We start from the raw sequence: 115343 nt of genomic DNA on the forward strand, positions 1-115343 counted from the left end.
AGCTTCGGTAAGACAAGGAGTTAAAGTAATTCCTCGGCATCCTTGCCAGGGACAGGGACGACGGGATCGGGCATTTTAGAGAAAGCGGAGCCCTGATGCAATGATTTTAAGGGGTTTTGCCTTTATTTTGCTGCAAGTTCGACTCAGGAAGCGTGCTTCGCTGTTCGCTGCCTGACCGCTTCATATAGACAGACTCCCGTGGCGACTGACACATTCAGGCTACTGACAGAACCGTGCATGGGAATCGACAGCAAAAAGTCGCAGTGCTCCCGGGTCAGGCGTCGCATTCCTGCGCCTTCGGATCCCATTACCAGCGCCAGTGGCCCGGTCAGATCCGCTTCATACAGTGTCTGCTCTGCTTCTCCAGCAGCGCCACTTATCCAGATACCGCGTTCCTGTAATTGCTTCAATGTGCGACTCAGGTTGGTCACTGCAATCAAAGGCACCCGTTCGGCAGCACCCACGGCCACTTTGCGGACCGTCATATTCAATGGTGCTGAATTATCCTTGGGTACCACGACCGCATGAACACCGGCCGCATCGGCAGAACGCAAACAGGCTCCCAGGTTGTGAGGGTCGGTAATTTCATCCAGGATCAACAGAAACGGCGCCTCATCCAGGCCATCCAACAGCTTTTCCAGATCCTTCTCGCTGCCGCGACGGTCGGGTAACTCGCATAATGCAGCCACGCCTTGATGCGCCAGCTTCGCCGGTCTTTTCCCGGATTTACCCGGCGTACGGCTTTCGCTATGCAGCCTCTTCTCCAGCGCAGCACCCGGTAATACCGTCATGCGAACACCCACGCTATCCGCCAGTGCCTTCACTTCGTCAATACGACGGTCTTCACGTTCTTTCTGCACCAGCAATTCACTGATGTCCTGAGCATGCTGTTTCAGTAACTCGCTAACCGCGTGTATACCAACAACCCATTCTTTTGCTGCCATCTATCCTGTTTCTACCTGTTCTTGATGTGAATGCTGCCGAGCGCGATCAATCGAGCACCTGACGCTTGGCATTTGATTTGCGACGCGCACTTTTCTTCGCGGCTTTCGGCTTCGCTTTGCCAGCGCCCGCTTTTTTGGCGCCGGCGGCCGCCGCCTTTGCCTTGCTGCCGCCCGCCTTTTTACGGACATTCTTCTTTTTTGCTGTTTTCCTGGCAGCGGGGTTTGCTGTCTGTTTGCCGCCAGCTTTCACTGCAGCAGAGCCTCCCGACACCGATTTCTTCTTGCCTGCCGGCTTTCGCTTTGCGTTCGATGACTTGGCATTGCGCTTGGCGGCACCACCTTTATTGTCTGTATCGCCACGACCAGAAACCCACTGCAAATCAATCTTGCGCTCATCCAGATCAACGCGAGCCACTCGCACACGCACCGGGTCACCCAGGCGGAACGTGACGCCGTTACGCTCGCCACGCAACCATTGTTTGACCGGGTCAAACTGATAGTAATCGTTATCCAGCGCGGTGATATGGACCAGCCCTTCGACGTAGATATCGTTAAGCTGCACAAACAGCCCGAAGCCGGTCACCGAGCTGATCGTGCCGTCAAATTCCTCGCCCACTCTATCCATGACATATTCGCATTTGAGCCAGTCCAGCACATCATAACTGGCGGCATCAGCGCGACGTTCGGAAACAGAGCAATCTTCACCGAACTGCTGCATTTCTTTTTCCTGGTACGGATAAATATCCCGCTTGGCCAGCTTGCCAGCGCCAGCCACCTTGATTGCCTTGCCTGGCATCTTGCCGTTACGAATCAGATAGCGAATGGCTCGATGAACCAGCAAATCAGGGTAGCGACGAATTGGCGATGTAAAATGTGTGTAGGCATCAAAGTTGAGTCCGAAGTGGCCGTTGTTCTCCACCTGATAGACTGCCTGCAACATCGAGCGCACCATCATGGTCTGGATCAGATGACCATCCGGGCGCTCCGCGGTCATCTCCAGCACACGCTGATAATCCTTGGGAGTCGGCTTGGCCGAGCGTGACAGTAAAATACCCCGCTCTTTAAGGAAGGCTTTCAGGTTATCCATCTTGTCCATGTTAGGACCATCATGAACCCGGTACAGTGCTGGCAGCTCTGATTCGCTCAAACACTGCGCCGCGCAGATGTTAGCCATCAGCATGCACTCTTCAATAAGCCGGTGCGCATCGTTACGGATGACCGGCACAATTTCCCGGATTTTACGCGTCTCGCCAAAGACAATGCGTGTTTCATTGCCGGAGAAATCCATGGCACCGGATTTACGCCGTGCCGCTGACAGCTTTTGGTAAACTTCGTACAACGCCTCAAGGTGCGGCAACACCTCTGCATATCGCGCCTGCAAACGAACCTTGCTGCGCGCTCTGGCCTCACCTTCCGGTTCAGCTTCCAGCATTTCCGCCACTTCTGTGTAGGTCAGCCGGGCATGCGACCAGATCACGCCTTCATAAAAGCGATAGCTTTTGAGCATGCCGGTGCGGCCCAACTCCATTTCACAAACCATCACCAGACGGTCGCAATGTGGATTCAGGGAGCACAGGCCATTCGATAAGACTTCCGGCAGCATGGGAATCACATGACCCGGGAAATAAACCGAGTTACCGCGATTCTGTGCTTCGATATCCAGTGACTCACCCGGTTTTACGTAGTGAGACACATCGGCGATGGCAACAAACAGCTTCGCCGTCCCATGAGGACCGGGCTCACAGTACACGGCATCATCAAAGTCTTTGGCGTCTTCGCCATCGATCGTGACAAAGGGCAGCTTGCGCAAATCCTGCCGGCCTTTCAGTTCATCTTTGGAAACTGTGGTTGGCAAACTCCCCAACGCAGACTCAACTGCTTGCGGCCATTCATGAGGAATGCCATGGCTGCGCACAGCAACATCAATTTCCATACCCGGCGCCATGTGGTCGCCCAGGATTTCTACCACCTCGCCGGTGGCCTTGCGGCGACGGTCCGGATAATTGGTCAGGCGCGCAACTACAAACTGGCCGTCCTCGGCCTTGCCCTGGGCGTTCTCAGGTATCAACACTTCCTGGCTGATGCGGCGATTGTCCGGCACGACCAGGCCAAAGCCACTGTCTTTATAAAAGCGGCCCACCACCTGATTCGTCCGGCGCTCCAGGATCTCGACGATCATGCCTTCTTTTCGGCCACGCCGGTCGACTCCGGCAACGCGCGCCAGCACCATATCGCCATCAAACACACGCAGCATTTCATTAGGGGGCAGGAACAGATCACCCGATCCGTCCTGTGGCACAAAGAAGCCACTGCCTTCTTTATTACCCTGAACGCGCCCTTTGATCAGCTCCATTTTATCCGCCAGACCAAACACGCCCCGCCGATTGCTGATCAACTGCCCATCACGTGACATGGCAATCAACCGACGGCGCAGCGCCTCGCTTTGCTGCGGGTCATCTGCCAGGTTCAGGGCCTCGCACAACGACTCATAACTGACAGGCTCGGCGATCTCTTCCATCATTGACAGAATAAATTCACGGCTTGGAATGGGGTTTTCGTATTTTTCCGCTTCCCGGGAAGCGTGGGGATCTTTATTTTTTCTGGCCATATCTAGTCGGCACACTCTCTTTTTTCATCGTTATATTGAATGGCAGTATACACCCAGACCTGCGCAAATACTGGTAAATTCTCACAATATTGCAATTGAGGTGGGATTTTTCTGGTCTTGCCGCTAGAATTGGGTCACCCCAATTTTCACGTCATAGATTTATGCAGGCAGTATATGACTTCCCCACAATCCAACACCCGTCAATCAAATCATCCCTCGAACTGGGCTGACACCAATCTACGCTACGGTTATGTCAGCCGTGTGTTGCACTGGCTGATGGCTGCGATGATTTTCTGGCAATTTCTGGGGATGACATTACGGGCAATATTAGGTCGAACGCCGTTGGTCGCATTTTTCGTAAAGTGGCACCCTATTGTGGGCTCAACGCTACTGGTATTAATCCTGCTCCGCCTTGCCTGGTTCTGGCTGAACCGTCACCACCGCCCCGGGGTTATCCCGCCAGTTTCAGCACCTCGCTATGGCAGCGGCATCAACTGGGCAAAAGCAGGACATGTGGCCCTCTACGGGCTTATGCTATGCATACCGCTACTGGGGTTCATTCGACTGTACGGCTCAGGGCGAGGGTTCGCACCTTTCGGCATTGAGATTTTTGCCGAGACGGGACAGGAAATTGCGTGGACGATTGCTCTGGCAGATGCACTGCACGGTGAACTGGCGTGGTTTTTCCTGGTGCTGATTGTCGGCCATATTGCCATGGTCTACATTCATGAGAAATACCAGAATGACGGCACGCTGAAACGCATGGCAGGTCGCTTAAAAAAGACCAGGAAATAATCCTTAAACCACGTCATCCACCATGACCGTGAACGAGCCTTGCGAGCAGGATTCAACGCGGGCTTTGACCTGGTAAACGTCTGACAATACCTCAGGTGTAATGGCTTGCTGCGGCGTGCCTTCAGCCACCACTGCACCATTGGCCAGAACCACAATGCGGTCTGACCAGCGCGCAGCAATGCTCAGGTCATGCAACACCACCAGCACAATCATGCGCTTTTCGGCGGCTATCTCACGCACCTCTTTCATAACGCGTAACTGATAGTGCAAATCCAGCGCACTGATCGGCTCATCCAGTAACAGCACCTTGGGCTCACGCACCAGGGTCTGGGCCAGCGAGGTCAATTGACGCTGCCCGCCAGACAAGCGATCCAGCTGCTCCATTGCCAGATGACTGATACCGAGGCGTTCCAGCACATCGATGGCTTTCTGCATGGCCGCATCCACATCCTGGCGATTCTCACGCGACACCTGCAAGGCGCCCATGACCGTTTCCAGTACCGTCAAAGCAATCTGTTGCGGTAATTCCTGCGGGGTATAGGTGATGTGCCGGGCCTGATCGACCAGCGGCAGTCCCAGAATTTCCACGTCACCCAAACGAACTGACCCGGTCGCCGGCAAGAGACCCGCGATGGCTCGCAACAAAGTACTTTTACCCGCAGCATTGGGTCCGATCAGGGAAACAACCTGCCCTTCCTGCATAGGCATCAGGCTGAGGTTTTTGATAATCGGACGGTTGCGATACCCGGCCGACAAATGCTCGATAGTCAATGCCGGAGCGCTTGCCATCGAATTTTCCGGTGTTGAACTGGCGATATCAGTCATTGGTAACCCTCCCGCTTAAATCGCACTTTGTCTGCGAAAAATCAGCAGCACAAAGATCGGCACACCCACAATGGAGGTCACAATGCCAACCGGTAACAGTACGCCCGGCACCAGTGTTTTACTCAGCACCGATGCCAGCGACATCACCAGGCCACCGGCCAGCGCACTGGCGGGCAGCAGGAACTTATGATCTTCACCCAGCATCAGTCGCGCAATATGCGGCGCCACCAGGCCGACAAAGCCGATGGTCCCCACAAACGCCACGGCGGTGCCTGACAGCAGGCTGATACGCATCAACGCCATGAAGCGCAGCCGAGCGACATTAATACCAAAACTGTGCGCCCGGTCCTCACCCATGCGCAGTACGGTCATCTGATTGGCAGAACGCAGCGAGAACGGCAAGGTCACCAGCATGACGCCCACCAGGGCATATACGCTGGTCCAGGTGGAACGCCCCAGCGACCCCATGCTCCAGAACACCAGTTGCTGCAGTGCCTCCTGTGAAGAGACAAACTGCATGAATGCCACCAGTGCATTGAAAGTAAACACCAACGCAATACCAAACAATACGACGGTGTTGGCACCTGCCGCTTTGCGCCGGGAAATCATCTCCAGCAACAAGACCGAACCGAATGCACAGACAAAAGCATTCAGCGGTACCATCCAGTCACCCGAAACAAAGGGCAGGCTGATCCCCATGATGATGGCCAGCGCGGCACCAAATGAGGCGGCGGAAGACACGCCTAAGGTAAAAGGACTGGCCAGGGGATTATTCAGAATCGTCTGCATTTCAGCGCCAGCAAGCGACAGGCTGGCACCCACCAGAAACGCCATGGCGGCTTGTGGAAGACGCAACTCCCAAACGATGGTGGATTGGGGCACGGACAAAGTCCCGCGACTGAACAGCTCCTGTATCACCTGAATCGCGCTGAGCGAAGAGGGGCCTGTGACCAGGTCAGTAAGGAATGTCAGCACACAGGCAATGGCCAGTCCACTGACCACCAGCGTCTTGCGCAGCATCTGCCGACGATACTGTTCGCGTATCGTCTGGTGTTGAAGCGCTTGTGATGATGATATATTGCTCAAAATTTACTTCCGGATTAACTGCTTTATGAAACTTGTTGATGACTTGCTACAAATGGCGCCGCAAATGACCGCATGGCGTCAGACGCTGCACCGCACTCCCGAACTCGCTTTTGAAGAACACGAGACCGCTCGCTTTGTTACAGAGCAACTGCGCGACGCCGGTCTGGATCCCATCGAAGGCATTGGCGGTACCGGCGTGGTCGCCACCATCGATAGCGGCAAACCCGGACCGACCATTGCGTTGCGAGCCGACATGGACGCATTGCCCATGACAGACGCCAGCAACACGCCTTATGCCTCTACCAGGCCGGGCTGCTCTCATAGCTGCGGACATGACGGTCATACGGCTGCCCTGCTCGGCACTGCTCGTTACCTGGCCTCCAACCCACCCGCCAAAGGCAAGGTCGTGGCCATCTTTCAGCCAGCAGAAGAGAACGGCAAAGGCGCCAGCGCCATGATCAACGATGGCTTACTGAAAAACCACCCTTTCGATGAAGTTTATGCCTTCCACAATATGCCCATGCTCGAACCCGGTGAAGCCGGTGTCCGCATTGGTCCCACGCTGAATGGCTTCATCATCTGGGAGATTGAGGTCAAAGGCGTTGGCGGCCATGGCGCGGCCTTCTTCCAGGCCACTGACCCCGTTCAGGCTGCCGCACGTCTGGCCACCGAAATATCTTCACTGGTAGGACGCTATATCGCCCCTGTCGACACTGCACTTATCACCGTTTGCAAACTGCAAGCCGGCAGCAATCATAACATCATTCCAGACCAGGCCGTACTTGGCGGCACCCTGCGCGCGCTGGACAAAGACGTGCAACAGCGACTGTTCGACAAACTGCAGCAAACCTGTGACGGTATAGCCGCCATGACAGGCTGCGACATCACACTGAACAAGCTGGCCGAGGTACCACCGTGCTTTAACTCGCCCGAGGCCGCACTGGTGGCGCGCCAGGCTTGCGCCGAGGTACTGGGCGGGGAAGATAAAGTTTTCCCGGATGCCGGCCCCTTCCCCTTCACTGATGACTTCGCCTTTATGCTCGAGGCAGCTCCTGGCGCTTATATGTTCCTGGGTCAAAACAGCGCCATGTGCCATAACCCTGAATATGATTTTGACGACAACCTGCTACCGGTCGCGGGCAGCATTTTCGTCAATATCATCGAGCAAAAATTGGGACTGTCAGGTCGATAAGGTCGCTCCGCCATCCACAGTGAGGTTGGCCATGGTGATATGGCCAGCCTCATCGGAAAGCAAAAACACCACGGCATTGGCAATATCTTCGGGTGTTGCCAGTTTACCCAGTGGAATACCATTCTTGTAAGTGTCCAGCGAGCCGCGAATGACATTCGCCGCACCTGTCTCGGCATCTGCCCACATCCCGGTTTGCATGGCTGTCATGGTGGATCCGGGTGCCACAGTATTACAACGCACACCAAACGGTGCCAACTCGAGACCCAGACAGCGCATCAACATATGCGTCGCTGACTTGGAGGCAGCATAAGCCGCCATTGACTGCCGGGGCACCAATGAAGCATTGGAGCCTACGGTGACCAGAGCACCACGTCCGCGAGCCTTCATGCGCTCGCCTAAGGCACGGCTCACATAGAAGACACCATTGGTATTGACATCAAAGACATTGCGCCAGGTCTCATCACTGGTTTCGAGCACCGAATCCGTGCTGAGTATGCCCGCCACATTGGCTCCCAGGTCGATATTGCCCCACTGCGCCTCAACATCATCGATCAACTGATTCACGGCAGCGCTGTCGCGCACATCCAGCACCAGCGTTCGCACCTGGTCTCCGAGCTCCGCCTGCAGCGATGCCAGGCCTACTTCATTAATATCGGTAGCAACCACCCGCACGCCCTCTGCATGCAGGCGTCGAACAACAGCTTCACCGATGCCTGCCGCCGCACCGGTGACCAGTGCAACTTTGCCTGCCAGTCCTCTGTCATGCTCTTGCATCATGCCTCTCCTGTTAATCGGTGGTTTGTTCGACCGCTTTCATTCGTGTCAGTAAAATGTCAGCCACTTGTGCGGATGCTTCCGGGCCCGTCAGTTGACCGTGCAGAAAAGGCACGTTCACGACATCCAGCTGCCTGGCATAATCTTTCCACAAATCAGGATGCAGTTCACTGTCCTGATGATCCAGTGCGGCACAGACATGCAGCAGGTCGGCATCCAGAAACTGGTGGTAATGCCCTCGCACCAGTCGGTTCACATCCAGCACGACCCGGATAACACCGTCCAGTACAACAGGCGGTAATGCGCCCAGCGGACTGCCGCTCTGTCGCAAAAACTCAACAATATGCTCACGTGTTTTCAGCTCTGGGTAATCCTCCGGAATAAAGCCGGCAATGGCCAGCAAGGCGCCCAGCGCCTCTTCGGCTGTCGGTTCTGCTTCTGCCCGCCAGCACTCACTGGGATAAGAGTCGAGCATGGCAATCACGCCAGTAGGCTTGCCCAGCTGTTTTAACCTGACCGCCATCGCCTGGGCAATGATGCCACCCACTGACCAGCCCATGATGTGATAAGGCCCATCCGGGCAGATCGCCAGCATGTGATCAACATAAGTCATGGCCAGGGCATCAATACTTTCTGGCAATGGTTGCCCCTGATCGAGGGATGGCGCCTGCAAACCATAGACAGATCGCTCGTCACTCATCAGCGCTGCCAGTTGGCGATAACACCAGGCAATACCACCGGCAGGGTGCACCACAAAAAGGGGCACATGGTTATCATTGCCCTGAGCAAGACGGATGACAGGCTGCAGACCGTTATCCGTTTCCCGGTGGCCGGCATCTATCAAAGACGCCAGCTCAGCCAGTACCGGATTTTCAAACAAAGCACCCAGCCCCGGGTCCATGCCGAACTGCACCTGAATACGTTGCATCAACTGTACTGCCAGCAAAGAATCACCGCCCAGCGCAAAAAAATCACTCTCGGCACTGATCTCGTCTTCCAGTTTCAACAGCGCTGAAAACAATGCCGCCAGTTTAATCTCAGTCTCACCGATGGGCGCTCTGCCCTGCGGTGAGATCATCTCTGGCTGAGGTAAGGCGCGCCGGTCCAGTTTACCGTTACTGGTCACCGGCAAAGATGGCAGCGTGACCAGCGCCACTGGCACCATATAATCGGGCAGACGGCTTCTGGCAAAGGCCAGTAATTTCGTCTCATCATAACTTTCTGCTGGAACGGGATATGCAACAATCAGTTTCTGACCGGCACTGCCTTCTTGAACCAGGACACCGACCTGCTCGACCAAGCCCGACGCCATCAGCACGGTTTCGATTTCGCCAAGCTCAATCCGCAAGCCACGAATTTTTACCTGATGATCCGAACGGCCCAGGTACTCAACCACACCATCCTCAGCCACACCACCCTCAACCCACCGGGCCAGATCTCCGGTTTTATACATACGCTCACCGCTCACAAAGGGATCCGGTATAAAGCGCTCTTCGGTCAGGTCATCACGTCCCAGGTAGCCTCTGGCCAACTGACGGCCTGCCAGATAGAGTTCACCTGTTACCCCAGCAGGCAGGGCGCGCAACTGTTCATCCAACACATAAAGGCGGGTATTCCAGACCGGCGCACCGATTGGCACCGGCTGACGGCGATCACCGGGCTTTGCCTGCCAGTAACTGACATCAACAGCCGCTTCCGTCGGGCCGTAGAGGTTATGAAGCTCAGCGCTAACCGTCTGATGAAAACGCTCACATAGCCCTTGCGTCAGCTCTTCCCCGCTGCAAAATACACGTTGCACCGCCAGTCCGTGCGCTGAGGGTTCAGCAACAAATACGTTAAGCATGGATGGCACAAAGTGCAGCGTGGAAATATTGAAGCGACGAATCAGTGCGGCAATGTCAGCCGGGTTCTTGTGCGCCTCCGGTGGCGCAACGACAAGTTCAGCCCCGCTGATAAATGGCAGGAAAAACTCCCAAACGGAGACATCAAATGTGGCCGGGGTTTTCTGTAAAACCCGGTCTCTTTCATTGAAAGCGTACTGTGTTCGCATCCACTCCAGTCGATTGACAATAGCGCGGTGCTCAATCATGACACCCTTGGGCTCACCGGTAGAGCCAGAGGTATAAATCACATAGGCCAGGTTCGCCGGATCAACCTCAGGCAAAGAGCCTTGCGATTCATCGGGAGAATGCTGCCACTGCCTAGGTGCCAGTGCTTCCGGCATGCCAGATACGGCTGTCAGACGCGCTCGCTGATCTTCTGCGATTAGTGCCAGGCAGGGTTTTGCTGAACCCACTATCCTGGCAATGCGCTCGTCGGGATGAGCCGGATCAATTGGCAAGTAGGCAGCACCGGCGCGCACAACAGCCAGCAAGGCGATGACCAGTTCGAGAGAGCGAGGCAGGGATACCAGCACCAGTTGATCTTTGCCGGCACCATCTGTTTGCAACTGCTGTTGCAACTGCTGCGCCAGAGCGCGGGTACGCTGCTCCAGTTCGGCATAGCTCAATGTTTGTACTGTGCCACCCACCTCTGCTGCAAACGTCAACGCCGGACGATCAGCGTAACGCGCAAAACAGTTCGCCATCAGCGCTGGCAAACTGACATCAGGAACAGCCTGTTCAGTCTGGTTGACTGACCTGATCCATTTTTGTTGTTCTTCCTGCGTCGCCAGTGGTAATGACGACAGCGGTGCATCGCCAGCCTGCAAGCAGGCTTCAATAAAACTTAACAGACGCCGCTGATGAGCCTGCAAGTCAGCTTCTGAGTACAAATTAGGGTTGGCATCAATCTCGAGCAGCAAGCGGCTCTCACCGTCTCCCCGGAAGGTGAAGGTCATGTCATCCACCGGGCCTGTGCTGAGAATTTCCAACTCAGTTTCCACACCAGACAGCCTGACCGGTTTTTCAAACGGCATGACATTGATCAGCGGGCCATGCAGTCGGCGATGCCCGCCCAGCAGTCCCAGATCACGACGCAATTGCTCACTGCGATAGCGACCGTGACGGCGCGCCCGAAACATATCCCGGGCAACCGTTTTGAAGAATGCATCCGCCCCCTGCTCAGGTAGTGGCTCATGAATGCGCAAAGGCAGGACGTTCATGATCATCGCTGGAACGCGCGCGCTATCGTTACCCATGCGGCCCATGTAAGGCACGCCGACCACAATTTCTTCTTCACCAATAAAACGCTGGCAATATGCCGCCGTTAAAGCAGTCACCAGGTCTGGCCAGGGCAGCCCGGCTGAGTCCGCTCGCTGCCGCAGACTGTTCAGCAAAACTGCTGGCAACAGCTGACTTTGACGATGAAAACGACTGACACTGACGGCTCTGCCATTTGCCAGGCTGACCACTTCCGGCACACCGGCCATGTACTGCTGCCAAAATTCAGCTGCCTTTCCCCGCTGTGAGGACTGACGGTAATTCGCATCATCCGCCACCACACTGGCATAGCTACCCAGCGGGCTGCCTGCCGGTTTCTCTTCAACAAGTTCCCGGTATAACTCACTGACCCGGTTGTTCAGCAAGGTCATGCCATAACCGTCAATCAACAAATGGTGCACACGCCGGTACCAGATATAACGGTCACCACCCAGCACAAACAGTTGTTCAACAGCCAGCGTATCTGCGGTCGGGTCATCAGGGGAATAAGTATAATGGTCAATGGCATTGCGGGCGGCCTGGTCCGGGTCAGAAACCTGGCTCAGGTCGATCAGTTCCAGTTTCACCGGATCAGAGCGGGTGGCCAGTTGTTCGACTTCACCGTTATCCTTTTCCCGAAACTGTAAATGCAGAGCCTCAGCTTCAAGCAGTGTCTGATTGACCGCCTGCTCGAACAGCGCCATATTCAGTGCCCCTTGAATATGCACCAGTTGCCCGGTATTAAACAGCGGGTTCATGGCATCCAGGCGCTGGGCAAACCAGAGCCCTTCCTGCGTTTCAAGTAAGGGGTAAACTTCACTCATAATGAGAACGACCTTATTGGCTCAGGCCCTGGGCATCTTGTGCCAGTTCCCACCAGCCACGCAGCGTCAATCGCTCAGCAATACGGGTAAAGTCCAGCTCCACTCCTTTTTTATCCCAGCGTTCCACCAGTGTCATCACGCGCATCGAATCCAGCCCCAGGTCCATCAGGTTGTCATCCAGTTCGATATTTTCCGGCTCGTCATACACCATTTCGGCAATATCGGCTCGCATGTCTTCCAGTGTCAGCTTGGCTGTCATCTTGATTCTTCCTGTCTAAAGTTTTTACACATCACGTTATGCAAACGCATGATGCGTCAAATAAGTGTTCAATGGCTGTCCAGTGCATTTACGACATCATTGGTCATCAAACTCACCCCACAGCAGCCAGCGACATAGTTCACCGCCTGTTCATGATGTGCCTGGGAATAGGCTGCCACGGCGTCCGCCACTAAAAACGGTTCAATATCATGCTGAAACGCTTCAGCCGCGCTGATCTGACAACCGATCTGAGCATAGACACCAGTGACAATCAGTTGATCCCGTTGTCGGGCCTGCAGCAATGTCAGCAGGTTGCTGCGCTGGAAGGCACTGTAACGGTGTTTGACCAGCACAAAATCATCTTCGCCCGGAGTTAACGCCGGCACAATCGTTTCATGTGCAGCGTCGGCCTTCATGCCTGGCCCCCAGAAATCTGCCTGCAAACCACGATCGCAACGCTGCTGATTGCCACGCTGCGCGGTATAAAAAACCGGTACACCCTTTTTATGGCAGATATCCAACAGCGCCTTGATATTGGCGATCACCGGATTAATGGGAGACTCACCCTGGTTAAATGCGGCCAGAAAATACTGCTGCATATCGTGAATCAACAGGGCAGCACGAGAGCTGTCTGGCTGCCAGTCAACCTTGGCCGCTGGTAGCTGTGACTTCTCCGGCAACGGGTAGTTAGCAATACGAGGCACGCCCATGATAAATCCTTAACTGTTGCTGTTGCTGTTGCTGTTGCGATAAATATTTCAGTACCAACAAGGTGCCACTGTTCAATGCTTTGGCGGCACCTTAATCTTAGCCTGACAACGATTGCAGATGCTTGTCCCGCAACTGTGCACGAAGCTGCTTGCGGCTGATTTTGCCGACCGCCGTGGTTTGCAGAGAGTCTACAAAAACAATCTGATCGGGAATCTTGAAATCAGCAACATGGCGCTCTCGCATCCATTTTTTTAATGCCACCGGGCGCGGTTTCTCACCTTCAGGTACAACAAAGGCACAGCTGCGTTCACCCAGGTATTGATCCGGTATCGACACGACCGCAACATCAAAAACCTGCGGATGCGCAATCAGGTGGTCTTCGATCTCTTCAGCAGAGACTTTTTCACCGGCCCGATTGATATGATCCGTCGCTCGGCCCTGAACGACCAGGTACCCCTCAGGCGTCATCTTCACCAGGTCACCTGTGCGATAAAAACCCTCATCCGTAAAACTGCGCTGATTGGCTTCCTCGGCATTATGGTAACCACGAATTGTATAAGGGCCACGTGTCAGTAATTGACCGACTTCCCCTTCAGAAACCGGCTGATCCTGTTCATCGACAATGCGTATTTCATCCGCATCACTGATGGGCCGCCCCTGTGTACCGATCACCAAATGCTCAGGATCACCGGGCCGGGTGTAGTTCACCAGCCCTTCCGCCATGCCGAAGACTTGCTGCAATTCGCAACCCAGCTCCGACTTTACTCGCGCGGCTGATTCCGGCATGAACTTGGCACCACCGACCTGAACCATTTGCAGGCTCGACAGCGTCGCCTTGCTCCAGCGACCCGACTCTCCGGCTCCAGACCCAGTTTCAGCCCCATTGCCAGTCAGGCCGACAGCTTTCATCCACAACAGCACCAGCGGTGGCACCAGTGCGGTAATGGTGACCTGCTCTTTTTCAATTAACGGGAATGCCACATCCGGGGACGGTGCTGACGCCATGACTACCGTGCCACCGGCATACAGAACACCCAGAAAACCGGGTGAACTCATGGGAAAGTTATGGGCAATGGGTAAGGCGGCCAGGAAAACCGTTTTTTCATTGAGCTGGCAAATCTCGGCACTGGCACGAACGCTATACAGATAGTCATCGTGGGTTCGGGGGATCAGTTTGGACAACCCCGTACTGCCGCCGGATATTTGCATAAAGGCCACATCGGAAGCACTGACTTTGGCTGGCGGCTGCGCTTTGCGCAACACCAGATCCTCACTTGCCGATGGGCCGCCCTGTTTCGCCCAGTCAGCAATGTCGACCGTCACCTGCAAACCAGAGGTCTTATCAGCCAGCAATGCTGCCGCCAGGTCGGCATACTGAAAATTGTCGTGCTTGCCAACGAAAACATAACCCCTTGCTTCCGCCTTGCTGACAAAATGCGCTATCTCAGTCATCCGGTGTGCCGGTAAGGCATATACAGGAACCATGCCGGCTCGAAACAGACCAAAGACCACGCTGATAAACTCGGGCACATTGGGGAGCTGGACGACAACACGATCACCGGGATTCAGGCCGGCTGCCAGAAAAGCGGCTGAGGCCTGTTCAGCGTGTTGCAGCAATTGCTGATAACTCCAGCGACGCTGGCCATCTGTCACGGCTGTGTGTTCAGGCCATGTCTCAGCACTGCGCTGCAGGAACTCCCAAAAGGTTTCCCCTGTCCAGTAACCGGCTTCACGGTAACGCCTTGCCAATGATTCTGGCCACTCTTGTCTCAATGGAATCAACGTCTTGACCTTTCTTTAAGCTAAGGCCTGATAACAGGCCCTGCACAAATTCTAAGCTGGATAATTCGCCAGGCATTATACAGCAAGCTGGCCTTTGCGGCTTTACAGGGAGGGCGCCAGCCCTTGTCAGGATTCATTTAGACAAGGGGTTACCCTGCTCATCGATACCCAGCGCACTGAGCAGGGCGACAAACTTGGCTGAGGTCTCTGCCGCTTCTGCCACCGGGTCTGAATCGGCAACAATACCAGCACCAGCAAACAGACGAATCTGATTGGCACAAACTTCACCACAGCGCAGCGAGAGATACCATTCGCCATCGCCCTGACGGTCTGTCCAACCGACTGCGCCCGCGTAAAAACCACGGTCTACCGGTTCCAGTTTGCGAATCAGCTGCAAAGCTTCATCGGCAGGCGTGCCACCGACAGCGGGCGTGGGGTGCAATGCCACGGCAAGTTCCGGCGAAGAGGTGTCATCATTCTTCAACACACCTTCAATTTCTGTTCCCAGGTGCCACATGGACGCAGTGGACTGGAGCTGCATCATGGCCGGTGCTTTTAACTGACGACAAAAAGGCGCCAGATTATCCAGGATTGATTCAACCACCACCTGGTGTTCACGGCGGTCCTTTTCAGACTTTAATAACGCTTCAGCTGCTGCCTTATCCACAGCAGGGTCAGCGTGACGTTTTGCCGAACCGGCCAAAGGATTTGAACTGACAATGTGCCCATGACGCGACACCAGTAATTCAGGCGTTCCGCCGACCAGCTGCCGTGCCAGCCCGTTGAGGGGCGGCAGACTCGCAATAAATGCGGTCACCGCTTCGTCTTTGGCCAATTGCGAGAGCACCGCATAACTATCCAGCGGTTCAGAGGCTGTTGCCAGCAAGCTGCGAGCCAATACCACTTTACTCAAGGCTTGTTTCGCGCTGCTGGTTGGTAATTGTTGCAGGCTCGCTGCCATTTGCGCCAACGCAGCAGACACCATCGACTGGTATTCCGTTACGCCTGGAGCCCGCTCAACACGCCACTGCCCTGCAACCGGTGGCTGCGGGGTAACGTTAACACGCGCATAAGTCAGCTCTTCAGGCTGAACCAGATAATCCTCAGCCTGGGGATCAAAGGGCAATACGCCCACCAACAGCTCCGGGCCATGATGGTTCGTGGCAAAAAATTGCTGCACACGCTGCACCAGCGTTGCCGATGAACCTGATGGCAACTGGGATCGACAGCCATTGGCCTGAATGGAGCGCCCTGGTGAGCGCAGCAGGAATGCGTGCTGCCCAGACGAAAAAATATTGGCACGGGCGCGCTCTGATTGCACACCCTGGTTACCTGCAGGATTAGTTGTTGAGCCGGCCACCTCGTGGCCGGTCTCTCTCTGCTCTGCTACATCGGAATAACTCATCGACAACGTCTATCCGTCCGGTTAGCTGGTAGGACTATTAATGGTTGGGAATGATGCGATTAACCGTATCGCCATTTTCGTCAACCACTGGCTCGGCATCGGCTGGAGCATTACGGCCCAGACCACGCGCCTTGTTGCTGACATATACGACTTCGGTTTCCCAGTCGATCGCCAGGGATTGTGGCAGCGTACCGGTGGCCAGGTTTGAGACAATCTCATAGCTTTCCGCATCCACTACACTGGTAGTACCCGCACGACGGTTGGTCACATAGATGTGATTCGCATCCGGGTTATACGCTACGGACAGTGCGCCTTCACCCGTTGCAATGGTTTCAATGACGTCACCGTTGCCGGCATTCATGATGGTCAGCGTGCCGCTGCCCTGGTTGGTGACAAACAGACGCTGCCCTTCTGGGTCAACAGCGACATTGATTGTGCTTTCACCACCGGTTGGCCACTGGTTTAATACGTCGCCAGAATCGATATCAACCTGCACCACGTGATTGGCATTCATATCCGTCATGTAAGCCAGGCCCGCGTCGATATCCACATCCAGACCCGTCAACGTGCCAGGAATATCAATCTTCTTGGTGATTTCATGCGCATCACCATCAATCACCCACAAACTGCTGGGGATCGGGTTATCCGTCTCGCGGCGTGATCCGACCACAGAGGCATAAATGGTGTTAGTGTCTTCATCAACAACCAGCTGTCGCACGTGAGCACGATCACCACCGATCATACCTTTCACTTCACCGTTTTCCAGGTCCAGAGCAACGATGTGACCGGTACGAGTCGCCGTTCCATACAGTGTCTGGGTACGGTTATTCACGGCCAGACCATACAATGCAGTTTCACCCACGTCGTACTCGCTTTGCACGGCCAGAGACTCAGGATCAAGCACCAGAATGCGCGCCGCGTTTTCTTCACCGCGACTGCCAGTGGCAGCCACATAGAGCACATCCGCCGCCTGGTTGAACTTGATCTCATACAGGCCAGCGACTGGCATTTTTTCGGTTGCGGTGATTTCCGGGTGTGCCTGGGCAATGGCAGCAGTCAGCAGCATGCTGGCTGCCAGCGTGGTTTGCGCGGCAATCTTGCCGAATTGACGTACAGCTTTCATATCAAACTCCTTGGTTAATAATGAGACTTACTTAATGTAATACCGCATTTCCAACATCTGGTTCGGCGAGACATTTACCTCGGAGGAGTCAAACAAACACCCTCTGGCAACATCTCTTTATCTGGCTGGTTTTGTTAATTCGGCTTGATATCAACCCAGTAAGTGCCGCGGTACGGGACTTGCAAATAACGTGTATTGATCGCTTCGAGTGTTGCCGCCACATCAATATCGGCGAACAGCTCCGGATGAATCCAGGTGGCAAATGCTTCAATGGCAACGACATCCAGGGGCGAGTTGATCAGCTGGTGCGAAAAGCCATGCACCCGACCCTTGCTGACTGATGTCAGAAAAGAAATACCGGTGCGCTCGGACACGCCAACCAGTGACTGACGCGCCTCTGATTCCGAGTAACGCGACCCCAGCACCAGGCCACCGGCACGCTCCAGGTGAGGACCACCCGTGGCGATATAAACATCCGGGTCGCTGGCAATGACATATTCCAGGTTCAACTGACCAAATGCCTGCGAAATCACATCGGCGCCAATATTGTGGCCACCGACAAATTCAATAAAATCGCCCATGTTGCCCCGCCCCGGCGAGTTGCAGCAGTCGCTGCTCATGCCGGCGTGCGGCTCCAGAAACACGGTAGGACGATCCTCTTCACTCAAGCTGGCAACCCTGGTCTGTATCTCATCCAGTCGCGCCCGGCGAAAGGCCAGGAAGGACTCAGCTTCGTCTTCACGATTGGTCATAGTGGCCAGCAACATCAAACTGGTTTCCAGGTTCTCAAAGGGGGCTGTGAAGAAATCAATATAAACAACCGGCACACCACCCATTTCCAGTTGCTGCACTTGCGCCTCACTCGGACCGGCGCCGGAAGAGACCACCATGACATCAGGGGCGGCAGCCAGAATGGATTCCACATTGAAGGCGCCAGCTGAACTGGCGATACGAGGCAGATCATCCAAAGCCGGGTATTTTTCCTGCCAATCGGCATAGACATCTGCCCCGAGACGGTTGGCATCATGCGCCCAGGCAGCCAGGATGCTGACCGGATCTTCATGGATCAGGGATAGCGCAATCAGGAAGCGCCCATCATCAATCGCTATGCGACTGGCTGCGTCCGGCACTTCTACCGTTCGGCCACGCACATCCGTGACAGTCTGAGACGCCAGCGCAACTGATGTGGTCGCCATTAGCGCCGTAGCAACTAACGCCGTAGCCACCACTAAAGGTAAAGCAGAAAGCGCTGAAACTATGAACTGCTGAATAAACCGACCGTAGTGTTTAAAGACAGCAAACCTTTCGTACTGCATAGGTTACAATTCCCAAAAGCACGTATCGTGCAAAACAGGGTGAAAATGATAACGATTCTCCTTTATATTGGCAACTGACTTTTTGTTACAGAGAGTGCGCAATGGTGCAGAAAACCGACAACCTTTCTTCACAATTCCCCGATATCGAAGGAACCGTTGCACAATGCAGCCTGCCTAACGCCATCAGTTTCACGCTCAACCTGGCTTCAACAGCGCTGCGAATCCGTGTCGCACTCCCCCTAAACGAACAGATAGAGACCACGTCAAACAATCCGGCGGCCAACATTCATCGTTACCCGGTGCTCTATTTACTGGACGCCAATGCCAGTTTCGCCAGCGTGGTGGAGACCAACCGCCGCCTGAGCCGCCGCCCCGACGCCACCCGCGTCACCCCTGCGATTATCGTGGGTATCGACGGAGATTCAGGGACGTTATATGACACTGAGTTGCGCAAACAGCTTTATTCACATGTCACCGATCCCGCCACATCATCAGAATCACAGCCCGCACCGTTAGCGGAAATCAATGCTGAGAAGTTTCTGGGGTTTATTAAAACGGAGTTATTCCCGCTGATTCAGCGCCTCTTCCCAGCCGATCCACAGCAGCAATACCTGCTGGGACACTCACTGGCTGGCTATTTCACCACCTGGGTGCTGGCCAATCATCCGGCCACCTTTCAGGGCTACGCCGCGATCAGCCCATCGCTGTGGCAAAACCCGGACACCCTGAACGCCCTGAGCAGCGGGGTATGGCAGCAACAAGTCACAAATGAAGAAAATGCAGAGCCTGCATCTAAAAAGGAAGTCTCGGGGAAATCGCCACGGTTATTCCTTGCCGTGGGTGAATGGGAAGAGTCCCTGGCACCCTGGCAGCATGGCCACCCCAAGGCAGATGAGATTGCCCAACGACGCCAGGCGCGCGGCATGGTCTCTAACGTACTGGCCCTGGGTGAGGCATTAAGCACCCAACTGGGTGAAGAGCAGGTACAGTATGCGGTGTACCCGGGAGAGGACCATGCTTCTGTGTTCGGCACAACCCTGGGCCGGGCCATGCGTCACTTGCTGATCCCGGACATAACACCCGTAAAAACACCTAAAAAGTGAAAAATTACGCCCGAATCCGTTGACAAGCGCCCCTCATATGGGCAAAATGCGCGCTCTGTTTTGCTCCATCCCTAAATGCCCAGGTGGTGGAATTGGTAGACACGCTAGCTTCAGGTGCTAGTGCTCGCAAGGGCGTGGAGGTTCAAGTCCTCTCCTGGGCACCATTTAGTCATCCCGCATCGTCCGACAAAGTCTTTTTTACCCTATAAATTCAGCACTTTACGCCACATTTGCGTCCAGCAGCATCCTATACTGTTTGGTAACAACCACGTAATTTAGTAACATCCATAGTAACAACGGCGAACCTGGGCACGACCTGTTGTTGCTTTTTTATGGGATGTGGCAATTATGGCGAGAGGATACGAACGTCTTTCGGATGTCGAAGTCCGTCAGGCGAAAGCAAAAGACAAAGAATACAATCTGGCCGATGGCAGAAACCTGTATTTACGGGTGAGAACCACTGGCAGCAAGGTCTGGATTCTTAACTACTACCGACCTGGCACCAAGAAACGCGCAAATGTTGGCTTGGGTGCATACCCTGATGTTTCCCTCAAAGATGCGCGCAAACGCGCCAAAGAGCTTCGTACAGCCCTTGCTGACGGTATTGACCCCAAAGAGCACCGTGAAGATAAGCAGCGGGCCATTGCCGAGAAAAATACCAACACCTTTGAGCACATCGCCCGAAAATGGCTGGCACTGAAAGAAGGCAAGGTATCTCCTGCCTACTACGGCAAAATCAGTAGTCGCCTCGAGCTGTACATCTTCCCCAAAATGGGCGCTACGCCAATCCATAAGGTTAACGCGGTCACTACCATTGAGATCATTCAGCCCCTGGCTGACGATGAAAAGCTGGAGACCGTCAAAAAGGTTTGCCGCTGGATCAATGAAATCATGGTATATGCCGTAAACACCGGCGTCATACATGCCAACCCGCTAGCTGGTATCGGCAAAGCATTCAATGCTCCCAAAGTCACCAACCTGCCAACACTGAGACCCGAAGAGCTGCCGTCGCTCATGCATGCCATACAGCACTCTACTACCAAACTGGTGACTCGCTGCCTGATTGAATGGCAACTTCACACCATGGTCCGCCCTGGTGAAGCTGCTGCCGCTAAATGGAGTGAAATCGACTTCGAAAAAGCGGAATGGACCATACCGGCAGCGCGCATGAAAAAGAACCGGGACCATATCGTTCCGTTAAGTGTCCAGGCAATTCAGTTGCTAGAGGTATTGCGACCGGTGTCAGGCCATAGAGAGTTTATATTCCCCTCTGACCACAATCCCAGGAAACCAGCTAACTCACAGTCAGCAAACCGTGCCTTGGGCCGCATGGGATTCCATGGACGATTGGTGTCTCATGGTCTGCGGGCATTGGCCAGCACGACACTCAACGAACAGGGTTTTGATCCGGATGTGATTGAGGCTGCTCTGGCTCACGTGGATAAAAACTCCATTCGTGCGGCTTATAACCGGGCTCAGTACTTGGAAAGGCGGCGGAAGATGATGGATTGGTGGTCGAACCATATTGCGCTTTGCGCGTCTGGACAGATGCCGAAATATGAAGGTAACACCCACCTAAAGGTAGTCAATTAAGGTTGCCCGTACGCAAGGAATTTAGTCGATGACAGTGAACAATATCCTTGCAGTACGCAGCATATCTAGCCCCGTTTTCTATACTAAATTCGAGGTTATATTCTTACGATATTTCCATGCCGTACAGACCGCCATAAAATCTGGCTCAGCACTCACAAATACCCTTCCCTCAACCTTATCTAAACCTTATCTAAACCTTATCTAAACCTTATCTAAAACTTATCTTTTACCCTTTGCTGAACCTTTACTAATTTCACAGTTTACTCTTGACTAAAACCCAGCACACAGAAGGCCTATGTTACTGAATTTGCTATTATTTTATAAATACCATTCAGACCTTCCCAGATTTCAGCCTCTTTTAGCTTTTAAACGACTGAATGAGTAATCATTTGTAGAAGGAGAACGTCCTGTTTTCGACCTGATTTTGGCCATGTAGCTCAAATGATAAAATGCCTCACTCATGCCCTTACGCTCATCACGACGAACCATGTGAGATTTCATGAAACTTGGCCATGGATACCCCCGCGCTTTCATGATTTCAACAACCAGACTTTGTACCCCACGAAACCAACGAACTTTATTCCCATCCAAAAAAATCACAACGTGATAATGCTGAACACCTGATTGTCCTGTCTCACGAACCCAGCCCCCCGAAACTCTTGATAACCCATAGCGTCGAGAGAGTCGTTTTTTAAAAACCCTCATCAAGTCTGATATCCCAGAGTTTTTCTGCTCATACACATGGCAATGAACAACAAATTGGACGACATACACTTTGCAATGAAAGCTAAGCATAGATGCCAAATTAGACTGAATCGCACGCAATATTTCGACAAAGCATCCCTGCCCTTTCGATTTATTCGTATTGATCCTGTAGTTTTCACCATTGAGCTCGATTTCGCTATCCATGATGACGCGCTTCATGCTCAGGGTACTGACCAGGTACTTCCATGTATCTAATCAAGTAAACTTTCTTAAAGATAATATTAAAAACCGAGTTGAAATGCGCTAAGCCTCTGGACTGCTCGCCGCGCCTTGCTTGACTATGCACCGTCCCAATGGAACAAAAACAGGGGTAGAATTTCGTTGTGGTCCGAATCAGAGCTTGGAAGTCAGGTAAAGCTAAAATATTTGAACTATCCATCTCCTTGCCCTCTTGAACGCTCAGCATCTGTTAAAAAAACATCAGATCGCTCAGTTTTTTCGGATTGACGGGACGTGAGATTAGTACTCCGAGCTTTGGTAGCACCTGGCCTCACATTGAACAAGGGGCATGAAAAAGAACGGCAATTTGACACTTGTTTACGCCAAGAGCCATAACCTGCGCTTTTGTCGTAGATACAAGCTTTACAGAAGGCATTGACTGCTGGTCGTAACCGAAGGGCTGGGGGCGATAAACGATTCATAGCTCACCTCCAGTTTGGTTTTTCGCACGACTGCACTCAATTCGTTCTTTAATCCAATCTTGAACCTCACCCTCAATCCATCCTACTGCCCGACCTCCCAAACTTATCGGTTTCGGGAATTCTCCTTCAGCAACTCGAAGGTAGATCGTGCTTCGAGATAAACCAGTCAAAGCTTTAACACTTGGAAGTCTAAGTATTGATTTAGCCATGTTAGCGCCTCCTTTGGCGTTATTGAACATGGCCGGATAATGCCGAAATAATCATAACTATTGACCGAAATCGGATTTCGACTTTCCGATTTCGGTTTATCTGCTTCTACTTTCAAGCGCTGAATCTATTTGTTTGAGAACACGATTAATCGTGTCGTCAGATACAGGAGAGCCAAGTTCTTCAGTCATTTTTTGAATAGCGGATGAAATACCTCGCTGTTTATAGTTAATCTTTGCCTCACTGCAAAGTGCGGCTATTAAAATCAGCAATGTATTTCGCTCTTTGCTACCAAGGCTTGTTTTTCTATCAGTTTTCAATCTGTTTTTTTGGATGTTTTCTTTTGCCTGACTTTCAGATTGAATAAGCGAATCCAAATGAGCACGTTTAAAAAGCAGTAGATTAGGGAACTCCTTCATCAACTTCCCCCATTTCAGCAGTTCGAAATCGAGTCTATACTCAGGGCTCCAATTTCCATCCCAACGTATATAAACAGGTACATTCTGACTACTTTCGAAACTCTCGTCATTCATCCAAGAAAAGATCCAAACGGGCTCATCTTCACCATACCCCCTTTGCATTACACTTCTGGAAATCGGCTCAGCAAAAAGCTGTCTCAAAAGCTTGCCGTTAACATGATGAGATGAATTCTCGTCAATAGATTCTACGTTGAAAAGCTTATGCGGGTAAGAAGTCGCCTCTTCCAATCTCAACACATAGACTGCTGGGTCTTTAAAATCCAAATTCATCTCAAACTGTAATGCCGTATACGCTTTGATCAAGGCAGGCAAAGAGACTTCGATATCGGATAACTTCAAATAAGAAATTGCTTCCTTGGCGTTCAGCCAATCATGTAAATGCAGGAAATGCGACATAATGATATATATCTACAAATTGTAATGAATATTTTCACGTTCAATGATTGTTTGCCGTATAACTTTGTAAGCAGGCCATGAGCACTGCCTATTGTCATCAAAGACGACAAATCAACTTCTTTAATTAAATCACTGTATTTTATAGCGGGTCATTTTGAATAGATTTGTCGTTGATAAGTTCAGTCACAGCCTTAACTTTTAAATATATCGATTTTGGTTTCTAAACACTTTCTCAAAGCCAGATCGTTAACGCCAATAGCAAACCAATTATCAGGTTTTTGATAATAGTCGAGTCCCCGTCCAATCTTGATAACCCAACCGTTATCAACGCGAATTTCTCGATCATGCATGTGATCGTTCACTTTTACTTCTAGCTCAACATCAATCTCTATCAGGCTTTGCTTCAGCTCGCTCAGTCGCTCAGAAAGCTGCTTCACATCGGTCTCTTCATCATAGCTGGTGGTGAGCACAATTTTTCTGACGGAGGGTGCTTTTAAAACAGCCTCACAGAAGCGAACAAAATTCTGAACCTGATGAGTCGCGCGAATATAGGGGTCCTCGACTTCAACCTTTTTGGCCCCCAATAGATACGGCCCTATCAGGCTTTCATAGCTGTACCCTGTATCACCGTAGTGAATTGTGAAATGTTGCTCCTGCGGCTCCTTAGGCTCGACCACAGCGTCGGCATGAACTACAGGCACCTCTGCCTCCGATTTGTCAAGGGCAGGCTTAGTTGGTTCCGATGCCTTTGCTTGCCGAGCGTTTTTTTCTGACTTAAACTCTTCAAACTCACCAGCATGGATATTTTTCCTAGAAGGTTCCTGTGTTGCAGAGGCAGTCTGCGACTCCGGGCAGTAAACTACCTTCTCTTGGCCGTCGGAGGAAATATATGACAGATTGATCAATGCAAATTCATCGTCTGTCTTGCGCTTATTCATTTGCTCCTTCACACGACGCCGACATTCGACTGCGTAAGATACGTATTCTTCAAACTCATCGTCAGAGGGCGAAGATGATGGATGCAAAATTTTCAGTAGCCCAGAAACCGTCTTTTTGATCCCCTTCTCATCGCGCCCCTCGACTTCCTTGCCCAACCGGATGCGCTTACTCACCTCTTCATAGCGGTTCGTATGCTTGAGTTGATAGTGGAAGGCTTCCGCTAGGTAGTCTGTGATAAACCCGTAGTTATTGGTTAGGAAGTCACTGCTGTTCTTTGGCATTTCCCAGCCAGGCAAGTAACAGGCAAAGCGGTCCATTACCGCCAAATCGAATTCCTTGGGCAGGGGCTGGAATAGGTCGTAGACCTCCGAGTTCACCACCTGCTGAACCGAAAGGTCCAAGTTGCCTACAAACGCCATTGAGGCATCTGCAATCACTTCCACACCACGGGAGAATCGACCATTCGCCATGAAATCCTTCATGATCTGAATGGTGTCTGGGTCTTTGACTTTAATACCACCCACTTCATCGAACGCAACGGTATCCCAGAAACCAACAAGGCCTATCTTCTTGCGCTGGTTGTTATAGAACAACGTGGCTTTAGTTGCCTGACCACCACTGATTAACGTGGAATACGGGGAGAATTCACTAAAGAAATATGACTTACCGGTGCCCCGCGGCCCCAGCTCGATAAAATTGAAGTTAGGCTCCACCAATGGCAACAAACGAGCCATAAAGTGCATCTTCAACCGCTGAGACAACCTGGTCGGCTCAAGACCGACGGACCGGAGAATCACATCCATCCAGTCATTACGGCTGAACTCTTCCCTGCCCTCGCAGTACTGCTCAAAGCTGAAGCGGCTCAGCTGGATGGGGCGAAGGTCTTCGATATAAAAGGCGTAGTCATCTTCCTCGATTTCGTTATAGGCGATGGTCACTTCGCACCAAAGCCCACCCTGCAGCAATCGATCATTGTCCCGGTAAAACTTTTCAGCAATCGCCACCCGCCGAGAGTCAAAGTTCTCCAGCGCAGCCCAGTGCCTGCGGTCCTTCTCAACGTAATTGACGTGCACCTTGTCGATAAACCGGTGTTTGCCCTTGGTTGCAACCACTGATTGGGCCCGGTTAGCCTCATTGGGCCGCACATAGTTGTCGTTAAGAGTATCCAGAACCGCCTCAAGCCCAGCCTGGATCTCGGCTTCCTCATCACTGGCGCAATAGCGGGCAAGCAGAAACTCCAGAACAAACGTAGGCACGTTAGTGCCCTTCTTGATCCGGTGCAGCAGATCCTTCCGAACTACTTTGCCATCAAAGATTGGCGTTACTTTCTGATCAAGTTCATCCATACATTACACCGTGTAGTCTGTTTCAAGTTCCAGCTGGCAGTATACTGCCATGGTCGTTGGGTTGAGGGCTTTCACCTTGAACTTGCCCTCAAACTCCATCTGCATTCGAAGTGTCACTTGCGCTTTCTCACCGGGGTGCAAAGTTATGGTTCCGGTGGCAGGGTTAACGACTCCGCCAGCCTTAGCCTCGCCCACGACATCGCCTTTCTTAGTCTGAGCTTCGAGCAAAATCTCAAACTCATCCTCGACAGAGAACATATCCTCGGTCTCAATGCTCAAATCAATGACCGGCATGCGGGTTGTGATGCGTTTTGCGCCATTTTTATAGCTCAACACCACATTGGCCTTCTGCACTTTCGGTTGGTCCGCACCACTCAGTTGAAGCGAAATCACGGGCACAACGCATTCCTGCAACGAGACTCCACCGTGGTAATACAGCAAACCGGACTTATATGACGCCATAGTTCTGGGGCCGGCTAGCTGAGGGAAATCACCACGAATGCCCGCTTTCTCCGCCGTAATTTGATAGTGCCCAGGGTCAGACGCCCCCTCGCCCATCAAACAACGCTCATGCACATTGATCCAGTTACCAGGTAACTTCTGGGTGGTGTCACCCGGGCCAGCATGGGTGTTCATGAAGAAGCCGTGGTCGGTGGCAATAACAACCTCATTAAACCCCTGGTCTTTCAGCTTATGGACCGCCACCCGGATGCGCTTCAGAGCGTTGGAGATTTCAGTAGGTGCCGTATCAGGGTGATTCTCGAAGTGGCTATCGATCTCGACGGAACGGAGCACCAACAGCTCAATGTCTGGCCCAACCTCGAAACGACTACGAACAAACTCCTCCAGGCGTCCTTCCTGGAAACGCTGACCGTAACATTTGCGAATCCAGTCCATACGCTGTGAGACGCTCGTAATCACCTGGTCCCCCATCATTGGGATGAGGCTGTTTTCCTTCCGGGTCAGCTTAAGGCTGGAACTCGCTTCCGGCAGCAAGCTTGTCATTCCCACCAGGGTAATGCTGGGTAGTTGTACCATTGCCGGTTGAAGATCAATCTTGCCGTCATCCGCCAGCTGGTGCTCTAAAGCAACCCCCAGCTCATAACGCAGAGCATCAACCATTAAGTAGGCAATCCGATAACCGCTCTGTTTAAGCTTTGGTGCTACCAACCGGTCAAAGACATCGCTATTGGAGAGGTATCCATGCAGGGGCCAACCGGTGTTCTCAAAATGCTTGGTGAACGGTCCCTGAACCTTCTCAATCAAGCGACCATACTGCTCCCTAACCCGCTTTTTGACTGGCTCCATCGTGCCCTGGGCATCCTGCCAATCAAAATCGCTTACCGCTTGCTCAAACTCACGGTGCAGCCTGTCAGCCTCCCGAAGGTGAGACACATAGAACTCAACCAAAGAACCGATACTCTTGGTATGGTCTGCCAAAACACGGTCGAGATCTTCGCACTTATCAATTAAACCTGAAGCCGCCTTTAGCAGATCCCACTGCGCCTGACTCTCACCCTTACCGGTCCACACAGATCCACGATGTCGAGATAAAATCTTGCGCACCTGATCCGTGTCGTCGTTGAGCAGAGCCTCAATCGCCTGGTGCATGAAGGTGCGCTCTTCGAACGGGAAGGTATCGAGCACACCCAGGTCAACCATGTCGCCGCAATGAGTCCGCAGTTCCAGCTCAGCTTCAATCGCTTCAGCTCGGTCTATGTAAGTGGACTGCGTTCGACGGTCACTCCTGAGACGCTCACATAAATCCTCTACGAGCTGCCTGGCCTCACCCGGAGCGCGCGGCATGTCTCCCAGAGCTTGCGGAAGCTCCTCTGGTAGATCGAATGCAAATTCACTGAAAAGCAGATAGGTCCAAAGTTCATCAGCAACCGAACTCCAGGACTTCCCTCTGGTACGCAACTTAAGGCCAATGCTTGCCTGGAACAAAGCCTTCGCTTCAGAGACCCAGGCATCACTGCCTTTCAATGCCTCTTGCTGCTGTTCACTTGGAACGAGCAGAGCAAACAAAATATCTCGGGAAGACTCGACACCGAGCAGAGCGCGCAAATTCGGCCAATCCAATCCGCCACCAATCGCATTAATAACGGCGAAACTGGGGTTGTCATCTTTTTCGAAGGCGCTGCGGATTTGCGTGGCGTGATCAGGCTTAGCTCGCAAGCACAAACTCAGGTAACTATCGCCGTCCCCCTCCGGAAAAACACCACCGCATGCCATATAAACGGAGAACGGATCGCCTTGGCAATGTTCATCCTCTAAGGGCTTTGCGGCGGGAACATACACAAGCATCTGGCTTATATCCGCTCTGCCGAGCTCTTGGAGACCCGCTAATGCTTCAGCGCGACTGTCCAGACTGGATTCGGTCGCATCGACGACTTTGCACCGCTCACTTGCCATTCCCACACATAGCTCGCGATATCGTTGGGCTGGGTCATAAACCACAACCACCTCATTTTTGCTCAGGCGCGGTTGCAATACTTCATCCTGAATAAACTGCTCAATCGTCACTCTGTGGCTCCTGCTGACTCCAGATCTGGTCCAACGTCGGCTGTTTACCTCGGGTCAATTCCAAAACGGCAGCTTCAACTAACACGGCTCGATCTTTCAGGAACTGATCAAAGTCCGCCCTCAGTCGACTCGCCAAAGGCTCTCCTTCGAGATCAGCGTAATGGGCTTTGCTGAGGCACTCGTAGGGAATAAGGTGTGATTTCAAACGGGTACGCACCGCATCTTCATTCGACAGGTCGACCCGCTCCTTGATGTATTCCAGAGGGTCTTTTCGACCAATAATTCGGTTGGTTTTCCATGTAATCAATGCACAGTTCAAAGCGAGATAGCTGGGAATCTCAGCCTCGGCAAGCAGCGCATCGGGGAAAATATGGTGATACTCACGCTTACGAACATTTCCGTAACTGATCCGCTTATCGTCGGCGAAATCATTTGCACCGAAGTAACTGGAAACCGCCAAAATGCCCCGGCGTTCAATGCCGACGTTCTTTGGCCACCCAGCACTGATAAGCGAGTCTTGATCTGCCAGCGGGTGCTCCTCTCGGTTAAAGATGGGAACCTGCTTCCAGTCAGCCTCTGTGAAGTCTCGGCGAATCAGCAATTCTTTCAGCGCCCTGAAGTCCGCGTAAGCCCGCGATGCAGCCGAGTTCTCGTACCGATCGGTGAAGAAAGCAGACCACAGATACGCCCTCAACAGCTCTTCTGCTTTGGCAACAAAATCCCCATCTTCAGGCACATGCTCGTAAGCTGCCGCCAACACCGCCAGCACAGCATTGGTGGGCAGCCTTGCCTCATCTACTACACCCTGGCTTTCTAGCAGATTGGCCATTCGCTCCAAACCAACTTCAAGCGTGCCCCAGTTATCCAGCAGGACCTGCTTGTTCATTTCGATCATTCCGCGATTATTCGGCAGCTTTTCCTGAAGCAGAGCGGATGTGGCCAGAATCAGGTTGCGGACATCCCCATAGCGCATCGCTTTGGGACAGGATTCCACCAACTCTTGTTCTAAATCGTGGAGTGAGCGTTGGGCGATGCTCTCTACTTCTGCAACGATGATGTCGTACAGGGACAGCGGTTTACTGTTGGTATTCATGTTGATGAATACCTGCAAAGCGACATCTTTACTGGTCTGTGCTGGCAGGGATAGATACGGCAAGTTGAAGTGCTTTACACGTTCCCGCAGCTCAGAAATCTGAGCCTTGAGCCTGTCTTTAACCGCGGTATACGCCTTGTACTTCTTCAGAGCCTCTGGCTCGTCATCAGCCGGTTCAAGAGACGCTGTGGCTTCGGTTATCCACTGATCCACTTCGCTGGATAGATCTTCAGGACGGAGAAGGTCAATTGGGATCAACCCCCTGTCCAAGCACTTAGCAGGCTCATCAGACCAAATGGGTCGACGGGTGCCGTTGTTCGCGGTCCAGCGATTCTGTGAGCGAATGGAAATGTCGCGCTCTTCATTCCCTTCCAGTGATTTATCAAACTCCGGAAGGTGCACGAAAAAAGTCACCCACTCATAGTTGTTGTGCATGCTCCGCCAAAAAGCAGTCAGTCGCTGCTGTCCATCAAGCAGGTGCTGGTTGACGGTACCTGGCGAGGCGGGATCAGCCGTAGAGATATAGCGAGAAAGAAACTTCTCCTCACCGGCCACTTCCAGCGCCAAGGTAACCCCAACGGGTAAGTTGTGGATGATCGTATCCAGAAAACTCGCAACTCGATGACGATCCCAGGCCTCGTATCTCTGGAACCTAGGGAGCTTTACGTAACCATGCTGGATGTTTTGAAACCACACCCCCAAGGGACGATCTTGCGCTTTGCTGGATTGCTGCATTGCAGTATTACCGTGACTCACTGCGCAGCCCCCTATCGTCAATCACCTCCTGGATGAGTTTTGAGATCTCAGTTTCAGATAGATCCCGAGCCTCCCAATCTAATCTGGTTTTGCCGGTATCGTTCCCCCTACGGATGACCGGAACTTCAACCTCTTCCCAGAACAATTCCTCAACATCGTGGGCGATAGCAATGCTTCGATCTTCGGTGCATTTACGCAAAACCCGCTCGGGCCAGTAGTTCAGCGCCAGACGCGCCCAGTCGTATTCACCCTTCTCCAACCTGTCCCAGGTTTCCTGCAAAGCTTTTTGCCATTGCTTATGGTGGAACAGAGACCAAAGAGGTGCAGCATTTATCTGAACACCATCGTTCATGCTGGGGCGGAATGTAGGTGCAACTTCCAGTAGAGTGTCACGCAGATCAGCCAGATCGTGCTCCAGGTCTTCCAGCTTTTCGAGCTCTTTCTCCTCTTGCTTGCTTCGACTACCACCTTTGATGCGCAGGCTGCCAAGATCGTCACGAACAGAATTGAGTTTGGGCTCGACAAAATCATTCACGGCCGAAAACAAAGTCTGACTAGTAAGCTCGGGATAGTAGAGCCATAGCGTGTAACTGCCGGTAGCCGTCGACAAAGGCCAGTAGATCGGAGCTTTACGGCGACTTTTGGAGTAGCGCCTCAGGTGAAAAGAGAAAAAATCCTTACGCAACCAGCGGCGAATATCCTGACTAACCGATGTACCAACAGTATCCAAAACCTGCTCGATCAGTCTGGGCAAATCATGCTGATGCCCCTCGCCATCCACTAAGATACCCGCATGAACATGAAATGGTTCTTCACCACTGGGAAGCATACCCGGGCTTTTATCTGGGAGAGAATCAAAGGGATTTGGTTCTGGTGGGATTTGTCGTTGGCCCGTAGCTAGGCGCCAATCGAAACGGCCAAATGCAACCCCGACCGCCCAACTCAATAGACTTGTCGTCTGATCAATGGGTTTAGCACCTTCATCTCCGTCAGCTCCATCGACTATGCTACCGCCTGCGTCATTCTCGCTTATTGGGGCGTAGCTGTCCTGCAAAGCAGCTTTGTCTACATCGCTAAACCCATAGAGTTCATACGCAAGAGAATCGATATCCGTCTGAACAGATGCGAGCTCTGATTCTATGGTCGACGGGTCATACTCACTCAGTTGGATTCGCAGGGCGAACGGAAGAATAAATGCGTGTGAATTTTCTTCAATGGTGTCTAATGATCGCTTCAGGGACCATGCACGATGGGCCATTCTCGCCAGCCTATCTTGATTCGCCACACTGAGTTCGGGTAACGGCGTTTTCTGGATCACGCCTACCTCATAAGACCTCGCTGCAGCATCCGCAGCAGCCAATTGCAGCGATACGAGCAAGCCAAAGGCCCTACTATTGGTGACAGCGCACAATGCCATAAGGTCGTCCGTAGAATTACCAGCCACGAATGCGGCAGGCCCTTTGTCAGCGAATATACAGCCTTGGGGCATGGCACGCATGCTAAGGCCGCTAGTGGTGCGCCGTGGCCAAGTGATCCCAGGGCGCAGATAAAACTGCGGATTTTTAGCCACGAACTCCGCATTGCCGTACAGATAGGGATAACGCCTGCAAATACCAGCTTTTATTTCAGAACCATCCGTATTCCAGTAAGCCATGAGATAAACGTCTGCGTAAAACGGCGAAAACGATCCGCCTTTCGCAAAGCCATGCCACCCGTCTCCAGGCTCCTCCCACCAAGTTCGAACAAAACGAAAGTCCTCTGCTGTGGCTAAACCTTGGCGTGCAGTACGGCCCTCAGATTCAAACGCGGGCATACGTTCAAAGGTCTGCCGGACTTCTTCACTCACCCAATAAGCAAATGGCTTCCCTGGCACTGCATCAAAAGCTTCCGGCTCCACTTCAAAAATCCGTGCATCATCTTCACCTTTTCGCAGCTGCTGGCTTACCTCCCTCAGGGCACTAGTTTTATCGCTTTCATCAAGGAAACGTAGGAACTGGCTCATGATTGTTTCTCCAAAACGTAGGCAGCTGCCTCCACCATCGCATCATCCATCACCCCGTATCCCAAGTCCGCCAAAACTTCTGGCTTCGCATTTAACAGCACAACGTGCTCACGCCATTTCTGGAAACTAGATAGAAAAAAGCATGTGCGTGAGGTAATAGCCCCCAAGCGGCCGGATTTTCGAAGTAGCTCCACGCCTCGTTCAACAAATACGGCCAGAAGATCGTTTTTGCTATTTGGGTATATCTTTCCAATCTTTGTTTTGGTGTTGCTCGATAACGCTCCAAATGGCGGATTCATCACCACCACATCAAAAACTTCACGAGTTAAGTCAATCAGTCTCAGTCCCTGCAGTGCATCCAACGCAAACAGCTGACTTTGATAGTTGCTACTTACCTGTTCAGTGAAGTTGATCAACGCATTGCGTAAACGGTACTCAGCTTGATTCCAAACCTCCTGTTCTTGTTCCGCAAAAAGATCATTTCCACTCCCTCCATAAACTTGCTTTATCAACTTGGGCAGCTCCCGCTCCACCTGCAGCAACACTCCCAATTCAGGCAGGTTATGCAGCAGTTGCAGACTTTTCTCGAATAGCTGTCCATCCTTGGTATCCAGCTGTTCAGAAAACTGCTGGCGCAGTTCTTTTTCGGCAGGTGGCGCAATGGCCGCCACTACATGGCCTTGGCCAATGATGGGGCGTTGCTGCGCTTTTACATCGGCATCGTGCCAAGCACGCTGGGCTCGAAGCCACAGCGCCAGGGTGGCTATCTGGGCAGCACGGGGGTCAATATCCACTCCGTAGATGTTATGTTCGATTATCAGACGCGGAACATCCCTCAGGTAGGCAATTTCATCTTCGTAAGTCTGACTTAAGGGCTTTAACCCCATATCCGGCTGAGTGGAGACATCTAGACTGCCGGGGCCTTGCTGGTGTTCCCAAGCCCATGCTTCACGGTAGATCTCCAAGAAAAGGTCAAAGGCATAGAGACCAAAATGCATGGAGCCACAGGCGGGGTCTAGCAGTTTGAGCGTACGCGGGTCACGCAGGGTGCACGGTGCCGGTTCGCCTCGTTTGGCTTCCAATTCTTCCGGCTTCACTAGCAGGTATTGGCAACGGTCATATAAGCTGGTGTTGCCGTTGGTGGCATCAAACCAAATCCGTCCAAGGGTGTTATCCACCAGAAACTCCACCACGTAGCGCGGGGTGAAGAACTGATTGCGCACCGCCAGTTCACGACTGTTACGTGGAGCCTGCGACTCCTTGCGCATTTTTTTGCGCTCTTCCTGGGAGTTGAAGTACTGGTAGATCCAGCCGATGGTTTCGTCTTCCGCCCAGAGGTGTTCTATATCTGGATGGTTGATCTGTTCAAGAACTTCCAACAACGTGCCTTCACGAGGGAAAAGTCGCCCTTGTGGGCTATGCCTATCGAATAACACAGCCATGTCTAGGGCAAACTCGTCAAACAGGCTGAACAGATAGCTAATATAGGCATCCCCCGTTTCACCGTGGGCTGTGCTCGCCAGGGAGCGATAGAGCTGAAATCCCTTTGAATTCTGCCCTTGGGCTATCGATTCAATCAGAAATCCACGTGCTTCCGCCATTCGGAGGGCTGCAAGTCGGTTCAGGACTGTGAACGCCTGCTCTCTCACGATACGCTCCAGGGCTTGTTTTTTTCGCCCCGCCTCGTCCTTACCTGGAGTCGCTGCAACGTAGTGTGCCAACATCTCCCTTAATAATTGGGCAGTCTGACGCTGTCGGTTATCCAGATGCGTAAGCTCATCCAGCTCCGCAACGTGCCCCGTGCTTGGGTCTAAGCCATAGAGAGATTGAAACTGTCGGGTCAGTTCTTCGCTTAAAGATACTCGGCAGTTGGTGACAAACTTCTGGAGCCGGCCCCGGGTGCTTTGATCAAACGCCATCCGTTATCCCTCGTCCTTCAAATTCAGCACCAGCTCGAACTCGTGAGCGTAATAAAGTTCAGCTCGAAGCTTGTTCAATTCACCGATCAAGACATCGAGGTCATCCATAGTTGTGATTTTGGCTTTGGAGGCGAACTGACGCTTCATTGGTTGGGGCTTTCCTTCGGCAGCAGCCTTGTCTTGCTCTGCTTTTACCTTTTCTCGAACTCGCTCACTACCGATCTTCTGAATACGGCGTTTCACATCCTGCACTTGGCTGTTGATCATGTACTCTTGGTTCACTAGCGCCTGCAGGCCTGCCAGGTCTTGTGCTGCTTCAAGCTGCAGAGCCTCTAGGTCGCCAAGCAACGAGTTCTGCTCTTGCTGGGTGAGTTCTACCCACTCAGGCAAACGATCAAGGTCCTCCTGGGCGGATTTGATCCTTTGGGCCTGCTCGTTTTGCAAAGCAATCGCAGAATCGCGAACTCTTGTTTTCAGCGTTGTTACGCCACCGGAGAACTCTGTCGCATATCTGAAGAATTCCTGATGATTGAGCCGGTCCTGAATTTGGATTAATTCATCCGAGAGTTCATTTTTTAGTTTTCCTGGCACACCGCTGTCAGGCAGCGTTTGGACCGTGGACACGTACTTTTGCAGTTCCCGCAACGTATTCTCTAGTCCATTCTCAAGTGCACGATGAAGCTCAGCAGCCCATTTCAGGCTTTCGTACAATTCTGAGTTTTCATTGCCCAGGCGCTTTGGTGCATCCGATGCGTCGTTCGAGAGGATATCTCTCATGTCGCTTGAGAGGTTTTCCAGTCGATCACTGCCCGGCAATCCCAGAGCTTTCAACTTTTCTGACAGCGGGCCATAACGGTGCTGAAGCTGCGGCAACATTTTCACCGTTGCTTTGCTGATGTCGTCTTCCAAAGGAACCACAACATCGCCTGTCAGCTCGGTGAGTCGTTCAGCTGCACGCGCTTGCACTTCCATGCTGGGACGGTCTTCCCCACGCAAAGAAACGCCAACGGACTTGAAGCTGTTATTGGTTTTTAATGCATCAATTGCCTGCTGCCCGTTAACGGTTACTTCTCGGCCACCCACCTTCAGCTTGATCTCGCCGGCAATCAGCATGGCGGCAACCAGGTAGCGCAGAGTATCTTGAGACCAGCCAAAAGGCGGTGCCGTGAAGATATCGGCAAGGCGCTTGCCTTCGATGGAGCCCTGTCGCTCGATCATGTCGGTAATGCTTGTTATGGCTTTGTGAGAGGTATCGATAGAAGGCCCTTTGACCGTTTTCTGAACCAATCCCAATGGGTCTACTGCAGCCGTCACGCCGGTAAGGTTACCCAGGCGCAGAAACTTCTCTGCCAGGTCTGTCCCCGCACGGGTAGGTGCCTCGGAATGTCGGTCGAACACTTGTTCTGCAACATCACCGATGTGTTTTCTGGCGGCGTTGAGAAGCTCTTGATCCAGCGAGTTCACCGCTGTTGGAGTACCACGGAAAATGAAAGATCCTTGAAGCAAGCTGCGTCGAATTTGCCGTTCCAGGTCGCTCATCAAACGAGCTGCGCGATCTGATTGGCCGGCACAATAGTCTTTTACTTCCTGGTCGGGCTCATTACGGTACCGGGTAACCACTTCTTTGCAGCGGTATATTTCCGTGGTCAGTTCATCCATTACTGGCGTTGTGCGCCCCAGAAGGAAGATGGAGTGCTGCTCGGCCTTCTGCCGACTGTCGTTTACCAGGCGAGCCTTGGCTGCATCGTAATCAGTGGGGTTGACCAACTCGACGATGGTTTGGATTGGGTTTCTTTCCCCTGCCAACGATGATGGGACGGACCCGGAGGTTGCCTGAACTTTAAGACCGGTCGCGACACCCAGGGACCCGTTGAGCTGGGTTTGGGGCAATGGCGAATACACTTCTTTCAGCGCATCGCTGACGATTCTGCGCAGCTCCACCGCTCGGGTGGCTATATTGGCTCGCTCTTGCTCAATCTCGTTCAGTTTTTCGCTGAAGAAACAAAGGTTTCCGTCCTGTTCCCCGAACGGCACTCTGGAATCAGAAATAAGTTCTTCAACCGCCTTTGTCACTTGCTCTGTAGCCGCAGTTTGGGTGACACCTGAATGCATCAGACTGGTGACGTTTTGGCGAGTTACAGGCAGGTTGTTCAGGATTTGAAGAACACATACAGTTTTTGCGATCTGCTGATGAATCTCCGAATCATGAAAATGAATATTTGTCACCTGCTCCACGGAATTATGAAGAGCTTGGAAAGCACGACGAATATCTTTTTCCAGCGCATCATAGAGGGTTACTGTGTTGGCCAGCCAACCCACAGGCTGACCTGCCACTGGTGTTCGTCCATCTGGCCCTTCCACGAGAATGTCCTGAACCACCTTAATGGCGGAGCGCAGGCCAATACCTCCTGTAGATTTCGCCAAGGCGCCCAGCAGGTGCAGGAGAATGTCGAAGTGCGCGGGGAGGAACGGGTATAAGTCGATGAAAGTCTGGCGATCGAAATCAGCACCGTATACTCTTGCGTCTACAAGCTTGGTGTTGTGACGCAATGCCTGACCATGCTGATCAAACAGGCCACCCAATTCTTCTTCGCCAGAGGGAGACTTACCAAGCAGCCGCCGGTAACAAATCTCTTTGATATCGCTTGCTTCCAGATCAATTTGAATTGGGAAGCGGTCGTTGAGTTTAAACAGCTCGGCGGAGTTCAGTGCGGCCTTGGTGTCGTCTTCTGTCAGTGTTTGCTGCGCGGTGCCGATGATCCAGACCTTACCGTCGCCAATGTGTTTCAGGTTCTTGGCCAGTCCATCTAGGTTAAGGATCAGGTTTTGGCGAGAGGCGACGTACTGCCCTACCTCATCGATGATGAAGATGATGTAGTCTTTGCCCGTTGCTTCGCGGGCGATATCGAGCATTTCTTTGACCCGATCATCCTCGAAGCGAATCACTTCGCTGGTCTCTGTTGAGAACGAAGTAGGGGTGGTGAACAGTGCCGGATACATTTTGTGGGCAAGTTCAGGAATGATGCTGTCTACAACAAGCTCGTCGTTTCGGTAATCAGCCCATTCCTCGCCATCCGTATGCTCTCGGAATAACTGCAAGAACTCCTCGTGGCGACCTTCTTTTTTGAGTCGGCGCTCAAATGCTGCCACCTTCAAGTTTCGAGAATACCCAGCCCACTGCAGCACTTTGTAGTACAGCACCGTGGACACCTCTTCCATAGTGGCGCCGGCGACCTGCTCACTGGCTAAGTCCAGCATGAGCACTGCAGCGGGAAAGCGTTTGGCAACTGAGCTTAACAGAGCTTTCGTGGTGCTTTTGTGCAGGCGATCTTGCAGGTGCTGAATGAAAGGCACTCCGTCGATCTTAATATTGTCATCAAAAGCCAAGCCCAGGTACTTGGTGAAGGAACTTTTACCGGAGCCATAGAAACCGGACACCCAAACCCCGACTTCGTTTTCTCCGCCAGCATCCATGGCGTGCTGCATTTTGCCCAGCAGCTTTTCGAATTGGTCTTCGATGCTTTCAGTAACAACGTACTCAGAAATCTCCGCCTTCAGCCGAGCCTCTTGGGACGCACCGTAGGTGATGACCTTCTCAATGGAGCGGTAGATGTCTTTGTTACTATCGAAAAGCGATTTGATTTCCATTGTCTTATCCTTTGACTACGTTTTTACCCACCAACGTGTTCGGAGCGGTAGTTGCCATCTTCTGGGTAAAAACCAAGAAACTTCAGTCGGGTTTTACCAGTGCGTACACCGGGATAGAAAAATACTGTGGGGACGGAGAACTTGCCTTGGAGCTGCCCTTCAATGGAGCCAATCCTCATATAGGGATGCAGCGCCTCTAGGTCGGTCACTAGCAGGATGGCGTTGGGTTCTTGTTCCAGCTCGGTTAAGAGGTCTTCCAACTTGGACTGCAGAGTTCCCTTTTCTAGCCTGTTCGCCAAGGCAGCGTTGGTTTTTTGCCATTGCTGAGGAGCCTCGGCATCTTTCTTATGCCAAGCATTCTTAATAATGCTTGGGGTCGACTCGAAAATTTCCTGGATGGCATCAGCGATAGAGAATTTGTGGACGATCCAACCATCATTGGTCAGGCGAGCTTCCCAGGCTTTCATCTGGCGTTTGACGGCCAAAATATCGCTGGGTGAAAAAACCAGATAATAAATCGGCTCAAAGCTGGCTTGGCCAAATTCCCTGCCTCGCTTAATTCGCTCAATGACTTCGTTAAAATCAGCGTTCAGCGATGATGACATCGACCACCTCTTCCATTGATTTGTACTGCCAACTGATTCGCACCACATCCGCTGCGGATTGAACGATCAGCCAATTGTTCTTCGCTAGCCGTTTCAGCTCGTCTTTCACATCCATAGGCTCAAGACCAAACAGCTCCCACGACGGATGATTGATAACCGCGTTATCCCCTAGCCCGTTTAAATGATGCATGTATGCCAGGTAGAGAACCGTCGACTGCTCGATTCGAATGGGCTGGATGTCTCTGGTTGCGGATCGCCTGGACGATAAGAGACCGTAGTCAGCACAACATCCTATCAGGTAGGAGGACATCCTTTTGATTGTAGACTCAGCCCAATGCTTCTGCGTTTTACCATCCCTGACTGCTTGCTCTACGAAGTCTTTGGCGTCATCCAGGGAGATGGTACTCCGACCACCAGCATAGTGAGGCCAATATACTTCTCGGACGAAATCCCTGAATATTAGATTGGCTTCAGCGGTGTAAACCATCAGAAGCTGGTTCAAAGTAGAGGTACTTACCTCACTCGCCAGCCGCTTCAGATGCGGCGCTCCGCCCTGCTTGATGTATCTGGGCGCGAAACACTCGGAGACGATGTTTCTCAATCTTCGAGCCGACACCATGGGAAACAGGCCGGAGCTTAACGCGCTCTCATAGAGTTCTGCGCTGGTTTGTCCCGGCTCGTAGATCGAGAGCAGCAGTTTTGTTTCCTCAACCAAGCCTAATCCAGCTTGTAATTGGGTGGTGTATTGCACAGCTTCAGTCACGCAGTCTCTCTCATGAACGGGTAACATTTTGTGCCGAATTGAAAGGCTGCCAGGTAGTAGCCTGCGGCCTCCTGCAACATCTCACTGAGATTCGCATCGGAGTACTGGCCGACAGCAACCGGCCCTTCCGCTTGGTTACCGCTTCCACTCGCCAGCCTCTGCAATACACCTAATGCCGACTCTTGGCTATCGAGCATTCGGGGGTAATGGTCCTCGTCTTTTGCCTGGACGTAATCCGCAGCGGCATGTTCGACGGCTTCGGGTAACCGGAAGAGGTGGTAATTCCTACCGATACCAATAAACTCGTCGTGCACGAGAAGCGCCGCCTCTGTTACCCCTCTGTACTGCGCTAACGCCACGGTTCTTGGGTAGATTGGCGAAAGGTATGTTTTCGCTTGGGGTGCTAGAAAGCTGGATGACCACCAGTTGTTTTGGGACTTTTCACCCAGGTAGCCTACGGCCATGCGGAGGCCTGCCAAGTCCCTGATATCTAATCGATCCATTAAAATTCCATTATTGTAAATTTTATTTGCAAGGGCGTATCAAGCCCTAGCTCGACATCGTTAACTCTGAGGCCGAGAACAACACAACCGACCACATAAAACAAAGCAAAACAATACTTTAGCAACAATGCCATGTTTTTTATTAATCTATAAACGATTAGATTGGGTATACCGAACACGTATTAATGTAGAAAATTACTCGAACTCCATAGACTTAAGGTTACTTCAGACTATTCCGTCACGGAGCAACTCCATTACACGGCCTTTTCCGCTTTTAGTTAATTGCTTGCTCCAAGCCCAGATGTCACTGCTTCAGTTGGATAACTCTCTTATTAAGACCTGGTCAGTAAGGGGTTTCAAAGTGTTACAACAATTTATCCGATAATCGTTGTACCACAGTTTGTTCCATGTCACTTTTTTCTGCAATGTTATAGGGCTGGATGGATACAGCTTACAATAGACTGCAAAGAACAATAAAGTCATGTTATTCGCGAACAGGATTTCGAAGTAATCAGCAAGAACATCAGGGTGAGAAATTCTGCTTCACACAAAATAAAAAGCAACAACATAAGCAACAACAGAATTTTCACAAAATACATTAAATTATAAATATCAGATATATAAAAAGTTATTTACAGACCTCTCCTGGCACCATAATTCTTCGATTACCTTTCAAGCAACCATCTTGCATTTGCGCTATTCTTGGTTATAGTGATTTATAAAACTAAGCAATTTCCACTATTGGGTAATTATTATGTCAGGCATCAATAAGTCTCGACAAAAAGCGGCCGAGTCGCTGAAAAAATCTGGGGTCATCGTATCCAAGACAGGTGGTGCATATAAAGACCCAGCTACCATTATCCAATCCAGCACTGCTCAGAACCAATTAAGAGCAATCGCGGCTTTCAAGAAACAGCTACAACCTTCCTAAATCCCTACAACAACTCTAGGTAGCACATATGGACATTGGCTACTCTCCATTATTCTTATTGGGCCTGGTTGCCGGATTTAACTTCATTAAAGAATGGGAAGCTACCCGCTATCGTTTAGCTCGAGAGGATGGCCACAAGCTATATTTTCGCGCAGCATTTTGGGGATTGGTGGTTTGTGTTGTTACATCGTTATTCTTTTTTGGTCTACTGCACTTCATACCAGATAGTTGGAGAGGTCCGTTCAATTATCTGCTCGACGACACTGCTTCTTTTGTGATCCAAGTTTTACTAACGTCCCCATTCTTTGCTTTTCTAATCGCAAAACTTTTCAATAAATTCACCAATGAATACGAATACTATTTAGATGCTCTGCAAGAAAACGAGTTTGAGTGGTTACTAGTCAACGCCATGGAAACAAATTTCATGGTGATGATTACGCTTGAAGACGGCAAGGTTTACGTGGGCTGGGTATACAGAGTTTCTGACCCAGCAAAAGACCCCAGGAAATACTTTAGTATCATACCTGTCGTAACCGGGTTCAGGGACGATAAACAGAAGGTTTACTTCACCACCTTCTATGACCAACTATATGAATCAATGAGTAAGTCGTTATCGCATTTGGATACAGAGCATTTTATGACTGTACTACCAGCGCAACGACTAGCGTCATGCAGGCTATTTGATCCTGATGCCTATGCGGAATTCCAAGGAATTTTTGACAATTCTACAGTGGAAGCTGAGCAAGCTACTTCAAGGAATTAATCGGCTCAACATTAGTACACCACTATGCAAGATACCGTTATACTGAATACAAGTATCGCTGGAAACCAACAAAGGTGTTTCTGATTTCACCAGGTTGACCTAGCTTTGTCGCCGCATCGCTTATTGTGTTGTATTTTAATTCCAACAAGCTGCGCATCTTGTTAGGCGATAATTCTCCCACTCCATCCTGAACATATTTCTCTAGAATGAAGTCAATAAACTCGCGTTGTTTGTAATCTGAGTAGGCCTGAAAAATTGATGGTCTGGCTTCTTTTACGCGCTCGATCCGAGTATGTATTTCTGTAGCGTAAGCTACGTAAGCCAGGACATCGTAGACATCACTGTCTTTGGCATCGATCAGGTCTTTCATCCCTTCAAGTTTGTCTTCGTCATAACCTGCTTCTGCTAAGTCTTCGAGAAGTTTTTCACGGGTTGTTGGGTCGCTCCAGATCCGACGGAGCTGTTCTTCGTCAGAGAAAAATTGAGGAAGGTCGTCAAACATACGCTGGAGGAATTCTCTGGCCGTAATGGGTCTGCCTTCGGGACTCCAGTACATGGCAGAGTAGATATGTTTAATCTGTCTTGCCTTGCCATCTGACAGCTGAATAACAACTTTCTTTTCGCACACGCAGGGGCGTTGCCCGCAATCTAAACAAGGCTCAGGTGGTGGCTTTTCACAAGAGCAGTGGCTATTTTCGCAAACGGAGCAAACACCTTCTTCCGTGCCCCCTTTTTCACATTGACAAGGGCTCTTACCACAACGCTGACAAATGACAGGCTGATCTTCTGGTGGCAATGGTTCACCATCCCAGTCAGGGTCAGCGAAATTGTAATGCGCTTTCACAAAATCGTAGATGGTGAAATAGTCTTTGCCCTCATACATTCGCGTGCCGCGGCCAATGATTTGCTTGAACTCGATCATGTTGTTACACGGTCGCATCAGCACAATATTGCGCACATTGCGAGCATCCACGCCCGTCGAAAGTTTACGAGAGGTCGTCAGGACGGTCGGGATCGTTTTTTCGTTGTCCTGAAAAGTCTTCAGGTCATTCTCACCGGACACACCGTCATTAGCGGTCACTCGGACACAGTAACCGGGATTGCTCGTCCAGCCTTTTTCGACAGCATATTGATTGATGAAATCTCTGACGATACCTGCGTGCTCCTGGGTGGCACAGAACACAATGGTTTTTTCATGAGGATTAAACCGATCCATCCAGTAGTGGACTCGCATTTTCTCCCGTTCAGGGATGGTAATAATGCGATTGAAATCGGCTTCTTTATACACTCTACCTGGCTCTGGCTCGCCTTTGACGACCAGACCGTCACCGGGAGTATAAATGTATTCGTCCATCGTACCGACGATGGGCAGCACCTTGAACGGAGTCAGGAAGCCATCGTTAATCCCATCTTTCAGTGCATAGCTGTATACGGGCTCACCAAAGTAAGCGTAAGTGTCGGCGTTAACGGTGCGCTTCGGGGTAGCGGTTAACCCCAGTTGTACCGCCGGGGAGAAGTAGTTAAGTATTTCACGCCAGGTACTTTCGTCATTGGCGCCACCGCGATGACATTCATCAACAATAATAAAGTCGAAAAAGTCACTCGGATAATCACCGAAATAGGGAGAGGGATTGCCATCTGCATCCGTACCGGACATAAAGGTCTGAAAGATCGTGAAGAACACACTGGCATTCTTGGGAACTGACCCTTTCTTTTTTATCTCACCCGGCTCCAGTCGCACAATAGCATCTTCACCAAAGGGGCCAAAGTCGTTAAAGGCTTGATTCGCTAACACGTTGCGGTCGGCCAGAAACAAGATACGCGGGCGTTTTTTGGCGGCATCGGGTTGGCGCTGTGCGCTTAGGCTCCAGCGGCTGTGGAACAGTTTCCAGGCCATCTGAAACGCGATACAGGTTTTGCCAGTACCCGTCGCCAGGGTGAGCAGGATACGTTGTTTTCCCTGAGCGATAGCCTCCAGGGCATTATTAATAGCGTTTTCCTGATAGTAACGGGGCTGCCAATCGCCTTTGCATTCAAAGGGGATTTGGGCGAAACGCTCACGCCAGACGGCAGCAAAGTCGGGCTCGGGCTGTTCACCACCAGGCCTCTGGACAGGATCAAAAGTCAGTTGCCAGAGCTGATCCGGGCCCAGGAACTGTTCGACCAGCTTTTCCTCGCCGGTGAGCATATCCATCTGATAGATATCGTGACCGTTGGTGGCATAGCCAAAACGGCACTGCAGACGCAGGGCGTACTCTTTGGCCTGCCGCACCCCCTCGGTATAGCTCAGGCTCTCTTTTTTCGCCTCAATCGCCGCCAGTTTGCGGCCCTGATATTCCAGTACATAGTCGCTGCTTAATGCCGAAGCGCGTTTGCCGCCGCCGATAATCCTGCCCTGGGTAATACTGACCTCACGGCGGATATAGCTGTTCTCCACCTTGCCCCAGCCAGCATCGACCAGCTTGGGGTCAATGAGGTTGGCTCTGGTGTCCGCTTCGTTCATGGTCATAATTGCCTATTACTTATGCCGCTCAAGTTAGAGCATACTTACACAGAATCTCTCATATGTATGGACGGCTGGCTTAATCTCACATATAAAATTCTATATGTAAAGTTTTGAGCCGCATCTTTACATATGGAGTGTTGTATGTAAGCCTGCTCTCCTTAATTTACGAAGTAAATAACTCCAGATACCTATCAAAGAAGAATACCCGGTTTCGCTGATACCCCGTTACTTCTACTAATACGCCGTCGGTGACAAGTTTTTTCAATAAGGAGGAAGCCGTCTGATGACTAACTCCCAATAGCGCTGCGGCATCGTTGGCCGTAATCGCCGGGCGACGGTATAAGTGTTTTAGTAAGGTTTGCGCATTCTCCGCACGCTTACCATAAGCAAACAGTAAGCTATCCATCTCTCGGCGTAAGCGCAAAATCGACTCGAAGGTTTGCTTGCCATTATTCGCGGTTTCTATCACTGCCTGGAGAAAAAACTTCACCCAATGCAGCACATCATTAGATTCGCGCACCCGTGTCAACGCATCGTAATAGCTGCCACGATTGCGTTCGAAAAAGTCTGACAAATACAGGGAGGGCTTGCGTAGCAAGCCTTTATTGACCAAATACAGCGTAATTAACAAACGGCCAATCCGCCCGTTGCCATCCAGAAACGGGTGAATTGTTTCAAATTGATAGTGACTAAGCGCAATGCGGATCAGCTCGGGTACATGGATGTGCTCATTGTGCCAGAACAGCTCCAAATCGCCCATTAATTCTGGCACCAAACCCTGGCGGGGAGGGATAAAGGCCGCGTCTTTTAACCCGCTGCCGCCAATCCAGTTTTGGCTTACACGAAAATCACCCGGGGTTTTATTTTCGCCGCGCACGCCCTGCATCAAAATTTCGTGAGTACGTTTTAGCAGGCGATTGGATAACGGCAGGGTTTCCAGCTCAACGATTGCCTCGTTAATGGCCTGCACATAGTTGCGCACCTCTGCCCAGTCGTCGCGCTTTTCCGGTGCCAGTTGCTCGGCCTCCAGCACGGCTTCATCCATTTGCGTTTGTGTGCCCTCGATACGCGACGAGGTGTTGGCCTCTTTGGTGATGTGCATCTGAATAAACAGATCAACATCTGGCACAATCAGAGTAAAGGCATCCAACTCCGCCAGCGCACGGGATGCCTGTTCCAGCAATGTATTTATTAAGGGGTCTTCCCAATACCATTCGCGATTAATTCGCGTCGGGGCAAAGCTTTTGTATTGGTATTGCTGGACTCGCTGCCCGGACTTGAATTCTTCGAATTTGATGGGGGCAAGCACATTCATTAGAGAACGACCTCTCTGCATTTCCGGGGCACATTAGCGAATAGCGAATCCAATTGGAAAATATTGTGACCGCTGGTGGCATGCCCAAACCGGCACTGCAAACGCTGGGCGTAGTCCTTAGCCTGACGCACCCCTTCGGTATAGCTCAGACTCTCTTTTTTCGCCTCAATCGCCGCGAGCTTTCGGCCTTGATATTCCAGTACATAGTCGCTACTTAATGCCGAAGCGCGTTTCCCGCCGCCGATGATGCGTCCCTGGGTAATAGTGACCTCGCGACGGATATAGCTGTTTTCCACCTTGCCCCAGCCAGCACCGACCAGCTTGGGCTCGATCAGATCGGCTCGAGTATCGGTTTCGTTGCGGCTCTCATGCGTCATTAGGCGGCAGCCTCTCCCATATTTTTAGTTAATTCACCCGAAAAGGCTTTTTGGAGTAGAGACTTTTTCAGCGTATCTAACTCGAGCAATTTATTCTGATAAATAGATTCGAGATTCCCTATTTCACTCTCCATTAATTCTATAGATCGAACCACGCTCTTTTGTTTTTGTAACGCTGGATACGTAATTAGGAATTTCCTTACCGACTTAACGTTAAGGTTTGGAACTCCAGAACTTGTAATGCTTGATCGAGCTAGCGATTTTATTTGCGGTGAATTAAGTAAATATTTTAAATAGTAGCTATCGAGCTTGGCTTCAATCGGCTGAATCAATGTAAGGCTGACATATACACTAAATTCAAATTCATGTTCAACCACCGCAGCCTCTCCAAAACCTGCACCTACGCGAGAGTATAAAATATCTCCCTTTTTGGGCATATTTTTCTTAGTCAGCTTTGCATGGAGATCCTTGGAAATATGCCTGTATTTATCCAACACTACTTTCCCTGATTTAACATTTTGTGCAGATAAGAATGGTACTCCTTCAGACTCGTCTACATATTTCGGAGTAGCTGCAACACCGCAAGTGATTAACTCGCAAGCATCATCTAAAGCTTCTTCCACATACCTATCCCCAATTAAACTAAACACCTGCTGCAAATAGCTTTCAAACAGTTCGCGGACGTTTCTGAGGTTTTGTTCGGTTAAAGCGCGGGCTTTGTCGATATGGGTAAAGGCCTGGTCGAGGATGGCGACGATGCGTTTTTGTTCCTCTAGAGATGGATAAGAAATATCCATCTTTTTAAGATGGGAAGGACCAACATTTTTAATAGCCGTGCCAGTGGAATGGCCCAGAAGTTCATCTATGAATAAATCTGTCTTAAAGTAGTAATAAACAAATTTTGGGTCTAAATCAGGTGTGAGCGATTTGAATCGAACAACGCTCGTATTCATAAGCAATGGCAGGTCAGCTTCTTTCACTATCGCTGAGCGACCAATGGTCCCAGAAATAGTGTATAGGATGTCGCCTTCATCGACCTGAAAGTGCTTCCACTTGGTAGTAGCTAGCTCCATGCTCGCGCATCTTGCGCTGGACATATCAATATATCCATCCTGGACACACCTCACATTTATCATGGGGTAGCCATTCTCTTCGTATTCATATTTTCGAATACCAGGCCCCTCTTGAATGAACAAAACATCAGGTAACTTCTGCGTTATCCAACTCACTACACCAGCTCCTGAATCTTGCCCAATATCGCCTCACTCTCTTTATCCAGAGCAATAATCTCAGCAATGATCTCCTTAGGCTCGCGCAGCTCGACCTCCTCCTTGCTATTAGGATTTTTCACCGACAGATCCCAGGTGGCCTGATCCAGATCCGCCACATTAAGCGACCAGGATTTATCCGAATCCTCAAAGCCTTTCTGCAATTCAACAAACTCTTGCAAATCCTTGTCATTGAGCGGATTGGTTTTACCCAAACTGCGACCAGGATCAAGCTGGTAGTACCAGATTTTTTGCGTCGGTTCGCCTTTGGTAAAAAACAGCACCACGGTTTTTACCCCCGCGCCGAGGAAGGTTTTGGCGGGGCAGTCGAGCACAGTGTGCAGATTGTGGTTTTGCAGTAGCTCTTTTCTGAGGGCAATGGCAGCGTTATCGGTATTACTTAAAAAAGTGTTTTTGATCACAATGGCAGCGCGGCCACCAGGCTTAAGGGCCTTCATAAAATGCTGCAGAAACAGGAAGGCGGTTTCGCCTGTTTTAATGGGGAAGTTCTGCTGGACCTCTTTGCGCTCTTTGCCGCCAAAAGGGGGATTGGCCAGGATTATATCGTGCTGTTGGCTTGGCTGTATGTCCTGCAGGTTCTCCGCCAGGGTGTTGGTGTGGATCACGTTAGGGGTTTCGATGCCGTGCAGAATCATATTCATGATAGCGATGACATAGGCCAGGGATTTCTTCTCCTTGGCGTAGAAGGTGCGCTCCTGCAGCGTTTTGAGATCTTTGGTGGACAGTTTCTTTTGCGCTCTGCCACCCTGCCTGAGGTAGTCGTAGGCCTCGCAGAGGAAGCCCGCTGAGCCTGCGGCACCGTCGTAGATGGTCTCGCCGATCTTGGGCTGGATAACGTCGATCATGGCGCGGATCAGGGGACGCGGTGTGTAGTATTCGCCACCGTTGCGCCCGGCATTGCCCATGTTTTTGATTTTGGTTTCGTAGAGGTGGCTGAGCTCGTGCTTTTCTTCCTGGGAGCGAAAGCGCAGTTCGTCGACTTTTTCGAGGGCATCTCGCAATGAGTAGCCGCTCTGAATCTTGTTTTTGATCTCACCAAAGATCTCACCAATTTTGTATTCAATGGTGTCTGGGCTGTCCGCGCTTTTCTTGAACCCCTTCAGGTAGGGAAATAGTTCGCCATCGACGTAGTCAATCAGGTCAGAGCCAGTCAGCGCGTTATTGTGGTCGAAATTGCCGTTCGCGTCTTTAGGGGCCGCCCAACGGCTCCAGCGGTGTTCTGGGGCAATGATGTACTGATATTCCCTGCCTTCAAGTTCCGCGTTGAATTTTCGGTCTTGTTCAAAGTCATCAAGGTACTTAAGGAATAGCATCCAGCTGGTTTGCTCCGTGTAATCGAGCTCACTGGAGCATCCAGCATCTTTCCACAGGACGTCGTCTATCGCTTTAAAAGTTTGTTCGAACATGCTTACACAATCCGTTATGTCAAATGCTTTTTTTCACTGAGTTTCCAGTGGTCGGTATGTTTATTCATACGGCTTAAATTCATTGTGATCCACCGTCACCAGTTGAATCAACTTTGGATGAATATACAGCCGCTCTCTACCCGCCTGCTGTTCTACCAACACACCAATACCCACCAGCTTTTTTAGATATTCCGAAGCTGTCTGACGTTTGGCGATACCTGCGTCTACCAGGTTGCTAATGCGGCAGCAGGGTTGCTCAAAGATCGTATCAACCAGTTCGCGGCTATAAATTTTCGGCAACTGCGCTCGCACATAATCCGCCGTACGGTCAGACAGGGCACGGATGCTGAGTATCTTTTGTGTGGTCCATTTTGCCGTGCTTTCAACCGCATCAAGCATATACAGCAACCAGGGTTCCCAGGCTTGCTCTTTGGTCACGGCTAACAGGCCACTATAGTACTGGCCTTTGCTGGCAATGATATAGCGGCTCAAATACAGAATAGGCAGCGACAGCAGCTCCTCTTGCACCAAATACAAAATATTGAGGATTCGCCCTGTACGGCCATTACCATCAGTGAACGGATGAATCGCCTCAAACTGGTAGTGCATCACGGCCATACGAATCAGTGGATCGAGATCAGGTTGCTTGTGCAAAAAACTTTCCCAGTTACTCAACAGGTCTCGCAACACCTTTTCACCAGCCGGCGGTGTAGAAATGATTTCACCCGTGTGATCATTAGCCAGCGCAGTGCCTGGTACTTTCCGCACCGCCATGTCGACACCTTTGATCTGACTGCAGATCGATTCAACCATATTGGTATTAATGGGACGGTTGGCCAATGTTTGCCAACCTTCATATAGCGCGCTGCGATAGCGAAGTGCTTCTTTCGTGGCAGGGTCCGCATGCGCCTCATCACTACCGGCATACTGGAAAAGCTTATCGGTGGTGGTGACAATGTTTTCGATTTCTGAGCTGTCTTTGGCTTCCAGGATAGGCAAGGTGTTAATCAGCATAGCCTGATTAGGGATAAGCGCTGCCGCTTGCTTGAGCTCAGCAAGGGCGGCCCGGGCAGAAATACAGCGTTTAAGCACGGTCTTGGTTTCCAGCTCAACGCCTGGGGGTAGCAAAGGAAGGTCGTTATACGGCTTTTCAGGATGCCAGTTCATATCTTTATAAATTTTAATTTTATCGACATGATTTGAGCTTATGTCGATAGTATCGACACGTCAAGAATATATGTCGATATTTTCCAAATAATCGACATATACCCTTCTACCTGCTCAATAATGGCTTCTATTGAGTATCTCACTCAGGCCATGATCTTTCTCAAAAACCCTCACCGGTAGTCCAGTAACCGTGCAATCTCTCAGATCCTCAGTTAACCAATCACATGCTCCCCCACCCTAGTGACCAGCCGCGTGCTTTCCTCTACCTCATACTCCGGCTCAAGCACCGTTGAGACATAGAAGAACTGGGTGGCAACCTCGTCACGGGTGATGTCCACTTCCATCCAGCCGCGGCCCATGCCGCGCATAAAACGCATTTCCGGGCTGTCGCGCATGAAAAACTCTTCCAGTTTTTCTTCCGGCAGCGGCATGAAGCCCTCAAACCCGGGCGAGGTCACACCCGGTGTGCCGAATTCAACCGCAACGGGATCACCTTGCTCATCGTGCAAATCGAAGGCCCAGGAGCTGTGGGTATCACCAGCGAGTACGACGGCGTTGTTGGCCAGCGTGCGGAATTGCTGCAACACCCGTTCACGGTTGGCCGGGTAACCATCCCAGGCATCCAGGTTCAACGGTAACTGCGCTCTGCCACGTTCGCGCAGCATGGCATAGCGACCTGAGATTGCCGCTTCACGTACGTCTTCCGGAAATTCTTCGTCTTCGACGACAGGGATATTCTTGCGCCCCATGATGACCTGCTGACCGATCACCTGCCAGGGAATACCAGCATCCTTGGAACGGCGCAGTTCCTCAGCCAGGAAGTCTTCCTGCCTGCTACCCAGGATGGTTCGCTCAGGGTCGGCCAGGCGTTCGCGCAACGTCTCCACATCCATGGCGAAAGTCAGCTGCTCATCACGTCCAACCAGACGGGTATCGAGCATGATCAGTGAAGCCAGATCACCAATATCAAAACTGCGATAAATGGCGCCTTCTTCTACGCTGCTTTGTTCGCGTATCGGCAACCACTCATAGAACGCCTGAATGGCAGCGCGGCGGCGTGGATCGAAATCGCCCTCTCCCTGCTCCGGGTTGTGATTCTGGGCGCCGGTTTTGTAAGTATTGTTGGTGATCTCGTGATCATCCCAGACACAAATAAAGGGATGCGCCTGATGCACAGCCTGCAGATCTTCGTCAGTTCGATAAAGGCCATACCGCATGCGGTAGTCTTCCAGCGTCACAATCTCATGCAGCGGCTGAACGTGACGTCCCTTGTCCAGGGCTTCCGGGTTAGCATAACCCCCATCAGCATATTCATAAATATAATCGCCCAGGTGCAACACCGCATCACAGTCGCGAGCCGCGATTTCCTTATAGGCATTGAAGTAGCCCTGTGGGTAGTTTGAGCAGGACACGACTGCCAGCCGCGTTTGTTCCACACCCGCTGATGGCAACGTACGGGTACGACCAATGACGCTCTCTACGCCTTCAGCGACAAAGCGATAGAAATAGGTTTTACCCGCCTCCAGGCCAGTGGCGTCCACTTTCACGGTGTAATCGCGCTCAGGACCGGTCTGAGTGTTACCGGAAGCGGCAATATTGTTGAAACGCTGGTCACTGGCCACCTGCCATTGCACGGACAGGGATTCTGGTTGACCGCTACCAGGCAGCACGCGCGTCCACAGGATCACCCGATCCTGCAAGGGGTCACCGCTGGCAACGCCATGAGTAAAATGCGAGGGGGCAGCGGCCTGTACTGGCAAGCCACGGATCGCCAGGCTACCCAGCGTAGCGGCGGATATGGCCAGAAACCGGCGGCGGCTCAAAGGGAAACGTTGGCTCATCGAAAGCTCTCCTGTCAAACACGTGAGAAAACGCCTGACAGGCTAAATCGTATTCACGACAGGGGAGTGACAGGGCCACATTACAAGCGAAACCCATTATTGCCCTCGTAGATTGAGCCAATGCTACGAAAAACCCTAAGCGCCGATTAGCATTAAACGTTAGCGCGACTCCGGAACTGGCCCAAGGCCTGGCATGAAAGTATGGAGCACAGCCCGCATGGGATAGTCGCTGTCTACTTCATAACGATTCATAAACACGATGATCGCGGCTTCCTGGTCCGGGAAGCGGCCAAATTTTGCCACAAATCCCGCAACCTGTCCGCTATGACGTTGCGATGTGAGTCCAGCGTAGGGATCAACATTCCATCCAAAGCCATATTCGACACGGCGTCCATCGGATAGTACGGTTGGCGCCCACATTGCGGCTTTCGATTCGGCTGTCAATAATTGATCCCCGTATAGCGATTTATCCCATTTCGCTAGGTCGCTGGCTGAAGACAGGATTCCCCCAGCGCCGAGCGTTGACGAGGTTTCCGTTGCCCTGCGATTGATGAGCTTGCCTGCTTTGTTAACCCAATAGCCCGATGCACGGTTGGGGATAATCGCCTCCGGGTCTGTCATCCGGATCTGGGTCATATCCAGGGGGTCGAAGATTCGTGATTCCAGTATTTCACCAAGCGGCTGGCCCTCTATTCGCTCGACGATCAGACTCAGTAAGTAATAGCCCGTATTGCTGTAGTACCATCCAGTCCCTGGCTCGAAGTCCATTGGCCGGGAATGTGCGATCTTAATCACATCTTCTGATGTCAGACGAGAGCCATATACGTCATAAGACGCGATTTCTTCATAATCCGGGATACCTGACGTATGCGTTAACAGCTGCCGCACCGTCACACCAAGCCACTCGCTGGGGAGGCCCTGCAGGTGCTGATGGATAGTATCTTCCAGCCCCAACTTGTCTTCCTGGACCAATAGCATCACTGCGGCGGCAACAAACTGCTTACTGATAGAGCCGATCTCGAACACGGTTTCGCCGTTGACGGGCACTGAAAGCTCAACATTTGCCATCCCATAGGCTTGCTGGTGAATCAGCGTCCCGTTCGAGCTCACGGCTACGAGTCCCCCCGGTATATTGTTTTCATCCATGTATGTCTGGATTTGAGCATCGAGGTCAGCAAGCTCGGCGTCTGTTGGTTGCACGAATGGATCCGCAGCGACTGCCGCTCCTGCGTACAGAAAAACAGAAATCAATCCCAGCTTCTGAGCAAATCTTTTTAACGAAGAAACTGAACTCGATAGCCTCATGATCAAGGCGCTAGTATCTCCTGTTCCTGTTTTCATTCTTCATTCTCCTCAAGTTTAGACGTCCCGGGGTTGCACCCTGATTTTACGGACAATTCAGAAAAGCCTCGTAGCTCCATAATTGTTAAGAACTGTTTAAGCCACATTAGACGCTTTTTCCAAAACAGTCAGCCTGACATCAACCGTCACCCGCAACTCCGTCAACTCCTCCACCTTGCCCAGGCCGTCCGCGCTGGCACGATAAAGATGCGGCGTCATCATCAGCAGGTTGCTGATCTGTTGCGCGTCTGGTATCAGTACTGAAAACCTGACCTGCCGGGTTGCCACCTGCAAAAAGCCTTCAGGTATCTCTTTTTTCGGTGGTCGGGACGGCTTCAATACTGGATAGATAATCTCCCGCAATTCCCGCAAATGATCAGCGCCAGCATCGGCCATCAACAACCGTCCACCGGGTTTTAACACGCGCAGAAATTCTGCATAGACAGGAAAACCAAACAGGCATAACATCCGGTCGATTGTTGCCGGCAACACCGGCAGATTGGCGTTATTGCCGACCACCCATGACATCTGTTTGTCCTGACGCGCAGCGGACTGTACCGCCCACTTGGAGATGTCCAGGCCGATCAGATTCAGTGCCTGCACCGATTGCGCATGTGCAGCAAGCTGACGCAGGTAGTACCCTTCCCCGCACCCGGCATCCAGGCAATTCAACTCGGCAGATGGTTCCGTGTCGCTCAGCACGGCCTCCGCTACGGCATCGGCAACCGGCTGATAATAACCTTCGGTCAAAAATGCCTGACGAGCGACAACCATCGGTTTGCAGTCCCCTGGATCGCGGGAGCGCTTGTTTTGTACTGGCAGCAGATTGACGTAGCCCTGCCGCGCAACATCAAAACTGTGCCCCTTTGCACAGGTCCAGATATTACCTGCTCGTTGTAGCGGCTCACCGTCCAGGGGACAGGCGAGTTTTTCAAAGGGCGTGACTGTACAACCAGTTGCGTTCAATCTCTCAAACTCTCATAAATAATATCCCGGGCAGTCGTTCGCATATCCGCCGCCCCCGGACGCGTTGCCCCCTGCGCCTGAATCATACCCAGCCAGAAAATATCATTGACCGGGTCAATCCAGAACCAGGTGCCAGCAGCCCCTGCCCAGAAGTAGGTACCCGGTCCTTGCGGCGAATCGGCAGCAACGGGATCGTAAATCACCCCCATGTCGACGCTCCAGCCCACCCCTGCGTCTCCGATTCCGCCAATCGCATAGCTCATGTCCTCGTCACCGGTCAGACTGTTGGTGCTGAGGATGCGGACGGTTTCAGGTGCCAGGATGCGCGTGCCATCCAGTTCACCCTGATTGATCAGCATCTGGATAAAGCGGGCATAGTCATGCGCGGATGAGACCATGCCACCGCCGCCAGACTCCAGGCGATTGGGGTCGAGGTAACTGGGGCGGTCAGTGCGATGCGGCTGTTGTGCCAGGCTTTCGGCTTCACTGTCCCAGTAGTGCACCTCGGCAAAGCGCTCACGATCCTCCGCTTTCACGTAGAAACGCGTATCCATCATGTCCAGCGGCTCAAACAGGTGTTGGCGCAGGTACTCGCCATAGCTCATGCCGGTGAGCTGTTCGACGATATAGCCTTGGATATCCATGCCAATGGAGTAGTACCACTGCTCACCGGGCTGGGCCAAAAGCGGAGTACCTGCCACTTTTTCAACAAGGTCGTCCAGATCACTGGAAGCCAATACGGCCTGGTCACGAAACGCCTGGTTCACTGGGTCGTCACCCATGAGGCCATAGGCAAAACCGGCGGTATTGCTCATCAGCTCACGCATGGTAGGCTGGCGTTCCAGCGGTTCCAGCTCCATGTTGCCATCACCGTCGTAATCGGCCATGACCTTCAGGTTGCTGAACTGGGGCACATGCTTGCTGATCGGGTCATCAAAGTCCCAGAGACCGTCTTCCCAGAGCATCATCATGGCCACGCCGGTGACCGGTTTGCTCATGGAGTAAATTCTGAATAGTGAATCCTTGCTCATCGGCGCCTGGTCATTGATGCGCGCGATACCTGCCGACTCATAGGTGGCGATCTGACCGTCTTTACCCAGCATCCAGACCATACCGGCCACGTCCTGATTGGCGACAACCTCCCGCATGGCGTCGTCCAGTCTCTCGATACCAGCCTCGCTAAACCCGGCCGCTTCGGCACCGGCTTCATGTTGCGGCCAGGACTGGGCATGTGCCAGCCCCGTCACAATGGCGGCCATTGAAAGACAAATCAATTGATTGAGGGCAGGTAACCGAAGGGTAAGTTGCATGGCAGGGACTCCGTCTATTCTTGTTATCGTTTTTTATGGCTTCTGTTTCGTTTCTTTGACTGCTTCTTTATTGCTTTATTGTTTCATTGTTTCATTGCTTCCTTCATAAAAGGATGCATGGAAGTTACAGCTATCTTAGAGTGTCCGATACCGTCGTACAACTCAGATCAAGGCTCTACGGTATATCTGGTACAACGCCAGGCAAATGCGCTGCGCAATGTTACAGGTTGATCTCACCATCAATGACTTTAACCACCTCACCGGCAACCCAGACCGTATCTGAGGATTTGTGCAGATGGATCCGGCCGGCCCGTTGCAGCATCGTGCCCTGGGCTGACAGGTAAGTTGACTTCACAACATTTTCCTCCATGAGCCACTGCGCCAGACTGGCGTTCAAACTTCCCGTCACCGGATCCTCGTAGCCGCCTTCCCCAACAAAGGCCCGCACTTCGATATCTGCCTCATGGGAGGAATCATGAAGACCAACCACGCCCAGGTTGAGTGGAGAAAGTGCGGCCCAATCAGGCTTGAGGGAAAGCACCTGTTGTGCAGAACGCAACATAATGGCACACCAACCCGGCCCATTATCCACCCACTGATGACGGACAATATCTGATAACGGCAAACCAAAAGCGTTCGCAATCTTGTTAACCACATCCTCTTCCAGAGGCCCGAACGGACTAACGGTGGTGCCGCAAATGCGAGAGATGAGCCTTCTCGGCGAATGCTGATCAGCCCTGCTTCACACTGCTGTACGATCACATCTGATTTGCCTGGCTTGCCACCTGCTGACAACCAGGCATGACATGAACCTAGCGTCGGGTGTCCCGCAAATGGCAGCTCACCACCAGGAGAAAAAATGCGTAGCCTGTAATCAGCCGCTGGATCGTCCGGTTGTAACAAAAACGTGGTTTCGGACAAATTTGTCCAGCGCGCCAGGGCAAACATCTGCTTCTCAGAAAGCGAATCGGCGCCATGGATCACGGCAACCGGATTGCCCGAAAGGGGGTCAGCAGAAAATACGTTGATTTGAGAAAAACGAAAACGGGACATATTGATTGCGCCTTTATAACGCTTCGCTAGTAAGTCGAATTGATCCAGATGCGATTATTATCTACGTGCTTGTTTGAAACCAGAATTCAATCTCATCGGTTTCTACCTCAAAATCTGCCGCATGCTCAGTGTTTGCCGGTACATAGTACCAATCACCTACCCCGATGCGACTCGTTTCGCCATTCATGGTCAGAATGAGCTCACCCCGCGTAATGACCCCGTAATTATCTGTTTCGTGCGTATGCGGCGGGATGGACGTGCCAGCAGGGTACGAGGCGAACAGCACATCGCCCCCCTCAGCCTTCAGCTTATAAGCGTCAAAGCGTCCGTCATATAAAGGCAATCTCTTTATTCTGTCAGGATAGCTGCCTGGCACTTGCACCTCCTTTGGATAGATAGATGTGATTACCAGGCAAAGCAGTAAAACAACCCGTCACCGCCGGTGCTTTCCAGGTTCTCCTGGCTGCAGCCTCGGGTGCCGTGGGCACTGTTCCAGGAAGTGGGGTTGGCACCGCCACCCTGCCGGTCATGGTGGCCGACCTGGGCGCTGCCTTCGCCATTGGATGTCCAGTTGCTGCAACTGGCGCCAGCTGCCATGGCCATACCATCCAGCGTACTGCCGGTGAGGATATCGTGCATGTTGGGGTCGTCATCTCGACCATTCACCTGATCACCGTTTTCGTCGACAGAGTTTTCCTTGCTCAGCCTGTTGTTGTCGCTGTGCAGATCATCGACATTAGCGGCAACCTGCACGCCATTGGCATTGAACCAGGGGCCGCTGCCGATACGGTCACGCGCATTGACAGCATCATTGCCATCAGCGGCGTGAGTGCTGAGGTAAGCACGCCAGGTTTTGCCGGTGATACCAGCGGCTTCGGCCAGTTCGGCGCAATGGGCATCAGCGCCCTCCAGGCCGCCGAGGTTGGCACCATCGCCAGAACCAACGCTGGTGATAAAGAAACTCAGGGTATTGTCTTGCGCAAACGCGAAAGAGGAACAGACCGCCAGAGTAGCTGCGGCCAGGGGAGCAACGATCTTTTTCATTGTAGGGCTCCTAAAAGCGTAACTTGAACGTTATTTACATGAATAAACACTATCGAGTAACACGCAAATACATTGCCATGGATTTTGCCTGGATACAAACCTGCCTTTCTTATACGAACCTCATACGGGCCTGATACCAATCCCATACGAAAAAAGGGGCGAGAATCACCTCCGCCCCTTTTACCGATAAATCACAACAACTACCGATAAAATCACATCAACTTAGAAATTAACGTTTACACCCACCCAGAAGTTACGGGCTTTGTCTTTGTTGTTGTAGTCATCAATGAACTCAGGCTCGTAAACGCCACCGCCCAGGTCTTCAAACACCGTGCGGAATGACGTGAAATCCTCATCCAGCAGGTTATTGATACGACCATTAACCGAAATGCTGTCTGTGATGTGATACTGAGCGCCCAGGTGCAGCACCTCATAAGCCTTGTAGTGCATGTCATCACCGTTGGCATCCACACCACGGAAGCGGTCAGAACGCGATTCGACGGTTAGCTGAGTGCTGAAACGGTCGTTAACCATCCAGTCCAGCGTCGCATTAGCCATGTGCTCAGCAGTATTGGTCAGCGGCTGACCTTTATCAGGACCTGTCAGTTGTTCACTGTCTGTCCAGGTGTAGTTGGCACGCAAGGACAGCGAATCCAGAATGCGATATCGGCCGACCACTTCCAGGCCATTGATCTCAGCCTCATCAACGTTGATATTCTGGCTGTAGCTGGTGAAACCCAGATCACCGTATGCACCCAGGTTTACACAGGGGCGAACACCACCAGTTTCATCACAGTTTTGCGTGGTTTCACCGCGAGCAATCTTGTCTTCAAAATCATTGGTGAAGTATGTGATGTTAAATGTGTGACCTACATCACCTGCCCAGTACAACGCAATCTCTTTGTTGACACTGGTCTCTGGCTCAAGGTCGGGGTTACCCGCAAACGGGATGGTGCCCTGGCCACCAAAACCGGTAATACCATCGTACAAGTCTGTGGTATCCGGTGTTTTATAACCGGTGCTGACACCGCCTTTAACAGTCCAGTTGTCACTGATACTATACACCGCATAGGCACGCGGGCTGATTTGTGAGCCGAAGAAATCATGGTTATCGTAGCGCACACCTGCAGTCAGGGTCAGCGCTTCGACAGGTGACCAGTTGTCTTCTACAAACAGGGAGTACATTTCCTGTTCCTGCACCACACCGGCACCGTCATCACCAGCCTCCATGCCGAACACACCATCATTCAGTTCGCCGTCAATCAGTTGTGCACCGACCGCCAGGTTATGGCTACCGGCCAGATCCTGCAAAGGAATGTCCAGACGGGCATCAAAGGTGTACTGGCTGCTGCTCAGCGGGCGATCCGGACGGGGCAGGAAAGTCTGCTCGGCCAGGTCTTTGCGAGCCTGTTCACTCATCCCCGCGTAGTCGCCAGTGGCATAGTACATTTCTGCCAGAAGCTGACGTTCTGCTACGGTCAGTGGCAGGGTACGACCTTCATTGCTGGTTTCGATGTTGGCCAGTGACAGGTAGCTTTGCGCAAAGCCCAGATCCGCTTCGTGGGTAAAGGCATACTGTTCACGGGTAAATTCCTGATCAGCGGCATAACCGGCTCGAGGGCTCAGGCTACCACGACGCTCGGCCCAGATGGATTCGATGTTATCCACCGTTCCCAGCGGGTAAGACAAAGTGCCCAGGTTGTTGGCGAACGGCGTGTTGTCGTAATCCTGCTGGGAATTATCATAATCCACGGTCAGGCGCTGCTTCTCACTGATATTCCAGCCCAGGGTGAAACCCAGTGACTGGTTGACGTTGTCCACCGTCTTGCCGCCACGGCCAAACCCCAGCGAACGCTCGTGTGTCACACCTGCAGGGTCAGTGATCAGTTCGTATTCTGGCTCGGAAGCATCACGCTCATAGCGAGAGGCTCGCAGGGAAATATTCAGTACGTTTTGAATCAGCGGACCATTGACGACCATGTCGTAGGTCGTGTCCGTACCGAACATGTCATTGTCCTGAAAGCTGTGGCCAGCTGTGAATGACCCCGACCAACGCTCGATATTGCGCTTGGTGATGACGTTAATCACACCACCGAGGGCGTCTGCGCCGTACAAAGTTGACGCCGGGCCACGAATTACCTCAATACGCTCAATCGTATCCAACGGCGGAATGTGGTTGAACTGGTTGCCACCAAAGTTGTTCGGGTAAATGTCGCCGTGGTTATTCTGTCGCTTGCCATCAATCAGCAGTAATGTGTAATCGCCACCCATGCCACGCATACTGATGGTGCGCTGGCCGGTTTTATCAGATGTTTCACCAACATCAACACCTTCCAGTTCACGAACAGCGTCTATCAGTGTCATGTAAGGCCGCTGTTTCAACTCTTCGGCACTGACCAGGCTGATACTGGCTGGCGCGTCTATCAAGCGTTGGCTAAAACCGGATGCTGTTACTACGATTTCCTCTGGATTTTCAGATACTTCCTGAGCCTGAACAGCAACTGCCGACAGCCCCATTAATGTGGCACTCATAGCGACAAACAACGATTTACGACGCGCAGACAAACTAACTGCGTTGAACATGACCCAACCCTCTTCCTTAATCAGCAGCAATAATTGCGTGAGATACAATTAACAATAATGATGCGCATGATAATCATTACCGTTACCATTTGGAAGCGTTTTTTAACATCTCTGAAAATACGGCTGGATACAGCCTCCCATTATCTGCCACATGTGCGGCTTAGGGATTACATATCAGGTTTGTCGGCATCCGTCGGTTTACGGAATTCAAGCTGCACATTGGCCGAGTAGATAACCCGGAAATCATCACTTTGATGCGGTTCCGTGTTGTGTGTCAGATAACTGGGAAAGACAACAAACATGCCTTTTTTGGGCTGAAGTGTGAATCGATACGGCATCCAGCAGATCTCGGGGGGATAGAAATGCTGAAAATGTCCCCTGGCGGGATTCTCAAAGATCAGTTCTCCCGTCCCTTCGGTTGCCGCTGCATAGAACACCATGCTGAGATGCGCCATGGGATGAGTATGCTGCGGGATAAAGTGCCCTTTGCCATAAACAGATGCCCAGGCACTACCCAGGTGCATAGCGATATCAGGCTTGCCTACCACTTTCATATACTGAGCAAAAACGGCCAGAGCGGCCTTATTCATAAAGCTGAAATCATCTCTTTTCGCCAGATTCACATTGTAAAAAGAAGTAAAGCCGTGTTGTTCAATATCACGTTCACTTTCTGCTCGCTTACCACTATGCCAGGCATCACTGATTAGCCCAGCATCGGGGTACTCTTGTTTTAGCCCCATGGCTTTTTCATAAAATTTGTCAGCAAGAAGCTGAGTTTCCGGGAAATCATCAATGGTGATAACCGGATGGCTGAACATTTGAATGATCTGACTCATGAAGCTCCTAGCAGAAAAGTTGCTGACGTCGTAATGCGGTTATTAAGCAACATTTAGTCCAATAGATGTTCATACTGTTGATCGGTCAGCATACGTAAAAACGCCGTTAAAGCCTCTATTTGCACAGGGCTTAATGGAAACCCGCTACGCAGTTTCTCCAGCACAATCTGATCCGGATAATTGGCAGCCTGCCAGGGAGCGCCAGTTTCCGGGTTGGTCTGGCCTGCATCACCCGTTTCATTGAAATGGTTATAAAACAGCATCACGGTAGACAATTCATCAAAAACGCCGTTATGCATGTAAGGGCCAGTAACTGCCACGTTTCTGAGACTGGGAACTTTAATGCGACCAGCAACCAGCTCACTGCCTGCGCCTTTGGCTATTTGCGGGTTTTCGGCCAAGCCTGAATCTATGTAGTCCTCACCGTAACCGCTGGCAGCCAGCAACTGCGGATTCACCGGGGCACCGATGTTTTCGTAACGGTGATTGGTAAAGAGTTCTCCGGCTGCGTAGTCATGTGTAGAAGACTGGTGACACTGGGCACAACTGGTAAAACCAGGAGAAAAGAACAGTCCCATCCCCACGACTTCTTTACGTGTCGCTTCCACTTCGCCCTTGAGGTAGCGATCATATCGCGAGTCAAACGCATTTAATGCATCACTGCGCAAATAACTCGTCAGCGCACTGGCCAGTGGTTCAATGAAGTCTGATGGCGACGTTGCGCCCATCACGAAATCAGCATAGACAGGGTTATCTAATACGCGGCTGCCCAGTTCATTCAGGTCAGCCAGTCCCATTTCCCGGGCATTAACAAACGGAGTAAGCACCTGGGCTTCGAGCGTGGGTTCACGCCCGTCCCAAAAAAAACCGCCGCGGATAGCGTCTTCAGCAGACGCCCCGCGATCCAGGTTAGTCAGATCCTCCATCGAGAATACTGGCGTTTGAGCGACATAAGTCAACGCTGGCGCATTGCGATGTCCCAACGATTTATCGTCAGAACCAAACGATGCGCCTGCACTGATAGATGCTGGTCGCGCATCCGAAAAGGCACGACCAGGATCATGACAACTGGCACAGGCCTGGTTGCCATTGCGGGACAAACTGGTATCGGAGAACAGCAACTGACCAAAGGCCCGTTGCTGTGCAGCAGACAGCTCAACAGTGGCAGTGGCACTATTTACATCCGCAGAAGCAGCCTGAATCTTCTCAACCAGCACCGCACGCTCTTCGGGAGGATTATGCATGCGATTACGCCGGTGTGCTGTCACCTCTTCTTCAGTAAACGGTTCAGCTTCAACACCTGGTGCAAACCGATCTACCATCCAGTTAAGCAGTACAGCCAGATCGGCATCACTCAGTGGCGATTGTGATGAACCAGGGACACGAATCAGATAAGCACGTCCCTCCTCCATCGTCGCGAAATTTCCCGTATGTTCATTGAGATCGGGAATTCCGGCGTCCACCATGCCAACACCATCTTCCAGGTGGCAGCCCGCACAATGCAACAGGTAGTCGAAAGCGGGCTTTGCCGCTACTGCCTTTGCCGAAGCAAAAGACAGTAGCATGCAAAGCAGCAGTGTTGAGACTGACCGATTACTGAGCTGTGTTGCTGTCAGCATGACCAATCACCAGAGCCAGCGTACAGTGGTATGCGTGGCTGTTCGCCCCGAAACACCACAAGATGCTGTTTGACTTGGATGGGAAGTAAACAGGACGGTCACCCTCAGAGCGGTGACAGCCACAACCACAGCTACCTTTACCACAACAGTCGTTATAGGAAATCAGGTAGTTGCGTCCGTCCGTCGGGTTATGGCACGAGCCAATCCAGGCGACAGATGCGGTTTCCGAACCCGGAGGGCATGAAGTCAACGTACCACCACAGCAGCTGCACAAAGAGCCGCTGAATGCACAGTAGCGCCAGTAGTCACAGCTTTTTACATCACCCATTTCTTCAATGTCATCAACACCGTTTACTTCAGGCACTGAATCAACGGGCGGTGGAAACGGTGTTTGTGCTGATGCCCGCGACATTGGCAGCAACGGAATAGCTCCCATGCCGGCAATGAAAACACCGAATCGCCCCAGGAATGACCGTCGTGATGTACGAGCCGCCAGGAAGCGTATCGCGCCAGTCGTGACAGAGTCCAGGTCCTTGTATAATTGTGCGATTAGTTCTTGGCGGTTACTCATGACGCCTCCTCCACTAAACCTTCTTTAACCATGTAGTCCTGGATCGAAGCGTATCCGCTCTGCATTGCATGCACCATCGACTCCAGATGCTCGCGAGAATTAACGAGACCTTTTGACTTCAGTACACCATCGCCATCGATCAGAACTGCATAAGGCAATTTACCCACTTCAAACTTCATGCCCAGTTCCAGCGACACAATGTAAGGGTAATCCTGCAGTTTCATTTTCTCGATGTACTGCAGGTGCTGCTCTGCCTGGCCACCATCACTGCCCAATATCAGAGCAAGGTTGTCGCTTTTAGCCATGCTTTTTGCAGTGGGAACCAGCTCTTTACAGATCGGGCATGAAGGCGAAACGAACAACAAAAGCTGAGCTTTAGACGACTTTGCCGCTGCGCCAGTGGCACCGATTTCAACGGGAGTACCGTGGATATCAGGAATGGTCATGTTGGTAATTTTCTCGTCCAGCTTAGGACCTGAATCTGTCATCAGGGCGCCAGCTGGGGCAAGACGTGTATGTAAAATGCCGATCTGACGAGCCAGTGCGACTACAGCAAACACGAGCATCATTACGACAAAGGTCAGGAAAAACAAAATGGCTGCCAATACATTACTCATGGCATTACTCCTTTCTAGCTATTAGGGTGTGATTACGAGTGAGTTGTTCCAGCATTTGATAACTGGCACAACAAGCGCCGATAAACATCATCGCAAAGGTGAAGTCCAACAGGCTCAACGGGCGAGAAGCGACAGGTGTCAGTAACATTAGTGCAGCGACGGCCAGAACGGCATTTCGCAACAACAACCAAACTGACAGGCTTTGCGGTGTATCACCGCAACCGCAATCGATCTCGGCTCTGCCACGAACCAGATTGACTGCCATTGCCAGTAAATACATCACCAGCATTGTCGCTGCAGCAACCGCAGCAAAAGGTCGTGTCATTGCAAACAGCAACCCGGCACCGACTGCAATCTCTATCCATGGCAGAACCTTTGCGACAGGTTTTACCAGAACATCCGGCAGTATGTGATAGGCAAATAGCTGTGCAGCGAAGCGTGGCTGAGCAATGATCTTGTGGCGAGCAGCCAACAGGAACAGAACAGCTAGCGACGAAGCAATGACTAAGGGGATCATAGGATCAATCATATTACATCCCCTCGTAGAGGCTCTGAATGCTTCCACCTTCCAGCATCTCTACCGTTCTCAGCAAACGGCCTGAGCGAGGATCGCGGACTTGCATGCCAATACTGGTTGAAACAATCAGCAAAGGATCTTCATCTGGTGTCATCATGACACTGGAAGCGGTTGCACCATCTTCCAGCTCAATACGATAACCACGGTTTCCGGTTTTCATATTGAAACCCCAGATTTCGGTACCTGGGTCCTCAAAGACCTCCTGACCACCACCTTCATGCATAATAGTCACCAGAATGGCTTCGTCATCATGAAAGGTAAATGGCTGACGGCCAACAATGCGCCAGTCATCATCATCCTCGCGGAAGACACCATTGATATCTGGCGTACCATTACTTTCCGGATTGATGTCGAATGGCTCGGTGACATTAACAGCAGCACCATCAAACGTCACTTTGCGCAACAGCCCTTCAAAGGACATGTACATCCAGCCATCAGTGGCAGGTACAGCATAGTCAAAGACCGGATCTTCAAAGACATCAAAGAAAGATTCACTGGTCACCCGGCGTGTTTCCTGACCGGCCATATTCAGTTCAATGTACTGCGCAGTACCATCACCACACATGGAAACCCAGCCTTGCGCAAGCGGATAAATACCCGAACAGCTAGGCAGGGCCACTTCAGCGACAAACGCATCGGTTTCTGTATCAACCAGACTGACTGTCGTAGCAGGTGTAATATTCCAGACACCAATGAACTTGTCATTAATAATACCCATCATACCTGGGTGACCAATACCGGCAGAACGCGCCGGGATTTCAACCTCACCGATGGGCTCAGTAGTCGAAGCATCAAACTCCAGCACGACATCTGTCCGATCACCATATTCAGTGCGAGTATAGAAAGCGCCATAGGAATAGATTTTTCCGTTCTTGAGGTCTGGCGCGATCGCTGGTGAGAAATTAGACGTGTAGAGTGTACCTTCCACTTCCCCCGTATCCGCATCCACCAGATACACCGTGCCCCCACTGCGTACAGAAACCCAGTACCGGTCGTAACCTTCAATAATACTGGTGCCACCCACTACGCTGTCCCATTGCGCATTAACTGCGCTACAGGCAACGAGCGATGTTACCAGTGCCAATGTTTTCATCTTCATTTCACACCCCACTGTTTACCAGTTTGCATTACCGTTTCGTGTTGAAATCGTGAATTTCTATCTATTTTTCTTTGCTTCATAACCTCTCACTTCTCTGGGTTTCCAATTCATGACCAGGGGCCATATCAATACCCGCGGCTTGAAGCGCTGTCACAAGCGGCTCAAGGTAGGATATATAAGGTTGTGCGCGACCGCTGAAAGCGGATGAAACAGGCTGCCTGACCTGCACAGCACTGAATGTAGAAATCGACCGCTTGGTTTTATGTGGCTCAAAACAGGCCAGCTCTTCTGCTAACCCTGAATAATCGAGTAGACGGCTGATTTCTTTTTTGGGATTAGTAATCATTTTCTTGTGCTCAACAACCAGGAAGTTGCTGGCATTGCACTGGGTCCAGTGCTGCATAATGCGATGATGAACACCCATGTAATGGCCAATATCTTCAAGGCGATGAGCGCATGGCCAGTTTTTGGAGAAGTCATGTCTGTAAATTGACAGACCGACTTCCAGCACATCCCGCTGAGTAGCAATAATTGGCGATTCAGGAAACAGCATGCGAATCAAACCAATGGAACGAAAGTTCAATGGCTGCTTATCAACAACCCAACCACCATTCCCACTATCTGGCAGTGCTGCTAGATAGCGTTCACGCCAGTGGTCAATCTTGCAGCTAATAACTTCACGAGCCTCCCAGGCGCCAATGCGGCGCGCCAGAGCGATCAGTTCATCGTGAATTTCAGGCAACGCTGGCAATTCACCCGCTCCTGACACGTTGCTATGTGACGCCAGGATGGACTCGATCAGGGTTGTTCCTGATCTTGGCATGCCGAGTACAAATATTGGCTGCACTTTGTCGCAGTTTTTAGATGGAGAAGCAGCCAGCTCATTCCCTTTGACATCGGGGAATAATGCCCTGATGATCTCAGTTTCTTCCTCTTGCCGGGCCCGGTTGTAGCGAATACCTTCTTGACGGGATATGTGCAGATTCACACGATTCGCTTCCTGCCACGCTGTGAAAGCGCCCGCGACATCCCTGGTCGCATCCAAAGCATCACCTAAGGTGAAAAACAGTGAGGCTTTATATTCAGGATGCAGACGGGGCACTGCCAGCAATCGTCGCAAGTCACCAATCTCGTCGGTGCTGAGTTTTCCCTGTCGCAACTGCCCTAATGTGATATAAGCCGGTGCAAGATTAGGGTTAATCTTCAGTGCTTTCCGGCAGTCCTCTTCCGCCTGCTCTAACTCACCTGTCAAATAATTCAACCGGCAAGATGCCAGTAAAACATCACTGGACTCCGGGCTGATCTTCGTCGCCACAGCCAGGTGTGCTCGCGCGCTGTCGTATTGTTCCGCTGCCGTTGCGATGCGTGCCGCACTCACACGGTGTCGATAGTTTTCAGGATCAAGGGAAATAACAACATCAAACGCTGCTATCGCATCAACAAACTGTTTTTGCTCAAAGCAAGCGTGAGACAGGGACTGCCAGGCCTGGACCGATTCAGGAGAGGATCGGGTCCAGGCACCGGCAGTTTGCATCATCATTGACCAATTCCGCAATTTGGCCGCCAGAGAACAAGCCAAGGACAAAGCTTCAGTATTTTCTGGCTCCATCCTGCTAACCTCAGTTAACAGAGATAAGGCTTCAGGCAGATTGCCAGCCCGGGCTTGCGCCCGAGCCAGCATCCATGCATCGCGAGAACCGGTCATTTGATGTACTGCCAGGCTCATTAGAAGAGGCCTATTCCAGTGAGGCTTTCAAAGCTCGCGCTCACGCCCATGTAGACATACCGCCCACGTGCGCCAACCGGCACGTTCAGGTAGGTTCGATCAGGCAACTCATCAGTCAGATTGTTAACACCCAGGTAGGCTCGCAGACCTTCGTTGAAGCGATAGTCAGCCTGGATATCATGAACCAGCAGATCTTTAGTGCCCATCATCTCCGAGATATCAGGAGAGCGAGAGACTTCGTCTGCAGTAAATCTGTCCAGGCCACTTTGATAATGTGAGCCATAGGCGACTGTAACCGGCCCACGCTCCCATGCCGCGTCAAAGTTAAACACCCATTCCGGCGCCTGCCCGCCCAACAGCGTTTCCACCTGCCCAACTTCATCCACAAGCTTGGGAGCGACAGTCGGCTGGGTCATCAGCTCTTCCAGCTTGGTACCGGCGAAACTCAATGACAAGGAACCTGCGTCATAACCAAGGTCGGTCTGGTATGAAAGACTGAAATCGATACCCGATGTTTTGATCTGGCTGACGTTAACAGGGCGTTGCTCCAGCGCGTCTACTACACCGAGCACACCTTCGACCCCTTCTGAAACACGCGTAAACATGTCACAGAACTGGTTATCCAGGCTCGCCGCGCTATAACACTGCTCGACAATTTCATCATCACTGGGGTACAGAATCCCGTCTTCCAGTGAAATGGTCCAGTAGTCCAGTGTGGCAACAACGTTCGGCAAAAATGTCGGTGTAAAGACCACACCAATGGTATCCGTCTCACTGGTCTCTTCACTCAGATCCGGGTTACCACCAACCAGGCCAGGGCGACCTACCGGATACGCATTAATGAACGTAGCGGGATCAACGCCAAGCGCTGAAAGTTCAGCGGCACAGTTAGCGATTGTGGTTGGGGATTGAATGCCCAGGTTGGTCTGTTCACACACATCATCCGGGCGGAAAGAGCCTTCGTTATCTGGCTCGAACAATTCTTCAAGGTTCGGGGATCGTACGGACTTGCCATGTGAACCACGCAAAATGATACTGTCGTTCAGCGTCCAGTTGGCACCAACACTAAACGCGCTGGTCTGACCAATGGTTGAATAGTCTGAGAAACGATAAGCACCATCCACTCGCAGCATCTGCATTAATGGTCCCAGGTCTTCAAAGACTGGAACTGATACTTCTGTAAAGATCTCACTGACATCGTAGGATGACTTGCTGTCACGCTCAAAACTGAGCTGCGTCAGACCGTTTTCATTACTGCTGATGTCGTTAATGTCGTTGACAATTTTCTCTTCGCGGTATTCACCGCCGAGCACAAAATCGATCGGACCTGCAGGCAGGCTGAAACCAACACCACCGGTATTACCTGACACAAAGCCATTTAATACTGTTTGCGTCACTTGACCCTTGTTAACCAGCGGCACACCGTTCCCGGTAATAAAGTCAATTGCGGCAGCGTTCGGGAAACTGTCTGGCAGGTTGCCTGAGGCAAAGTAACCAGGCGTCCCATCGACCAATGGGTTAAAAGGAATACAACCGCTATTAGCCCCTGGCGTGAATGTCATGTTTGCAGAATCACCCCAAACCTCAGGTTTCCATGAGGACACGATGCTATCATTCGGCGGCACTGCACTGGGATCCAGGTTCGAACGACAGGTTGGCTCACCTGTAGCCGGGTCAATCACAGCATCGATAGCTGCGAAGTAACGGTCTTCGCGACGCATGTTGGAAATTCTTGCTTCGACTTCAGTTCGGCCATAGTTGGCTGACACTTCATAGTTAAGCCAATCAGTCAGCTCACCACGGAAACCGGCCACAGCTCGATACGTTTCACGTGTGTTGTCATCAATGGAGCGCAACTCGATGTCATCACGTGCCAGACTGATAGTCGGGTCGTTAACGCCAGCCAGCGCTTCTTGAAATGAATCCGTCAGGAAGGGGTTATCCAGCTTCAACTCAAGTGCTGATGTAAATGACGCATTTCGAGGGCTAACCGCATCCGTCTTTACGTACTTCAACTCAGTAAAGGCCGTTGTGGTCGGGGTCAGGTCATAACGTCCCAACATGTTAACGGAGTGAACTTCCGTTTCTGGCAGGAACTGGTTAGTAAAGTAAGCAGTCGGCGTACCGTCACCACCTTCACCAATGTAATGCGCACCCGATACTGGTGTGCCCAGGCGGTAGGTGTTGCCCATATTATTGAGTGTCAGATCACCAAAGGCGATCTCTTCACCCGTTGTTGCATCAGTACCCATGATGTCATAACGACCCGCAGGTGATGTGAAGATATAGTGGCGCTGCCCTGCTACGATGCGATCAGGCACATTCGGGTCATCTGTCTGACGGAACTCATCCGGGTTATTTACCAGATACTCACGATTTTCGAGACCAAAATCACGCTCGAAAATTTCCAGTTTATTCTGTTTACGGAATTCGTAACTGGCTGTGATGTTGCCCCGATCATCATCAAAGTTAGAACCCCAGACAAACGAAGCAAAGAAGTCTTCCGCGTCACCACGGTCAGCCATGCCGCCCTGGGTCCGCATATCAAAGCCTTCAAAATCATCTTTCAGTACAAAGTTAACTGCACCTGATACCGCATCAGCACCATAAACCGCTGACGCACCACCAGTCAGCACGTCCACTCGTTCAATCAGCGCCGTAGGAATCGTATTGGTATCAACGAGCGGCTCACCGGATGCGATGGAACTCACATGTCGACGACCATTAACCAGAACCAGCGTTCGGTTAGTGCCCAGGTTACGCATATTGAGTGCGTTAACACCTGTCATTGCACCACCTTCGTCAGCACCTTCAAAGGAACCGTCAGAGCCAACGAGCGCAGCTACTTCGCTCACGAAGTCTTCTACGTTAACTTTACCGGAGCGCTCCATTTGCTGGGCATCCATGGACAGCACTGGAGCGACAAAGTCACCTTCAAATCTTGTGATACGCGACCCTGTTACCACCACCTCTTCCAATTGCGGTTCCTCTTGCGCCACTACCAGTGGGGCTGCTACTGGAAACAGTGAAACGGAAACAGCCGCAGAGAGCAGTTTCATCTTGAAAGGTTTTCTGGTTTTCTCATACTTCCTAGGCATAGCGATATTCCTCGTATGTGTAGTCAAGCCCCGCTTACTTCAGGTCTCTTAATAGTCTTTTGGTCGTTATGATTTTTTATGCCGCATCGACAGCTGATGTTCTGTCCGGATTTTTGTTATTGCGGTAAGTCAGAAGGGGTTGAGCACGTTTCGTGCCAGCCATCAAATTGAGACCTGGCGTCAATTAGCCAAATAGGGTATCCAGGATTGGGCACTGCAAATCAGAAAAATCACTGAAAAGGTGCACGCCCAACGTAAGGTGCGAAACCATTGCGACTTAGAGCATTAGCTCGGCACCACTTAAGCTCACGAACTGCACCAAAACTGAAAAACGCACCATTGCAGAATGAAAAGTAAAATTAAAAATATATTTTCCTGTCATCTTCAACTGACAAAAGCACAAAATTGGCGCAGGCCTATTCGCCTCGCAATGGTGCGGTTTTCTGCACGCTTGATGCATCTATGTGCATTTATAGCGACAAGTTGAGCTTATATTCAGGTGAACTGACTGCTGACTGCGACAGCTCGTTGAAGTCATGAATCGCCTAAGAACCGGTTTTCTGAGACAATCGCTACAACCTTGTAAGGCATGACTAATAAAAAAGGATCCAATCGATGAAGAAGGCACTGATTACACTATCCGCACTAAGCACCCTGGCATTTTCCACCTTCACGCTGGCTGAGCCGGAATACGCAGCAATAGCCTTGCAAATTGATGTAGAAGGAACTGCCAGTGAAGTATGGTCTCAAGTCGGTGAGGATTATTGCAGCATCAGTGACTGGCTAGGGGTGGACTGCACTATCTCGGAAGGTGATGGTGAAATTGGCACTGTTCGTGTTCTGGCTGGTGGCCGTATTACGGAAATAATGGTGGCCAAGACGCCTCTTTCCTACGGCTACACTCAACCAGCGATCCCCGGAGAATTCCATAATCTCTACCATGGTTTCATGGAAGCACGCCCTATAGATGCCAATAACACACAGTTGCGCTATACCGTGATGCTGGATGTTTCCAATCATGCCGACCAGGCAGCAAAGGATGAAGATCTGGCGCGGAGGCGTGCCACATTTGAGCGCGCGCTTGGTAATATGAAGGCAATGGTAGAAGGCGAGTAGACGGATTCTGAGACCTTGTAAAGCAGGTCATACAGCAAGAAAGAAAAAAGCCGACTGTCACACTGAGGAATCAGAACAGTCGGCTTTATTATAGTGCAGCTTACTTAGGTTATTTACTTAGGCGATTTGGCAAAACGCAGGTAAGGTAACTTGATATCCAGGTCGCCGAATTTCTCTTTTGCCTGGTCATCATTCAAGCTCAATGCCACGATCACATCTTCACCCGGCACCCAGTTTGCTGGGGTTGCCACAGGTACTCCATCAGTTGCCTGCAGTGCATCCAGAGCCCGCAGAATCTCGGCAAAGTTACGACCGACTGTCATAGGGTAAGTCATCATCAGGCGGACTTTTTTGTCAGGACCAATAATGAACACCGTGCGCACAGTGGCACTGTCGGCAGGTGTACGACCGTCAGGCAAGTAAGCCTCTGCTGGCAGCATGTTATAGAGCTTGGACACAGCTAATGATGTGTCATCAATAATCGGGAAGTCAGCAGGCGCTCCGGCAAATGCCTCAATATCCTGCTTCCACTTCTTGTGATCATCCACACTATCGACTGACACACCCATCACCTTCGTATTGCGCTTGGCAAACTCGGGCGCCAGTTGGGCGACTGCCCCAAACTCTGTCGTGCATACTGGCGTAAAGTCTTTCGGGTGGGAAAACAGGATGGCATAGCTGTCGCCTATCCAGTTATGGAAATTTAATTCACCGGCAGTCGAGTCGGCAGTAAAATCCGGTGCAACATCATTAATTCTCAGGGACATGGGTGTGACCTCCGTAGGTTGTCGCGATGTATTAGTTGGCATTCATTGGCACTATGACTAGTAATGAGGGCAATCTTGCTTTTGATCAACCCCTGTACACCATTCTGTGTAACACTTTGTTATTATTTTTCAGCATGTATTTATACCACTTCGACATGATGAGAGGTATGGTTACACGCCTTAATAAAGACGACGACAGGAATACTGACCAACATGAAATCAACCGTTGTACGGCTGATTATGCTGCTGGCTGTTATCTGCAGCATAACATTGGCACACGCCCAGCCGCCTCGCCAGCCCCGGGAAGGGAACCCGGTGGCCACGCCATTTTCCACGGATGTACAGCGCGAGTGGCTATCTCAGGTGATGCCTGAGGCAGATGCTTTTTCCGACGAAAAATCAGGTGAACCACCCGTCTGGGAGGCCTATCAGGTCAACCCTGACTCTGGCCAGCAAACCCTGATCGGTTATGTATTCCTGACAGCAGATGTACCACCCGAAGAAAGAGGCTTCAGCGCCCCTATTGCAATGCTTGCCGGCATTAACACGGATAACCAGATTACTGGTTTCAAGATCCTCCATTATGTCGAGTCGTATACCAACACCGTAGGCGATTTTGCTGCCGATCCGGTCTTCCAGGCCCAGTATTACGGCAAAAGTATTCTTGATGATTTTCAGGTGCGACAAGACATTGATGGCATCTCCGGCGCTACCGTTACCAGCTTTGCCATCAGCCGTGGTCTGCGAGAAGCCGGACGGCGGGTTGCCGCAGCCTATAACGGTTTCACGCTGGAAACCGCGGTGGACCGTGCCCGTAAAACACGAATTCTGGACCAGCTAAAACCCTATACCTGGGAACAATTGCTTGCAGAAGGGATCGTTCACCAATTGACCATGCCTATTCCCGGAGGTCAGGAGTTACAGTTAACACTGACTTACATGGGCGATGCTGCTTTAGGTGAGTACTGGATCGGTCAGGACGCTTATGCCCGAGCGGAACGAGATGCCGCTGCCCGCCTTGGCGGTAGCGAGATGATTCTGCTTGGCGTCGGCGGCTCCGGCTACCAGCAATTTCGTCAGGACCGGCTAACATTGCAGCAAGGTGACATGCCGACCCGACGCATCACTGCCAACCGCCTGGTGACTGCTGGCAATGCCGATGCAGGCATGATTGCCGGCCGAGCCGAATTTGCTGGCGCCCTGGTCATCGATGATTCCTACGACATTACAGAGCCAATCAACATCGGCTTCCAGCCCTTGGGCAGTCTCGAACCCTACAAGATTGAGTTTCAGCCAGTCGGTCTGGGTATGCAACTGGCACAGAACATTCCTGTGCTCAGTGAGGAGGAAATAGCTGATATCGAGCGTTGGGAAAATAACGCCGTGCGTCAGTTCGTGGCAGATCCGCCCTGGGGCGTCACCGCCTGGGAGAAAGTCGTTATTATCGGGATAATTTTTGCCCTGGTACTGATTGCCTTCTTTACCAAAAACACCCGCTGGCGCTGGGCAGCACTACTTTCCACACTCGTCTATTTAGGCTTCATGGAGGCCGGCTTCCTGTCTGTCGCGCACATTACGGGCGTACTGACACAAGGACCGTCAGCCTTCCTGAACAACCTGCCAGTGACCATGATTGTTGTCTTCACACTGGTGACTACCCTGATCTGGGGCCGCGTGTTCTGTTCCTCGCTGTGCCCCTTTGGCGCCGTCCAGGACATCATTACCAAACTGACGCCAAAATCGCTGCGCAATAAGATGCCCAAAATGCCTCAGGCCGTTCACGAAAAGGCGCTGTACATCAAATATGGCTTCCTGGCATTCATTATCATCATGGCCGTGGTGTTCAATAACGTACAGATATTCCAGTACTTTGAGCCTTTTGGCACACTGTTTTTCATGAGCGGTTCGGCCATACTGTTTGCCATCCTTGCGGCTTTCCTGTTGGCCTCGTTTGTCATTCCACGCTTTTACTGCCGCTACGTTTGCCCACTCGGCGCGGCGCTGGGCGTTATTTCTCTGGTCGCCCCCAAACGTATCAAACGTGTACCGCAGTGTGAATTGTGTTCAGTCTGTGAGAAGTCATGTCCAACCGGTGCCATCAAACGCGAAAAGATCGACTTCAAAGAGTGCGTGCGTTGCGACATTTGCGAAGACAAACTGATCAAGAAAGCCGGCACCTGTCGTCATGATATGAGCAAGATCATAGTCAGGCACAAAGAGCTGAGCGCAGGCTGAGCGCCTCAGAACTCCAGTCGGACAGTTCATGCGAGCTGTCCGGCTGTTCTGCCTCAAACACCATCATCCATTTTTCTATCGTTATCTGTATCGATGATACAAATAATCAAAGGGGTATTTCCTGCAGTTAGTTTAGACTTCGCGCCATTGCGTCTACCCGACGACTGTGGAGCTGTCTGCAATTGGAAACCTCATCCCTGCGTAAAGAAAAATTTGGCACCGTTCTTGGTTTAGCCCCTGGCAATGTCCCAGCGTACTCCTGCGATTACCAAAGCGCCAGCGACGAAGATCTACCTACACGCAAGGCCTATCGAAGTGAAATCAATGGTGTTTACCTGGGCCACAAATGGCAGTGCGTGGAGTTTGCGCGGCGCTGGCTGTACCTGCACCATGGTTACGTTTTTGACGACATCGCGATGGCACACGATATTTTCCGGCTGACATCGGTCCTCCATGTTGCCGATAAAAAGAGATTGCCATTGCACTCTTTCAAAAACGGATGCAAACGTCACCCGACGGCAGGCAGCCTGCTGATTTATGAAGAGGGTGGTGAATTTGAAATGACCGGCCACGTTGCTGTCATCACTGAAGTCAGTGAACAATTTGTTCGTCTTGCCGAGCAGAATGTCGGAGACTGGCGTTGGCCTGAGGGGTGCAATTACTCCCGCCAGATCAAGGCAATGGTGACCGACGACGGTGACTATTGGCTGGAGTGCTCCTTCGGCGACGCAACCATCCTGGGCTGGGTCATGCAGACTGATGACGCCAGTGAAGCAGAAATTATCGAAGCACCGCCACCTGAACTTTTTAATCTGCAGGCTAACCGGGCAAATATTCAACAGACTAAACGAAACCGCGCCTGGTTGAATATGGCCAATGCGGATGAAGCTGCCTATGTTGCGATGATGAAAGGCCATCGACTTGCAGCCAGCGGGCAGGATGATCTTTTCTATATCGCCTCCGAAACGGCAATGGCAGAGCTGCAGCGTGCCTCCAATGAGTTGCATGCACTGTACATGCATGCCACAGAATATGTGTTGAAAGACGACTCATTGCTACGCTATTTCAACATCCCCGAGGTGCTTTGGAGCAGGATACGGCAGTCATGGAATAACCGGCGGAACCAGATGATTACCGGGCGCTTCGATTTTTCACTGTCTGAGAAAGGCCTTAAAACCTATGAGTACAACTGTGACTCTGCCGCCTGTTATATGGAAACCGGTAAAGTTCAGGGGCGCTGGGCCAAACATTTTGCCTGTAACATCGGCGCCAATCCGGGCAAACAGCTCCACAAATGCCTGCGCAAGGCCTGGAAAAACAGCGATGTCGACGGCCTGATTCATATCATGCAGGACGATGACCCGGAAGAGACCTACCATGCGCTATTCATGCGCGAAGCGATGGAAGAGGCCGGTATCCCAAGCAAAATACTTTATGGCGTAGAGGGACTCAACTGGGCTCCTGATGGCTCCATAGTTGATGCCGATGGCACCAGGATCCGCAGGGTCTGGAAGACCTGGGCCTGGGAAACCGCACTGAATCAAATCCGAGAAGAGTGCAACAACGACGCGGCTCAACTGGAACGCTATCAACCCGGTGAGCCACACAGTGGTTCGCCACGACTGGTCGATGTGCTATTACGTGGTGATGTCATGGTTTACGAACCGCTTTGGACACTCATCCCCAGTAACAAAGCCATATCCCCGGTATTGTGGCAACTGTTCCCCGAGTACTCCTATTTACTCGAATCGGCTTTTGAATTGACGGCATCACTGACAGCAAGCGGTTATGCCATAAAACCTATTGTGGGACGCGGCGGCGCCAACATTACGCTGCTCAACCAGCAGGACAAAGTGATGGCAAGCACAAAAGGTAAATTCGACAGCCAGGACCAAATCTATCAGCAATTCTTCCCGCTACCCAGAATCGCAGAACAGTATGTGCAGGTCAGCACATTTACCGTAGCCGGTCGTTATGCTGGTGCCAGTGTGCGTATCGATCCAACACCCGTGATAGGCATGAACAGCGATTGCCTTTGCCTGCGTGTAGTCGAGGATGATCACTTTCTGCGCATGTTCTAAAGGCTCACCTGGGGTTCATGAACGCAGGGACGCGTCCTGAATGAACCCCTGAATCAGCGGCAAGGCCTCTTCCATATGACTGAAGCGGTGGCTGCCGCCAGCGAAGGCATGCACTGGCATAAGCGGTTCCAGTACAGTTTTTGTGATTTCAGAGTCAATCAGTTCATCCCCCATATCCAGCAGCACCATACCCAGGTCAGCGCTCGGGAGAAAGTCGGGATACGTACTGACAGTCTGTTCGCTCAACGTAAAAGTGCGACCGACATGATCCTGGTGAGTGCCGATATATTTGCTCAGGGTTGCCTGGGTTCTTAGCACCGGGTTAATGGCCACGAACGGCTTGCCTGTCAGCTCACACAGGCGCGAGACCAGAAACCCGCCCATGGAGGTGCCCAGCATGAGGTCGGCTTTATCCAGATAAGGCTGAACGGTTGCCAATACGTCTTCATACGACGTTGAATAATCCGGTGCCACGGCTTCGACTTGCGCAATCTTGTCCAGTGCCATGCGCTTGTCGCTACTGGGATCGACTTTCGAGCCAAAGCCATGAATATACAGGATGTTGAGCTCTTTCATATTATCTCCATTACTGACAGCTGCTGCGCCAGGCTGCTGACTTTCTGCTATAAATGCCGGAAAGGAACAGAGTTCCTTACATCCAGCTGTAGAAATTCTTTTGCATGAAAATCTGTTGATATTACGGAAATAATCCGTAACAATTAAACTGACTACGGTTTTTTACCGTAAAATTATACTCTAGGCGACGGACTAACCATTGCCAGTCTTTCAGACCAGATCTCAGGAACGGTAAACGGTTATGAGCAAAACCATTCGTTATGAAATGCAGTGGGACGAAGACACGCATCAACTGGCAGAACGAGCAGCTCGGGCTGCTGGTCTTGGCAGTATCAAGGCCTATGTATCTCAACTCATCCAGCAACACGCACCAGAAACATTACAGACATACAACCAGGTCAAGCTCAGCAATGCCGAGTTCGACGCATTTTGCCAGGCTTGCGACTCTCCCCAACCTGTTTCACACAAATTGAAACGTGCCGCGCAAAAACTTGACCAGGAAGGGTTTTCGTTGGATGAGCAAGGCTGACTTTGTTCCACTCGATTCCAGAGTCGCCGACGTTCGTACTTTCGACTGCGGCAATAGAGACATTACTACATATTTACGTCGATTTGCTGCAAAAAATGCTGCATTAAACCTGAACAGAACCTTTGTTTTGCATGGAAAGCAACGTCATAATAAAAAAACATCCATAGCAGCCTTCTACACCCTCGCTCACCAGACATTGGCTCGAGAGGATCTGCCTGATAAAAGACAACTTCCCAGATACCCCATTCCAGTCATTCTGCTCGCTCAACTTGGGGTAGACATCAATCATCAAGGCCAGGAGCTTGGCAGCAAAATATTAGTTCACGCATTAAGAAATGCCTATCGGATCGCTTCTCAGCCCCACGGCATACCCGCCGCCGGTGTCATTCTGGATGTAGCGGATTTTAATGCGCTGGCTTTTTATGAGTCCTTCGAATTTTTCCAACCACTAACAAAAAACCCCATGAGGTTGTTCACTCCCATGGGGTCTCTTGCTGAGCTCTGACTTATGGCTTCTGGCTTCTGGCTTCTGGCTTCTGGCTTCCAGGTTCAGTCTAGCTGACTCAGATCCCGGACTGCACCTTTATCGGCACTGGTCGCCAGCAAGGCGTAAGCTTTCAGTGCGGCACTGACTTTACGTGGACGCTCTTTGGCCGGTTTCCAGCCCAGCTTATCCTGCTCGGCACGGCGATGCGCCAGCTCTTCATCGCTGATCATCACATCGATGCTGCGGTTCGGAATGTCGATACGGATACGGTCGCCCTGGCGTACCAAACCAATAGCACCACCGGCCGCCGCTTCTGGCGAAACGTGACCAATCGACAGACCTGACGTACCACCTGAAAAGCGGCCGTCTGTCAGCAGGGCACAATCCTTACCCAGGCCTTTGGACTTGATGTATGAGGTTGGATAGAGCATTTCCTGCATACCCGGACCACCTTTGGGCCCTTCGTAGCGAACGATAACCACATCACCAGCCTTCACTTTGTCTGCCAGGATGTCAGCAACGGCTTCGTCCTGAGACTCCGTTACATAGGCTGAACCTTCAAAGACCAGGATAGAGTCGTCAACACCCGCCGTTTTAACGACACAGCCATCCAGCGCAATATTGCCATACAGGACAGCCAGACCGCCTTCTAAGCTAAAGGCATGCTCCAGAGACCGGATGCAGCCATTTTCACGATCAGCATCCAGGCTGGTCCAGCGCTCAGACTGACTGAAAGCAGTCTGGGTACGAATGCCTGCCGGGCCCGCTTTGTAGAATGTTTTGATCTCTTCACTGACACCACGCATGATGTCGTATTTGGCCAGAGCATGTCCCATGGTTTTACTGTGTACCGTGGGCAGGTCGGTATGCAGCAGCCCGGCGCGATCCAGTTCACCAAGAATGGCCATAATGCCACCAGCACGGTGAACATCCTCAATGTGATACTTCTGCGTATTAGGTGCCACCTTGCACAGTTGCGGAATCGTTTTTGACAGACGGTCAATGTCTGCCATGGTGAACTCCACTTCAGCTTCCTGGGCAATCGCCAGCAGGTGCAAAATGGTGTTCGTGGAACCACCCATAGCGATATCCAGCGCGACACAGTTCTCAAACGCCTGATAGGTGCCGATGGAACGTGGTAACACTGACGCATCGTCTTTCTCGTAATACAGCTTGGCAAGCTCGACTATCTTGCGCCCGGCTTCCAGAAAGAGTTCTTCACGGTCAGAGTGAGTGGCTACGACAGTACCGTTACCCGGCAGTGCCAGCCCCAGCGCTTCGGCCAGACAGTTCATGGAGTTGGCCGTGAACATACCGGAGCAGGAGCCACAGGTCGGGCAGGCACTGCGCTCAATCTCGGCCACCGTTTCATCATCAACACTGTCATCGGCAGCAATCACCATGGCATCAACCAGATCCAGCTTGTTCTCAGACAGCTTGGTCTTACCCGCTTCCATCGGACCGCCTGAAACAAAGATAACCGGTACATTCAGGCGCATGGCTGCCATCAGCATGCCGGGTGTGATTTTGTCGCAGTTGGAAATACAGATCAGTGCATCAGCACAGTGGGCGTTAACCATGTACTCCACTGAGTCGGCAATAATGTCACGCGAGGGCAGGCTATACAGCATACCGTCGTGGCCCATAGCGATACCGTCATCCACAGCAATTGTGTTGAATTCTTTGGCAACGCCGCCGGCTCGTTCGACTTCACGTGCCACTAACTGTCCCATGTCTTTGAGGTGGACATGACCGGGCACAAACTGAGTAAAGGAATTGGCGATGGCAATAATAGGTTTTTGAAAATCATCATCATTCATACCGGTCGCGCGCCACAGGGCACGAGCCCCGGCCATATTACGACCGGCAGTTGATGTTTTGGAGCGATAGGCTGGCATAAGTTACGGCCTCAATGTTGCTACAAATTATGAATAGACGGGAATTCTAACAGATGTTGCCGCCTTTGGGTTGCCCGTCAACAGACTCGGCGCTAACATCATTCACCTTTCATGTATGTATTACGCTCTGTTCTCTCAACACACCGTTTTCTCAGCCAGTCTGGTATCAGCCGCCAGGAAACTTGTTAGGAATGAAAAGATATGACTGGAACCGCTGACCAACCCGCTCAGACACCTCTCTCTGATGATAAGCAGGAGAGCCCCCCTTCACTGAGCCTGATGCCTATCATGTTTGCTGTTTTTTCCGGCACCATGGGCATCATGGCTTTTGTCGCTATCGCCGGACCACTGGCCCGAACCCTGGCACTGGAACCCTGGCATATTGGGGCGGCGATGACAGTTGGCGGCTTTACCTGGGTGATTTGTGCGCGCTGGTGGGGCGGGCTGTCTGATAAAGTGGGGCGGCGTCCCGTTTTACTGCGTGGCGTGGGTGGTTTTACGTTAAGTTATGCGGCTCTTTGCCTGTTTATCGATTACTCGCTGTCGACATTGCTGGCTGCCACGCTGGTTTTCATTGGCCTCGCCCTGCTGCGCGGCATCGTCGGCGCCTTTTATGCGGCGGTGCCCGCCACCTCCTCAGCATTGATCGCTGACCATATTGAACCCAAAAAACGGGCCAGCGCCATGGCCGCCATTGGCAGCGCCAGCGGTGCCGGCATGGTAATCGGCCCAGGTTTTGTCGGACTACTGGCACCTCTCAGTCTCACTATCCCGCTTTACATCACAGCCATCTTGCCAGCGATTGCCTGGCTGGTTCTGTGGCGAACTCTGCCAGCAACTGCGCCGCAAAATATCCGCCCGTCGACCCCTCTCAAGTTCAGCGACGAGCGGTTGCGCCGACCGATGGCTATTGCCTTCTGCGCTGCCTTTAGCGTAGCCATCGCGCAAACCACGGTAGGGTTCGTGGCACTGGATGCACTGGATCTGGCACCGAATGATGCAGCTCGTGTGGCGGGGATTGCATTGACACTGGTTGGTGTTGCACTGGTTATTTCACAGTCCGTATTGCGCAAACTGCAATGGCCGCCACAACGTCTGATTCGCTATGGCTCACTGGTTGCAGCCATCGGCTTTGGTTCTACAGCATTGGCGCAAACCAGTTGGATGATCTGGGCCAGTTTTGCCGTCGCAGCTTCTGGCATGGGATGGATTTACCCTTCCCTGTCAGCCCTGGCTGCAAACTCAGTGAATCCGGGCGAGCAAGGCATGGCCGCAGGCACAGTGGCTTCCGTGCAGGGTGCAGGTGTCATCAGCGGGCCGCTGATCGGCACTCTTCTCTACGAGGCGGGTATCGGCCTGCCTTACCTGCTGGTAGCCGCACTACTGTTTTTCGGTGGACTTTATGCGGCAGGCCATGTCACAGCTGCTGACGCCGATTAGCAGCCCGACTTGTCCTAACGGACGTTCGGTTATATGCTCGAAGCTCTTGTAGTACCAGACCTAAGGACGTATCAGACCATGAGACTGACCGCCGCAGTACTAAGTTTCGCCATGCTCGCAGCCTGCTCTGAGTCAAATCAGCAAGCAACTGCTCCCGAACAGACACCATCCGCCGCACCTGCACCTCCCGCACAGTCCACCCCTCAGAGCCAGCCTGACTGGGACAAAGGCTACATGGCAGCCGTTGCCAACCCTGATGCAACTGATGCCGCAGCCACCATGCTGGAAAGAGGCGGACATGCCGTTGATGCAGCCATAGCAGCTCACGCTGTGCTTGGCCTGGTGGAGCCTGAGAGCTCGGGCATTGGCGGTGGCGGTTTTATGGTGGTGTTCGACGAAGATAATGGCGGCGTTACGTTTCTGGACGGTCGTGAAACCGCACCCAGCGGCGCAACTGCTGACATGTTTATGCGTGATGGCGAGCTGATGGGATACCTGGATGCCTGGCAAAGTGGTAAGGCCGCCGGTGTTCCCGGCACCATCGCGCTGTACAAACAGGCGCATGACAAATACGGCAAACTGCCTTGGGCAGACCTGTTCGAACCAGCCATTCGCCTGGCCAGTGAAGGCTTCACAGTCACCGCCAAAATGGCAGGCTACCTGCCGCAAATGGCTGAGATTACCCGACTGGATGACAACCCGGGCGCGCGCGAATACTTTTACCCGAACGGACAGCCATTGCAGGCAGGCACCCTCAAGCAAAACCCGGAATACGCCGAAACCTTGCGCCGGGTTGCCGAGGAAGGCCCCTCAGCGTTTTACCAGGGCGAAATTGCCGAAGCCATGGCGGCAGCCGTTCAGGCTGCACCAGAAGCCGGCAGCATGACCGTTGCGGATATTTCCGCCTACGAGGCCGTGGAACGCCCGGCTGTTTGCGGTGAGTGGCGTTCTTTGAATATTTGCTCGGCAACACCACCCTCTTCCGGCGCAATGCAGATAATGGTCGCCAACCTCTATGATCAACTCCTGCCAGAAGGAGCAACTCAGGACGATAAAGTCAGAGCCTTTGTCGATGCCCAGCGGCTGGCCTACGCAGATCGTGATTACTATTTTGGCGACCCCGACCAGGTTGAGGTGCCCGTTTCGCAACTGATTGATCCGCGCTACATCGAGTCACGTGCTGCCAGCCCGACTGCACCAGGCGACATGCCAATGCACGGTGATCCCGGCATGGTACTTGGCAATAGTGCTGCAGCCGTCTGGGGACCGGACAGTACCTTTGAAGCAGCAGGCACCACACACTTCTCAATCGTCGACAGCGAAGGTAATGCGGTCTCGGCAACCATGACAGTTGAATCACCGTTTGGTTCGGCACGATGGGCTGCCGGTTTCCTGATGAACAACGAGATGACTGACTTTTCCCGCGAATACACCGCGGGCTCCCCTGAACCGGCCAATATGGTTAGACCTGGCGCCAGACCCAGATCATCAATGTCTCCGACAATCATCCTGGATGAAAACCAGGAGTTATACATGGTGACAGGTTCACCCGGCGGCAACTCCATCCCTGCATACACAGCGAAAACCGTGGTCGGCATCGTAGACTGGGGACTGAGCGTGCAGGAAGCGATCGACTTTCCGAACATCATAGCTCGGGGTGAAAGTGTGCGTGTGGAGATCAATCGGGAGCCCGGCCAGAATCTGGCTGACATGCTTTCTGAAGCCGGTTACAACGTCAGTGAAAGCGACGGAGAAAACTCTGGCCTGCACGTTATTCTAGTCACGGATGAAGGCATGATCGGCGCTGCAGACCCCCGCCGTGAAGGTACTGTGGCGTCCGGGATGTAAACATGAATGCCCGGTTTCTCCTCACCTATGTTCCGACAATACTGTTCCGGCAGCTCAGGAACACGACCTGGTGAACGCCTGGGTATCATAGCCCCCATGGTAGACAATAAGACCACGTGAAGCACATCGGGCCTCGCTCGAGAAAGTGGGTGGACTGTTTAAAGCCGTCAGGCTGAGTTTCCACCCACCGAGTGAGGCCCGATGTGCTGTAGTCGTCTACCATGGGGGGCTATGATGCCCAGGCGTGGCGGCACCTCGATGACCTAAACACCGGACACAAAAAAGCCGGAACAGATTAACTGCTCCGGCTTTTTAAATGTTGCCGCTCTTCAATGTGCGACTCAGTCTTTAGCAGACGCTTACAAAGATTCCAGCACCGCATTCAAGGTAGCTGACGGCCGCATGGCGTTGGAAACCAGCTCAGCATTCGGCTGATAGTAACCACCGATCTCAACGGGTGAGCCTTGCACACCATTCAACTCGGCAACGATTTTTTCTTCGTTCTCTGTCAATGCCGCTGACAGCGTCTTGAAGCGATCTGCCAGGTCAGCATTTTCCGTCTGTTCAGCCAACATCTGAGCCCAGTACAGCCCCAGGTAGAAGTGGCTGCCACGGTTATCGATCTGACCGATCTTACGGGCAGGTGATTTGTCGTTATCCAGGAAACGGGCATTAGCCTGATCCAGTGCATTCGCCAGAATCTGGGCACCGGGGTTATCCGTGCTTTGTGCCAGGTGCTCCAGAGACGCCGCCAGTGCCAGGAATTCACCCAGTGAATCCCAACGCAGGTAGTTTTCTTCCACAAATTGCTGCACGTGCTTGGGCGCGGAACCACCTGCGCCTGTTTCAAACAGGCCACCACCGTTCATCAGAGGGACGATGGACAGCATTTTGGCTGATGTGCCCAGCTCCAGAATCGGGAACAGGTCAGTCAGGTAATCACGCAGTACGTTGCCTGTCACAGAAATGGTATCTTCGCCATTTTTGATACGCTGCAACGTGAAACGAGTGGCTTCGTCCGGCGACATAATCCGGATATCCAGACCATCAGTATCGTGCTCTTTCAGGTACTCGTTCACTTTCTTGATCAGTTCCTGGTGGTGGGCACGTTCACTGTCCAGCCAGAAAATTGCTGGCATGCCGCTCAATCGCGAACGGTTTACAGCCAGTTTGACCCAGTCACGAATTGGCTCGTCCTTGACCTGACACATACGCCAGATGTCCCCGGCTTCAACGTCATGTGAAAAAACCGTTTCGCCAGCTTTGTTCAGGACAACAACGGTGCCTGACTCGGCTATCTCAAATGTCTTGTCGTGAGAACCGTATTCTTCCGCTTTCTGTGCCATCAGACCCACATTAGGACACGTTCCCATGGTGGACGGATCGAAAGCCCCGTTTTCACGGCAAAAATCGATGGTTTCCTGATAAACACCGGCATAACTGCGATCAGGGATCATAGCCTTAGTGTCCTGGCGCTCGCCGTTGCGATCCCACATTTTACCGGAATCACGAATCATGGCTGGCATGGATGCATCAATAATGACATCACTCGGGACATGCAGGTTGGTGATGCCTTTATCAGAGTTAACCATGGCCAGCTCTGGCTGTGCACTGTATGCAGCCTGGATATCAGCTTCAATGGCTTCGCGCTGATCGGCAGGCAGTTCTGCGATTTTAGCCAGCACGTCGCCAAAACCGTTGTTAACGTTCACACCCAGTGACTTCAGCGTATCTGCATGTTTATCAAAAACAGATTTAAAGAACACTTTCACAGCATGGCCAAACATGATGGGGTCAGATACCTTCATCATGGTCGCTTTCAGGTGCAAGGAAAGCAGAATGCCCTGTGCTTTGGCTTCAGCCGTTTCTTTAGCAAAAAACGCCTGCAATTTGGCGGCGCTCATGTAAGCGGCATCGACCACTTCGCCAGGCAACACTTTCACTGACTCTTTCAGTACTTTTTCGCCACTGGCAGTTTTCAGCACGACTTTCAGGTCATCGGCGTCAGTCATCGTTGCTGACAGCTCGCTTCCATAGAAGTCACCACCGTCCATATGCGATACATGCGTTTTAGAGTCGTTTGACCATGCACCCATGCGGTGTGGATGCTTTTTCGCATAGTTCTTTACAGAAGCGGGGGCACGACGGTCCGAGTTACCTTCACGCAATACCGGGTTTACGGCAGAGCCTTTGATTTTGTCATAACGTGACTGGATATCTTTTTCTTCATCCGTCTTGGGTTCAAACGGGTAATCCGGCAGCGCATAGCCCTGCCCCTGCAACTCTTTGATCGCAGCGATCAGTTGCGGAATAGATGCACTGATATTAGGCAGCTTGATGATATTGGCTTCTGGTTGCTTGGCCAGTTCACCCAGCTCTGCCAGAGCGTCACCAATGCGCTGCTCTTCTTTCAGATATTCCGGGAAATTGGCAATGATACGACCTGCGAGGGATATATCGCGGGTTTCCACTGACACCCCGACAGCCTGGGTAAACGCCTGAATGATCGGCAACAATGAGTATGTTGCCAGGCGTGGCGCTTCATCGGTTTCAGTGTAAATTATCTTTGCACCATCGTTCGACATAGTCATTCCTATTCTTAAGTAGTTCTGAGGATGGATCTAGCATACATATTGAACGCGCGCCTTGAGAAACTGTCAGGCGCGGAAAAAAAGTGGTGCGAAGTATAGCACCACAGGCCCAATTATGGTATCGAATAGCGTATCCTGTCCGAATCAACCTGAACAGAAAGCTGTCAGAAAATTGTTTTAATTACAACTAATTCAATAATATAGAGAGCATAACCATGAATGAGAGTTTTACATATTCTTCACTCCTGCCGTCACTGCTGGGCGGTGTCATGATCGGTGCCGCCGCACTCATGTTGATGTCCTCTCATGGACGAATCATGGGCATTTCCGGCATCACCAGCCGGTTATTGAAACCAGTAGCCGGTGACATTGACTGGCGGGTCAGCTTTTTGGCCGGCCTGATCGTCACTCCTCTCGTACTTCAGTTCAGTTCACGAGTCCAGATGCAGGTGGTGACAGACGTCAGCGCACCGACCCTGATACTGGCAGGGTTACTGGTTGGTTTTGGCACGGTGTATGGCAATGGTTGTACCTCTGGCCATGGTGTCTGCGGCGTTTCACGCTTATCCAGACGCTCCCTGGTTGCCACACTGACCTTTCTGGCGACCGCCATGCTGACCGCCACTTTATTGCGACTGGTCTGGGGAGCATGATCATGAGTCTGATTCTGCCATTTTTTACCGGTCTGTTATTCGGGGTTGGCCTGGTGATATCCGGAATGAGCAATCCGGCAAATGTGATTGCTTTTCTCGACCTGGCCGGTAACTGGGATCCCGGGCTTGCTTTTGTCATGCTTGGCGCCGTGGTCACCTTCGGAGCCGGTTTCCCCATCTTACGAAAACGACAGGGAAAACCCCTCTTCTCTGACAAGTTCACACTGCCTGCGTCTACCTCGCTGGACCGGAAACTGATCAGCGGTGCAATCATTTTCGGGGTTGGCTGGGGTATAGGCGGATTCTGCCCGGGCCCGGCACTGGTCAACGTCCTGACCGGCTCAGCACAGGGTTTGCTGTTTGTCGCTTCGATGTTAATTGGTATGCTAGTGGCCGTATACCGAAAATCATGAATTTACCGAGATCACAGGAGAGCATGTCATGAGCTACAAGAAGTCCGAGGATGCTGTGGCAGGCCTGACAGAGGAACAATATCGCGTCACCCAGCAAGATGCGACAGAGCGCCCGTTTCAGAATGCCTACTGGGACAACAAGGAACCAGGCCTGTATGTCGATGTGGTCTCTGGCGAACCCCTGTTTGCCTCCACTGACAAGTTCGACTCCGGCACCGGGTGGCCCAGCTTCACCCGCCCGGTCAGTGCGGACAATATTGTGGAGAAACATGACCACAGCCATGGTATGACCAGAACCGAGGTTCGCTCATCGACTGGCGACTCCCACCTGGGGCACCTGTTTCCAGATGGTCCGGCCGATAAAGGCGGCATGCGCTACTGTATAAACTCCGCCTCACTGCGTTTCATTCCTGTTAACAAACTGGAGTCGGAAGGATACGGCGACTACAGCCATTTATTTGCGCAGGGAGAATAAAGATTATGAGCGAACAACATGAAACAGCCATTCTTGCCGGCGGTTGCTTTTGGGGCTTGCAGCATTTACTGAGAGACAAGCCGGGCATCATAAGCACACGTGTCGGCTACTCCGGCGGTGATGTCAAAAATGCTACATACCGCAACCACGGCACCCATGCCGAAGCAGTAGAAATTGTCTTCAATCCGGACATCATCAGCTATCGCCAGATACTGGAATTTTTTTTCCAGATCCACGATCCCACCACGGTCAACCGCCAGGGTAATGATATCGGCACCAGCTACCGCTCCGGTATTTATTACACATCAGAGCATCAAAAGAGTGTCGCCGAAGAAACGATCATGGACGTTGACGCTTCCGGGTTATGGCCGGGCAATGTCGTCACTGAAGTCAAACCGGCAGGCGACTTCTGGGAAGCCGAGCCAGAGCACCAGGACTATCTGCAGAAATATCCCGGCGGCTACACCTGCCATTTTGTGCGCCCGGACTGGGTATTGCCTCGCCGGGAAAAGTAATGGCTAAGACAGTAGTGGCATGGACTACACCCAGCGCCGAACCTGCTCACAATAAGCGGCGAAGTCTGCTGGAAATTTTTCCAACAAGCAGGCTTCTTCCGGTTCGATCTGGTAGCGGGTGATATATCTTACAAACAGCAGAACCACCAAAAATGCTGTGATATCAGCAAAAATAACAGCTGATCCCAGCAATATTATTACCATTCCTAAATAAATCGGATTGCGTGACACCGCAAAAACGCCTGCATTTAACAGCACGGTACTGTTTATAGGGTGCATCGGGTCCAGCGTAGCCTGATGTTGACGCATTTGTCGGGCAGCTACAAAAACGAGGCCGATGCCAGCAAGAATGCAGACCCCGCCGAGCAAACTGACAATGCGGTACTGCAACAACGCCAGAGGATAGAACCCCTGCAAAAAGTACATCAGCAACAGGGCCAGCATCACCAGCAGCAATGGTGGCAGTTTCAGTTCAAGTGATTTCATTGTTCGGGCATGATCGTTGGTAAGGTGACGATAAATTCACTGCCTTTCTGCCATTCACTTTTCGCTTTGATTTCACCGCCCAGAATCTGCGCGAGCCCCAGGCAAATTGACAACCCCAGCCCTGAACCATCATGGTCCCGATCAAGACCACTGTCAATCTGACTAAACGGTACAAACAACTTCGACATATCCTGCTCACGAATACCGATCCCTGTGTCTTGAACACGGATCCGAATAACATCAGTTACCTCTCCCGCAGGTGTATTATTTCCCCGATTTGTACCCGCATCTTCAACAACAACAGTCACCTCGCCTTCATAAGTGAACTTAATGGCATTATTGATAAGATTGAGAAGTATCTGCTCGAGCCGGCATTTGTTGCTTAACATACGCCCTTGTTGGCTGTCATTCAGCAGACGAAGATGGATGCCTTTGCGCTGAGCAATAGGTTGCATCAAGTCGACCACACGGGACACCGATGCATTCAAACTAAAAGCCTCGCGGTCAACCCGGCTCTCACCCGCCTGAATTCTGGACAGTTCCAGAATATCATTGATCAATTCCAGCAAATGATTGGAACTGGATTTTACTAACGACAACTGCTCTTTCTGAACGTCCGTTATTGGCCCAGACATACCCTGCAACAAGATAGAGGTATAACCAATAATGGCATTCAACGGGGTTTTTAGCTCGTGCGACATGGTCGCCATAAAAGTCGACTTTGCCCGATCTGCCGACTCAGCATCGATCAATGCTTTCTCCAGCGCCGAGGTTCGCTCTGACACCCGGGTCTCCAACGCTTCATTTAACTCCGTCAACTTCCGTTGTTGTTCCTGCCAATCACTGACATCCCTGATGATCACGACGTACATCACCGCACCTTCCCAGTGAACTGGCGCCAATGACAACTCTGCCGGAAAAAAAACGCCGTCACTTCGTTTACCCATTACCTGCAAAATATCGGACTGGTCCAGATTTAGCGGCTCAACCAAAAGGTCATTAACTGAACGGCCTAAACTATCGAGTGAATTTAAGACAAACATAGACTCAGCAGCAGGATTCATACTGAGTATATCCCCGTGATCGTTCAGGGTAAGAATGGCATTACGAGCCGATTGAATCACTGCTGAGAGTTGGGCCCGGCTGCGCTTTAACTCTGTGTCTGACTGCTGCAGGGCTTTCACAGCCTTATCAAGCTTGCCAAAGCCACGCCACATCATCACCAGTAACAGCAGTGACGTCACTGAAACAAAGAATATACCTTTAACCACACTTAATTGGGCGACAACATCGGCGTCCCGGACGATGGCAAAAAGGAGGCGATCAGACAGGAAAATCCATAAACCGGATATGACTGCATAAATGCTGGCAATAATAATGGAACGAGCGCCAAATTGAATTATCGGCGAGTCAACTTTTTGACTTTTCTTGCTGAGATGGCGTCCCATCAAAAGGACCTGCTATTTAAATTCGGGAATACGCGCCAGTTATACCACTGTAGTGGCAACCGGGCAATCTGATTGTCACTACTCATGCATTTCACCTTCTTAACAGAGAACCTGTTATCAGCAGCATCACTGCTAGAAGAATTCCGGCAAATCCAACAGGGTCATGTAACGCTCATCGCTTATTTCTTCAGCAGTCAGTTCACCCCGCATAATGGCATTTACATCACTGGCAATCTGGCGTAACGCCCTCAATCGCTCCTCTGGCTGCTCCACTGACAGCATAACCGTCCCCCAAAGACTCAGCATGGCGGTATTAATTTCCCGTACACTGTTATCCTTTGCCCATTCAGAGGAAATTGCCAGTCCCAGTTCACTGCTTTCCTTCTCAGCCGCCGTCAACGTTTCACCTGACATTCCCATCAAGACAGCCGGAGTGAGTTCATTCCACCCCGTACTCATCAAGTCAGATCCCTGGTAAAAACGGATAATCCAGTTCAGATACTGTTGCTGCGTCTGTTCCTGTTGATTCTCAGCATCGACCTCATAGGCATTAAGAAAGAAGCCCCGTTCAGGCACATCATCTGGCCATGTGTTGCTACCTGTCAGTGACTGGCAACCGGCCAGCGAAATCATCAATACCAAAAAAACCATGCCGCGCCAGGCACTGCACTTCATCAACAAAACAGAATTCAAAATCATCAGGATACCTTTCTAGGGTTAAACAGATCAGGCTTAAACAGAAATTCCATTAATGCCGGGCACCGCCAGCATCTTCTACGACATGAGGCGCTATATGAATGGCTGTCAGACGGTTCCCAGACAGCTCGACTTCTCCCGGATAACGGTCGCCCCCGGTCGCCGAAAACTCAAAACTGTAATATCGGCGCCAGCAAATGCCAGCCTCAGCAGAATAGGCAGGGCGCAATTTCCGCAAGACAATACTTTGATCGAGCAGTTGCAGGCCAAGTTGCTCACAGCGCCGGGAAGCATGCTCCAACGCCCAGGCTTTTGCATCTCGTGATCGCCACCAGTGACTGATACAAAACACAAAAACGGCACCCCAGAACAGATGCGATAGCGTTAACATGAAGCATTCCCAATGTGGTTGAAACGATATTTATGGTACCAGAATTCAGATCTGGCTTCTGCAGCGGGGAACGGTCATGCTCTGACCTTGTGCCATGTCTGCTGGGTGTGTTGGATACTCACTGGAAAAAAGTGTTTATCTGGCGTGCCAATTGAAAAGGGCCCGACAATGATGTCGAGCCCTTCTCTTTGTGATATCGATTGTTAATCCTGGCTACCAGCGCCGTAAGGTTGAGCTTACATCATGGATTGATGGTAGTTCTCGATACCCACAGATTCGATCAGTGAAAGCTGGGTTTCCAGCCAATCTACGTGCTCTTCTTCACTTTCCAGGATGGAGACAAGTAGTTGTCGGCTCACGAAATCATCAATCGATTCTGCGTATTTGATGCCTTCTCGCAAATCTGGAATCGCTTGCTGCTCAAGTTTCAGGTCACAGTCCAGCATTTCTTTGGTATGTTCACCAATCAGCAGTTTGCCCAGGCTTTGCAGGTTAGGCAGCCCTTCCAGGAACAGAATCCGCTCAATTAGCTGATCTGCATGCTTCATCTCATCGATGGATTCCTCGTACTCTTTATCAGCCAGCTTGAGGAGACCACGGTCTTTGTACATGCGTGAGTGGAGAAAGTATTGGTTAATGGCAATCAACTCATTGCCCAGCGCCTTATTCAGGTGCTTGATCATGGTTTTATCGGATTTCATACTGTTTACCCCCAACGCAAACATTTCATAAATTCATTGGGGCAAGGATGAGGCTTCAAGGGACGCATGTCAAGACAAACCAACAGCTAAGCTATTGAATTTCAAAGGAAAGATAATGAAAACGATTACGATTTTCGGTCAGAGAGCGCCAGACAGCAATAGGCTAGGCCGCATAAGCAATCGACTTGATATCGACGCCAGTGCTCATCATCTGATCCATGGTCTCATGCATGATCTGCCTGGCAAGTTTAGCGCAGCGACCACAATCACTACCCAGGCCAAGATCTTTACGCATCTGTGACAGACTCGCATTATTGCTTTCGCAATACTCGCGGATATCATGGTCAGTCACTTGTTGGCAGATGCATACGTACATGCGGTAATTCCTGAATAATTGCGCCGTTGGGGAAGAGCGCATCAGCTTTATTTATCGAACGAATGTGATTTTAAATGTGAATAGGAATGATTGTCAATAACAATTCTACCTGAAAATCATCCCCAGCCCTGATTTCACATCCAGCCAAAACCTGCACTGCCTTCTTAACACCGGTCGGCATAGCTTGCTGAGCCGAATATAGACTTATATAGTGTTGTCAGAAGAATAAAAGCCGTTACTTCGGAGCCAGACTGCTATGTACACCTCAAGAATATTGGCACTTCCCTTTCTGTTAATAAGCACAGCCTTATCCGCACAGAGCAGTGAAATCCCAAGAACTTCAGACGGCAAACCAGATTTGCAAGGCATCTGGAGTAATGCGACCCAAACATCGCTAGAGCGTCCGGCACGATATGGCGAGCGTCAGGCATTAACGGATCAGGAAGCGTTGGACATGCAAGACGGAGCTCAGTCCCGAGCTGAGCGAGGCAATGCGCCGAGCGACCCTGATCGGCCTCCGCCCAGTGATGGCAACACGGCGGCTGCCTATAATTCATTCTGGCTGGACAGAGGCACTGGCGTGGTTCAGGTTGATGGCGAATACCGTACATCGCTGATCATAGACCCGCCTGACGGCCAGATCCCCTACCGTGAGAATGCTCCAGAGCAGAACAAGATGGAGCAATGGCGGGACGAGCATGGCGCCGATGCCTTCCTCGGGCCCGAGATGGCGACAATTGGCGAGCGCTGTCTGCTGTTCTATGACTTCAGGACGTCTAATTCCAGCGCCGGCCCACCAATGATGCCCATGATATACAACAACAATTACCAGATTGTGCAAACAGATGATTACGTCATGATACTCGCCGAGATGATGCATGATGCCCGCATTATTCGGCTCAACAGTGAACACCAGGACCCTGCCATCCATAAGTGGATGGGCGACACCATTGGCCACTGGGAAGGCGACACACTGGTTTTCACCACACGAAACCTGCACCCTCAGCAGTCTCACTTTGGCTCTGGTCCCGGGTTGGTCGTGACAGAAAGCTTACGCATGGTTTCAGACAGTGAAATTGTCTACCGCTTCACCATGGATGACCCGGTGGCGTATGAATCACCCTGGACAGCAGAAATGGTATTTCATGCCCAACCACCTGGCGAACAGATATATGAGTATGCCTGCCATGAGGGCAACTATGCCCTGCCAGGCATTCTGGCGGGTAAACGCAGGGAAGAAAGTCAGGAACAGGAATCTGGTCCGGCCGACTCAACTCAGGCCGACTGATAGCACCTTGCAGCGCAGATCAGCCGGCCTGAGACGATCCGTCTCAAAGCATGTGGTTAAAATGGTCCTTTTTGCCAGGGCCCCCACACAGCGAATGTAATACCCGGTGTCTGGATATTGAAGAACAGGAACTCGCCGGCAGGGTCAAAACAGACACCGGCAATTTCGCGGTTCCGGTAATCACCAGGGGAAATATATTTTCCGGCTGCCTTGATTTGTTCAGCGTCAATCTGAATATTGTTTTTGGCGAAGATAAAGGAATTGCCCGTCGGATCAATACCCAGAATCCGCTCACCGAAGCCGAAAGAGTCTTCTACACCGCCACCGTCCTCGCAGGTGACAATCGCACCACGCGGGCTGACCGTGACATTATCCGGATTATTCGCCACCTCAGAATCCACCGAAGCAAACAGGCAGGTCAGCTCACCGGAGACCGGATTCAGCATCCAGATAGCGCCGTTGCCCTGACCAGGCACACCGTCCTCATTGACACCAGCAGAGGTGTCTACGATATAAATCATGCCTTCTGAGTAAACGATTCCCTCACCACGACTGATGCTCAATGCACCTTTAGCTCTGGCTTGCAGATAAGGGCCGCTGGCATCGTCTACCGGCGGGCTGTCAGGCTGATCAATATCAACCCATTCAACCTGATATCGATCACCTAATGCAGGGGCGAGCAAGTCGGCGTTATCCTGGCCAATAATGCGGGCAGCCTGCAAGCGCCCGCCTTTTTCCAATGCACCTGTTTGCTGGCTGTCATCATTTGGTATGAAGCGATAAACAGGAGAGTGATTACGGTTATCTTCGGTCAGGTAGACATAACTGTTAGCTGGGTCTACGGCGACTGCTTCGTGCTCAAAACGCCCCATGTCGGTAATCGGAACACCACTGGTAGAGCTGGCATCTGCGGTCACTTCAAACACATAACCGTGCTTGCGACCACCGTGTGAGGTGCCATCGTAAACGGTTTCCTCACAGCTCAGCCATGTGCCCCAGGGGGTGACGCCGCCAGAGCAATTCACCATGGTGCCTGACAGGCTCGCACGTGTTTCGCGCAGACGCTTCTGACTGCGGGAAAAATACAGATTGGTGTTGCCTCCGGATGCCTGGGTACCATCCTCGCGTTCGCCTGATTCATAGCAAGCGTCAGCGACAATCAGTCCGCCACGAGACAGCTCATGGTTGCGAACCAGAATGATATCGTCCCCATCGACAGCCACCACGCCCATGCCGTCGTGTCCTGGCGGCGCAGGGTAAGCATCCACCATGGCATCTCCAGTCCATGAAAAAGTCGCGTATTTAAATCCTTCGGGCAACTGCAGCAACTCAAGACCTGTGACTTCATCAGCTACCGGGCGAATTGGGCCATAGGGGCTATCCATCAGCCGTGACTGCATACTTCCCTGGGCATTGTTGGCTGCCAGACTGACCAGCGCATTTGCCAGTGAGGAAGCCCCCAGTGCTGCTGCGGCACCGCTTTTAATTAACCGGCGGCGGCTTAAGCGCAGACTTGCATCCTGTTCACTATCGGACAAATCTGACTGCTGATTTGCATCGTAATGACTAGATAAGGCATCTTCAGGGAAGGGGCGTGATGACATAACGGGTGTATCCTTAAAATGGTTACTACTTGAGCAGACAACACTGTGTCTACGGCTTGTACCATTGAAGCACGTTAATGTGACACAGTTTTTACATGGAATGAATGCTCGTGCTAAACGTTTAGAATCAACATAAAGCAAAGAACTACCATTTAGGTTAAGCTGACCTGGTGAGCAAAGTCATACTGAAAGGAGAACGGGTATGAAACAATTGGCTAAAACATCTTCACTGGCCGCGGCAATGTTACTGACCGCGGCATGTACGACAATCAACCCCTATACAGGTGAACAACAAACCAGCCGCGCAGCCACTTATGGTGCCATTGGTGGTGTTGTCTGCGGCCTGATCGGTGCGACAGAAAACAGCCAGCATGCTCGCAATGCCGCACTGGGTTGTGGTGCTATCGGCGCAGGCGTCGGGGCTTACATGGATGTGCAGGAAGCCGAACTTCGCCAGGAACTTCAAGGTACCGGAGTCCAGGTACAACGCAATGGTGACCAGCTCGAGTTGATCATGCCGGGCAACGTGACTTTCAACACCAACGAATACAGTATTCGGCAGAATTTTTACCCGGTGCTGGATTCAGTGGCACAGGTGCTATACAAGTTCACTGACACTCGCCTGACCGTAACAGGTCACACAGATTCAACAGGGGCACGTGACTACAATTACAACCTGTCTAACCGTCGAGCTACCAGCGTTGCCAATTACCTGGCTGGCGCAGGGATTGATCAAAGCCGGCTGATCACTCAGGGTGTCGGCCCAGACCAGCCAATCGCCAGCAACGACACAGAACAAGGACGTGCCATGAACCGCCGTGTCGAACTTCAGATTGTCGCTGTACAACGATAACTTTTCTGTTCAGGCACTGTGGCGGCTGCGCCACAGTGCCAAAGCATTACTCGACAGCAAAAGCGCAGCCAGCGCAACAACCACAGCAATCAGTGCCCACTGTATCGCGTAACCAATATGCGTCCGGATAGATATCCTCGGCGCAGACCAATGCCTGGATAACACGCCTGGCTGCCTTTCTTCCAGCCTGAGAACGTATGGGTATAAAGGCTCCCCAAGCAGGCGTTCAGCCTGGGCAACATTCAAACGACTCACTGTAACCGGCCAGCTGTTATCACTGATTTGCGCAGGCGGGATATCCTGCTGGGGCACATACACTTTCGCGACGATGGTTTTATCACCCTCAACGACAGGAATGTCCGGCTCACCACCATTGTTAGCTGTAGCAACCCAGCCGCGACTGACCAGAACAAGTGAGCCGTCTTGCCGCCTGAAAGGTGTCACGACTTCCAGGCCAGCCTGTCCACGGAAAAACTGAAATGTCTTGAGGAAAGGAATACTGTTTTCGAAACGCCCTGTCAGCGTTACAGGAAACTGGTCACCAAACAAAGGGTGGTCTGCCGCATCGTCAAATGGAACCGCTGGCAACGCCGAACGGTTTTCCAAGGCATCTGCGAGCATTTGTTTTTGCTCTGCCCGATCAAGCTGCCAGGCAGCGAGGCTGATAAACATTCCCATACTGGACATAAAACACAGCAGCACCAACCAGTTAATCTGGATTTTTAGCTTCCCCAGTTTTAACTCCATGAATACTCCAGCACTCACATTATTGTTATATACACCTGATCGCCGCAAGAGCCACCAAGAGAGGTGTCATAAGGGTCAACCCAACAGGCTAGCGATTAGTGCTTATCAGGACTATCCCTATTAATAGAAAGGCTGCGCCAAGCCATTGCGTGCTGCCGACGGATTCACCAAATACCCAGCGCCCCAGCATGACAACGAACAATACTGACAAGCCGGTATAAACCGGATAGAGCAATGAAACGGCAGCACTGCGCAATACAAAAACATAGTAAAAAAATATAAAACCATAGGCGCTAAGCGCCAGCAAAATGCCTTTCCATTCATTGAGAAGCAGTTGCCAGTAGTTATCATACTGGCGCTCTGCCACCCATTTCAGCGTGGCATGCGAAGCTGCCAGAATGACGGCCATCAGCAATGCATGAAGTAACGTAGGCAGCCACATTAAAGGCATCATTCATTATCCTCAGGCAAAACGCTGCGTTTGTTATCAGTAACAAAATTGGGTCGGCGCTTCACTTCATCGTAAATGCGACCAATATAGGCACCTATCAATCCAACACTGAACATCAACACACTACCAATGATCAGCAAAAGCAGAATGACAGTCGTGAATCCATCCACTGCCTGCCCGGATAACTTGTCAGATAACGCCATAAATCCAAAAACCACACTGATGATGAACGTCAATATTCCCATCAGTGAAACAAGCTGTAAGGGAAATGCCGTAAATGACGTAATCGACGATAACGCATATTTAAACAATGCACTGCTTCCCCAATTTGACCTTTGCCGGGTCGAGGCGGGTACATCAAAGGAAATAGAGGTAGTCGGGTATCCCATCCACTTGATCAAACCTCGAAAAAAACGACCATGCTCAGGCAGTGCATTCACTGACAGCACCACTTCACGATCCAGCAGTTTATAATCCGTATCCCCGGAAATATCGATTTCAGTCAAGTAGCTAAACAGTCGGTAATATACTTTTACCAGGCTTCCTTTTACCGCCGACTCGGAACCCCGCGATAACTTGACCGCTTCTACCACGGCACTGCCACCACGCCACTGAGCAATCATTTCTTCCAGTAAAGCTGGCGGGTGCTGTAAATCACTGTCCATCACAATCACAGCATCGAAATCCGGTACTGCACGCAACCCTGCCGATATCGCCGCCTCCTTGCCGAAATGCCGGTTTAGACAAAGCAGATAAACATCGGGGTCATCCTTACGATACGCAAGGACCTGTTCAGCGGTATTATCACTGGAGCCATCATCAACCACCAACAGACTCACCTGACAATCACTCACAGAGACCACATGTGAGCGAATCGTCTGTAAGTTCTCAGCAATTGAGCGACCTTCGTTCAAGGCTGGAATGATGATCGCTATCCGATCCACTCTTTCTTTCGCCTCTGTGCTCCTGCTCGTCACAGTCAACCTCTATCTATAAGTCAAATACGTTGCTGAAGAATGTGTCAATTTTCAGCCTGTGATTATTATTATCCATTCGCCAAGCGATACCCTCAGAGGTTATGCTGTGCGTTTAATTAATCCTTAAGGCAGTCATTGTCGCCAAGTCCCGGGCAGCTGGCAAGGCAGACATCTGTCATTTCAATGAAACAGGCGGATCTACATGAGAATTGGCGTTTTATCCCGAAATTCCAGGCTTTACTCAACACGACGGCTTGTAGAAGCTGCCGAGGCTAGAGGTCATGAAGCCCGTGTCATTGATGTTCTCAAATGTTTCATGAACATCACCGCCAATAACCGCACTGTTTTCTACAAAGGCAAGCGTGAGGCAGAGGCTGTTGAATTTGATGCCGTCATCCCTCGTATTGGCGCCAGCGTGACGCAATACGGTACGGCGGTACTCAGACAGTTTGAAGTCGGCGGCACCTACTCTATTAACGAATCCATCGCCATTACACGCTCACGAGACAAACTGAGAGCTCACCAGTTGCTGGCCAGAAAAGGCATTGGCCAGCCAGTGACCAGTTATGCTCATTCCGCTAATGCCACATCTGACCTGATTCAGTCAGTTGGCGGCGCCCCGCTATTAGTTAAAGTCCTGAAAAGCACGCAAGGCAATGGAGTTGTTCTGGCTGAAACCAAGAAAGCGGCTGAAAGTCTGATTAATGCGTTTCGCGGCCTGGAAGCCGACTTCCTGGTACAGGAATTTATCAAAGAAGCCTCAGGCTCTGATATCCGCTGTTTTGTTGTCGGTGGCCGCGTAGTTGCGGCAATGGAACGCAAAGCAGCTGCTGGCGAATATCGCTCCAACCTTCACCGGGGTGGTACCGCAGAGCTGATTCGGCTTCGCCCTGACGAACGCAAACTTGCAACAAAAGCGGCCCAGGTCATGGGGCTGGATGTGGCTGGCGTCGACATTATTCGCTCCAATCATGGTCCGTTGGTGCTGGAAGTGAACTCTTCACCAGGACTGGAAGGAATCGAGCGGGCAACGGGCAAGGATATTGCCGGGGCGATTATTGCTTATATTGAGAAGGATTCGTTGAAGGGGCCCAACAGAATGCGCGGCAAAGGCTGAGTTCTTTATCCGGAGCTACCTGCGTTGCCAGCTCTTCGTCAGAGACGTTCTCAAACTGCTCATTTACTGATCGTAAACTGCGCGTTTTCGAACGTCTCTTCCTCGATCTGACTGCCTCAAGGGACGGCTCTCGATCACCTGCTGAAAGTGGGGGTTTCTGAAAAGTGGAAACAAAAACGGGCTGCTTTTCTTTAACCGCCAACGATGTGGTAGTTAGAGAAAAGCAGCCCGTCTGCGATACCTGAATCTGGGAGTTACTGAGCTGGCTCAGGTGCCGGGATTGGGATGTTCATCAGTTCAGGTGCCAGTGAGCCATTGGCTACATTCTGGGCGCGTGTCACTGAGGAACGGAATTCACCGGGAGACAATTCTACCCACTGATCCTGCTCTTTGTCGTAGACGGCTGTCACGCTGCGGTCAGATGTCTGATACGCCAGCATGATGCGACCGATGCGCGTCACTGTCACTTCCTGCTCAACACCAGCAACTTCCATGGTAGTTTCGTAGGTTTCCAGCGTACGACCGTAGCCATTCTCAGCCTGATACAGGGCGATCAGCATGCTGATTTTCTGTGCAGCGGAGGCTTCCGGATTGTCGACCAGGCCGCGAATACGATCCAGCTCGGCACGACGGTCTTCCAGCTCAAATGGCAGATCGTCTTCAACAAACTGCTCAATGCTGGACATCATGCGCTCAGCCAACTCGTGAAACGGCGAGTTTTCATGATCAGTCAGTAACGTGGCGTGCTCAATCGATGCAGCCATATCCTGGATCAGCTGCTCCTGGCGAGCAATACGATCACGTAGCTGCTGGTTAGTCAGCATCAATGCTTCCAGCGAAGTATTCGCCTGGTTAAATTGTTCTTGTGTGGTCTGTGCACTCAAAGGCGCACTGATGGCAGCAAAAGTGACGGCTGCTGCAGCTACCGCAGGCCCAATGAACCGGGTCCTGGAAACGTATTGCAGGGACTTCATAATCTTATTCTTCCTCGGTATCGGTTTCCCATCTTAAAACAGATAGCGGGCTGAAAACAACCCATCGTAAGCATTCATCCATTCATCGAATGCATAAAACTCCACATTGACGATTTTCCGGCACGTATCCTGGCATTATGCCCCAAAATCAGGCAGGTCCGGCATGGTGGCAGGCCGTCACCAGCCCTCCCGTTTCCGGCTGCGCGGTCAATACCGGCTCCTGCTCTTTGCAGATCTGGGTCGCTCTCGGGCAGCGGGTATGAAACCGGCAGCCTGAAGGCGGATTGATCGGCGAGGGCACATCGCCTTTCAATAAAATTCGCTGACTCTTCTGATGCGGATCCGGGACCGGGATCGCCGAAATCAACGACTGTGTATACGGATGCTGCGGGTTGCGATAAAGCGCCTCCCCCGGCCCGCTCTCAACAATCCTGCCCAAATACATGATCGCGATTCGGTCAGAGATATGCTTTACCACGGCCAGGTCGTGCGCGATGAACAAATAGGCCAGGTTCAATTCCTGCTGCAACTCTACCAACAGGTTGAGAATTTGGCTCTGTATTGACACATCCAGCGCAGAAACCGGTTCATCACAGACAATCAGACTCGGCTTCAGCGCTATGGCTCGGGCAATACCAATGCGTTGCCGCTGGCCGCCAGAAAATTCAAACGGATACCGAGTCACTGAGCGGGCCGGCAATCCGACCTGATTCAACAACTCCGCTACCCGTTTTTGACGTTCCTGTCGGTTCCCCATCTTGTGGATAATCAACGGTTCTTCGAGTATCTCACCGACTGTGTGACGAGCGTTTAACGATTCAAGCGGGTCCTGGAAAATCATCTGGATATCGCGACGCAAGGGCAGCAAATCCCGATTGCGCATGCGGCTGATATCCTGGTCGCGAAACTTGATTTCACCACTGGTGGGCTGATACAGGCGCGTGATACAGCGACCCAGTGTCGATTTTCCGCAGCCGGATTCACCCACCAGACCTAACGTCTCGCCCGGCGCGACATGCAGGTTCACTCCATCGACAGCACGATTGAATTTGCTGGCACGCAGAAACAGCCCTTCCCTGACCGGAAAGTGCATTTTCAAGTCATTGACCTCCAGTAACGGTGTCATATCACACCACCTGGCTGAGCCGGTGACAACGCCTTCCAGTGCAGGCAGGCTACGGTATGCTGACCTGAGACTGCCTCTTCCACCGGAGTCTGGACACAGCAGGCTTCATCACTAAAAGGACAGCGGTTCTCGAACCGGCATCCCGGGGGCAGGTCTCTCAACCCGGGCACCATGCCCGGGATAATCGTCAGTCGTGATTTGGGCGTGGTGTCCAATCGTGGGATGGACGCAAGCAGGCCCTGGGTGTAAGGGTGAGAAGGTTTATCAAAAATATCGTACACCGTTCCTCTTTCTGCGACCCGTCCGGCGTACATGACCACCACGTTCTGACAGGTTTCGGCAATCACCCCGAGATCATGCGTAATCAGCATCACGGCCATACCCATGTCTTGCTGCAACTCTTGAATCAGCTCCAGGATTTGCGCCTGGATAGTGACATCCAGTGCCGTCGTGGGCTCATCAGCAATCAACAAATCAGGCTCACATACCAGCGCCATGGCGATAACGACTCGCTGTCGCATGCCACCAGAGAGCTGATGTGGGTATTCCCCCATCCGTATATCTGGCGACGGGATGCCGACGCGATCCAGAATGGCGACGGCTTTTTGCAAAGCTTCCTGCTTGCTGACTTTCTTGTGCAACAGAATCACTTCAGTCAGTTGCCGCCCGATCGTGTGCACCGGGTTCAGGGCCGTCATCGGCTCCTGGAACACCATTCCAATGCGTGCCCCACGAATACGGCGCATTTCCTCCAGGGACAGTGATGCCAGATCCTGTCCGTGAAAGCGGATAGCGCCGCCAACAATTTGCCCCATGGGTTGCGGCAGCAGGCGCATAATAGACTGCGCCGTCACACTCTTGCCGCACCCTGATTCACCGACAACACCGACGGTTTCACCCGCCTTAACGGAAAAACCCACACCGTCCAGTGCACGCACCCGTCCCTCGTCGGTATCAAACTCAACGACCAGGTCATCAACTTCCAGAATGGCGTCCTGCATCAAACTTCCTTACTGCTCACGCCATTGATCATGTACGTTAATCACCGGCTCAAAGGTTTCACCGTTCTCACGCGCTTCCAGAGTCGCTTCTTTCATGTCTGTATCAATCCAGTGCAGGAAGTACACCGTATTGGCATCTCCAACACGGTGGTTGAAGAAATCAGGGTAACGAACCCAGCGCCAGTGCCCCATACGGTAAAAATCTTGGACGTACCCTGGCACAAATGAGGCATGGTCGTGATGAATTTGCAGCATCTGATGCGACATTTCAACCATCGCATCACGATCACTGGACTGCGTGTAGCGATCAATGATCTGGTCCATTTCATGGATTGCAACCATCTCCATGTTATTGGTCTGGACCTTCACTTCACGTTCCAGGTTGACTGACCCGTCTTCCAGGAAGGCATCGTCGTAGGCATTATCAGAGTGCATGGTGTCCCAAAAACGTGGATACATTTCCACGCCCACGCCTAGTCCGACCAGTGCGATCTCATGTTGCTTTTCCTGTGCTTTCTTCCATGACGCTGTCTGATCCAGAACTTCAATACGGAACTCGAGTCCAGCTTTTAAGGCTTCTTCACGCAAAATAGTCAGTATGTCGGCTAATGACGGATAACCGGTAGTGATAGTAAACGCCAGGCGCTGCCCTTGCTCATTGACCAAAATGCCATCCGGACCACGCTCGGTGAAACCTGCCACGGCAAAATGTTCCAATGCCTGGTCGATATCAAATGGTCTCGCCTCAATGGTGGGATGAGAAAATTCACCATAACCATCGCTGGCTGTATTCATTCGCGCATAGTCATCACGGAAAAACTGCTCGATTACCAGATCAAAATTTGATGCGTACTGAATTCCCTCTCGCACATGTTGGTTATCCAAAAGTGGTTGTGAGGTATTGATCCATAGGCCGATATTGGGTCGAGGTCGCTGGTTATAGAAGACTTCCTTGTGGATATATCCATTCTGCACATCCGGGTCATTATCTGGCAATTTTTCGTACCAATACTCTGAAGTGTTCAAGCCAAACTTATCAACATCTCCTCGTTTGAAAGCTTCAAATGCATTATTGGGATCCCGAATCACACTGAATACAATACGGTCAACGTTAAAGCGGTTGCGATAGAATTTTTTATCTTTTGCCCACCAATCTGTTTGACGAGTTAAAGCAATTGATCGCCCCTGAATAATATCTTCATCACGAACAACATATGCTCCTGTCGTCGGCACAAATTCCCATTGATACCTTTCAATAAAATCATGATCTAAATCCTTGTAGAAATGCTGAGGCTCCGGGCGCAGGTCCAAGATGTGGTGAAAAAAATCCGGCTTAGCTGTATTCATGGTGACCGAAATGGTGTGGTCATCGTATTTGGTAATTTTATTGAACGTGGTGGAATAGTAGTTGTTATACCAAGGCTCAACGATGTAATCCGATAAATAGAAAAAGAAGGTGAAGAAGAAATCATCAGCAGTTACTGGCTCACCATCTGACCAGCGCGCATCGGGGTCTAACCTTGCATAAACCGTTGCCGAATCCTGATCAACAGCCCACTCTGACGCGATTCCTGGAAAGAATTCGAAATCTCGATCAGGGTGGGCGCTGGCCAATGGTAGCCTCACATTATCTAATAAATACCCGCGAAACGCTCCATTGGAATCAGGCCCTACATAACGAAGAGTTCGCGGAAAATCCTGAACATAGCTATATTCCGTCCCGCCTTTGGTAGCCTCCGGCGAACCAAGATCAGGCAGCTCCATGCCATTTTCCCAGTTCAGGTCTGCGGGCAGGTCAGCCGGGGTTTTGAACTGAAACAGTTCCGGGTGAGCAGCGTAGTAATCATTCACTTCCTGAGTAATATCACGCGTACTGACCTCTTCCTCACTACCGCCACCACAGGCAACCAGTAACCCGGCTGCCAGGACAACGGCAAATGTATTGCGTAGATTCCTGTTTAGCTGCCCGAACATAATAAACCCCTCTATACCGATTATTTGTATACCGTAAATTTCTTGGGATCAAACGACTCACGGATCGCTTCACCAATAAACGTCACTAATGTCAGCACAATAACCAGCGTGCTGAATGCCGCCGTCACAATCCAGGGCGCTGTACGCAGGTTGCTGGTCCCTTGCTTCAACAGTTCACCCAGACTCGCCGTGGGCGGCGGCAGACCAAAGCCCAGAAAATCCAGCGCGGTCACGGCAGTAATCGCAGAAATGACCGTAAACGGCATAAACGTCACCAGCGTGGCCAGCACGTTAGGCAGAATATGCTTGAACACAATACGCGCATCGGAGGCGCCGATTACACGAGCCGATGCCACATAATCCCTGACCTTCTGCTTATAGGTCTCGGTGCGCATGTAGTATGTCATCGTGGTCCAGGAAAACATGACCATGACCACCAGCAGAATCATGATTCTCGTTCCCACCGCAAATGTCGCCGGCACCACCGAGAATATAATAATGACCATGTAAAGGAAGGGAATATTGCTCCAGATCTCAATCACACGCTGGAACAGCAAATCAAACGTGCCACCCAGATAGCCCATCGCCGCCCCGATCGCGATACCCACGCCGTACACCGCAACAGTGAAGGCAATGGCAAAGAACATGGCGGTACGCGTCCCATAGAACAGGCGCGCCAGAATATCCCGACTGGTGGTATCGGTGCCAAGATAGTGCCGATACTCTAAAGAGGGAGGCTCCGGGCGAAACACACCTGAGGTAGAGTGGTTTTCATTAGGGCCGTAAGGTACCAGTGGCAGTAACACCCAATTACCCTCATCCGCCTCGGCAAAGGCTTCTTTGAGTTCACGGTAGTTTGTCTCATAGGTGTAAGATTGCCCAAAATCAGTGCCTGGGTGAAACTCGCCGTAAGTGGGAAAGTACAGCTCACCTTCATAACTGACGATCAGGGCGCGGTTGTTAATCAGCAGCTCACCAATCACAAACAGCAAGAACAGAAAACCCAGAATCAGCAGACTGTAGTAGCCACGCTTGATCTCGCGGAAGCGGTTCAGTTTTTTTAGGGTTTCTGGAGTTAGCCTGAACATGAGATCTGCCTAGTTAAACCGGATGCGCGGGTCAACCAGCGCGACAAGGATGTCTGAAATAATATTGCCTATCAGCAGCAACAGACTCGCCAACAGGACAATGCCCATCACCACCGGGTAATCACGATCAAGAATGGCATTGAGGCCCAGCAAGCCAAACCCGTCAATATCAAAAATGGTTTCAATCAGGAAGGAGCCGGTCACCAGCAAAGTGATATTTTGTCCGAAGGTGGTGGCAATCGGAATCATGGAATTACGTAACGCATGGTTAGTCACCGCTTTGCGGAACGACACACCTTTGGCAATAGCGGTTCTGATGTAGTCAGCAGCCAGGTTATCCATCAGGTGGTTTTTCAGCAGCAGCGTGACCAGGGCAAAACTGCCTACCAGATAACAGATCAGTGGCAGTATCGAATGTTGCGCCAGATCAGCGACCTTGCCCATAAAATCCTTTTCAGCGAACTGCATGCTGACAAAGCCGCCCATCGGGAACCATTCGAGCTTCACTGAAAAATATAGCAGCAGTAATGACCCCAGTGCATACCCGGGGATGGCATAACCGGTAAATATCAGTATCGAGGTGACGTTATCAACGACTGTCCGGTGCTTGATGGCTTTGAGTACACCAAGCGGGATACAGACCGCATAAGTGATAAAGAGAGTGATAAGGCCGTAATATAAAGAGATGGGAAAGCGGGAACTGATAACGTCTGTAACGGGCTGGTTGTAGCGATAGGATGTGCCAAGATCGCCTTGTAGCACCTTGCCCATCCAGTCGAAATAGCTGACCAGCACCGGTTTATCGAATCCGTAATATTCTTTCAGTCGGTCCAGTTGAGCTTGTGACAGTGCCATGCCCTGCCCCACCTGGGAAGCACCGCCGCCGGAAATGCTCATCTGCTGCGATTCCATGATGGCCCGCTCGAGCGGGCCACCGGGCACCAGACGGGTGATGAGAAACACAATAATGGTCACACCAATCAATGTCGGCGGAATCAGCAGCAATCGCCGCAGAAAATAGTCACGCATAAAGGGTCGGCTTACTCCGGTTGATACAAATGACAGGCAACCAGGCGGTCTTCATCGACCAGGGGGAGTAGTTGCGGTGTCACTTCCCGGCAAACAGGCATCACTTTGGGGCATCGGCCAGCAAAACGACAACCTGTTGGCACATTTACCGGAGATGGTATCTCACCTTGGATGGTGGTTGAAGCCCGTTGTTTCTCTAATTCCGGATCCGGCTCCGGATTTGAGGCTGTCAGCACCTGAGTATAGGGGTGTTTAGGCGAGAAATATACATCGCTCGCCGGCCCGATCTCGACCAGCGCCCCCAGGTACATGACGGCCATGCGATCACTGATATAGCGCACCATGGACAGGTCATGAGCAATAAACAGCATGGTCAAACCCATGGACTGCTTCAGGTTATTCAGTAGATTGACGACTTGAGCCTGAACGGAGACGTCCAGCGCCGAAATCGGTTCGTCACAAACCACAAATTCCGGCTCCATGATCAGGGCACGGGCGATCCCGATGCGCTGCCGTTGCCCCCCCGAGAATTCATGGGGATAACGCGACGCATGCCCTGCCGATAAGCCAACCCTGTCCAGCCATTCAGCAACGCGCTGCTGTTTCTGGCTATTGCTGAGTTTACGACCACGTAACCCTTCGGCGATGATCTCACCGACAGTCATGCGCGGGTTCAGTGACGAATACGGATCCTGAAAGATCATCTGCATCCGCGACGCCAGTCGCTGAAAATCAGCGGCCTTGTACCGCTGAGGCAAAGCCTGCCCCCCATAATAAACGGTACCCGCAGACTTATCATGCAGGCCCAGCAGCGCCTTGCCCAAGGTGGATTTGCCAGAGCCGCTTTCACCCACCAGCCCCAGCGTTTCACCTTCGGCAATCTCCAGGCTAATGCCATCAACCGCATGCACACGCTGCCCGCGCCCAAGGTCAAAATATTTGCGTAAATCATCAAGCTTGACCAGTGCTGTCATGGCGACACCTCCTGGTCTGCCGTATCTGAAACTGGCTTCGACACGCCCTGACTTTCAGCACGGTGCAGCCCCTCAACTTCACGCGGCTGACGCGGATGTTGCAGCCAGCAACGGGACGTGTGGGTATCACTTAAGCGGAAAGACGCGGGGTCGTCAGTCTGGCACACCTGCATATGCCAGGGGCATCGCGCGCAGTAAGCGCAACCTTGCGGAGGCGAGAACAGGTCCGGTGGACTACCGGGAATAGGTTCCAGCACGTGGTTCTCATCGGACTCGGCACTGGGCATGGCCTGCTTCAAGCCCAGTGTATAGGGGTGCGCTGATTCGTAGAACAGTTCGTTAACGGTAGCCGCTTCAACAATTTGCCCCGCATACATGACCGCGACCTTGTCTGCCATACGAGCCACAACCGCCAGGTCATGAGTGATCAGTATGATCGCCATGCCTGTCTCTTTCTGAATATCTTGTAGCAGATCCAGGATTTGCGCCTGAATGGTGACATCCAGCGCCGTGGTGGGTTCATCTGCAATCAATACCGCAGGTTTGCAGGCAACCGCCATGGCAATCATGACTCGCTGCAACATACCGCCGGAAAATTCAAAGGGGTATTGCGCGGCTCGTTTAGGTGCTTCAGGTATTTTTACCAGCTCCAGCAACTCAATCGCTCGCTTCCAGGCTTCTTTGGGCGAATAATCGCGGTGCACTTTCAGGGTTTCGGCGATCTGGTCCCCAATCCGCATGGTTGGATTCAGTGAAGACATCGGGTCCTGAAAAATCATGCCGATTTCGTCACCACAAATAGTCCGTCCATCCATTTCCAGACGGCCCAGAAAGTCCTGCCCCCGCAGTTTGGCACTGCCTTGGGTAATGCGACCGGGGGGCATGGGAATCAGCCCCATCACTGCCTGCATGGTTACCGATTTACCACTGCCTGACTCACCCACAATGGCCAGCGTTTGTCCGGCTTCAACATCAAAACTCACACCACGGACCGCTTTGACGATACCGCCATAAGTGGCAAATTCCACGTGCAGATTCTCGACACTGAGTAATGCTGTCATTCTGCACTCCTCATTTTCGCATCCAGCGCATCGCGCAACCCGTCACCCAGCAGGTTAAAAGCCAGCACGGTAATACTGATCATGGCTGCCGGAAAGACCAGTTCATGCGGATGCGTCAGCATATTCTTCAGACCTTCGTTACACATACTGCCCCAGGATGCCGTGGGCGGCGCAACACCCATGCCAATAAATGACAGGAAAGCTTCGGTAAAAATGGCGGAAGGTACTGCAAAGGTCAGAGTAACCAGAATCACACCCAGGGTGTTGGGAATCATGTGACGCAAAATCAGGTAATGATGGGACGCTCCCAACAGTTTGGCGGCACTGACATAGGCTTCCTCGCGAATCTGCAGGATTTGCCCGCGCACCAGACGGGCGGTCGCAGGCCATAACAGCACCACGAGAGCAATCAACATCGGCACAATACCGCTCTCTCCCGGCCCGATACCGAATACCACCTGAAAGAGAATCATAAACAGCAGGAAAGGCAGCGCTACCACGAAGTCTGCAAAGCGCATCATTACCTGGTCAGCCTTGCCGCCCAAAAAGCCTGCGCTGGCGCCATATACCACACCAATCACAACATAGAGCAGTGGCGCCAGCAAACCAATAAAGAGGGACACTCGTGCCCCGGCCATTAACCTCGCCAACATATCCCGACCCAGGTAGTCAGTGCCCAGCGGGTGCCAGGGCATCATGACCTCATCACCTACGGCCAGACTCTCACCGGCGCCAACCAACCCTCGGTTGCGCGCTTCCACTGCCGTGATCACACGACCCACGTTGACTTCAACTGTCTCAAACTGATCGGTTGGCTGCCCTAACTCGTCCAGGACCACCACGGCGTAATAATAGTCCCGGGCGCGTAAGTCCAGACGATCCTCATACCAGTAAACATTGTCCCGAGTGATATCTGCCAGCGGAATACCCAATGCTTGCGGGTCCTCAATGGGATAGTTGTTGCGATAAACACGATAATTGTCGGCACCGGGCATGGGATCCCAGAGCAGGCGCACCCGTAGTGTTGTGGGCTCTGCCGCCAACCGTAAACCGCTGCCACCCGCAAAGTCTGGTTCTACCTGGCCATTCACCCAGGGCTCATAAGCTTCTGCCACCAATGCACTGCGGTCAGCGCCAGGTGCAATACTGATCTGATCCACATCCTGAAGTGCCGGGTCAACACGCCAGATCATTGGTCCGATGAAGGTAAACAGCAGCAAACCAATCACCAGATACAAGGAGACCAGTGCCCGCCTGTTCGCTTTCAGTCGGATCCAGGCATCCTGCCAGTACGAGCGCGACGGGCGGACCAGCAGTGGCGTCGTGGACTGCTCACCCAGTGGCTCGAAGTCGGAATCTCTTAACGTGCGGTGCACGCCATCATTATATTGACTCATAAGTTAATCTGTCTGTTGCTCATTGCAGCCGAACCCGTGGGTCTACCCAGCTATAAACCAGATCCACCAGGATCACCATAAATACCAGAAAAGCCCCATAAAAGACGGTTGTGCCCATGATCACGGTATAATCCAGCTGCTGCACCGCCTGAACAAAATAGCGACCCAGCCCGGGGATGGCGAACACCAGTTCAACCACAAAACCACCCGTAGTGATGGCAGCAATCGCAGGACCTAATACAGTAATCACTGGCAGCACGGCATTGCGTAACTGGTGGTGGGTAAAGATGCGGGACATGGGCAGCCCCTTTGCTTTCGCGGTACGGATGTAATCAGCACTCATGACTTCCAGCATGGAAGAGCGCATCAAACGTGTCATATAGGCCATGGTGCCAAGGCCCAGCACCAGCGCCGGCAGCAGCATATGCGACACCGTACCCCAGCCAGCAACTGGCAGCAGCGTCCGGCCTGCCGCGGAGTTTAGTCCTACCAGCCCAAGCTGCCCTAACGCAGCAAACACAAAGCTGGGCACCGATATGCCCAGGATAACCAGAAACATAATGATGTAGTCAGGCAGACGATTCCGGTACAGGGCTGTTAACGCCCCCCACAGTACGCCGCCAAGAGCAGCAATCATTACCGCAAGAATACCTAAGGTGGCAGAGACAGGGAAATGTTCACGTATGATGTCGTTCACTTCCCGGTTCTGCTGGGTATAACTGATACCAAAATCACCACGCAGCATATTGCCCAGGAAGATGACATATTGTTCGCCCAGTGGCCTGTCCAGGCCATATCGGGCTTCCAGGTTGGCTCGAATGGCTTCAGTTGACGCCCGCTCACCTGAAAGAGGGTCTCCCGGCACGCTGTGCATGCCGAAAAAAGTGGCAGTAGCAATGAACCAGACGGTGATAATCCCCTGCAACACACGTTTTAGCGTATAGGCCCACATATCCCGTTATTCTCCGCCCTGCTGATTATCATTATCACCACCAGACCTGTCGTCCCGGGCCCCATCGATCCAGGCATAGGTGAAGTCCGTTTCTGCCCCGATTACCCGTCTCAGCATACCCTTCAACTCAGGGTGCGTGACATAAACATAACCGCGTTCGTAGTTGGGCATGATCACGACATCTTCGTGGATGATGCGTTGAATCTCGGCAAACGCCTGCATTCGCTCCCCGGTATCCAGTGAACTTTGCGCGATGCGAATCTGGGCATCCAGCTCAGGGTTACTGTAGCGCCCCCGGTTATTGAGATTCCAGGAGGCAAACAGGTCCGCAAAGGTGAGTGGGTCGTTGTAGTCCGGGCCCCATCCAGCCATGACCAGATCGAATTCACCACTGGTCATTTTGTCCAGCCGCTGCCGGAAGATCTGAGCATCGATAACAACATCAATACCCAGGTTGCGTTGAAACACCTCCTGATAATACTCGGCCTGCATACGGGCATTCGGCGAGTCACCAGTCAACAATGCCAGCGGTGGCAGTTCCTCAAGCTCCATCTCATCCAGGGCCTTTTGCAAATATTCTCTGGCCAGCTCAATATTGCGTTCATAAACAGGCGCCGGATGCTCCTGCCGGAATGGACGTTCTTTCCCCTGAAGCCAGACCGGAAAGAGGCTTTCTCCGGGCAAATAACCCGGCAGTTTGATAACCCGGTTCACCAGTTCACCCGGGTCCTGGGCCAGCGTCAGCGCCATGCGCAAATTCTTGTTGGTGGTCAGCCGACCGTCCCGATGATTGAACTCGATATACCAGACGGTTCCCTCCATGAAGCGATCAATCTGCCACCCCTGAAACATGGCCTCTTCCAGCATTTGCGAGCCCAGGTTGGTCATTACAATCTGCTCATCCTTAAACAGGTTGAGCAACGTATTGGGGTCGGAAGTCATGTGGGCGAAGTTGATTGCATCCAGTCGGATACGTTCTTTGTCCCAGTAATACGGGTTTTTAACCAGGCGCATGCTGGCCCCGTGTACCCAGCTTTCAATCATGAAGGGACCGTTATATAGCAGCTCATCAGCATCCGCCCCGTAACGTCCGTTGGTCTGCTCATAGAATGCTTCGTTAGCCGGCATATAGGTGACAAAAGCCACCATACGGTCGAAGTAAGCGATGGGCGTCTCCAGTGTCACTTCCAACGTAAAGTCGTCAACGGCCTGCACACCAACATCATCGAGTGGCACTTCACCGTTGTTAGCGGCTTCGGCATTCAGAATGGGATAGAGAATGAAGGCGTATTGCGAGCCAGTAGAGGGGGCGAGTACGTTTTTCCAGGCGAATTCAAAATCATGTGCTGTGACCGCTTCGCCATTGCTCCAACGAGCGTTCTCGCGCAAGTGGAATGTCATGACATTGCCGTTTAACGCCCACTGCTCAGCAACACCACCAACCAGGTCACCGTGTTCGTCATAACGCAGCAACCCTTCCATCACATGGTTCAGTACCTGGCCACTGATGGAATCTGTCGATCGCATACTGTTCATTTGCGGGGGTTCATCACGTAGATGAGATGTAATTTCGTTGTTTTCGTAATCAATAGCAGAACTGGATACGGTCGACTGGCTACTGGTTAATCCGGCCAGAGCATCCAGCAGAAACATGGTAACCAACAAACCCACTACCGCCACAATGGCAAATGTCAGCAACTGTTTCCCTGCTGCACTGATCAGATTCTGACCCTGAGCACTGTTGTCGCCGGGAACCTTGTCCGCTTCCACTGCTGGCTCTGATTCTATAGGGGCACTGGATTGGCGATAATTGGGTTCCTGTTGCATGACTGTCTCGTTAGCTCGCTATTTAAGGCGTACATCAAACTGATAATCAACGTCGATTTGGCTGACTGTTTTAGCTAGCCGGATTTTAGTTGACCTGGCTTTGGTTGACCCGCTTTTTGGCTGCTTTATACTTCAATAGCTTCACGCAAGGCTGCTGAGGCTATTTACAAAAAGGATACCTTAGGCATTCAGTTGAGTCGATAGCCAGGCAACAAATAATGAACACATTCATGTAACACCCACAAACCACTATCAAGGCAGCGTTTTGAGCGAAGAAATCGAACAAGTGGCAGAGATCTACCAACTGGTAACCACCTTCCTGGTGACCTATAGCTTCCAGATAGTCGGCGCAATCATCATTCTTTTGATTGGCCTGCTCATCGCCAGAAAAGTTCATAATCTGATATTGGCTCTATGCCAAAAGAAAGGCCTGGACATCACGCTCAGCCGGTTCATTGCCAGCGCGATCCGGCTACTGGTGGTGGCCATGGTTGGCATCATTGCCCTGAACAAGGTAGGGATCAGTGTCACCCCATTGATTGCAGCGATCGGCGCCATCGGTTTAGGTGCCGGCCTGGCCGTTCAAGGCCTGTTATCCAACTACGGCGCTGGTCTCAACATTATCCTTGCCAGACCTTTTGTCATCGGCGATACGATCCATGTTGAAGGGGTAAAGGGCATTGTGGAAGAAATCCACCTGGCCTACACCATGCTTTCAGACGAAGATGGCGTGAGTATCATGATCCCCAACAAACATATCATCGGCGAGGTTATTCATAACTCGCAAAGTGATAGCCTGCAGGCCCTGAGTGTTGGCATTGCATATCACTGCGACCCTAAATCGGCCATCAAGGTCATCCAGCAGGCAGTTAGCAAACTCCCCGGACTTAGCACACAACGAGCACCATTGATCGGCATTGACGGTTTTGGCGACAGCAGCATCGATATCGGTGTGCGCCTATGGGTCAAAACTGACCGCCTGTTTGAAATCAGGTATGCCGCCAATATGGCCATTCACGAGGCCCTGGAAGAGGCTGGCATAGAGATACCTTTCCCACAGCGAGATATCCATATTTCCTCCACCGATACAGAACTGGCAGCTGAAAAGTAACTTTTCAGCTGCTTTTGTCCCAGTTTTTACCCTAAATGCGAACCACATCACAAATCGGAGGAGTTAAACTGTCTTCATGGCGATTCTGTCGTTCGCATGCACACTCTGCGCGCTTTTCACTATTTTCCGCAGGGCGCTAGCCAACCCAATTCGCAATTCAAAACAAGAAAGGATTTTTGATATGAACAAGAGAGCCTTATCTGCTGCTATCGTGATGACGATAGCAGCCGGCGCAGCATTTACTGCCCCCGATGCAATGGCTGGCGGTAATAACCATTGGTCTCAAAGCTACTCGTCTTTCTGGTCTGACAGTTCCTCAAGCTGGAATAACAATCGCAGTAGCGGCCAAAGCTGGTCATCCTGGCAGGGTAACGACCATGATCGCGATGACGATGATGACCGTCGCCATGGACACGACAAGAAAAAAGGTCGCGGGCATGAGCACCATCAAGGTGTAGGCCGCGGGCATGACCATGATGACGATGAGTGCTCGGACGACAGTGGCAGTAATGGCAAAGGCCACAAGAAGAACAAAGGACGCGGACACGATCACCACCAGGGTTACGGATATGGTCACGGCCATGACGATGACTGCCTGGATGATGACGACGATCACGATGATGATCACGACCACGATAATGATGACGATCGCGGCTGGGGTCACAAGAAGAAGAAAGGCAAGGGCCACCACGATCATGGCAACGGCCACGGTTACGGACATGATCATGACCATGACGATGACGATTGCCCCGACCACGACGATGATGACGACAACGGTGGTGACGGCGGTGACGGCGGTGACGGCGGTGACGGCGGTGACGGCGGATCAGATGGTGGCTTGGGCAACTGTGTTGCCACAACCCAAATGAGCTACAGCCTCAGCGATGATGCCGGGCTGACGGTCCAGTTCCCTTATTATTACAATGACGGCGGCGCTGACTTGCCACTATTCCCTGATGAACACCTGACTACATCATATTCAGCTGTGCTTGCAGTGGGAGCTCAGCTGCAAGCTTCATTCTATGCACCAGCAGGCCAAAACATCAGCGACGTGCAAATGAGCATGGGCGGCCAGACTTATACCTGGAATGATGAGACAGGATTCGCTGGTGCAGCCAGTGATGTGACTGTCATCACCAATACAAACCAGTCTGTACAGTTCCTGTTCGGCAGCGTTGGTGGCACTGGTAACTTCGACTTCCAGGTCACAATCTGCTCGGAAGACGGTGGTGCCATTGACCCGTCCTGATCAATATTGATCAACGCAAAAGGGCCAGCCTGGAAACAGACTGGCCCTTTTTTGTTAGCGGCGCACTCGCCGCAAGACCTGCACTTCCCCATCAGTAATTTGACGCATCAGGTCAGGTGTCTCAAACTCGATTCGGCTCTCCACTTGTTGCCCCATGGCATTCAGGCGAATATGGTCCTCGTCAATCCACTCATAATTCAGATGCAATCCCAGATCATGTACGGTAATTTCCCCGACATTATATTCCAGAGTAACAGGCTGGCCATCGAACTCGGCTCGCCAGGTTCCCTGAATCATGACCTGTTTGGAAAGCGGTGGTGACTGAGTGCTGCACGCGACCATCAATCCCAACAGGCTAGCCAGCGCCCCAACTTGCAACACCCTGTTTATCATCTGGTTTACTCCTGTAAATAGCATTCTCCATTGAGATGCCACACCTTGTCATGTTTTACCGTGAACTTCCAGTCAGGGTATTTTCGGTGCACAATGCTGCTGCATTTCATATACAGCAACAAAGGCCAGTCACTGGCCCGGACCAACGAGGTGAGAATATGGCAGGTCACGGTAGTACGCTCAAGCCTGGGAAATATGAACACTATAAAGGCAACTATTATGAAGTGATCGATGTTGCCAGGCATAGTGAAACAGGCGAGCTGTTAGTGGCTTATCGACCACTGTACGGTGAAGGAGCCCTCTGGGTTCGCCCACTGGACATGTT

93 protein-coding genes, 1 tRNA gene and 1 pseudogene (1 of these 95 cut by a window edge) are annotated in these 115343 nt (G+C 51.8%); 23 read left to right on the top strand and 72 right to left on the bottom strand.

Features of this window, described 5'->3' with window-relative positions; genetic code table 11:
* Positions 1–143: 143 nt before the first annotated feature.
* Together rlmB and rnr are read right to left on the bottom strand one after the other, a co-directional pair.
* Positions 144–944 carry a 23S rRNA (guanosine(2251)-2'-O)-methyltransferase RlmB gene (rlmB, locus tag PSCS_RS00770; protein ID WP_068809879.1) on the bottom strand — a complete coding sequence of 267 codons (801 nt, stop codon included), beginning with the start codon at positions 942–944 and terminating at the stop codon, positions 144–146.
* 46 nt (positions 945–990) lie between these two features.
* Positions 991–3552, bottom strand: a complete 2562-nt coding sequence (rnr, locus tag PSCS_RS00775) for a ribonuclease R (RefSeq protein WP_068809880.1) — start codon at positions 3550–3552, stop codon at positions 991–993.
* Between the two features lie 174 nt (positions 3553–3726).
* Between rnr and PSCS_RS00780 the strand changes: the two genes are divergently transcribed.
* Positions 3727–4347, top strand: a complete 621-nt coding sequence (locus PSCS_RS00780) for a cytochrome b (protein WP_068809881.1) — start codon at positions 3727–3729, stop codon at positions 4345–4347.
* Positions 4348–4350: 3 nt separating this feature from the next.
* On the opposite strand, the gene PSCS_RS00785 is transcribed toward PSCS_RS00780, so the two are convergent.
* Positions 4351–5172, bottom strand: a complete 822-nt coding sequence (locus PSCS_RS00785) for an ABC transporter ATP-binding protein (RefSeq protein ID WP_229694593.1) — start codon at positions 5170–5172, stop codon at positions 4351–4353.
* A 15-nt stretch (positions 5173–5187) separates the two neighbouring features.
* Entirely contained in the window at positions 5188–6192 is a 1005-nt protein-coding gene (locus PSCS_RS00790) for a FecCD family ABC transporter permease (RefSeq protein ID WP_082866692.1), read from the bottom strand.
* 91 nt (positions 6193–6283) lie between these two features.
* Here PSCS_RS00790 and PSCS_RS00795 point away from each other — a divergent pair, with 91 nt between their 5' ends.
* The gene (locus PSCS_RS00795) at positions 6284–7450 is read left to right on the top strand and encodes a M20 metallopeptidase family protein (protein ID WP_068809883.1); all 1167 of its coding nucleotides are present in this window, start codon (positions 6284–6286) and stop codon (positions 7448–7450) included.
* Here PSCS_RS00795 and PSCS_RS00800 read toward each other — a convergent pair.
* From PSCS_RS00800 to PSCS_RS00835, 8 genes are all read right to left on the bottom strand, one after another.
* Positions 7439–8227 carry a 2,3-dihydro-2,3-dihydroxybenzoate dehydrogenase gene (locus PSCS_RS00800; protein ID WP_229694594.1) on the bottom strand — a complete coding sequence of 263 codons (789 nt, stop codon included), beginning with the start codon at positions 8225–8227 and terminating at the stop codon, positions 7439–7441. The genes PSCS_RS00795 and PSCS_RS00800 overlap by 12 nt on opposite strands.
* Positions 8228–8237: 10 nt before the next feature.
* Positions 8238–12188, bottom strand: coding sequence for a non-ribosomal peptide synthetase (locus PSCS_RS00805; protein WP_068809885.1), 3951 nt, complete (start codon positions 12186–12188; stop codon positions 8238–8240).
* A gap of 13 nt (positions 12189–12201) precedes the next feature.
* A complete protein-coding gene (locus PSCS_RS00810) occupies positions 12202–12447 on the bottom strand; it encodes a phosphopantetheine-binding protein (protein WP_068809886.1) in 246 nt (81 codons plus the stop codon).
* Between the two features lie 68 nt (positions 12448–12515).
* Positions 12516–13157 carry an isochorismatase family protein gene (locus PSCS_RS00815; RefSeq protein WP_068809887.1) on the bottom strand — a complete coding sequence of 214 codons (642 nt, stop codon included), beginning with the start codon at positions 13155–13157 and terminating at the stop codon, positions 12516–12518.
* A 97-nt stretch (positions 13158–13254) separates the two neighbouring features.
* Positions 13255–14907 (bottom strand): (2,3-dihydroxybenzoyl)adenylate synthase, encoded by a 1653-nt coding sequence (locus tag PSCS_RS00820; protein ID WP_317621768.1) that lies wholly within the window; start codon positions 14905–14907, stop codon positions 13255–13257.
* A 166-nt stretch (positions 14908–15073) separates the two neighbouring features.
* Complete coding sequence (locus tag PSCS_RS00825; RefSeq protein WP_082866691.1) at positions 15074–16345, bottom strand: isochorismate synthase; 1272 nt, start codon at positions 16343–16345, stop codon at positions 15074–15076.
* A 37-nt stretch (positions 16346–16382) separates the two neighbouring features.
* Positions 16383–17468 (bottom strand): SMP-30/gluconolactonase/LRE family protein, encoded by a 1086-nt coding sequence (locus PSCS_RS00830; protein WP_068809889.1) that lies wholly within the window; start codon positions 17466–17468, stop codon positions 16383–16385.
* 134 nt (positions 17469–17602) lie between these two features.
* Positions 17603–18784 (bottom strand): ABC transporter substrate-binding protein, encoded by a 1182-nt coding sequence (locus PSCS_RS00835; RefSeq protein WP_082866690.1) that lies wholly within the window; start codon positions 18782–18784, stop codon positions 17603–17605.
* Positions 18785–18885: 101 nt separating this feature from the next.
* Between PSCS_RS00835 and PSCS_RS00840 the strand changes: the two genes are divergently transcribed.
* The 3 genes from PSCS_RS00840 to PSCS_RS00850 all read left to right on the top strand — a co-directional run bounded on the left by PSCS_RS00840 (position 18886) and on the right by PSCS_RS00850 (position 21480).
* Entirely contained in the window at positions 18886–19887 is a 1002-nt protein-coding gene (locus tag PSCS_RS00840) for an alpha/beta hydrolase (protein WP_068809890.1), read from the top strand.
* Between the two features lie 77 nt (positions 19888–19964).
* A tRNA-Leu gene (locus PSCS_RS00845) sits at positions 19965–20051 on the top strand.
* Positions 20052–20235: 184 nt separating this feature from the next.
* Complete coding sequence (locus PSCS_RS00850) at positions 20236–21480, top strand: integrase domain-containing protein (protein WP_068809891.1); 1245 nt, start codon at positions 20236–20238, stop codon at positions 21478–21480.
* A 348-nt stretch (positions 21481–21828) separates the two neighbouring features.
* Here PSCS_RS00850 and PSCS_RS15415 read toward each other — a convergent pair whose 3' ends face one another.
* From PSCS_RS15415 to PSCS_RS00910, 12 genes are all read right to left on the bottom strand, one after another.
* On the bottom strand, positions 21829–22389 hold the full coding sequence (locus PSCS_RS15415; RefSeq protein ID WP_157885578.1) for a YagK/YfjJ domain-containing protein: 561 nt from the start codon (positions 22387–22389) through the stop codon (positions 21829–21831).
* A gap of 493 nt (positions 22390–22882) precedes the next feature.
* Positions 22883–23095 carry a helix-turn-helix transcriptional regulator gene (locus PSCS_RS15420; protein ID WP_082866689.1) on the bottom strand — a complete coding sequence of 71 codons (213 nt, stop codon included), beginning with the start codon at positions 23093–23095 and terminating at the stop codon, positions 22883–22885.
* 96 nt (positions 23096–23191) lie between these two features.
* Positions 23192–23968, bottom strand: a complete 777-nt coding sequence (locus PSCS_RS00865) for a hypothetical protein (RefSeq protein WP_068809894.1) — start codon at positions 23966–23968, stop codon at positions 23192–23194.
* A gap of 191 nt (positions 23969–24159) precedes the next feature.
* Entirely contained in the window at positions 24160–26253 is a 2094-nt protein-coding gene (gene brxL, locus PSCS_RS00870; RefSeq protein WP_068809895.1) for a BREX system Lon protease-like protein BrxL, read from the bottom strand.
* A gap of 3 nt (positions 26254–26256) precedes the next feature.
* On the bottom strand, positions 26257–28779 hold the full coding sequence (locus PSCS_RS00875) for a PglZ domain-containing protein (protein WP_068809896.1): 2523 nt from the start codon (positions 28777–28779) through the stop codon (positions 26257–26259).
* A complete protein-coding gene (locus PSCS_RS00880; protein WP_229694595.1) occupies positions 28769–30628 on the bottom strand; it encodes a DUF262 domain-containing protein in 1860 nt (619 codons plus the stop codon). Before PSCS_RS00880 ends, PSCS_RS00875 begins: the two co-directional genes overlap by 11 nt.
* Positions 30615–32630 (bottom strand): hypothetical protein, encoded by a 2016-nt coding sequence (locus PSCS_RS00885; protein WP_068809897.1) that lies wholly within the window; start codon positions 32628–32630, stop codon positions 30615–30617. Before PSCS_RS00885 ends, PSCS_RS00880 begins: the two co-directional genes overlap by 14 nt.
* Positions 32627–34549 carry an Eco57I restriction-modification methylase domain-containing protein gene (locus PSCS_RS00890; RefSeq protein ID WP_068809898.1) on the bottom strand — a complete coding sequence of 641 codons (1923 nt, stop codon included), beginning with the start codon at positions 34547–34549 and terminating at the stop codon, positions 32627–32629. Before PSCS_RS00890 ends, PSCS_RS00885 begins: the two co-directional genes overlap by 4 nt.
* Positions 34550–34552: 3 nt before the next feature.
* Complete coding sequence (brxC, locus tag PSCS_RS00895; RefSeq protein WP_068809899.1) at positions 34553–38197, bottom strand: BREX system P-loop protein BrxC; 3645 nt, start codon at positions 38195–38197, stop codon at positions 34553–34555.
* Between the two features lie 23 nt (positions 38198–38220).
* Complete coding sequence (locus PSCS_RS00900; RefSeq protein ID WP_068809900.1) at positions 38221–38802, bottom strand: BREX protein BrxB domain-containing protein; 582 nt, start codon at positions 38800–38802, stop codon at positions 38221–38223.
* The gene (locus PSCS_RS00905) at positions 38780–39565 is read right to left on the bottom strand and encodes a DUF1819 family protein (RefSeq protein ID WP_229694596.1); all 786 of its coding nucleotides are present in this window, start codon (positions 39563–39565) and stop codon (positions 38780–38782) included. The genes PSCS_RS00900 and PSCS_RS00905 overlap by 23 nt, the downstream gene beginning before the upstream one ends.
* On the bottom strand, positions 39562–40068 hold the full coding sequence (locus PSCS_RS00910; protein ID WP_068809902.1) for a BrxE family protein: 507 nt from the start codon (positions 40066–40068) through the stop codon (positions 39562–39564). Before PSCS_RS00910 ends, PSCS_RS00905 begins: the two co-directional genes overlap by 4 nt.
* Positions 40069–41027: 959 nt before the next feature.
* Between PSCS_RS00910 and PSCS_RS00920 the strand changes: the two genes are divergently transcribed.
* Positions 41028–41762: an LSm family protein gene (locus PSCS_RS00920; RefSeq protein WP_068809904.1), complete on the top strand. Its 735-nt coding sequence runs from the start codon at positions 41028–41030 to the stop codon at positions 41760–41762.
* 37 nt (positions 41763–41799) lie between these two features.
* Here the strand turns inward: PSCS_RS00920 and hsdR are convergent, their stop codons facing one another.
* The 22 genes and pseudogenes from hsdR to PSCS_RS01030 form a co-directional block, all read right to left on the bottom strand.
* The gene (gene hsdR, locus PSCS_RS00925) at positions 41800–44271 is read right to left on the bottom strand and encodes an EcoAI/FtnUII family type I restriction enzme subunit R (protein ID WP_068809905.1); all 2472 of its coding nucleotides are present in this window, start codon (positions 44269–44271) and stop codon (positions 41800–41802) included.
* Between the two features lie 160 nt (positions 44272–44431).
* On the bottom strand, positions 44432–45583 hold the full coding sequence (locus PSCS_RS00930; protein ID WP_317621770.1) for a Fic family protein: 1152 nt from the start codon (positions 45581–45583) through the stop codon (positions 44432–44434).
* Positions 45583–45960 carry a type I restriction enzyme HsdR N-terminal domain-containing protein gene (locus PSCS_RS00935; RefSeq protein ID WP_068809906.1) on the bottom strand — a complete coding sequence of 126 codons (378 nt, stop codon included), beginning with the start codon at positions 45958–45960 and terminating at the stop codon, positions 45583–45585. Before PSCS_RS00935 ends, PSCS_RS00930 begins: the two co-directional genes overlap by 1 nt.
* Positions 45960–47189, bottom strand: coding sequence for a restriction endonuclease subunit S (locus PSCS_RS00940; RefSeq protein WP_082866688.1), 1230 nt, complete (start codon positions 47187–47189; stop codon positions 45960–45962). Before PSCS_RS00940 ends, PSCS_RS00935 begins: the two co-directional genes overlap by 1 nt.
* Positions 47189–48655, bottom strand: coding sequence for a class I SAM-dependent DNA methyltransferase (locus PSCS_RS00945; protein WP_068809907.1), 1467 nt, complete (start codon positions 48653–48655; stop codon positions 47189–47191). Before PSCS_RS00945 ends, PSCS_RS00940 begins: the two co-directional genes overlap by 1 nt.
* Positions 48656–48715: 60 nt before the next feature.
* Positions 48716–49822, bottom strand: a complete 1107-nt coding sequence (gene fic / locus PSCS_RS00950) for a protein adenylyltransferase Fic (protein ID WP_068809908.1) — start codon at positions 49820–49822, stop codon at positions 48716–48718.
* A 212-nt stretch (positions 49823–50034) separates the two neighbouring features.
* Positions 50035–51663: an alkaline phosphatase D family protein gene (locus tag PSCS_RS00955; protein WP_068809909.1), complete on the bottom strand. Its 1629-nt coding sequence runs from the start codon at positions 51661–51663 to the stop codon at positions 50035–50037.
* Between the two features lie 159 nt (positions 51664–51822).
* Positions 51823–53004 (bottom strand): serine hydrolase domain-containing protein, encoded by a 1182-nt coding sequence (locus PSCS_RS00960; protein ID WP_068809910.1) that lies wholly within the window; start codon positions 53002–53004, stop codon positions 51823–51825.
* Positions 53005–53100: 96 nt separating this feature from the next.
* Positions 53101–53970: a putative RNA methyltransferase gene (locus PSCS_RS00965; protein ID WP_068809911.1), complete on the bottom strand. Its 870-nt coding sequence runs from the start codon at positions 53968–53970 to the stop codon at positions 53101–53103.
* The gene (locus tag PSCS_RS00970) at positions 53967–55280 is read right to left on the bottom strand and encodes a serine hydrolase domain-containing protein (RefSeq protein ID WP_082866687.1); all 1314 of its coding nucleotides are present in this window, start codon (positions 55278–55280) and stop codon (positions 53967–53969) included. Before PSCS_RS00970 ends, PSCS_RS00965 begins: the two co-directional genes overlap by 4 nt.
* Positions 55281–55500: 220 nt before the next feature.
* Positions 55501–56333, bottom strand: a pseudogene (locus tag PSCS_RS00975) (PhzF family phenazine biosynthesis protein).
* A gap of 61 nt (positions 56334–56394) precedes the next feature.
* Complete coding sequence (locus PSCS_RS00980) at positions 56395–56709, bottom strand: cupin domain-containing protein (RefSeq protein ID WP_068809913.1); 315 nt, start codon at positions 56707–56709, stop codon at positions 56395–56397.
* A gap of 29 nt (positions 56710–56738) precedes the next feature.
* Positions 56739–57377 carry a hypothetical protein gene (locus PSCS_RS00985; RefSeq protein ID WP_068809914.1) on the bottom strand — a complete coding sequence of 213 codons (639 nt, stop codon included), beginning with the start codon at positions 57375–57377 and terminating at the stop codon, positions 56739–56741.
* A 222-nt stretch (positions 57378–57599) separates the two neighbouring features.
* A complete protein-coding gene (locus tag PSCS_RS00990; RefSeq protein WP_068809915.1) occupies positions 57600–59960 on the bottom strand; it encodes a TonB-dependent receptor domain-containing protein in 2361 nt (786 codons plus the stop codon).
* A gap of 167 nt (positions 59961–60127) precedes the next feature.
* Positions 60128–60796, bottom strand: coding sequence for a putative 2OG-Fe(II) oxygenase (locus tag PSCS_RS00995; RefSeq protein WP_068809916.1), 669 nt, complete (start codon positions 60794–60796; stop codon positions 60128–60130).
* Positions 60797–60849: 53 nt separating this feature from the next.
* Positions 60850–62415, bottom strand: coding sequence for a cytochrome c peroxidase (locus tag PSCS_RS01000; protein WP_082866686.1), 1566 nt, complete (start codon positions 62413–62415; stop codon positions 60850–60852).
* Positions 62390–62986 carry a methylamine dehydrogenase light chain gene (locus PSCS_RS01005; protein ID WP_068809917.1) on the bottom strand — a complete coding sequence of 199 codons (597 nt, stop codon included), beginning with the start codon at positions 62984–62986 and terminating at the stop codon, positions 62390–62392. Before PSCS_RS01005 ends, PSCS_RS01000 begins: the two co-directional genes overlap by 26 nt.
* Positions 62983–63603, bottom strand: coding sequence for a methylamine dehydrogenase accessory protein MauD (mauD, locus tag PSCS_RS01010; RefSeq protein ID WP_068809918.1), 621 nt, complete (start codon positions 63601–63603; stop codon positions 62983–62985). Before mauD ends, PSCS_RS01005 begins: the two co-directional genes overlap by 4 nt.
* A 4-nt stretch (positions 63604–63607) precedes the next feature.
* Positions 63608–64132, bottom strand: coding sequence for a MauE/DoxX family redox-associated membrane protein (locus tag PSCS_RS01015; protein WP_068809919.1), 525 nt, complete (start codon positions 64130–64132; stop codon positions 63608–63610).
* A 1-nt stretch (position 64133) separates the two neighbouring features.
* The gene (locus PSCS_RS01020) at positions 64134–65279 is read right to left on the bottom strand and encodes an amine dehydrogenase large subunit (RefSeq protein WP_229694597.1); all 1146 of its coding nucleotides are present in this window, start codon (positions 65277–65279) and stop codon (positions 64134–64136) included.
* A gap of 76 nt (positions 65280–65355) precedes the next feature.
* Positions 65356–67005 (bottom strand): tetratricopeptide repeat-containing sulfotransferase family protein, encoded by a 1650-nt coding sequence (locus PSCS_RS01025; protein WP_068809920.1) that lies wholly within the window; start codon positions 67003–67005, stop codon positions 65356–65358.
* Positions 67005–70103: a TonB-dependent receptor domain-containing protein gene (locus tag PSCS_RS01030; protein WP_082866685.1), complete on the bottom strand. Its 3099-nt coding sequence runs from the start codon at positions 70101–70103 to the stop codon at positions 67005–67007. The genes PSCS_RS01025 and PSCS_RS01030 overlap by 1 nt, the downstream gene beginning before the upstream one ends.
* Before the next feature lie 615 nt (positions 70104–70718).
* Here PSCS_RS01030 and PSCS_RS01035 point away from each other — a divergent pair.
* Positions 70719–71219 carry an SRPBCC family protein gene (locus tag PSCS_RS01035; protein ID WP_068809922.1) on the top strand — a complete coding sequence of 167 codons (501 nt, stop codon included), beginning with the start codon at positions 70719–70721 and terminating at the stop codon, positions 71217–71219.
* A 113-nt stretch (positions 71220–71332) separates the two neighbouring features.
* Here PSCS_RS01035 and PSCS_RS01040 read toward each other — a convergent pair whose 3' ends face one another.
* Positions 71333–71986 carry a peroxiredoxin gene (locus PSCS_RS01040; RefSeq protein ID WP_068809923.1) on the bottom strand — a complete coding sequence of 218 codons (654 nt, stop codon included), beginning with the start codon at positions 71984–71986 and terminating at the stop codon, positions 71333–71335.
* 213 nt (positions 71987–72199) lie between these two features.
* Between PSCS_RS01040 and PSCS_RS01045 the strand changes: the two genes are divergently transcribed.
* Together PSCS_RS01045 and gss are read left to right on the top strand one after the other, a co-directional pair.
* Complete coding sequence (locus PSCS_RS01045; RefSeq protein WP_068809924.1) at positions 72200–74221, top strand: NosR/NirI family protein; 2022 nt, start codon at positions 72200–72202, stop codon at positions 74219–74221.
* A gap of 182 nt (positions 74222–74403) precedes the next feature.
* Entirely contained in the window at positions 74404–76302 is a 1899-nt protein-coding gene (gene gss, locus PSCS_RS01050) for a bifunctional glutathionylspermidine amidase/synthase (RefSeq protein WP_068809925.1), read from the top strand.
* A 15-nt stretch (positions 76303–76317) separates the two neighbouring features.
* Here the strand turns inward: gss and PSCS_RS01055 are convergent, their stop codons facing one another.
* Positions 76318–76878: a YqiA/YcfP family alpha/beta fold hydrolase gene (locus PSCS_RS01055; RefSeq protein ID WP_068809926.1), complete on the bottom strand. Its 561-nt coding sequence runs from the start codon at positions 76876–76878 to the stop codon at positions 76318–76320.
* A gap of 241 nt (positions 76879–77119) precedes the next feature.
* Between PSCS_RS01055 and PSCS_RS01060 the strand changes: the two genes are divergently transcribed.
* On the top strand, positions 77120–77407 hold the full coding sequence (locus PSCS_RS01060) for a type II toxin-antitoxin system TacA family antitoxin (protein WP_068809927.1): 288 nt from the start codon (positions 77120–77122) through the stop codon (positions 77405–77407).
* A complete protein-coding gene (locus PSCS_RS01065; RefSeq protein ID WP_068809928.1) occupies positions 77394–77912 on the top strand; it encodes an N-acetyltransferase in 519 nt (172 codons plus the stop codon). The genes PSCS_RS01060 and PSCS_RS01065 overlap by 14 nt, the downstream gene beginning before the upstream one ends.
* A 44-nt stretch (positions 77913–77956) precedes the next feature.
* Here PSCS_RS01065 and ilvD read toward each other — a convergent pair whose 3' ends face one another.
* A complete protein-coding gene (gene ilvD / locus PSCS_RS01070; protein ID WP_068809929.1) occupies positions 77957–79792 on the bottom strand; it encodes a dihydroxy-acid dehydratase in 1836 nt (611 codons plus the stop codon).
* 201 nt (positions 79793–79993) lie between these two features.
* On the opposite strand from ilvD, the gene PSCS_RS01075 reads away from it, so the two are divergent.
* Positions 79994–81232, top strand: coding sequence for an MFS transporter (locus PSCS_RS01075; RefSeq protein WP_082866684.1), 1239 nt, complete (start codon positions 79994–79996; stop codon positions 81230–81232).
* Positions 81233–81310: 78 nt separating this feature from the next.
* Entirely contained in the window at positions 81311–83080 is a 1770-nt protein-coding gene (gene ggt, locus PSCS_RS01080; protein ID WP_068809930.1) for a gamma-glutamyltransferase, read from the top strand.
* Positions 83081–83439: 359 nt separating this feature from the next.
* Here ggt and PSCS_RS01085 read toward each other — a convergent pair whose 3' ends face one another.
* Positions 83440–85665 (bottom strand): NADP-dependent isocitrate dehydrogenase, encoded by a 2226-nt coding sequence (locus tag PSCS_RS01085; protein ID WP_082866683.1) that lies wholly within the window; start codon positions 85663–85665, stop codon positions 83440–83442.
* A 221-nt stretch (positions 85666–85886) separates the two neighbouring features.
* Here PSCS_RS01085 and PSCS_RS01090 point away from each other — a divergent pair, with 221 nt between their 5' ends.
* The 4 genes from PSCS_RS01090 to msrA are packed head-to-tail and all read left to right on the top strand — an operon-like array spanning position 85887 to position 87727.
* Positions 85887–86324, top strand: a complete 438-nt coding sequence (locus PSCS_RS01090; protein ID WP_068809932.1) for a YeeE/YedE family protein — start codon at positions 85887–85889, stop codon at positions 86322–86324.
* 2 nt (positions 86325–86326) lie between these two features.
* On the top strand, positions 86327–86737 hold the full coding sequence (locus tag PSCS_RS01095) for a DUF6691 family protein (RefSeq protein WP_068810017.1): 411 nt from the start codon (positions 86327–86329) through the stop codon (positions 86735–86737).
* Between the two features lie 28 nt (positions 86738–86765).
* Positions 86766–87212: a peptide-methionine (R)-S-oxide reductase MsrB gene (gene msrB, locus PSCS_RS01100; protein ID WP_068809933.1), complete on the top strand. Its 447-nt coding sequence runs from the start codon at positions 86766–86768 to the stop codon at positions 87210–87212.
* Positions 87213–87217: 5 nt separating this feature from the next.
* On the top strand, positions 87218–87727 hold the full coding sequence (gene msrA, locus PSCS_RS01105) for a peptide-methionine (S)-S-oxide reductase MsrA (protein WP_068809934.1): 510 nt from the start codon (positions 87218–87220) through the stop codon (positions 87725–87727).
* 24 nt (positions 87728–87751) lie between these two features.
* Here the strand turns inward: msrA and PSCS_RS01110 are convergent, their stop codons facing one another.
* The 6 genes from PSCS_RS01110 to PSCS_RS01135 form a co-directional block, all read right to left on the bottom strand.
* Positions 87752–88174: a methyltransferase family protein gene (locus PSCS_RS01110; protein WP_229694603.1), complete on the bottom strand. Its 423-nt coding sequence runs from the start codon at positions 88172–88174 to the stop codon at positions 87752–87754.
* A 35-nt stretch (positions 88175–88209) separates the two neighbouring features.
* Positions 88210–89661, bottom strand: a complete 1452-nt coding sequence (locus PSCS_RS01115) for a PAS domain-containing sensor histidine kinase (protein ID WP_068809936.1) — start codon at positions 89659–89661, stop codon at positions 88210–88212.
* 132 nt (positions 89662–89793) lie between these two features.
* A complete protein-coding gene (locus tag PSCS_RS01120) occupies positions 89794–90360 on the bottom strand; it encodes a hypothetical protein (RefSeq protein WP_068809937.1) in 567 nt (188 codons plus the stop codon).
* Positions 90361–90409: 49 nt separating this feature from the next.
* Positions 90410–90748, bottom strand: a complete 339-nt coding sequence (locus PSCS_RS01125; protein WP_068809938.1) for a DUF3301 domain-containing protein — start codon at positions 90746–90748, stop codon at positions 90410–90412.
* 236 nt (positions 90749–90984) lie between these two features.
* Positions 90985–91449: a bacterioferritin gene (gene bfr / locus PSCS_RS01130; protein ID WP_068810018.1), complete on the bottom strand. Its 465-nt coding sequence runs from the start codon at positions 91447–91449 to the stop codon at positions 90985–90987.
* A 163-nt stretch (positions 91450–91612) separates the two neighbouring features.
* On the bottom strand, positions 91613–91825 hold the full coding sequence (locus PSCS_RS01135) for a (2Fe-2S)-binding protein (protein WP_068809939.1): 213 nt from the start codon (positions 91823–91825) through the stop codon (positions 91613–91615).
* A 256-nt stretch (positions 91826–92081) separates the two neighbouring features.
* Here PSCS_RS01135 and PSCS_RS01140 point away from each other — a divergent pair, with 256 nt between their 5' ends.
* The gene (locus PSCS_RS01140) at positions 92082–93113 is read left to right on the top strand and encodes a hypothetical protein (RefSeq protein ID WP_157885580.1); all 1032 of its coding nucleotides are present in this window, start codon (positions 92082–92084) and stop codon (positions 93111–93113) included.
* Between the two features lie 56 nt (positions 93114–93169).
* On the opposite strand, the gene PSCS_RS01145 is transcribed toward PSCS_RS01140, so the two are convergent.
* Complete coding sequence (locus PSCS_RS01145) at positions 93170–94717, bottom strand: alkaline phosphatase PhoX (protein ID WP_082866681.1); 1548 nt, start codon at positions 94715–94717, stop codon at positions 93170–93172.
* A gap of 202 nt (positions 94718–94919) precedes the next feature.
* On the opposite strand from PSCS_RS01145, the gene PSCS_RS01150 reads away from it, so the two are divergent.
* Entirely contained in the window at positions 94920–95570 is a 651-nt protein-coding gene (locus PSCS_RS01150) for an OmpA family protein (protein ID WP_068809941.1), read from the top strand.
* Positions 95571–95579: 9 nt separating this feature from the next.
* On the opposite strand, the gene PSCS_RS01155 is transcribed toward PSCS_RS01150, so the two are convergent.
* From PSCS_RS01155 to PSCS_RS01165, 3 genes are all read right to left on the bottom strand, one after another.
* The gene (locus PSCS_RS01155; RefSeq protein ID WP_068809942.1) at positions 95580–96317 is read right to left on the bottom strand and encodes an SURF1 family protein; all 738 of its coding nucleotides are present in this window, start codon (positions 96315–96317) and stop codon (positions 95580–95582) included.
* An 88-nt stretch (positions 96318–96405) separates the two neighbouring features.
* Positions 96406–96771: an EamA family transporter gene (locus PSCS_RS01160; protein ID WP_068809943.1), complete on the bottom strand. Its 366-nt coding sequence runs from the start codon at positions 96769–96771 to the stop codon at positions 96406–96408.
* On the bottom strand, positions 96768–97745 hold the full coding sequence (locus tag PSCS_RS01165; protein WP_157885581.1) for a glycosyltransferase family 2 protein: 978 nt from the start codon (positions 97743–97745) through the stop codon (positions 96768–96770). The genes PSCS_RS01160 and PSCS_RS01165 overlap by 4 nt, the downstream gene beginning before the upstream one ends.
* A gap of 202 nt (positions 97746–97947) precedes the next feature.
* Here PSCS_RS01165 and rimK point away from each other — a divergent pair, with 202 nt between their 5' ends.
* Positions 97948–98862, top strand: coding sequence for a 30S ribosomal protein S6--L-glutamate ligase (rimK, locus tag PSCS_RS01170; RefSeq protein WP_068809945.1), 915 nt, complete (start codon positions 97948–97950; stop codon positions 98860–98862).
* Positions 98863–99116: 254 nt separating this feature from the next.
* Here rimK and PSCS_RS01175 read toward each other — a convergent pair whose 3' ends face one another.
* The 11 genes from PSCS_RS01175 to PSCS_RS01225 all read right to left on the bottom strand — a co-directional run bounded on the left by PSCS_RS01175 (position 99117) and on the right by PSCS_RS01225 (position 112265).
* Positions 99117–99836 carry a DUF3450 family protein gene (locus tag PSCS_RS01175; protein ID WP_068809946.1) on the bottom strand — a complete coding sequence of 240 codons (720 nt, stop codon included), beginning with the start codon at positions 99834–99836 and terminating at the stop codon, positions 99117–99119.
* A 148-nt stretch (positions 99837–99984) separates the two neighbouring features.
* Positions 99985–100962, bottom strand: coding sequence for an ABC transporter ATP-binding protein (locus tag PSCS_RS01180; RefSeq protein WP_068809947.1), 978 nt, complete (start codon positions 100960–100962; stop codon positions 99985–99987).
* The gene (locus PSCS_RS01185; RefSeq protein WP_068809948.1) at positions 100959–101963 is read right to left on the bottom strand and encodes an ABC transporter ATP-binding protein; all 1005 of its coding nucleotides are present in this window, start codon (positions 101961–101963) and stop codon (positions 100959–100961) included. Before PSCS_RS01185 ends, PSCS_RS01180 begins: the two co-directional genes overlap by 4 nt.
* Positions 101964–101972: 9 nt before the next feature.
* Entirely contained in the window at positions 101973–103937 is a 1965-nt protein-coding gene (locus tag PSCS_RS01190) for an extracellular solute-binding protein (protein ID WP_068809949.1), read from the bottom strand.
* A gap of 20 nt (positions 103938–103957) precedes the next feature.
* On the bottom strand, positions 103958–105025 hold the full coding sequence (locus tag PSCS_RS01195; RefSeq protein WP_068809950.1) for an ABC transporter permease: 1068 nt from the start codon (positions 105023–105025) through the stop codon (positions 103958–103960).
* Between the two features lie 9 nt (positions 105026–105034).
* On the bottom strand, positions 105035–106054 hold the full coding sequence (locus PSCS_RS01200) for an ABC transporter permease (protein ID WP_068809951.1): 1020 nt from the start codon (positions 106052–106054) through the stop codon (positions 105035–105037).
* A gap of 11 nt (positions 106055–106065) precedes the next feature.
* The gene (locus PSCS_RS01205; protein WP_068809952.1) at positions 106066–107028 is read right to left on the bottom strand and encodes an ABC transporter ATP-binding protein; all 963 of its coding nucleotides are present in this window, start codon (positions 107026–107028) and stop codon (positions 106066–106068) included.
* Entirely contained in the window at positions 107025–108089 is a 1065-nt protein-coding gene (locus PSCS_RS01210) for an ABC transporter ATP-binding protein (RefSeq protein WP_068809953.1), read from the bottom strand. Before PSCS_RS01210 ends, PSCS_RS01205 begins: the two co-directional genes overlap by 4 nt.
* Complete coding sequence (locus tag PSCS_RS01215; RefSeq protein WP_068809954.1) at positions 108086–109486, bottom strand: ABC transporter permease; 1401 nt, start codon at positions 109484–109486, stop codon at positions 108086–108088. Before PSCS_RS01215 ends, PSCS_RS01210 begins: the two co-directional genes overlap by 4 nt.
* Positions 109487–109505: 19 nt before the next feature.
* Positions 109506–110438, bottom strand: coding sequence for an ABC transporter permease (locus PSCS_RS01220; protein WP_068809955.1), 933 nt, complete (start codon positions 110436–110438; stop codon positions 109506–109508).
* 6 nt (positions 110439–110444) lie between these two features.
* Positions 110445–112265 carry a peptide ABC transporter substrate-binding protein gene (locus tag PSCS_RS01225; RefSeq protein WP_068809956.1) on the bottom strand — a complete coding sequence of 607 codons (1821 nt, stop codon included), beginning with the start codon at positions 112263–112265 and terminating at the stop codon, positions 110445–110447.
* Between the two features lie 265 nt (positions 112266–112530).
* On the opposite strand from PSCS_RS01225, the gene PSCS_RS01230 reads away from it, so the two are divergent.
* The gene (locus PSCS_RS01230) at positions 112531–113376 is read left to right on the top strand and encodes a mechanosensitive ion channel family protein (protein WP_068809957.1); all 846 of its coding nucleotides are present in this window, start codon (positions 112531–112533) and stop codon (positions 113374–113376) included.
* 181 nt (positions 113377–113557) lie between these two features.
* A complete protein-coding gene (locus tag PSCS_RS01235; protein ID WP_068809958.1) occupies positions 113558–114625 on the top strand; it encodes a hypothetical protein in 1068 nt (355 codons plus the stop codon).
* A gap of 54 nt (positions 114626–114679) precedes the next feature.
* Here PSCS_RS01235 and PSCS_RS01240 read toward each other — a convergent pair whose 3' ends face one another.
* The gene (locus PSCS_RS01240; RefSeq protein WP_068809959.1) at positions 114680–115018 is read right to left on the bottom strand and encodes a hypothetical protein; all 339 of its coding nucleotides are present in this window, start codon (positions 115016–115018) and stop codon (positions 114680–114682) included.
* 158 nt (positions 115019–115176) lie between these two features.
* Here PSCS_RS01240 and PSCS_RS01245 point away from each other — a divergent pair, with 158 nt between their 5' ends.
* Positions 115177–115343 carry the 5' portion of a DUF1653 domain-containing protein gene (locus PSCS_RS01245; RefSeq protein WP_068810020.1) on the top strand. It continues 64 nt past the right edge of the window, so 167 of the gene's 231 nt are visible here — the first part of the coding sequence; it begins with the start codon at positions 115177–115179; its stop codon lies beyond the right edge, outside the window.

This window comes from Pseudohongiella nitratireducens, assembly GCF_001642735.1.
In the GTDB taxonomy this organism is placed as follows: Bacteria; Pseudomonadota; Gammaproteobacteria; order Pseudomonadales; family Pseudohongiellaceae; genus Pseudohongiella; species Pseudohongiella nitratireducens.

What these genes read in the sequence shown, in the direction of transcription:
- rlmB (WP_068809879.1), bottom strand. Translation starts at nt 944, where the DNA reads ATGGCAGCAAAAGAATGGGTTGTTGGTATACACGCGGTTAGCGAGTTA.
- rnr (WP_068809880.1), bottom strand. Translation starts at nt 3,552, where the DNA reads ATGGCCAGAAAAAATAAAGATCCCCACGCTTCCCGGGAAGCGGAAAAA.
- PSCS_RS00780 (WP_068809881.1), top strand. Translation starts at nt 3,727, where the DNA reads ATGACTTCCCCACAATCCAACACCCGTCAATCAAATCATCCCTCGAAC.
- PSCS_RS00785 (WP_229694593.1), bottom strand. Translation starts at nt 5,172, where the DNA reads ATGACTGATATCGCCAGTTCAACACCGGAAAATTCGATGGCAAGCGCT.
- PSCS_RS00790 (WP_082866692.1), bottom strand. Translation starts at nt 6,192, where the DNA reads ATGCTGCGCAAGACGCTGGTGGTCAGTGGACTGGCCATTGCCTGTGTG.
- PSCS_RS00795 (WP_068809883.1), top strand. Translation starts at nt 6,284, where the DNA reads ATGAAACTTGTTGATGACTTGCTACAAATGGCGCCGCAAATGACCGCA.
- PSCS_RS00800 (WP_229694594.1), bottom strand. Translation starts at nt 8,227, where the DNA reads ATGATGCAAGAGCATGACAGAGGACTGGCAGGCAAAGTTGCACTGGTC.
- PSCS_RS00805 (WP_068809885.1), bottom strand. Translation starts at nt 12,188, where the DNA reads ATGAGTGAAGTTTACCCCTTACTTGAAACGCAGGAAGGGCTCTGGTTT.
- PSCS_RS00810 (WP_068809886.1), bottom strand. Translation starts at nt 12,447, where the DNA reads ATGACAGCCAAGCTGACACTGGAAGACATGCGAGCCGATATTGCCGAA.
- PSCS_RS00815 (WP_068809887.1), bottom strand. Translation starts at nt 13,157, where the DNA reads ATGGGCGTGCCTCGTATTGCTAACTACCCGTTGCCGGAGAAGTCACAG.
- PSCS_RS00825 (WP_082866691.1), bottom strand. Translation starts at nt 16,345, where the DNA reads ATGAGTTATTCCGATGTAGCAGAGCAGAGAGAGACCGGCCACGAGGTG.
- PSCS_RS00830 (WP_068809889.1), bottom strand. Translation starts at nt 17,468, where the DNA reads ATGAAAGCTGTACGTCAATTCGGCAAGATTGCCGCGCAAACCACGCTG.
- PSCS_RS00835 (WP_082866690.1), bottom strand. Translation starts at nt 18,784, where the DNA reads ATGCAGTACGAAAGGTTTGCTGTCTTTAAACACTACGGTCGGTTTATT.
- PSCS_RS00840 (WP_068809890.1), top strand. Translation starts at nt 18,886, where the DNA reads ATGGTGCAGAAAACCGACAACCTTTCTTCACAATTCCCCGATATCGAA.
- PSCS_RS00850 (WP_068809891.1), top strand. Translation starts at nt 20,236, where the DNA reads ATGGCGAGAGGATACGAACGTCTTTCGGATGTCGAAGTCCGTCAGGCG.
- PSCS_RS15415 (WP_157885578.1), bottom strand. Translation starts at nt 22,389, where the DNA reads ATGGATAGCGAAATCGAGCTCAATGGTGAAAACTACAGGATCAATACG.
- PSCS_RS15420 (WP_082866689.1), bottom strand. Translation starts at nt 23,095, where the DNA reads ATGGCTAAATCAATACTTAGACTTCCAAGTGTTAAAGCTTTGACTGGT.
- PSCS_RS00865 (WP_068809894.1), bottom strand. Translation starts at nt 23,968, where the DNA reads ATGTCGCATTTCCTGCATTTACATGATTGGCTGAACGCCAAGGAAGCA.
- brxL (WP_068809895.1), bottom strand. Translation starts at nt 26,253, where the DNA reads ATGGATGAACTTGATCAGAAAGTAACGCCAATCTTTGATGGCAAAGTA.
- PSCS_RS00885 (WP_068809897.1), bottom strand. Translation starts at nt 32,630, where the DNA reads ATGAGCCAGTTCCTACGTTTCCTTGATGAAAGCGATAAAACTAGTGCC.
- PSCS_RS00890 (WP_068809898.1), bottom strand. Translation starts at nt 34,549, where the DNA reads ATGGCGTTTGATCAAAGCACCCGGGGCCGGCTCCAGAAGTTTGTCACC.
- brxC (WP_068809899.1), bottom strand. Translation starts at nt 38,197, where the DNA reads ATGGAAATCAAATCGCTTTTCGATAGTAACAAAGACATCTACCGCTCC.
- PSCS_RS00900 (WP_068809900.1), bottom strand. Translation starts at nt 38,802, where the DNA reads ATGTCATCATCGCTGAACGCTGATTTTAACGAAGTCATTGAGCGAATT.
- PSCS_RS00910 (WP_068809902.1), bottom strand. Translation starts at nt 40,068, where the DNA reads ATGGATCGATTAGATATCAGGGACTTGGCAGGCCTCCGCATGGCCGTA.
- PSCS_RS00920 (WP_068809904.1), top strand. Translation starts at nt 41,028, where the DNA reads ATGGACATTGGCTACTCTCCATTATTCTTATTGGGCCTGGTTGCCGGA.
- hsdR (WP_068809905.1), bottom strand. Translation starts at nt 44,271, where the DNA reads ATGACCATGAACGAAGCGGACACCAGAGCCAACCTCATTGACCCCAAG.
- PSCS_RS00930 (WP_317621770.1), bottom strand. Translation starts at nt 45,583, where the DNA reads ATGAATGTGCTTGCCCCCATCAAATTCGAAGAATTCAAGTCCGGGCAG.
- PSCS_RS00935 (WP_068809906.1), bottom strand. Translation starts at nt 45,960, where the DNA reads ATGACGCATGAGAGCCGCAACGAAACCGATACTCGAGCCGATCTGATC.
- PSCS_RS00945 (WP_068809907.1), bottom strand. Translation starts at nt 48,655, where the DNA reads ATGTTCGAACAAACTTTTAAAGCGATAGACGACGTCCTGTGGAAAGAT.
- fic (WP_068809908.1), bottom strand. Translation starts at nt 49,822, where the DNA reads ATGAACTGGCATCCTGAAAAGCCGTATAACGACCTTCCTTTGCTACCC.
- PSCS_RS00955 (WP_068809909.1), bottom strand. Translation starts at nt 51,663, where the DNA reads ATGAGCCAACGTTTCCCTTTGAGCCGCCGCCGGTTTCTGGCCATATCC.
- PSCS_RS00960 (WP_068809910.1), bottom strand. Translation starts at nt 53,004, where the DNA reads ATGAAAACAGGAACAGGAGATACTAGCGCCTTGATCATGAGGCTATCG.
- PSCS_RS00970 (WP_082866687.1), bottom strand. Translation starts at nt 55,280, where the DNA reads ATGCAACTTACCCTTCGGTTACCTGCCCTCAATCAATTGATTTGTCTT.
- PSCS_RS00985 (WP_068809914.1), bottom strand. Translation starts at nt 57,377, where the DNA reads ATGAAAAAGATCGTTGCTCCCCTGGCCGCAGCTACTCTGGCGGTCTGT.
- PSCS_RS00990 (WP_068809915.1), bottom strand. Translation starts at nt 59,960, where the DNA reads ATGTTCAACGCAGTTAGTTTGTCTGCGCGTCGTAAATCGTTGTTTGTC.
- PSCS_RS00995 (WP_068809916.1), bottom strand. Translation starts at nt 60,796, where the DNA reads ATGAGTCAGATCATTCAAATGTTCAGCCATCCGGTTATCACCATTGAT.
- PSCS_RS01000 (WP_082866686.1), bottom strand. Translation starts at nt 62,415, where the DNA reads ATGCTGACAGCAACACAGCTCAGTAATCGGTCAGTCTCAACACTGCTG.
- PSCS_RS01005 (WP_068809917.1), bottom strand. Translation starts at nt 62,986, where the DNA reads ATGAGTAACCGCCAAGAACTAATCGCACAATTATACAAGGACCTGGAC.
- mauD (WP_068809918.1), bottom strand. Translation starts at nt 63,603, where the DNA reads ATGAGTAATGTATTGGCAGCCATTTTGTTTTTCCTGACCTTTGTCGTA.
- PSCS_RS01015 (WP_068809919.1), bottom strand. Translation starts at nt 64,132, where the DNA reads ATGATTGATCCTATGATCCCCTTAGTCATTGCTTCGTCGCTAGCTGTT.
- PSCS_RS01020 (WP_229694597.1), bottom strand. Translation starts at nt 65,279, where the DNA reads ATGAAGATGAAAACATTGGCACTGGTAACATCGCTCGTTGCCTGTAGC.
- PSCS_RS01025 (WP_068809920.1), bottom strand. Translation starts at nt 67,005, where the DNA reads ATGAGCCTGGCAGTACATCAAATGACCGGTTCTCGCGATGCATGGATG.
- PSCS_RS01030 (WP_082866685.1), bottom strand. Translation starts at nt 70,103, where the DNA reads ATGCCTAGGAAGTATGAGAAAACCAGAAAACCTTTCAAGATGAAACTG.
- PSCS_RS01035 (WP_068809922.1), top strand. Translation starts at nt 70,719, where the DNA reads ATGAAGAAGGCACTGATTACACTATCCGCACTAAGCACCCTGGCATTT.
- PSCS_RS01040 (WP_068809923.1), bottom strand. Translation starts at nt 71,986, where the DNA reads ATGTCCCTGAGAATTAATGATGTTGCACCGGATTTTACTGCCGACTCG.
- PSCS_RS01045 (WP_068809924.1), top strand. Translation starts at nt 72,200, where the DNA reads ATGAAATCAACCGTTGTACGGCTGATTATGCTGCTGGCTGTTATCTGC.
- PSCS_RS01055 (WP_068809926.1), bottom strand. Translation starts at nt 76,878, where the DNA reads ATGAAAGAGCTCAACATCCTGTATATTCATGGCTTTGGCTCGAAAGTC.
- PSCS_RS01060 (WP_068809927.1), top strand. Translation starts at nt 77,120, where the DNA reads ATGAGCAAAACCATTCGTTATGAAATGCAGTGGGACGAAGACACGCAT.
- PSCS_RS01065 (WP_068809928.1), top strand. Translation starts at nt 77,394, where the DNA reads ATGAGCAAGGCTGACTTTGTTCCACTCGATTCCAGAGTCGCCGACGTT.
- ilvD (WP_068809929.1), bottom strand. Translation starts at nt 79,792, where the DNA reads ATGCCAGCCTATCGCTCCAAAACATCAACTGCCGGTCGTAATATGGCC.
- PSCS_RS01075 (WP_082866684.1), top strand. Translation starts at nt 79,994, where the DNA reads ATGACTGGAACCGCTGACCAACCCGCTCAGACACCTCTCTCTGATGAT.
- ggt (WP_068809930.1), top strand. Translation starts at nt 81,311, where the DNA reads ATGAGACTGACCGCCGCAGTACTAAGTTTCGCCATGCTCGCAGCCTGC.
- PSCS_RS01085 (WP_082866683.1), bottom strand. Translation starts at nt 85,665, where the DNA reads ATGTCGAACGATGGTGCAAAGATAATTTACACTGAAACCGATGAAGCG.
- PSCS_RS01090 (WP_068809932.1), top strand. Translation starts at nt 85,887, where the DNA reads ATGAATGAGAGTTTTACATATTCTTCACTCCTGCCGTCACTGCTGGGC.
- PSCS_RS01095 (WP_068810017.1), top strand. Translation starts at nt 86,327, where the DNA reads ATGAGTCTGATTCTGCCATTTTTTACCGGTCTGTTATTCGGGGTTGGC.
- msrB (WP_068809933.1), top strand. Translation starts at nt 86,766, where the DNA reads ATGAGCTACAAGAAGTCCGAGGATGCTGTGGCAGGCCTGACAGAGGAA.
- msrA (WP_068809934.1), top strand. Translation starts at nt 87,218, where the DNA reads ATGAGCGAACAACATGAAACAGCCATTCTTGCCGGCGGTTGCTTTTGG.
- PSCS_RS01115 (WP_068809936.1), bottom strand. Translation starts at nt 89,661, where the DNA reads ATGGGACGCCATCTCAGCAAGAAAAGTCAAAAAGTTGACTCGCCGATA.
- PSCS_RS01120 (WP_068809937.1), bottom strand. Translation starts at nt 90,360, where the DNA reads ATGATTTTGAATTCTGTTTTGTTGATGAAGTGCAGTGCCTGGCGCGGC.
- PSCS_RS01125 (WP_068809938.1), bottom strand. Translation starts at nt 90,748, where the DNA reads ATGTTAACGCTATCGCATCTGTTCTGGGGTGCCGTTTTTGTGTTTTGT.
- bfr (WP_068810018.1), bottom strand. Translation starts at nt 91,449, where the DNA reads ATGAAATCCGATAAAACCATGATCAAGCACCTGAATAAGGCGCTGGGC.
- PSCS_RS01135 (WP_068809939.1), bottom strand. Translation starts at nt 91,825, where the DNA reads ATGTACGTATGCATCTGCCAACAAGTGACTGACCATGATATCCGCGAG.
- PSCS_RS01140 (WP_157885580.1), top strand. Translation starts at nt 92,082, where the DNA reads ATGTACACCTCAAGAATATTGGCACTTCCCTTTCTGTTAATAAGCACA.
- PSCS_RS01145 (WP_082866681.1), bottom strand. Translation starts at nt 94,717, where the DNA reads ATGTCATCACGCCCCTTCCCTGAAGATGCCTTATCTAGTCATTACGAT.
- PSCS_RS01150 (WP_068809941.1), top strand. Translation starts at nt 94,920, where the DNA reads ATGAAACAATTGGCTAAAACATCTTCACTGGCCGCGGCAATGTTACTG.
- PSCS_RS01155 (WP_068809942.1), bottom strand. Translation starts at nt 96,317, where the DNA reads ATGGAGTTAAAACTGGGGAAGCTAAAAATCCAGATTAACTGGTTGGTG.
- PSCS_RS01160 (WP_068809943.1), bottom strand. Translation starts at nt 96,771, where the DNA reads ATGATGCCTTTAATGTGGCTGCCTACGTTACTTCATGCATTGCTGATG.
- rimK (WP_068809945.1), top strand. Translation starts at nt 97,948, where the DNA reads ATGAGAATTGGCGTTTTATCCCGAAATTCCAGGCTTTACTCAACACGA.
- PSCS_RS01175 (WP_068809946.1), bottom strand. Translation starts at nt 99,836, where the DNA reads ATGAAGTCCCTGCAATACGTTTCCAGGACCCGGTTCATTGGGCCTGCG.
- PSCS_RS01180 (WP_068809947.1), bottom strand. Translation starts at nt 100,962, where the DNA reads ATGACACCGTTACTGGAGGTCAATGACTTGAAAATGCACTTTCCGGTC.
- PSCS_RS01185 (WP_068809948.1), bottom strand. Translation starts at nt 101,963, where the DNA reads ATGCAGGACGCCATTCTGGAAGTTGATGACCTGGTCGTTGAGTTTGAT.
- PSCS_RS01190 (WP_068809949.1), bottom strand. Translation starts at nt 103,937, where the DNA reads ATGTTCGGGCAGCTAAACAGGAATCTACGCAATACATTTGCCGTTGTC.
- PSCS_RS01195 (WP_068809950.1), bottom strand. Translation starts at nt 105,025, where the DNA reads ATGTTCAGGCTAACTCCAGAAACCCTAAAAAAACTGAACCGCTTCCGC.
- PSCS_RS01200 (WP_068809951.1), bottom strand. Translation starts at nt 106,054, where the DNA reads ATGCGTGACTATTTTCTGCGGCGATTGCTGCTGATTCCGCCGACATTG.
- PSCS_RS01205 (WP_068809952.1), bottom strand. Translation starts at nt 107,028, where the DNA reads ATGACAGCACTGGTCAAGCTTGATGATTTACGCAAATATTTTGACCTT.
- PSCS_RS01210 (WP_068809953.1), bottom strand. Translation starts at nt 108,089, where the DNA reads ATGACAGCATTACTCAGTGTCGAGAATCTGCACGTGGAATTTGCCACT.
- PSCS_RS01215 (WP_068809954.1), bottom strand. Translation starts at nt 109,486, where the DNA reads ATGAGTCAATATAATGATGGCGTGCACCGCACGTTAAGAGATTCCGAC.
- PSCS_RS01220 (WP_068809955.1), bottom strand. Translation starts at nt 110,438, where the DNA reads ATGTGGGCCTATACGCTAAAACGTGTGTTGCAGGGGATTATCACCGTC.
- PSCS_RS01225 (WP_068809956.1), bottom strand. Translation starts at nt 112,265, where the DNA reads ATGCAACAGGAACCCAATTATCGCCAATCCAGTGCCCCTATAGAATCA.
- PSCS_RS01235 (WP_068809958.1), top strand. Translation starts at nt 113,558, where the DNA reads ATGAACAAGAGAGCCTTATCTGCTGCTATCGTGATGACGATAGCAGCC.
- PSCS_RS01240 (WP_068809959.1), bottom strand. Translation starts at nt 115,018, where the DNA reads ATGATAAACAGGGTGTTGCAAGTTGGGGCGCTGGCTAGCCTGTTGGGA.